Raw genomic sequence first — 111,427 nt, 5'->3', positions numbered from 1 at the left:
GGCAGTACTGCTGCTGGAAAGTCGACTTGACGATGTTCCCGGCGACGACGCCGGCGGACACCGCGAACCCGCCGACCAGGTACAGCGCGAGCCCGGCGCCCGGACGGGTGAGCGGGATCAGCAGGGTGAGCAGCGGGACCCCGAGCTCGAACAGGAGCATGGCCCGGGCCGTGCCCGTCCGGGCCGCGATCCGCCGGGCGACCGCCGCACCGGCCACGCCGCCGGTGGAGGCGACGGCGACCAGCAGCCCGACCGCGCCGGGTGCCAGGTGGACCTCGCGGACGAGGAAGACCACCAGGATCGACTGGAAGCCGGTCAGGGCGAGGTTGGACGCCGCCCCCAGAGCGCGAACGTCCGGAACCACACGTCGCCCAGGACGAGCCGCAGCCCGTCGGCGATCTCCCGGGTGAGCGCCCGCCGCTCGGCGGCCGGCCGTGGGGCGGGTTCGCGGTGCCGGATCCGGGCCGTGCAGCAGACCGACAGCAGGAAGGTCGCGGCGTCGACCGCCAGACCGCCGACCGGGCCGGCGATCGAGGCGATCAGACCCGCCGAACCGAGGCCGGCGATCCCGGCCGCCGACGCGCTGCCGTGCAGCTTGGCATTGCCCTCCGCGCGGTCGGCGGGGGCCAGCAGTCGCGGCAGGTACGCGGTGTACGCGGTCTGGAAGAAGACCCCGGCCGCGCCGACGGCCGTTGCCACCGCCAGCAGTTGCGTCATGGTGAGCAGCCCGGCCCGGGCGGCCACCGGCACGGTGAGGACGAGCAGTAACGAGGCTGCGGCGGCCACCAGCATGATCGGCCGGCTGCGCAGCCGGTCGACCCAGACGCCGGCCGGCAGGCCGATCAGCAGCCAGGGCAGCCATCCGGCGGCTCCGAGCAGTGCGACCTGGAAGGTCGTGGCGTGCAGGGTGGTGACGGCGATCAGCGGCATGGCGAGACCGGTGACGGCGGAGCCGAAGCGGTTGGCGGTCTCCCCGCTCCACAGCAGCCGGAAGTCGCGGTGCCGCCGGAGCAGCCCGGGGCCGCGGGCCGGGACGGGTACGGGTGCGGGTGCGGTGGGTGCGGTGGCCGTGACGGGTGCGGCGGGTGCGGTGCGGCCGAGGCGGCCGGTGCGGGCGCTCATTCGCCACGCTCCGCGCGCGGCAGGGCGTGGATCTGCAGGACGACGGGGCGGGCCTCGGGGTCGGGCACGGCGTCCGGGTCGGGTGTGTGGCGGGCCACCACCTCGGCCAGTTCCTCGTGCAGGGCTCGGAGTTGGTCGGCGGTCAGCCGCAGGTTGTTCCAGTCGGTGATGGCGCCGGCGCCCCGCCACGGGCCCGTCCACTCGGCGGCCAGCGAGTCGGCGACCCGCTGGAACTGGCCGCGCAGCATCTCGCCCAGGTAGGCCGCGGCGGCGTCCTGCGCCTCGGGGTCGTCGGTGAAGTCCGTGGTGCTGAGCACGTTCCGGCTGCGGGCACGGCGCCACCAGCGCTCGCGGCGGGTGCCGCGTTCGGCGTCCTCCTCGATGAAGCCGTGCTCGGCGAGGAGCCGCAGGTGCCAGCTGATGGTGCCGGTGCTCTCACCGAGGCGGTCGGAGAGCCGGGCGGAGGTGGCGGGGCCGTCCGCGGCGAGGGTGTCGAGGATCCGTACCCGCAGCGGGTGGGCGAGGGCGCGCAGGCTGCGGGCGTCGATCCGACGGGAGTTCTCGTGTCCGGTCATGGTGTCACCGTACAGTGCAGAGAGTTCTCTGCAAAGAGTTCTCTGCATTATTCGACGGTGCGTCACCCGCCCTCCCCGTGGCAGAGTCGGCGCCATGGCCGACCCCGACGCGGCAGCCGCCGGCGCCCGACTCCCCGACGTGCTGCGGTTCCTGACCGAGCTGATCGCCTGGATCGCCGCGCCCTGGGCCCTCGCCCGCCACTCCCTGCTGCTCTCCGCGGCCGCGCTCCTGCTGCTGATCGGCCTGCCCACCGTCCTCGCCACCCCGGGCGACAAGAAGCAGGTGATCGTCGCCGTCCCCGGGCAGGTCACGATCGCCCTCGTGCTCCTGCAGGCCGTGGCCGCGGTGGCGGCCTCCTGGGCGCTGTGGCCCGCCTGGGCGGCCACCGCCGTCACCCTCCTCGCCGCCGCCTGCCTGGTCGCCGAACAGCCCCGGTGGCGACGCCTCACGTCCACCCGCCGGTAGCGCGGCGCATCCCGCGATGTCCGCCACCGGGCGTACCGTGGCGGGTATATGAACAACACGACGCCGTACGACGCACCCCACCCGTACGACCCGACGGCCGAGGCCCGCTGGGTGCCGGAGCCCGACAAGCGGCCCGGCCGCACCGCCTTCCAGCGCGACCGCGCCCGGGTCCTGCACTCCGCCGCGCTGCGCCGCCTCGCCGGCACCACCCAGGTCGTGGCCCCGCTGCTCAGGGACTTCCCGCGGACGAGGCTGACCCACTCGCTGGAGTGCGCCCAGGTCGGCCGGGAGCTCGGCGCCGCCCTCGGCTGCGACCCCGACCTCGTCGAGACCGCCTGCCTGGCCCACGACATCGGACACCCGCCGTTCGGCCACACCGGCGAGGAGGCGCTCGACACCGCCGCCGCCACCTGCGGCGGGTTCGAGGGCAACGCCCAGTCGCTGCGCATCCTGACCCGGCTGGAGCCCAAGCGGTTCGCCCCGCAGGACGGGGCGGCGGTCCGGCTCGCCCCCTGGCCCGGCCGCAGCGTCGGGCTGAACCTCACCCGCGCCGCCCTCGACGCCGCCACCAAGTACCCGTGGGCCCGCGGCGAGCACCCCACCGACCCGGCGTCCACCAAGTACGGTGTCTACGGCGACGACCTGCCGGTCTTCCGCTGGCTGCGAACGGGCGCCCCGGCCGGCCGCAAGTGCTTCGAGGCCACCGTCATGGACTGGTCCGACGACGTCGCCTACTCCACCCACGACGTCGAGGACGGCCTGCAGGCCGGCCACATCGACCCGGCCGTGCTCCGCTCCGCCGACGAGCGCTCCGAACTCTTCAAGATCGCCGAACGGTACGCCCCCGACGCCGCCCCCGCCGAGCTCGACGAGGCCCTCGACCGGCTGCTCGCCCAGGACTGGTGGCCGCGCTCCTACGACGGCACCGCCCGCGCCCGCGCCGGGCTCAAGGACCTCACCTCCCAGCTGATCGGCCGGTTCTGCCTGGCGGCCGAGCAGGCCACCCGGGCCCGATACGGGCCGGGCCGGCTCACCCGGCACGCCGCCGAACTGGTCGTGCCCCGCGGCGTCCGGCTGGAGTGCGCGGTGCTCAAGGCCGTCGCCGTCCGCTACGTCATGCAGCGCGACGAGCAGGCCCAGCTCCGCTCCCGCCAGCGGATCGTCATCGCCGAGCTGGCCGACGTGCTCGCCCGCAGCGCCCCGCACGGCCTCGACGAGGTGTTCGCCGCACTCCACCAGGAGGCCGAGGACGACCGGGCCGCGCTCCGCGTGGTGATCGACCAGATCGCCACCCTCACCGACGCCTCCGCGCTCGCCCTGCACGCCCGCCTCGTCGAGCACCGCACCCCGTAGCGGGGCCGCGGGCCGGGCCGGCGGCCCCACCCGTCGCGTCGGCCGCCACGGCCCCGCCCGCCCCGCCCGGTCGCCTACACTTCACAGGTGGCCGGGCGGATCAGGGACGAAGACGTGCAGGCGGTGCGCAACGCACTGCCGATCGATGCCGTGGTCGGCGACTACGTCCAGCTCGCGAGCGGTGGCGGCGCGCAGCTGAAGGGCATCTGCCCCTTCCACGACGAGAAGTCCGCCTCCTTCTACGTCCACCCCGGCAAGGGCGTCTTCAACTGCTTCGGCTGCGGCGAGGCCGGCGACACCATCTCCTTCCTGATGAAGATCGAGCACTGCTCGTTCGCCGAGGCCGTCGAGCGGATGGCCGCCCAGGCGGGCATCACGCTCCGCTACGAGGAGGGCGGCTACTCGCCGCGCCACCAGCAGGGCGAGCGGACGCGCCTGGTCGAGGCGCACAAGGCCGCCGCCGCCTGGTACGAGGAGCAGCTCGGCTCGCCCGAGGCGGAGATCGGCCGCCGCTTCCTCGCCGAGCGCGGATTCGACGAGGTGGCGGCCAAGCGCTTCGGCGTCGGCTACGCCCCGGCCGGCTGGGAGCACCTGGTGCGCCACCTGCGCGGCAAGGGCTTCACCGACAAGGAGATCCTGCTCGGCGGGCTCGCCTCCAAGGGCCAGCGCGGCGGGCTGATCGACCGCTTCCGTGGCCGGCTGGTCTGGCCGATCCGCGACACCTCCGGCGAGGTGATCGGCTTCGGCGCCCGGCGGCTGCGCGAGGACGACAACGGCCCGAAGTACCTCAACACCCCCGAGACGCCGCTCTACAAGAAGTCCCAGGTGCTGTACGGGATCGACCTGGCCCGCAAGGAGATCGCCAAGTCCGGCCGGGCGGTGGTCGTCGAGGGCTACACCGATGTGATGGCCTGTCACCTGGCGGGCGTGGAGACCGCGGTGGCCACCTGCGGCACCTCCTTCGGCGAGGAGCACATCAAGATCATCCGTCGCTTCCTGATGGACACCTCCCAGTACCGCGGCGAGACGGTCTTCACCTTCGACGGCGACGCCGCCGGCCAGAAGGCCGCGCTGCGCGCCTTCGAGGACGACCAGAAGTTCGCCGCCCGCACCTCCATCGCCATCACCCCCGACGGCATGGACCCGTGCGAGCTGCGCCTGGCCAAGGGCGACGACGCCGTCCGCGCGCTGGTCGAGAACCCCACCCCGCTCTTCGAGTTCGCGCTGCACTCCGCCGTCGCCCGGCACCGGGTGGACACCGCGGAGGGCCGCGCCGCCGCGCTGGAGGAGGCCTCCCGGATCATCGTCCGGATCAAGGACCGCTCCATCCAGCACGAGTACGCCGTCCAGCTGGCCGGCATGCTCGGCATCCTCGACGAGCAGTTCGTCGTCCGCCGGATCGGCCAGCTCGCCCGCTGGCAGCGGGAGAACCAGCAGCAGGACGCCCGGCGCCCGGCGCTGCGCCGGACGGCACAGGCCGAGGCGCCGCAGCCCGTCCGGACGGCCGCCCCCGGGTACCGGCTGAACCCGCGCGACCCGGCCCAGTTCGTCGAGCGCGAGCTGCTGAAGCTCGCCCTCCAGCACCCCGACCTGGTGAGCCCGGCCTTCGACCACTACGGCGAGGACGAGTTCCCCACCCCGCCGTACCGCTCCGTCCGCCTCGCGATCGGTGCGGCCGGCGGCGCGGCCCACGGCGCCGGGCTGCCGGACTTCACCGGCACCGTCCGCGAGGTCTGCCCCGACGACGAAGTGCGCCGCCTGGTCACCGAGCTGACGGTGGAGCCGATCCGCTCGCGCCGCAAGGCGGACGAGATCTACGCCGGGGAGTTCCTGGTGAAGCTGCGGCTCCAGGCGGTGGACCGCCGGGTGGCCGAGGTGCGGGCGCACCTCCAGCGGCTCGGCAACCGGGCCGCCGCCGAGGAGATGAACGCCGTCCAGAGCGAGCTCTACGCCCTCCAGCAGTACGGCCACCAGCTCCGTTCCCGGGGCGCCGCCGCGCTCTGACCTGCCGGGCCCGCCGGGCGGCCGCCGTGCGGCCGCAGGACGGCCGCCCCGCGGTGTGGCGAGGCCCGCCCGGATGGGTATCCCAGTCGGTGTGGCGCGGCACCCCCACCTGCCGCGCGCGGCCTCGAAGGGATGATGCCCGTGGAGCTCGCCGCAGTACGCCAGCCGCAGGCCGTCGCGGACGACGACGGCACCGTGCACGACCGCGCCGCCGGGCCGCCGGGCGAGGGCGGCGCCCGCGTCCCGGCCCAGGCCGGCCCGCCGGAGGACGAGACGCCCGCCGCACGGCCCGCCGGGGCCGGCGCCGGGGCCGACGACCAGGCCGATGCCCGGGACGGGGGGACCGGGGAGGGCGATCCCGGGGAGGCCGAGGAGGCCGAGGAGAGCGGCGGGACGCGGGAGGCGGAGGACGACGGCCCCCGGCCCCTCCTGGACGGCGGGACGGGGCCCTCCGCCGACCTGCTCCGCCAGTACCTGCGCGAGATCGGCCGGGTCAGGCTGCTGACCGCCGAGGAGGAGGTCGAGCTGGCCCGCCGGATCGAGGCCGGCCTGTTCGCCGAGGAGGCACTGGACCGGGCCGCCGCGGGGAGGGCGGGCCGGGCGCCGACGCCGACGACCTCGACCGGCTGGTGGTGCTCGGCCGGATCGCCAAACGCCGCCTGATCGAGGCCAACCTGCGCCTGGTGGTGTCGGTCGCCAAGCGGTACGTCGGCCGCGGGCTCACCCTGCTCGACCTCGTCCAGGAGGGCAATCTCGGCCTGATCCGGGCGGTCGAGAAGTTCGACTACGCGCGCGGGTACAAGTTCTCCACCTACGCGACCTGGTGGATCCGGCAGGCGATGAGCCGGGCCCTCGCCGACCAGGCCCGCACCATCCGCGTCCCGGTGCACGTGGTGGAGCAGATCAACCGGGTGCTCCGGGTGCAGCGCGCGCTGGCCCAGGAGCGCGGTCAGGAGCCGACCGCGGCCGAGGTCGGCGAGGTCCTCCAGCTCTCCGAGGAACGGGTGCGCGAGGTGCTGCGGCTCGCCCAGGAACCGGTCTCGCTGCACACCCCGGTCGGCGCGGAGGACGACGTCGCCCTCGGTGACCTGATCGAGGACGCCGACGCCGCGTCACCGGCGGAGAGCGCGGCCCTGCTGCTCCTTCGCGAGCACCTGGACGCCGTGCTGGCCACCCTCGGCGAGCGGGAGCGGCAGGTCGCCCGGCTCCGCTACGGGCTGGACGACGGACGGCCGCGCACCCTGGAGGAGATCGGGCTGCTGTTCGGGGTCACCCGGGAGCGGATCCGCCAGATCGAGGCCAAGGCGCTCGGCAAGCTCCGTGCCCACGCCTACGCCGACCAGCTCCGGGCCTACCTGGACTGATCGCGGGACGTGCCCGGGGCGGCGCCGGTTCAGTCCCGGGCGGCCGTCTCGGGGTGGATCTGCTCCCGCACGGCGGCGAACTGCTGGCGGACGGCACTGCCGATCGCGAGGTCGTGCTCGCCGTCCGGGGCGAGTTCGACCGCCTCCGGCAGCTCCCAGACCGGCGGCTCGGGCGTGCGGGCGAGTGCCCAGGCGGCCTGCCGGGCGGCGCCGCGGGCCGCGTGGGCGCCGGAGGGGGCGATCACCACGGGCACCCCGAACAGCTGCGGCGCGCTCTGCCGGACGGCCGGCAGTCGGCCGGCCGCCCCGAGCAGGAACACCCGGCGGATGGCGACGCCGTGCGCCCGCAGCACGTCCAGCGCCTCGGCGACGTTGCAGAGCATGCCCTCGACGGCGGCCCTGGCCAGGTGCTGAGGGGCCATCGACTCCGCCCGCAGGCCCGTCAGGGTCCCGGCGGCGTGCGGCAGTTTGGGCGTCCGCTCGCCGTCCAGGTAGGGCAGCAGCACCAGCCCGTACGAGCCGGGGGACGACTGCAGGGCGAGCCGGCTGAGACCCTCCAGGTCGGTGCCGAGCATGGCGGCGGTCGAGCGCAGGACCTGGGCGGCGTTCAGCGTGCCCGCCATCGGCAGGTGGCGGCCGGTGGCGTCGGCGAACGAGGAGATCATGCCCGTGCCGTCGACGACGGCCCGGTCGTGGACGGCGAAGATGGTGCCGTTGCCGCCGAGCGAGACCAGGGCGTCGCCGGGGCCGAGCCCGAGCCCGAGGGCGGCGGCCATGTTGTCGCCGGTGCCGGCCGAGATCAGCAGGCCCTCCGGGGTGTGCCCGGCGGGCTCGGCGGGGCCGATGACGTCCGGGACGCGCAGCTCGTGGCCGAGCGCCAGCTTGATCAGGTCCTGCCGGTACTCGCCGGTGACCGGCGACCAGTACCCGGTGCCGGAGGCGTCGCCCCGGTCGGTGGTGCGGCGCCGGGGGTGCCCGAGCAGCTGCCAGACCAGCCAGTCGTGCGGCAGCAGCACCTCGGCGATCCGGGCGGCGGAGACCGGCTCGAACTCGGCCAGCCAGCGCAGTTTGGCGATGGTGTAGGCGGGCGAGGGCACCGAGCCGATCGCCTCGGCCCAGGGCGCCGGCCCGCCGAGCGCGTCGATGAGCGCCGCGGTGGCGCCGGCCGAACGGGGGTCGTTCCACAGCAGGGCGGGCCGGACGAGCACGCCGCCCGCGTCCAGGCCGATCAGCCCGTGCTGCTGGGCCGAGACGCCGATCGCGGTGACGCCCTCCAGCAGGCCGCCGGTGGCCGCCTCGCCGAGCGAGTGCAGCCAGGTCTGCGGGTCCACCTCGGTGGAGCGGGCGTCGGCGTCGTCCCGGAGCGGGTGGGGTGCCCTGCCGTCGCGCAGGACGGCGCCCGTCTCGGCGTCGCACGCGACGATCCGGGTGCGAGAGGTGGAACTGTCGATGCCCGCGACGATGGCCATGGCGAGATCATGCCTCAGCCGGTGGGCCCGCAGGGCCCTGCCGCGTCAAGTGTTGCCCAGTCGGTACGGGAACCGTGACGGTTCCGGGGAGCCGTCACGGACGGACGGTGCCCCAGCTGTCGTCGTCGGCCCCGTTGCGCTGGAAGTAGGAGACCCGGTCGGTGACGGCGTTCGGGAGCTTGTCGCCGACCTTGTCCGCAACCGCGCCCGCCGCGCGTCCGGCCACGGCGCCGGCCTGCTGCTTCGCCTTGCCCGCCGCGTCCTGGACGCGCGGGTTCTGGGAGACCTTCTGCGCGGCCCGGGCGATCTGCTCGTAGCGCTGTCGGCCGGCCCGGGTCCCCAGGACGTACCCGAGGCCGAACCCGATGACGAACGTGAGTTTCCACATGCTCTGCTCTCCGCCCTTCCGTGCGGTCGCCGCTGCGGCCACCGCCGCGTTGCGCCTACCCGTCGTGCCCGGCGGCGAACCGCCCAGGGGCGGCCCCGCCCGTGGCCCGGGTCGCCGTGCCACCAGCATCCCCGCCCGTCCCGAAGGTCGCGCGCGGGGCGCGCCGTGCGGGGTGTCCGGCCGGAGACCGGGGCGGGCTGGCCGGCCGTCCGGCCGGGGCCGCCGGGGAAAGCGATTGGCGGACCACCCCCTGAGTGCGCTAATGTATGTCCCGCAGCGAGCGCCGAGGGCCGGGAGACCGGGAGCCGAGGCGGAAGCTCGATCCCCCATAGCTCAATTGGCAGAGCAGCCGACTGTTAATCGGCAGGTTATTGGTTCGAGTCCAATTGGGGGAGCTTCGGGAAGGCCCTTCGGGTCCGCCCGTTCGTGTGCAGGTGCAGTGCAGTCCCCCATAGCTCAATTGGCAGAGCAGCCGACTGTTAATCGGCAGGTTATTGGTTCGAGTCCAATTGGGGGAGCTTCACCCGCTGTCGTGGGTGATCAGCGCAGAGCGAAGGCCCTCCGGTCCGACGGGGGCCTTCGTGTTTTCCGCCCGCGCCCCGAGGCCCCCGGTGGCCGGCAGGTCCCCGGTGTCGGCTCAGCCGGCCTCGCTCGCCCGGCGGTAGAGGGCCAGCACCCGGTCGTCGAAGGTCACGCTGTAGGAGACCGCCTCCTCGTACCCGCCCTGCTGGTAGCCGCCGATCACCCCGACCACCGCGCCGTCCGCGGTCAGCCACGGGCTGCCGCTGGTGCCGATGCTGTAGCCGGTGCAGCGGAACCGCTCCTGGGTGCGGCTCTGCGAGCTCGTCCGGGTGGCGCAGGTGATCGGCTCCTCGCTGCCGTTCGGATAGCCGGTGACGGAGACGGGCAGGTTGAAGCCGCGGCCGGTGCCGAGCCGGTTGCCGCCGAGCACGTCCTCGATCTCCTCGTCGTCCACCGGGGCGACGGTGAGGAAGGCCACGTCGTACTCCGGATCCTCGGAGGCCGTCCAGCGCGGGTCCACCGTGATCGCGGTGAGCGGCCAACTGCCGTACGGGGTACGGCCGTCGCGGAAGCCGGGGGCGAAGACCAGGCCCGTCTCGGTGCCGTGGTCCAGGGTCTGCACGCAGTGCGCGGCGGTGACCAGCAGGTTGTGGTGCGGGCTGTCGACCACGCTGGCGGTGCACATCCGCGGCCCGTCCACGCTGCCGAGGAAGAGCGCGCCGACCCGGTCGTTCGCGGGTCCGGCGGGCGCCGGACGGGACGACGGGGTGGCCTCCTCGTCGCCGGACCAGAGGCAGCCGGTGGCGCTCAGCTGGACGGCTAGCAGCAGCACCGCGAGGGCGCCGGTGCGCCGGGTGCGTGCCATCCGCCTGTTCTCGCTTCCGTCGGGGGCGCGTCCGCGGGGTGGGCGGGCGGCCCTGGAACCACCGTCCAAGATCTATCAGCAGTCGCCCGGTCCGCGCCAGGCGCGGGGGCGACCCGGGGGACTCGCCGCGACGCGGGCGGCCCGTGGGGCTCCGTGACGGGCGGCGGCGCGAGGGGCGGGCGGTGGCGCGGACGGTGTGCGCGGGCGTACCCGGATGCGCACCCGGCGCGCATTCCGGCTGATCGACCGGCTATGCTGCCGGGGACGGCCCTGAGGGGCCGTCTGCTGCTGCGAGGGCCTCGGGCCGACGCGGCAGGCCGGATCGGGGGCGGTAGCTCAGCCGGTTAGAGCAGGGGACTCATAATCCCTTGGTCGTGGGTTCGAGTCCCACCCGCCCTACCTCCGAAGCCGACGGGGCATCAGCCCCCGAGGGGCAGCTGAGCAGCCAGAGCGCCCCGGTCGCGCTTGGAACTCTAGCCCAGGACCCCGCTTCGGAGCCGCGCGCCACGCCCGGATTCACCCGCCGGACGGGCCGCGCTCGGGAGGGCCGCGCTCATGCCGGGGAGCAGCCGGGTCCCCGACGAACCCCGGCTGTCCTCCCGTCGGCCTGCGGACGCGTCGGCGTCGGCTGCCGGAGCGAAGGCTCCCGGCGGCCGGCCGGTGGCCGTCCTACTGCGGCGCGGTGAAGCGGTAGCCCTCGTCGATGAGCACCGGCAGGTAGCTGCGGAGTGCGGCGATCGTCTGCGAGCGGTCCCCGCCCCCGTCGTGGTTGAGCACGATGGAGCCCGGCCCGATGGCCTGGAGCACCCGCGTGGTGATCTTGGACGTGCCGGGGCGGGCCCAGTCCTGCGGGTCCACGGACCAGCCCATCGGCCGCATCCCGAGCGCGGCGGAGACCTGCAGCGACACGTCGGACCAGTCCCCGCCGGGGGCCCGGAACCAGGTCGGGGTGCGGCCGGTGGTGTCGTGCAGCAGGTCGCTGGTGCGCTGCAGCTCGTCGCGGACCTTGCTCTCGGCCAGACCCCGCAGGTCGGGGTGGGACCAGGTGTGGTTGGCGATGTGGTGGCCGTGGGCGGCGATCTCCTTGACCAGACCGGCCTGCCGGGCGGCGTTCTCGCCGATCAGGAAGAACGTGGCCCGGATGCCGTAGTTCTGCAGGATCGACAGCACCTCGGGGGTGTTGGCCGGATCGGGGCCGTCGTCGATGGTCAGTGCCACCAGCTTGTCGTCGGCGGCGAGCGAGAACAGCGGGTTGGTCACCCGGCGGGGCTGCGGCGGGCCGGGGCTCAGCAGGGGGCTCGGCGCGTTCACGGCGGGGGTCGAGGCCGGTGCGGCCCCCGGGGTGGCCCCCGCACTCCCGCCCTTGGCGGCCCCGGCCCCGGCGCCGTCGCCCGGGCTCGGGACGGAGCTCTGGCAGGCGGTGGCCGACAGGAGGCCGAGGCCGGCCACCGAGAGGAGCAGCCGACGGCTGATGATCTGATGATGTGACAGCATGATCAATGGATCCCCGAGGCCGTCCGGAGGACGCGGGTCCACCCACCAGCTACACCCCATCGGCCCAGCCGCCCCACCCCGCCTCCCCGCCGGCCCCGCAGCCGCGGTACGCCCGCCCGGAGCAGGCCCGCGCGGCGCTGACGGCCCGTTGAGGCCGTGTACGGACCGCCCCCGCCGGCCGGGCGGCCACCTGCTGCGGTGGCGGCCTGACGGGCCGTGAACCACGGTGGTGACCGGCGCACCCGCGAACCCTCGCGCCGGCACCGGCCGGCGCTCGCCACGGAGTGCCGGAAGGACCGACCCCATGCTTCCCAAGCTCACCCTCCTCGCCGGAGGGGCCGCCGTCGCCGCGGCGCTGGCCTTCGCCATCCCCGCCGCACACGCCGATCCGCCGGCCGCGCCCAAGGCCGACGACCAGAAGGTGTGGCAGGAGCAGTCCACTGCGGACGGTGCCACCGGCGAGAAGGCGGCTGAGAAGCCCGCCGACCAGCCCGGTGCCGCCAAGCCCGCGGACAAGCCTGCCGACAAGCCCGCGGACAAGTCCGCCGACAAGCCTGCCGACAAGTCCGCGGAGGAGTACGGCTCCGGCAAGGACGCGAAGGGCGGCGGCAAGGAGGAGGGTTCCTCGTCGGGCGAGGAGGCCTGGGCGGAGGGCAAGCCGCACGGCGGCGTCCACACCGGTGGCGGCGGCATCGCCGTCTCCGGCGGCGGGCTCGCCACCGGCGCGGCCCTGCTGGCGGGCGGAGTCGGCGTCGGCGCGCTCACCCTGCGCCGCCGCCGCTCCGACGGCGCCGCGATCTGACCTGCGGCGCCGCCGCAGTCGGATCCACGCGACGCCACTCGCGACGCCCCTCCGGCGTCCGGCCGGGCCCGGTTCCCTCCGGGCCCGGCCGGACGCCGCAGCGGCCCGCGACCCGTGCGCCGCAGCCGCCCCGCCCGGCGGGGCCGCTCCGGCCCGTGCGCACCACCCCCGGACGAGAGGCAGGACCCGATGGGACAGAACCAGGCCGGCGGCGGACCGGCCGACCGGCCCGGCGGCGCGGACGGCGGCCGCGGGGCCCTGCGCTGGGCCATGGGACTGGCCGCGGTCGGCCTGCTGGTGATGTACCAGTCCGTCGAGACCACCCCGGCGGCCCCGCGGTCCTCCGACGCCAACCCGGCCGCGGTCGGGACCGCCTCCGCACCGCCGGTGGTGCTGCCGTCCAGGACGGCCAAGGCTGCCCCCGCACTGCCCCGCTCCAAGCCGGTGAAGATCCACATCCCGTCGCTCTTCGTCGAGGCGCCCTTCACCGAGCTCGGGCTGACCCCTGCCGGGCAGCTGGCCGCGCCGCCGGCCGGCGACCGGAACCTGGTGGGCTGGTACAAGGACGGGCCGACCCCGGGGAGCGCGGCAGCGCCGTGGTGGCCGGGCACGTCGACACCACCACCGGGCCGGCCGTCTTCCTGATGCTGCACGTGATGCTGCCCGGCAGCACCGTGGAGATCACCCGTGCGGACGGCACGGTCGCGGTCTTCTCCGTCGACTCGGTGCAGACCTTCCCCAAGAACGCCTTCCCCGACCGGGAGGTGTACGCCGACACCCCGGACGCCGAGCTGCGCCTGATCACCTGCGCCGGGGAGTACGACCGCAAGACCCACGACTACGCGGACAACGTCGTCGTCTTCGCCCACCTGCAGTCCTCGTCCCGGGCCTGAGCCCGCACCCGGCGGTGCCCCGGCCGTGCACCCGCCCGCGGCCCCGGGCACCGGTCGCCCGGCGCGCCTCCTATCCTGGGCCGATGCCCCTGCCCGCCGACCTGCCGACGCCGCTGACCGCGGTGGCCGACCCGGTGCTGGCCCGGGCCGGCGTCGAGCTCCGCCTGAAGCGCGACGACCTGCTGCACCCCACCGTGCCGGGAAACAAGTGGCGCAAGCTCACGCCCAACCTGGACCGGGCGCTGGCCGAGGGCCGGACGAGGCTGGTCACGTTCGGCGGCGCCTACTCCACCCACCTGCGCGCCACCGCCGCCGCGGCGCGTGCCCTCGGGCTCGCCTCCGTCGGTGTCGTCCGCGGCGAGGAACTGGCCGCCGCGCCGCGCAACTGGTCGCTGGCGGCCGCCGAGGCGGACGGCATGGAGCTGGAGTTCGTCAGCCGGGCCGCCTACCGCGCGCTGGCGACGGGCGGCGGGGCCGCGTCCGGGCGGTGGGCCGACGCCCTGGTGCTGCCGGAGGGCGGCTCCAACGCGCTCGCGGTGCACGGCACCGCCGCACTGCCCGCCGAGCTGGGCGACCTCGGCCCGCGCGACCTGGTGTGCTGCCCGGTCGGCACCGGCGGCACCCTCGCGGGCATCGCCGCCGGTCTGCCGTCCGGGGCGCGCGCACTCGGGGTGGCGGTGCTGCGCGGCGAGGGCTACCTGGAGGCCGCGGTGGAGGAGCTGCACCGCGCCGCCCACGGCCGCGCGTTCGACGGCTGGCGGATCCACCACGGGCACCACGGCGGCGGCTACGGCCGGGTGCCGGCCGCCCTGGAGGCGTTCGCGGCCGACTTCGAGCAGCGGCACGGGATCGGCGTGGAGCGCCGGTACGTCGCCAAGGCGCTGCAGGCGGTGTACGACCTGGCGGCCGCGGGCGCGCTGGTGTCCGGCACCCGGGTGACGCTGGTGGTCACCGGGGTGCCGGACGAGGCAGCCGCGGCGGCGGTCAGCCGAAGCTGAGGTCCGAGCAGAGGTCGCTGTCGGCCGGCCGGGTGTTGCCGGAGATGCCGGACGGGACGGTGGTCGGGAGCACGGCCGCGCCCGTCGGGTCGCCGGCGGCGTGGTCGCTGCCGAGGGTGAGGATCAGGCCGTCGGCGGCCGGGTCCTGCTGGATCTCCGCCCCGGGGTACCGGGCGGCGAGGTGCTCGGCCTCGGCCCGGTGCCCGGCCGGGTAGCCGACCACCGTGCCGGTCCTCGTCCGGGTGTTGGCCCCGACGGTCACGTCCCCGTAGCCGAGCGTCCGCAGCGCGGCGGCCGCCCGGCCGGCGGTGCCGGCGCCGCCGGAGGCGTTGTGCACCAGGACCGGCACACCCGTGTCGTCCGCACCGGCCGAGGCGGAGGACACGGCGGACGGCGTACCGGAGGAGGACGGGTCGCCGGTCGGGGTCGGCGCTGCGGCGGAGGTCAGCCCGGCGGTCGGCGTCGGCGAGGCGCCGGGGGCGGTGGACCGGCCGTCCAGGGTGACGTCCTGGCGGAGCATCTGCCAGAGGGTGTCGACGTCCGGGTGGACGAGGGTGACCCGGGCACCGGCGAACTGCCAGGGGACGGTCACGAAGGTGATGCCGTCGACCTTGATGCCCTGGAGCGACTGGGCGAAGGCGGCGAGCTTCGCCGCGCTGCCGAGGTCCTGGTCGACGGTGAGGGACTTGGTGGCGGCATCGGCGAGCGGCAGCAGGGTGGTGAGGTCCATGCCCTGGGCCTCGACCTTCTTGATGAAGGAGGAGACGAAGGCCTGCTGGCGCTTCATCCGGCCGATGTCCGACCCGTCCCCGAGGCCGTGCCGGGCCCGCACGTAGTCCAGGGCGGTCTGGCCGCTGACGGTCTGCCGGCCCTTGGACAGGCGGATGCCGTAGGAGTCGACGTCGTTCGGGACGCACACGTCGACGCCGTGCACCGCCTCGGTCATCGCGGCGAAGCCCTTGAAGTCGACCACGATGGTGTGGTCGACCCGCAGCCCGGTGAGCGCCTCGACGGTGTTCTGGGTGCAGGCCGGGTTGCCCTGCGGGTACTCGCCCACCGTGAAGGCGGAGTTGAACATCTGGTTGGTGCGGGCCTTCGTCCACGAGCCGCTGGGCAGCTTGCAGGCGGGGACGGTGACGAGGGTGTCGCGGGGTATGGAGACGCCGACCGCGTGCTTCCCGTCGGCGTAGACGTGCAGCAGGATCGCGGTGTCGGAGTGCCCGACGCCCTCCTCGCCGCCGCCCAGCGCGTCGTTGCCGTCCGTCCTGGTGTCGGAGCCCAGGAGCAGGACGTTGACGGGGCGTCCGCCGCCGGAGACGGTGGGGGCGGCCGGGGGCGGCTGGTGGCGACGCCGTCGGCGGAGAACGTCGTGATGTTGTGGTCGATGCGGTGGTAGAACCAGGCGCCGGCGCCGGCGGTGGCGAGCACCAGGACGGCGGCGGTCGCACCGGCGGTCCTGGCGAGGCGGCCCGCGCGGCGGGAGGTACCCGGGGCAGGCCGGCTCTTCTCGGTCATGTCGGAGTGTGCTCTCTGTTCGGCCGCTGACGGCCCGGCAGGCGGAAGGGCGGGCACGCCTGTGTGCCGCCACTACTGAGACGGCCTGTCCGGCCGTTCGGTTACATGCCGACGCGATCCGGCAGAGGGTGATGCACCGTTCTCACGGGGGAGCGTACGCACGGCGGCCCGGCCCCGGAGCACGGGGGCGGGCCGTTCGGGGGCCGACGGCCGGTCAGGGCGCCGGGGTGGCGCCTTCGAGCATCCGGCGCAGCAGGTCGCGCAGTTGGGTCCGCTCCTCGGGGGCGAGGGCGGCCAGCGGCTCGCGGGCGAAGTTGAGCGACTCGCGCAGCTCGGCGGAGGCGACGGCGCCGGGCACGGTGGCGGCGACCAGCTTGACCCGGCGGTCCTGCGGGTCGGCCTCGCGGGTGACGAACCCGCGGGACTCCAGCCGGTCGACGATGCCGGTGATGTTGGAGGGTTCGCAGCTGAGGGTCTGCGCGATGTGCCGCATCGGCATCGGGCCGCGCCTGAGCAGCGCGAGCACCTTGGCCTGGGCCCCGGTGAGCGAGCGGGCGGCAGCGGCCTCCTCGTACTCGCGGTGGAAGATCCCGACCAGGCTCGCCATCAGGTCGGTGACCTCCAGCGTGATCGGATCGGTGGGCGGCTGCGTCTCCATGGCCTCCATGGTACCTGAACATTTGACATCCTGAACTAATCGTGTCCACGATTGCTTCAGTCGTTCAACCTTTCATGTAGCGAACACCACGAGGGAGCAGAGTCATGGCAGCGCAGGAGACCCCCACCACCGGCCGCGAGTGGCACCTGGCGGCCCGGCCCCACGGCCGACCCGTGCCGAGCGACTTCGCCCTGGTCGAGGCGCCCGTCCGGCGGCCCGGCCCCGGCGAGATCCTGGTCCGCAACGCCTACCTCTCGGTCGACCCGTACATGCGCGGCCGGATGAACGACGTGAAGTCGTACGTCCCGCCGTTCGCGATCGGCGCGGCCATGGACGGCGGCGCCGTCGGCCGTGTCGTCGCCTCCGGCGCCGAGGGCTTCGCGGTCGGTGACGCCGTGCTGCACGGCCTCGGCTGGCGCGAGTACGCCACCCTGGACGCGGCCCACGCCGTCAAGGTCGACCCGGAGCTCGCCCCGCTCCCGTACTACCTCGGCGTCCTCGGCATGCCGGGTCTGACCGCGTACGCGGGCCTGCTGGAGGTCGGCTCGTTCAAGGAGGGCGACACGGTCTTCGTCTCCGGCGCCGCCGGCGCCGTCGGCTCGCTGGTCGGCCAGATCGCCCGCCTCAAGGGGGCCGCCCGGGTCATCGGCTCGGCGGGCTCCGCCGAGAAGGTCGCCAAGCTCGTCGACGACTACGGCTTCGACGCCGCCTTCAACTACAAGGACGCCCCGGTCGCCGAGCAGCTCGCCGAGGCCGCTCCCGACGGCATCGACGTCTACTTCGACAACGTCGGCGGCGACCACCTGGAGGCCGCGATCGCCTCGCTCAACCCGCACGGCCGGGTCGTCCTCTGCGGCGCCATCGCCCAGTACAACGACACCACCCCGCCCGCCGCCCCGCGCAACCTGGCCGCCGCGATCGGCAAGCGGCTGCGCCTGCAGGGCCTGCTGGTGCGCGACCACGCGGCGCTCCAGCCGCAGTTCGTCGCCGAGACGGCCGGCTGGCTGAAGGACGGCAGCCTGCGCTACGACGAGACCGTCGTCGAGGGCGTGGAGAACGCCGCCGAGGCCTTCATCGGCCTGCTGCGCGGCGACAACACCGGGAAGATGGTCGTCAAGCTCTGACACTCCGTCACGGATGACACGGAGGAGGCCGCCCGCCGGGGCAGCCTCCTCCGTGTGCGTGCGGCCGACGGGCCGTCAGTCGCCGTGCGGGGCGCGCCCGCAGGGCGGCCGCGCCGGCCATAGGTCCGTTCGGGGGAGAGTGACCGGGGAGGGGTGGACCCCGTTGAGGATTCGACTAGCATGGAGGGAAAGCTTGTCCGTTTTGCTCAATTTGATTACCTAATGTCGAGTAGGTTGAGCATCACGGGGAGGCGGAAGCCACCGACGGAACCCCTTCCGGGGCGCGGCACGAGGCAGCTGGGGAAGGCGACCCTCGTCCACAGCCTGGAGGTCCCGGTGACGACACGTGGTGTGCTGTACGTCCACTCCGCTCCCCGCGCCCTGTGCCCGCACGTCGAGTGGGCGGTCGCGGGTGTGCTCGGCGTGCGGGTCGGCCTCGACTGGATCCGCCAGCCCGCCGCGCCCGGCGACTGGCGTGCCGAGCTCTCCTGGCAGGGTGAGCCCGGCACCGCCTCACGGCTGGCCTCCGCCCTGCGCGGCTGGCAGCTGCTGCGCTACGAGGTCACCGGCGAGCCCAGCGCCACCGCCGAGGGCGAGCGCTACAGCTCGACCCCCGCGCTCGGCATCTTCCACGCCGTCACCGGCCTCCACGGCGACATCCTGATCCCCGAGGACCGCCTGCGGGCCGTCCTGCTGCGGGTCAAGACCGAGGGCGGCGACCTGGAGGCCGAACTCGCCCGGTTGCTCGGCAAGCCCTGGGACGACGAGCTGGAGCCCTTCCGCTACGCCGGCGAGGGCGCGCCCGTCCGCTGGCTCCACCAGGTGGTCTGACCCCGCACACGCCGGAGGGGCGCGGTCCACGCCGACCGGCGTGGACCGCGCCCTCCGTGCGGGTCAGACGGTGCGGAACGCCAGCACCACGTTGTGGCCGCCGAAGCCGAACGAGTTGTTCAGCGCGGCGATCCGGCCCTCGGCGGGCAGCTTGCGCGGCTCGCCCCGGACGATGTCGGCGGTGATGTCGTCGTCCAGGTCGTCCACGTTGACGGTCGGCGGGGCCAGGCGGTTGTACAGCGCCAGGACGGTGGCCACCGTCTCGATGCCGCCGGCGCCGCCCAGCAGGTGACCGGTCATCGACTTGGTGGCGGAGATGGCGACGTGGTCCAGGTGCTCGCCGAGCTCCTTGGACAGCGCCTTCACCTCGGCGGTGTCACCCTGCGGGGTCGAGGTGGCGTGTGCGTTGACGTGCACGACCTCGGCCTTGTCCAGCTCGTTGTGCTCGAACAGGTCGGCGATCGCGCGGGCGACACCGGCACCGGTCGGCTCGGGCTGGGCGATGTGGTGGGCGTCCGAGGACAGGCCCTGGCCGACGGCCTCGCAGTAGACGCGGGCACCGCGGGCGGCGGCGTGCTCGGCCGACTCCAGCACCACGACACCCGCGCCCTCGCCCAGCACGAAGCCGTCCCGGGCCTTGTCGTACGGGCGCGACGCGCGCTGCGGGTCGTCGTTGTTCTTGGACATCGCCATCATGTTGGCGAACGCCACGATCGGCAGCGGGTGGATCGCGGCCTCGGTACCGCCGGCGATCACCACGTCCGCGCGACCGTTGCGGATCATCTCGATCGCGTACCCGATCGCCTCGGCGCCGGAGGCGCAGGCGGAGACGGGGGTGTGCACACCGGCGCGCGCGCCGACCTCCAGGCCCACGTTGGCGGCGGGGAGTTCGGCATCAGCATCGGCACGGTGTGCGGGGAGACCTTGCGGACGCCCTTGTCCTTCAGCACGTCGTACTGGTCGAGCAGGGTGGTCACGCCGCCGATGCCGGAGGCGATGACCGCGCCCAGCCGCTCGGGGGCGAGCTTGGACGACTCGTCGGTGGCGGGGGTCTCGTAGCCGGCGTCCGCCCAGGCCTCACGGGCGGCGATCAGCGCGAACTGCGCCGAGCGGTCCAGCTTGCGGGCCAGCGGACGGGGCAGGATCTCACCCGGGTCCACCGCGGTGCGCGCGGCGATCCGGACGGGCAGCTCGGCGGCCCACTCCTCGGTCAGCGCGGCCACGCCGGAACGGCCCTCCAGCAGGCCCTCCCAGAACGAGGCGGCGTCGCCGCCCAGCGGCGTGAAGGCGCCGATACCCGTGACGACCACGGTGCGGTTTTCAGCGGTCACTGGTTCTTCTTCTCTCACATGTGCATGGGGTGGCGGAGGGGCCGGGGGAGGGGAGCCGGACCTCCCCGCGGAAGGCGGGGAGGACCGGCCGACCGCTGCGGCCGGGGTGAACCGGCCGCAACGGGTACGGCGGGCGGTGCTCAGGCGTTCGCGAGGATGTAGTCCACGGCGTCGCCGACGGTCTTGAGGTTCTTGACCTCGTCGTCCGGGATCTTCACGTCGAAGCGCTCCTCGGCGGCCACGACGACCTCGACCATGGAGAGCGAGTCGACGTCCAGGTCGTCGGTGAAGGACTTGTCGAGCTCGACGTCCTCGGCCGGGATGCCGGCGATCTCGTTGACGATCTCGGCGAGACCTTCCAGAACCTCGTCCTTGGTAGCCATAGCGGCTGCTCCTCTTCGGTGTTGTCTGCGAGCGGTCCGGCGGACCGCCGCACGGGTGTGGTGGGGTCGGGGGTGCCGACGCCTAGGGGAGAGTAACGACTGCGGCCGCGTACACGAGACCCGCCCCGAAGCCGATGATCAGCGCCAGGTCTCCGCTCTTGGCCTCGCCGGTCTCCAGCATGCGCTCCATGGCGAGCGGGATGGAGGCGGCGGAGGTGTTGCCGGTCTCCGCGATGTCGCGGGCCACCGGCACGGACTCCGGGAGCTTCAGCGTCTTGATCATCGCATCGGTGATCCGCATGTTGGCCTGGTGCGGGATGAACGCGCCGAGCTGGTCGGCGGTGATCCCGGCGGCGTCCAGCGCCTGCTGGGCCACCTTCGCCATCTCGTAGACCGCCCAGCGGAAGACCGGCTGGCCGTCCATCCGCAGCGCGGGCCAGCGGGTCTCGTCGCCCGCACCGTTGACCGCGTCCTCCTTGGCGAACGCGGTGTCCCACGCCTGGGTCTGCGTGATGACGTCGCGCTGCGAGCCGTCCGAGCCCCAGATCAGCTTGCCGATGCCGGGCGTGTCGGACGGGCCGACGATCGCGGCGCCCGCGCCGTCGCCGAAGATGAACGCCGTCGAGCGGTCCGAGGTGTCGGTGAGGTCGCTCAGCCGCTCCACGCCGATCACCAGCACGTACTCGGCGCTGCCGCCGCGGATCATGCCGTCCGCCAGGCCCAGGCCGTAGCCGAAGCCGGCGCACGCCGCGGAGATGTCGAACGCGGGCGCGGTGCCGCAGCCCAGCCGGTCGGCGATCTCGGTCGCGATCGCCGGGGTCTGCTTCAGGTGCGAGACGGTGGCCACGATCACGCCGCCGATCTGCTCCGGCGCGATCCCGGCCTGCGCGATCGCCTTGCCGGCGGCCTGCACCGACATCTCGGCGACGGTCTCCTCCGCGCCGGCCCAGCGGCGCTCGGTGATGCCGCTGCGGCTGCGGATCCACTCGTCCGAGGAGTCGATCCAGTTCAGCACCTCGGAGTTCGGGATGACCCGGACGGGGCGGTAGCCGCCGACACCGTGGATGCGGGTGTACGCGGCACCGGTCGCGGGCTTGATCTGAGGCGCGGTCATGCGTTGTTCTCCTGAGCGCCGTGCTCGGCCAGCAGCGCACGCGCCTTGTCCAGCTCGGCAGGGGTCTTGAGGGCCAGCGTCGCCACGCCCTTGAGGTTGCGCTTGACCAGATTGGTGAGGGTTCCTGCAGGCGACAGCTCGATCACCGCGGTCGCGCCGAGCTGCTGCAGCGTCTCCATGCACAGGTCCCAGCGGACCGGATTGGAGACCTGCGAGACCAGCCGGGCGAGCACCTCGGCACCCGAACCGACCACCTCGCCGTCCTTGTTGGAGACGTAGGCCATCGCCGGGTCGGCCACCGACAGGGTCGGTGCCAGCTTCTCCAGGCGGGTCACGCCGGGCGCCATGTGCTCCGTGTGGAACGCGCCGGCGACCTTCAGCGGGATCAGCCGGGCGCCCGCGGGGGCGTCGTCCTTGAGCGCCGCCAGCTGCTCCAGGGTGCCGGCGGCCACGATCTGCCCGCCGCCGTTGTTGTTGGCGGCGGTCACCCCGTGCTCGGCCAGCTTCGCGGCCACCTCCTCCGGGTCGCCGCCGAGCACGGCGGTCATCCCGGTCGCGGTGACGGCGGCGGCCTCGGCCATGCCGAGGCTGCGCTCGCGGACGAAGGCCAGCGCGTCGTCGGCGCTCAGCACACCGGCCAGCGCGGCGGCGGTGATCTCACCGACGCTGTGGCCGGCGACCGCGCCGACCAGCGCGGTGAAGGAGGCGTCGGCGAACAGGGCGCCGGAGGTCACCAGACCGGCGGCGACCAGCAGCGGCTGTGCCACCGCGGTGTCCTTGATCTCCTCCTCGGACGCCTCGGTGCCGTAGCGGACCAGGTCGAGACCGGCCACCTCGGACCACTGCCGGAGCCGGTCGGCGGCGCCGTCCAGTTCGAGCCAGGGGCTGAGGAATCCGGGGGTCTGAGCACCCTGTCCAGGGGCGACGATTACGAGCACGGTTCAACCCTCTCTCGCCAGGCACCCGTGGGCGGGTAGGCGACGACAACGAAGAAAAGCACGCCGGGTTGTGCAGTCCCTACAGCACGGTCATCCCTGTTCCGCGACCGTTCCCAGACGGCCCAGCGCCAGGGCGATGCGCAGGGTGAACGCCGAACGTACGTCGGATGGAGCATAGCCCGTGACGTCAGTCACACGACGAAGCCGGTAGCGAACGGTATTCGGGTGGACGAAGAGCATCCGCGCGGCTCCCTCCAGGGAGGACGCCTGCTCCAGATAGACACTCAGCGTCTCCAGCAGTGCCGAGCCGGCCTCGTCCAGCGGTGTGTAGATCTCCTCCACCAGCTGGCGCCGGGCGGCCCGGTCACCGGCCAGCGCCCGCTCGGGCAGCAGGTCGTCCGCGAGGACCGGGCGCGGGGCGTCCGGCCAGGCCGCGCAGGCCTTGAGCCCGGCCGCCGCGGCCTGCGCGGAGCGGGTCGCCGAGAGCAGGTCCGGCACGGTCGGGCCGACCACCACCGGGCCGGGGGCGAACTGGCCGATCAGTGCCTTCGCGGTGTTCAGCGGCTCCTTGTCGCCACCCACCACCACGACCAGCCGGCGGCCCAGCACACCCGTCAGGACGTGCAGCTTGGCGTACCGGGCGGCCCGGCGGATCGCCTCCACCACGGCCTCGCTGTCGCCGTCCGGGGCGCTGCCCATCACCACCCGCACCTGGCTGGGCTGTCCCCAGCCGAGCGCCGCGGCCCGCGACAGCACGCCCTCGTCGGCGTCGCCGGACAGCAGCGAGTTGACCACCAGCGCCTCCAGCCGGGCGTCCCACGCGCCGCGTGCCTCGGCGGCCTGCGCGTACACCTGCGCCGTGGCGAACGCGATCTCCCGGGCGTACACCAGCACCGACTCGCGCATCCCGGCCTCGTCGCCGGGGGCGGCCACCTCCTCGATGGCCTCCTCCATCACCTCGATGGTGGTGCGGATCAGCTCCACGGTCTGGCGCAGCGTGATCGCGCGGGTCAGCTCGCGCGGCGCCGTCCCGAACACGTCGGTGGAGATCGCCTGCGGCGCGGCGGGATGCCGGTACCACTCGGTGAAGGCCGCGATGCCGGCCTGCGCGACCAGGCCGATCCACGACCGGTGCTCCGGCGGCATCCGCCGGTACCAGGCCAGCTGGTCGTCCATCCGCGCGATCGCCGCGGTGGCCAGCTTGCCGGAGGACTTCTCCAGCCGTTTCAGCGTCGCCGCCCTCAGCTCGGCCCGCTCCTCGGCCAGCCGGCGCTCCTGCGCGGTGAGGCGGCCGCCTCGGGTCGCACGCGGCGACTTGTCGTCCGGCGCCGCCTTGCGGGCGGCGGCCTTCGGCTCGGTGTTGGCACTGTCGGGTTTCGCTGAAGCGGCTGGCACAGGAACAAGACTGCCTCACCGCACGCCGTGCTCGTGCACACCCCGCCCGTCGTGCCCGGCCGCGCGCCGCCGACCGGCTACCGTAGCGCCGTGACCGAGACACGCGAACGCGGCCGCGCCGACCTGCGGCGGGCCCCGGAGCGGTACCGCTCCACCCCCGCCGACGGCATCGAGACCCGGCACGCCTTCTCCTTCTCCGGGCACTACGACCCGAAGAACACCCACTTCGGGGCGCTGCTCGCCTGCAACGAGGAGCTGCTCGCACCCGGCGCCGGCTTCGACGAGCACCGGCACCGGGACACCGAGATCGTCACCTGGGTGCTGGAGGGCGCGCTCGCCCACCGTGACGCCGACGGCCACGCGGGCGTGGTCCGCCCCGGCATGGTGCAGCACCTGAGCGCCGGATCCGGCACCGCCCACACCGAGCGCAACCTCGGCGGCGCCGACACCCCCGTGCGTTTCGTGCAGATGTGGCTCCAGCCGGACGTCCTCGGCACGCCGCCCGCGTACGGGCTGCGCCGGGTCGAGCCCGACCCGGACGGGCCGACCCTGCTGGCCTCCGGGATGGAACGCGACGCCGGTACGCCCGCGCTGCGGCTGCGGCGCTCGGACGCCGCGCTCTGGCTGTTCACCGCGGACCCCTGGCAGCCGCTCCCCGCACTGCCCGCGGCGCCGTACCGCTACGCGCACCTCACCGCCGGGTCGCTGGGCTACCGCACGGTGCCCGGCCCGCAGGGCGCCGGCCGTTCGCTGGAGCCGGGCGACAGCGTCCGGATCACCGGCGAGGCCTTCGCCGACCCGACGGCCGGGCCGGACGGCGCCGAGCTGCTGCTGTGGGAGATGCACAGCCCGGTCGCCTACGGCTGAGCGGCCGCCGTCCGGCGGGGTGTCAGCCGCGCAGCTCCGCGACGACCGCGTCGGTGAACTGCGGCCACACCTCGGCGGCCCACGGACCGAAGTCACGGTCCGTCAGGGCGACGACGGCCGCTCCGAGCACCGGGTCGACCCAGAGGAAGGTGCCGGACTGGCCGAAGTGGCCGAAGGTCTCCGGCGAGCTGGTGGCGCCCGTCCAGTGCGGCGTCTTGTCGCCGCGGATCTCGAAGCCCAGCCCCCAGTCGTTCGGCCGGCGGTGGCCGAAGCCGGGGAGTACGCCGCCGAGGCCGGGGAAGGCGACCTCCCGGGTGGCCCGGTGCACGGTGGAGGCGTCCAGCAGGGTCGGCGCCTGGAGTTCGGCGGCGAACCGGGCCAGGTCGGCGACGGTGGACAGGCCGCCGGCCCCGGCCGGTGCCCGGTGCGCGGTGTTGATCAGTGTGGCGAGCATGCCCAGCGGCTCGAACACGGCCTCCGCCGCGTACTGCGCGAAGGGGATCCCGGAGGCCTTGGCGAGGGTGTCGGCGAGCACGTCGAAACCGGCGTTCGAGTACAGCCGCCGGGTGCCCGGCGCAGCCATCACCCGGTGCTCGTCGAAGGCCAGGCCCGAGGTGTGGGCCAGCAGGTGACGGACGGTCGAGCCCTCCGGGCCCGCCGGGTCGTCCAGCTCGAAGACGCCCTCCTCCACCGCGACCAGCACGGCGTACGCGGTGAGCAGCTTGGTCACCGACGCCAGGGGGAAGAGGTGCTCCTGCACCCCGTGGGTGCCCACGACCGCGCCGTCCGCACCCCGCACCATAGCGGCCGCCGCGTTGGGCACCGGCCAGTCCTCGATCATCCGCAAGCTCTGCATGCGCCCGACGATAGCCGCCCGGGGCGCCCGCGGGAGTGGCAGGCTTGCTTGGAGTGCACTCCAAGTCAGTAGCGTCGTACTCGTCGCCGACGGAAGGGGCCGCGATGGCACCGCTCGTACCGCTCACCGCAGAGCCGCTCAGCTGCACGCAGGCGTACGCCGTGGCCGGACCGGGAGCCGACCGCACCGCGCGGCACTCCATCAGCGAGGTCGCGGCCGCCAGCGGCCTGACCGCCCACACGCTGCGCTGGTACGAGCGGATCGGCCTGCTCGACCCGATCGACCGCTCGCACTCCGGGCAGCGCCGCTACAGCGACGCCGATCTGGCCCGGCTGTCCTTCCTCGGCAAGCTCCGGCTGACCGGCATGCCGGTCGCCGACATGCTCCGCTACGTGGAGCTCGTCCGCGAGGGCGACCACACGATGCCCGAGCGCTGCGACATCCTCGTCGCCCAGCGCGAGGAGGTCCGGCAGCGGATCGCCGATCTGCACGCCACCCTCGCCGTGCTCGACTTCAAGATCGACCACTACTCGGCGCGGGCCGCGGCCGCCGAACCGGCGCCCGCCGCGCCCGCCCGCCACCCCGACAGGAAGCAGAAGAGCGCATGACTCTCCCCACCGCCCCGCTCGGCACCAACGGCCCCGTCGTCGGCATCCAGGGCCTGGGCTGCATGGGCATGAGCGAGTTCTACGGCCCGACCGACACCGCCGAGGCGCTGGCCACCCTGGACGCCGCCCTCGACCTGGGCGTCACCCTGTTCGACACCGCCGACGTCTACGGCTCGGGCCACAACGAGGAGCTGATCGGCCCGTTCGTCCGGGCCCACCGCGACCGGGTGGTGCTGGCCACCAAGTTCGCCATCGAGCGCAAGGCGGACGACCCGCACTACCGCGGCGTCCGCAACGACCCGGCGTACATCCGCTCGGCCGTCGACGCCTCGCTGCGCCGGCTCGGCGTCGACGTGATCGACCTCTACTACATGCACCGCCGCGACCCGCAGGTCCCGCTCGCGGAGTCGGTCGGTGCGATGGCCGAGCTGGTGCAGGCCGGCAAGGTCCGCCACCTCGGGCTGTCGGAGGTGACCGGCGCCGAGCTGCGCGAGGCGCACGCCGTGCACCCGATCGCCGCCCTGCAGTCCGAGTGGTCGCTGTTCTCGCGGGACGTCGAGCGCACCGCGGTGCCGGCCGCCGCCGAGCTCGGTGTGGCGTTCGTGCCCTACTCGCCGCTCGGCCGCGGCTTCCTGACCGGCGCCCTCCCCGCCGCCGACCAGCTCCCCGCGGACGACTACCGCCGCTACCTGCCGCGCTTCAGCGGCGACAACGCGGCCGACAACGCCGCCCTGATCGCGCCGATCCAGAAGGTCGCCGCCGAGCGCGGGGTCTCCGCCGCCCAGGTCGCGCTGGCCTGGGTGCACCAGCAGGCCGAGGTGCACGGGCTGACCGTGGTGCCGATCCCCGGCACCCGCAAGCGGAGCCGGCTGGCCGAGAACACCGCGGCCGCCACGCTCACCCTCACCCCGGCCGAGCTCGCCGAGCTGGAGCCGATCGCCGGCCGGGTGGCCGGTGACCGCTACGCCGACATGACGTTCACCTCGGCCGGCCGGGAGTAGCCGGTGCCGGTGGGGGCGGCCGGGCGGCCGCCCCCACCGGCGGTGCGTCAGAGCGTGCGGCCGAGCCAGGCCGCCAGCCGGTCGTTGGCCCCGGCGCCCTCGGGCGCCGGCCGCACGGGGCCGAACGGCATGTCCGGGCCGCGGTCGTCGGCGGGCAGCACCTGGTGGGCGATGCCGAGCACGATCGTGGCCAGCTCCTCGTCCAGTTCGGTGCCGGGGGCGATCACCCGGGCGATGTCCCAGGTGTGGGTGACGGCCTCCATCACGTAGCCGCCGATCGCGGCCGGGGCGGGCACCCGTCCCCACGGCACCTCGACCGCGAGGTCGAGCTTCGCGTCGTCCTGCCAGGCCGCCGTCCACCGGGCCCGGGCCCGGCCGAAGGCGCCCGCCCAGTCGCCGTCCTCGATCTCGCCGCCGGCGGCCGGCACGTCCAGCCACAGCCCGCCCTCGCCGACGTAGGCGATGCGGTGGATCCCGCCGGCGGTGTGGCCGAGCAGCGTCCGCAGGTCGTACGCGGTGCACGGGGTCGGGCGGTCCAGCAGGTCGGGGGTGACACCGGCCGCGACCTTCTCCAGCTGGGTGACGGCGCGCAGGTACAGCGGGCGGGGGTCGGTGGCACTCATGATGCAGCTCCTCGATGAGGGTGTTCCGGTCTGACGAGGAGGACTCTCCCGGAGATACCTGACAGGTGCCGTCAGGTTTTATTCTGGGCTCCGTGAAGGCCGACCGACTGCTCTCGATCCTGCTCCTGCTGCAGACCCGCGGGCAGGTGTCCGCGCCCGAGCTCGCCGAGCGGCTGGAGGTCTCGGTGCGCACCGTCTACCGGGACATCGAGGCGCTCTCCGCCGCCGGGGTGCCGGTCTGGGCGGAGCGCGGCCGGCACGGCGGCATCAACCTGCTGCCCGGCTACCGTACCGATGTCACCGGGCTGACCGGCGACGAGGCCCGCGCCCTGTTCGTGCTGTCGGCGCAGGGCGCGCACGAGGCGCTCGGGCTCGGCGACGCGATCGGCTCGGCGCTGCGCAAGGTGATGGCCGCGCTGCCCGCCCCGCACCGTCCGGCCGCCGAGCGGACGAGCGAGCGGATCCTGGTCGACCCGGCCCGCTGGATGCGCGCCGAGGCGTCCGCCGGCGTCGACCTCGGCACCCTGCAGAGTGCGGTCTTCGCCGACCGGCGCCTGGAGCTGACCTACCGTCACGGCGGGGACGAGCGGCCCAGCCGGTACACCGTCGACCCGTACGGCCTGGTCAACAAGGCCGGCGTCTGGTACCTGGTGGCGGATCTCGACGGTGCGCCGCGGCTGTTCCGCGCCGACCGGATGCTCCTCGCCGCGGTCGCCGAGGACCCCGTCCGGCGGCGCCCGGGCCGACAGCTGTCCGAGGTCTGGGCGGGTCTGCGCGACCGGGTCGAGCGGATCCCGGACGAGGTCGCGGTGCGGGTGCGGGTGCACCGCCGCAGACTCGGTCTGCTGCTGCGGATCCACGGGAACAGCGTGCTCGGCCCCGTCCGCCCGGTGGACGAGGGCGAGTGGACGGAGCTGGACCTCGGGTTCCGGGCGCTGCCGGCGGCCCGCGCGCTGCTCGCCTTCGGCGGCGACGTCGAGGTGCTCGCCCCGCCCGAGGCCCGCGCGCTGCTGGCCGGGGCCGCCGCCGAGGTGGTCGGGCTGTACGCGCCGGACGCCGCCGCTACTGCGGCTGGTCGCGCAGGGTGACGTCCTGGTAGTCGCCGAGCGCGATGGCACCGAAGTTGCGCAGGCTGGCGGTGGAGTCCGCGAAGTAGCCGGTGTGCCCGTTGGCGCCCTGGGAGGAGACCTCGACGGCGCCGAACTCGGCGGTGGTCGGGTCCGCGCCGTGGCCGAGACCGCCGACCTCCAGGTAGGGGACGTTGCCGATCCAGTCGGTCGGGTTGCGGGTCGCCCAGACCCGGACGCCGGAGCCCAGGGCGCCGGCCGTCTCCACCCCCATGCCGGGGCTGCCGAACACCACGACGTCGGCGGCCTGCCCGCCGTGGATGCCGCTCGCCGCGGTGCCGCAGACCACCGATCCGTACGAGTGGCAGAAGAGCGTGGGCGGCGTTTCGGTGGAGCCGGTCGCCTTCAGCCCGGCGAGCAGCCGCAGCAGCCGCGGGGCGCCGGCCTCGGCGAGCCGTGAGGTGACGGCGTCGGGGCCGAGGCCCGACGGGGTGACGTAGCCCGTCCAGGCGATCACGGCCGTCCGGGCGCCGGGGGACTGCCTGTGCTCCTCGGCGAGCAGCGCCTTGGCCATCCCGGAGACGCCGCGCAGCGGGTCGGCGGACTGCTCGAAGTGGCCGAGGTCGGCGTCGGAGCCGGGGACGAGCACGGAGATCCGGTCGGCGGTGGCGAGGTCCCCGTACACCTCGCTGACCAGGCCGCGGCCGCGCGGGTCGAAGGCGAGGATCTGCCGGCCCTTCTGGAGCAGCCGGGCGGTGTCGTCGGCCCGGGCGTCGGCGGCGGCGCGGGCGGCGGGGTCGAGCGAGGTGTCCTCGGCGCGGGCCCTGGCCCGGTCGCGCTCCGCGGCCACGGCGTACCGGTTGGCGCGGTAGCGCAGCGCGGGCGGGGCTCCGTCGAGGTTGCCGACGACCAGGGGGTAGGTCTGGGCGAGCCGGTCCTGCTCGGCGTCGGTGAGGCCGGAGAAGAACGCCGCCACGGTGGGGGCGTCGGCGGTGGCCGGGTCGGGCAGGGCCCGGCCGAGGGACTGGTCCTCGACCCAGGCGGCGCTGCCGGCCGGCGGGCTGGTGATCGCCACCTGCTCGTTGGAGGCGGCGGCCTGGGCGGCCGCGGCGCCGGCGTCCACCAGGACGGCGGAGGCGGCGAACGCGCCTATCAGCATGCGCTTGACCCGCCGCCTGCGCTGCATGGGCGTACTCTCCTCGGGCCGGTGACCGTCACAGCGGGCGGGGCCCGATGGGTGGTACGGAGTGCCAACTACGTGCCAGCCAGGGTAAGCGTCCCGGGCCGGGGGTGAGCAGAGTCTAAACCGTGCAGTGGGTCACACGCAGGGGGACCTGGCGTGGCGTCAGGTTGATGCCGGTTCCCCCGGACGGCGGCGTGCGCGGGCTACCGCCAGGATCCGGCGAGGGCCGGGCCGAGCTGGTCGAAGTGCCGCTCGATCAGCGCGATCATGCCGTCCGGGCCGGCCGCGTGCGCCGCGGTGTCGGACGTCCAGGAGAGGTGCGAGAGCCGCACGACCGCGCCGAAGACGGCGGCGAGCAGCCGCGGCCGCAGGTCCACCGCGGCGTCCAGGCCCTCGCGCTCGGCGAGGACACCGGCCACCACGCCCTCCTGCTCGGTGGTGCGCCGCAGGTGGGCGGCGAGCAAGGTCGGCGTGGTCTCCAGCAGTTCGAACAGCTCCAGTGCCGCGGTGACTCCGGCGGGGCCGCTCTGGTCGTCCTGGCCGAGTTCCAGCCACGCCTCGGTGATCGCGGCCCGCATCGCCTGGAGCGGGTTCTCGTCGGCCGGGCGCCGGCGCAGGCAGTCGATGAAGTAGTCCTCGGCATCGCTCATCACCGCCAGCGCGACCTCCTCCTTGTTGGCGAAGTACCGGAAGAAGGTGCGCTGGGAGACGTCGACGCTGGCGGCGATCTCGTCGACGGTGGTGCGGCCGTAGCCCTGGGTCAGGAAGAGCCGGTGGGCGGCGTCGACCAGGGCGTCCCTGGTGCGCTGCTTCTTGCGCTCGCGCAGCCCGAGGACGCGACAGCCGGGATCGGTGGTGGGTGCGGTGAGCGGCGTTGCCATGGGCTCCACGATAGCGGTCTGACATATGTCATCGACCGTCATGAGTCACTGTTTGCCGAATGGCAGGGACTGACATAATGTTCCCGACGTGGCGCCCGCCGGGCCGACAGCTCGTGGGGACGGGTGGGCCGGGGCGCCACACCCATGTCCGGTGCCGCCCTCCGCGGGCGGCACCCAGGTCTCCCAGGGGAAGGCACGCACGATGAGTCAGTCCGTTCTCGACAGCCAGCAGGCGGCCACGCCGCCGGCCGGGGGCGGGGCCTCAAGGGCCACCCCTGGCTGACCCTCCTGACGGTCGCCGTCGGCGTGATGATGGTGGCCCTCGACGGCACCGTCGTCGCGATCGCCAACCCGGCCATCCAGGCCGACCTCGGCGCCTCGCCCGCCGACATCCAGTGGGTGACCAGCGGCTACCTGCTCGCCCTCGCCGTCTTCCTGGTCACCGCCGGCAAGATCGGCGACCGCTTCGGCCACAAGGCGACCTTCCTGGTCGGCGCGGCCGGCTTCGCCGCGACCTCGGCGGCGATCGGCTTCGCCACCTCGATCCAGACCGTGATCGCCTTCCGCGTCCTGCAGGGCCTGTTCGGCGCGCTGCTCCAGCCCGCCGCGCTCGGCCTGCTGCGCGGCGCCTTCCCCGCCGACCGGCTCAACATGGCCATCGGCATCTGGGGCGGCGTGATCGGCGCCTCCACCGCGGCCGGCCCGATCGTCGGCGGCCTGCTGGTCGAGCACGTCAACTGGCAGTCGGTGTTCTGGATCAACATCCCGGTCGGCCTGCTCGCCCTGGCGCTCGGCCTGTGGATCCTGCGCGACGCGCGCAGCGAGAACGCCGCCAAGTCCTTCGACATCCCGGGCATCGTGCTGCTCTCCGGGGCGATGTTCATGCTGGTCTGGGGCATCATCAAGGCCCCGGTCTGGGGCTGGGGCGACCCGGCGACGCTGCTGTTCATCGGCGGCGCCGTGCTGGCGATGGTGCTGTTCGCGTTCTGGCAGACCCGGGCCGAGGAGCCGCTGATCCCGCTCGGCCTGTTCCGCTCGGTGCCGCTGTCGGCGGGCACCCTGCTGATGGTGCTGATGGCCTTCGCGTTCTTCGGCGGGGTCTTCTTCGTGACCTTCTACCTGCAGAACGTGCACGGCATGTCGCCCGTCCAGGCCGGTGTCCACCTGCTGCCGATGACCGGCATGATGATCGTCGGCGCGCCGGTGGCGGGCGCCGCGATCGGCAAGGTCGGCCCGCGGATCCCGATCGTCGTCGGCATGCTCTTCACCACCGCCGCCATGGCCGGCATGTCGACCCTGACGGTCGACTCCGGCAACGGCGTGATGGCGCTCTGGTTCGTGCTGATGGGCCTGGGCCTCAGCCCGGTCATGGTCGGTGCCACCGAGGTCATCGTCGGCAACGCCCCGCTGGAGCTCTCCGGTGTGGCCGGCGGCCTCCAGCAGGCCGCCATGCAGGTCGGCGGCAGCCTGGGGACGGCCGTGCTCGGCGCGGTGATGGCCTCCAAGGTCACCGATGTGCTGCCCGGCAAGTGGGCCGCCGCCGGTCTGCCGCCCGTCCAGGGCGCCCAGGCCGAGGGCCTGCGCCAGGCCGCCCAGCTCGGCATCGCGCCGCCCGCCCCGGCGGGCACCCCGCAGAAGGTGGTCGACGCGATGGCCGGCGCCGTCCACACCTCCTTCGTGAGCGGCATGTCGGTGGCGTTCCTGGTGGCCGGCGTGGTGGCCCTGGTCGCCGCCGGGCTCGGCCTGCTGACCAAGCGCGGCAGCACCGAGGCCGGCCCCGCCGTCCACATCTGACCCCCGGCGGCCCCGGTCGCCCCGCCCGCACCCGGCCCGGACGTGTCCCGGCCGGGTGCGGCGCGTCCGGCCCGCCGCGGCCCCGGTCGCCGGGCCCCGGACCGGGCCGCAGACTGGGAGCCGGGCGGGGCCGCCGCCCGTGGCGGCCGCGACGGACGGCGGACGGGGCACAGGGACGGCCATGAGCGCAGCGGACGAGGGCGACCCGTCGGCGGGCCCGGGATCCGGGCCGCCGGACGGTCGGCTGCTCGCCGGGCGGTACCGGCTCGGGCGGCGTCTCGGCCGCGGCGGGATGGGCACGGTCTGGGTGGCCCGGGACGCCAAACTCGCCCGCGATGTGGCGGTCAAGGAGCTCGGGGTCGCCGGGATCCCGGACGAGGACCTGCCGGCGCTCCAGGCCCGGATGGAGCGCGAGGCCCGGGCGGCGGCGATCCTCAACCACCCGAGCGCGATCACCGTGTACGACGTGCTGGAGCAGGACGGCCGGCCGTGGATCGTGATGGAGCTGATCGACGGCCCGTCGCTGGCCGAGGTCCTCGGCGACGAGGGCACCCTGCTGCCGCGGGACGCGGCCCGGGTCGGCGAGCAGGTGCTCGGGGCGCTCTCCGAGGCCCACCGGCACGGTGTGCTGCACCGCGACGTGAAGCCGGCCAACGTGCTGCTGGAACGCGGTGGCCGGGCCGTCCTCACCGACTTCGGCATCGCCCTGCTGGCGGACTCGCCCGTGCTGACCCGGACGGGCGACATGGTCGGCTCCCCGGACTACGTCGCGCCGGAGCGGGTCACCGGCCACCGGCCGGGCCCCGAGTCGGACCTCTGGTCGCTCGGCGCCACCCTGTACGCGGCGGTGGAGGGGCACTCGCCGTTCCACCGGACGAGCACGATGAGCACCCTGCAGGCGGTGGTCTCCGACCCGCTGCCCGAGGCCCGCAACGCGGGGGCGCTGGCCCCCGTCCTGGCGGCGCTGCTCCGCAAGGACCCGGCCGAGCGGCCCCCCGCGGCGGAGGTGCTCGCGATGCTGCGGGAGGCGGGCGGCGGGACCGCGCGATCCGTCCGCCCGCCGCCGGACGCGTCCACGGCGCAGCTGCCCGGGCGCGGGGCGACGCCGGTCCGGCCGCTGCCCGTGCCCCCGCCCGTTCCCGCCCCTGCGCCCGTGCCCGCGTCCGTGCTCCCGCCGGTGTCCGGACCGCCGCCGGCCCGGCCGCCGGCGCCGGACGCGTCCGGCGCCGGCGGCGGGCGGCGGCGGACGGCGCTGGTCGTGGCGGCCGCCGCGCTGGTGGCCGCGCTGGCCGGCGGCCTGGCGTTCGCGCTGACCCGCGGCGGCCCGGACACCCCCGCCCCGGCGGCCGCGGCCGGGGGCTCGTCGCCGTCGGCGTCACGGACACCCACCCCCACGCCGAGCCCGACGCCGAGCCCGACCGCCACACCGAGCCCGACCCCGACACCCACACCGAGCCCCACCCCGACGCCCAGTCCCACCCCCACGCCGACCCCGACACCGACTCCGACGCCGACCCCCACGCCCACGCCGACCCCGGCGCCCGCGGGCTTCACGTGGGCCGACGACCCTGCCGGGTTCCGGGCGCCCGTGCCGCAGGGCTGGGTCCGCAGCGAGTCCGCGGGCGGGATCGACTACTCGCCGGACGGCGGGGTGCACCTGCTGCGGTTCGGCGTCGACCCGGGCTCCACCGAATCCGCCCGCTCGCACCTGCTGGACCTGGAGCGGAGCGCGAGCACCCGGCCGGGTTACGTCCGCGTCGCCCTGGTGAGCGACGTCTACCAGGGGCAGCCGGGGGCGCTGTGGGAGTACACCTACAGCGACGACCAGGGCACCCCGCAGCACGCGATCGACCAGGCGTTCGTGGCACCGGACGGCACCGCGTACGCCGTGGCGATGTCCTCGCCCGAGGACGACTGGCCGACCACCCGCGGGCAGTTCTCCACCGTGCTGGCCGGCTTCACCGTGCCGTGAGCGGCGCCGGGCGCGCGGACGCACAACGGCCGAGGGCCGGACCCATGGCGGGTCCGGCCCTCGGCCGTGCTCACGGCAGCGGTCAGGCGTCGCCGCCCGCGGCGCCCGGGTCGGCCGCCGTCACGTCGAGCAGCTGGTAGCGGTCGATCGCGGCCTTCAGCAGGCTGCGCTCGATCTTGCCCTGCTTGGCGAGCTCGGTGAGCACGCCGAGGACGACCGACTGCGCGTCGATGTGGAAGAACCGACGGGCCGCACCACGGGTGTCGGCGAAGCCGAACCCGTCGGCGCCCAGCGACTGCCACTGGCCCGGCACCCAGCGCGAGATCTGGTCCGGCACCGCGCGCATCCAGTCGGACACGGCGACGAACGGACCTTCGGCGCCCTGGAGCTTGGCCGTCACGTACGGGACGCGCTGCGGCTCCTCCGGGTGGAGGAGGTTGAACTCCTCCACCTCGATGGCGTCGCGGCGCAGCTCGTTCCACGAGGTCGCGGACCAGACGTCGGCCTTGACGTTCCACTCCTCGGCAAGGATGCGCTGGGCCTCCAGGGCCCACGGCACCGCCACGCCGGAGGCGAGGATCTGCGCGGGGATCGTGCCGGCCTCGCCGTCCTTGAGCCGGTAGAGGCCCTTGAGGATGCCCTCGGTGTCCACGCCCTCCGGCTCGGCGGGCATCCGGATCGGCTCGTTGTAGACGGTGAGGTAGTAGAAGACGTCCTCGCCCGTCGGGTGCTCGGCCGTACTGCCGTACATCCGGCGCAGACCGTCCTGCATGATGTGCGCGATCTCGTAGCCGTACGCGGGGTCGTACGCGACGACGCCCGGGTTGGTCGAGGCGAGCAGGTGCGAGTGGCCGTCGGCGTGCTGCAGGCCCTCGCCGGTCAGCGTGGTGCGGCCGGCGGTGGCACCGATCACGAAGCCGCGGGCCAGCTGGTCGGCCATCTGCCAGAACTGGTCACCGGTGCGCTGGAACCCGAACATCGAGTAGAAGACGTACACCGGGATCAGCGGCTCGCCGTGCGTCGCGTACGACGAACCGGCGGCGATCAGCGAGGCGGTACAGCCCGCCTCGGAGATGCCGTCGTGCAGCATCTGGCCGGTCGGGGACTCCTTGTACGCCAGCAGCAGCTCGCGGTCGACCGACTCGTAGGTCTGGCCGAGCGGGTTGTAGATCTTGGCGGACGGGAACAGCGAGTCCATGCCGAAGGTGCGGTACTCGTCGGGCGCGATCGGCACGAACCGGTTGCCGATGCCCTTGTCCCGCATCAGGTCCTTGAGCACCCGGACGAACGCCATCGTGGTGGCGATGGTCTGGTTGCCCGAACCCTTCTTGACCGCCTTGTACGCGTCGTCGCCCGGCAGCTCCAGCTTGCGCGGACGCACCTTGCGGGTCGGCATGTAGCCGCCGAGCTCCTGCCGGCGGTCGTGCATGTACTGGATCTCCTCCGAGTCGCGACCCGGGTGGTAGTAGGGCGGGTAGCCCTCGTCCAGCTGCTTGTCGGTGATCGGCAGGTGCAGCCGGTCGCGGAAGCGCTTCAGGTCCTCGACCGTCAGCTTCTTCATCTGGTGGGTGGCGTTGCGGCCCTCGAAGTTCGGGCCCAGCGTCCAGCCCTTGACCGTCTGCGCCAGGATGACCGTCGGCTGGCCCTGGTGCTCGCGGGCCGCCTTGAACGCCGCGTAGACCTTGCGGTGGTCGTGACCGCCGCGGCCCAGGTGCTGGATCTGGTGGTCGGTCATGTTCTCGACCATCGCCCGCAGCCGCAGGTCACCGCCGAAGAAGTGCTCGCGGATGTACGCGCCGGTCTCCGTCGCGTACGTCTGGAACTGGCCGTCCACCGTGGTGTTCAGCTTGTTCACCAGGACGCCGTCGCGGTCCTGCGCGAGCAGCGGGTCCCAGCTGCGGTCCCACACCAGCTTGATCACGTTCCAGCCGGCGCCGCGGAACTGCGACTCCAGCTCCTGGATGATCTTGCCGTTGCCGCGGACCGGGCCGTCGAGGCGCTGCAGGTTGCAGTTGACGACGAAGGTCAGGTTGTCCAGACCCTCGCGCGCCGCCAGGGACAGCTGGCCGAGCGACTCGGGCTCGTCCATCTCGCCGTCGCCCAGGAAGGCGTACACCTGGCTGTCGGAGGTGTCCTTGATGCCCCGGTGCTCCAGGTACCGGTTCATCCGGGCCTGGTAGATCGCGCCGAGCGGGCCGAGGCCCATCGACACGGTCGGGAACTCCCAGAAGTCGGGCATCAGCCGCGGGTGCGGGTAGCTGGAGAGGCCGTAGGGGCCTTCGACTTCTCCTGGCGGAACGCGTCGAGCTGCTGCTCGGAGAGCCTGTCCAGCAGGAAGGCACGGGCGTAGATGCCGGGCGACGCGTGACCCTGGAAGAAGATCTGGTCGCCGGAGGCGCCCTCGGCGTCCTTGCCGCGGAAGAAGTAGTTGAAGCCCACGTCGTACAGCGACGCGGAGGAGGCGAAGGTGGCGATGTGGCCGCCGACGCCGATGCCCGGGCGCTGCGCCCGGGAGACCATCACGGCCGCGTTCCAGCGGGTCGCGTTGAGGATCTTGCGCTCGATCTCCTCGTTGCCGGGGAAGAACGGCTCGTCCTTGGTCGCGATGGTGTTGACGTAGTCCGTGCTGCGCATCTCGGGCACGGCGACACGCTTCTCACGGGCGCGCTCGATCAGGCGGAGCATCAGGTAGCGGGCGCGCTCACGCCCCCGCTCGTCGATGGCCGCGTCGAGCGACTCCAGCCATTCCGCGGTCTCCTCGGGATCGAAGTCCGGGACCTGACTCGGAAGGCCGCCAATGATGATCGGGTTGCGATCGGATCCGGAAGCCACGCTGTTCCTTCACTGTCGGTCGAAACTGAGGTGTGTCGCGCCGCCTCCATCGTGTACCGCGACTCGGAGATCCGTCATCTCTACCGATCGGTAACCGTTCCGCCTGGTGGGCGGGCCGGTCGGGGATGTGCGGGGGCGTCGTCGCCCGTTCTGCGCATCCCCGGTGGTGGTGTTACGAAGAGGTGGTCCGACCTGGTTTCCCGGCCGCTCCGGCAGAGCGGTCGGGGTGAGGGCCAACAGGAGACTCTACGCCCGGTCGGGGTGACCCCGAACGCCGTTCGCATCTCGGGCACGCGTACGGCCCCCGGTCCGACACGCGGGCGCGCGAAGCACCACGGGTTCGGGCAGAAAAGGGCAAACGGGTGTGATTCCCGACACATCACCCGGCGTGTCCCCCTCTGGGACGTCAACCTTTGGGTGGGATCGGGTGTCGGGTACTTGCGCGAACCGCCGCGCACGTGTGGACTACGCCCACAGCCCCGGCACGGACGCCGGGCCGAATACTGGAGGTTATTCCCGTGAGCGCGACCGCGGACCCCGCGGACAAGTCCAACCCTGCAGCTCGTCTGGGCTTCGAAGAAGGCCAGATCATCCAGGAGCTCGGGTACGACGATGACTGTGACCAGGAGCTCCGCGAGGGGATCGAGGACGTCACTGGCTCGGAGCTCGTCGACGAGGACTACGACGACGTCGCCGACGGCGTCCTGCTGTGGCATCGCGAGGAGGACGGGGATCTCACCGACGCCCTCGTCGACGCGCTGGAGTACCTCGCCGAAGGCGGCCTCATCTGGCTGCTGACGCCCAAGACGGGCCGCGAGGGCCACGTGGAGGCGCACGAGATCGCCGACGCCGCGAAGACGGCCGGTCTGTCCCAGACCAGCTCCGTCGCGATCGCCAAGGACTGGGCCGGCACCCGGCTCGCCTCGCCCAAGGCGGCGCGCTCCGGCAAGCGCTGAGCGGCCCCACGACTCTTCGGGCGGGCCCCGCTGGAGCTTCCTCCAGCGGGGCCCGCCCGTTGCCGTCCACGGCTTGTGGGTGCGGCCGGTGCGATTGTTCACCGAGGGCGGAACCATGGGGCCGGGGCGCCGTCCGGCTCACCCGGACGGCCCAACCCACCCGATGAGGTGGAAGGATGCCCCTGTCCCGCGCGGCGCCCGGCGACCGCGGCACCCGCCCTCCCGCCCCTCCCCGGGGCCGGAGCGGCCCAGAGGAAGGTCTCACCCCATGGCCATCGAGGTCGGCACCCAGGCTCCGGACTTCGAGCTCAAGAACCAGCACGGCGAGCTGGTCAAGCTCTCCGACTTCCGCGGCGAGAAGAACGTCGTCCTGGTCTTCTACCCGTTCGCCTTCACCGGGGTGTGCACCGGCGAGGTGTGCGCGATCCAGAAGGAGCTGCCGCGCCTGCAGAACGACGACGTCCAGGTGCTGGCGGTCTCCAACGACTCGCCGTTCACCCTGCGCGTCTTCGCCGATCAGGAGGGACTCGACTACCCGCTGCTCTCCGACTTCTGGCCGCACGGCGAGGTCTCCCGCGCCTACGGCGTCTTCCAGGAGGACAAGGGCTGCGCCGTGCGCGGCACCTTCGTCATCGACAAGGAGGGCGTCGTCCGCTGGACGGTCGTCAACGGCCTGCCGGACGCCCGTGACGAGCAGGAGTACCTGAAGGCGCTCGGCGCGCTGTAGGGCGTGCCCGCTCCCGTCGCCGCAGGCGCGCCCGGACATCCGTCCGGGCGCGCCTGCGGTGTTCCGGGACAGCCCGGGAACCCGGCACTACGATCGGGCCGTTGGCAGGAGGCGGGCACCCCGGACGGGGCCGGCCCGTACCACCGGGGGCACCCGCCGTGCCTCCCGCACATTTGGAGGACATGTGGGTGTCAGCCTGAGCAAGGGCGGCAACGTCTCCCTGACCAAGGAGGCCCCCGGCCTCACCGCCGTCATCGTCGGCCTCGGCTGGGACGTCCGCACCACCACCGGTACCGACTTCGACCTCGACGCCAGTGCGCTGCTCTGCACCGAGTCCGGCCGGGTCCGCTCGGACGCGGACTTCGTCTTCTTCAACAACCTGACCAGCCAGGACGGCTCGGTGGAGCACACCGGCGACAACCTGACCGGTGAGGGCGAGGGCGACGACGAGCAGATCAAGGTCAACCTGGCCGGCGTACCGGCCGAGATCGCCAAGATCGTCTTCCCGGTCTCCATCTACGACGCCGAGAACCGCCAGCAGAACTTCGGCCAGGTCCGCAACGCCTTCATCCGCGTGATCAACCAGGCCGGCGGTGCGGAGATCGCCCGCTACGACCTCTCCGAGGACGCCTCCACCGAGACCGCGATGGTCTTCGGCGAGCTCTACCGCAACGGCGCGGAGTGGAAGTTCCGCGCCATCGGCCAGGGCTACGCCTCCGGCCTGCGCGGCATCGCCCAGGACTTCGGCGTCAACGTCTGAGCCCTGCGGAACGGGCCCGGCCGCACACGCGGCCGGGCCCGTCCGCGTTTCCGGCGGCACCACCCACCCCCGGCCGCCCCGGTCGGGGGCCGCTCGGCTGCCCGGACGACGCGGACGGAGGGCGTGGGGCGCCCTGGTAGATTCGTCCGGCTCCGAGCCGGTGGAGCGCCCCGCCCGGGGCCTCGCCGGCGGGCCGGCGGCCGTCGCAGCCGGAGGGCGGAGTTCAGGAAGTTCAGGCGGGTGAGCACCGCCGCACGGGGGCCGGGGGCATACACCTCATGGGGTGTGTCCGGCGGCCGGGCGGGCGGGCCGCCGATCGGGAGCCCCGGGGACGGGAGCTGGGAGGAAACGTATGAGTGTCACGCTGGCCAAGGGCGGCAACGTCTCGCTGACCAAGGCGGCGCCGAACCTGACGCAGGTGCAGATCGGGCTGGGCTGGGACGCCCGCTCGACCACCGGCGCGCCCTTCGACCTGGACGCCAGCGCCCTGCTGTGCGCGGGCGGGCGGGTGCTCGGCGACGAGTACTTCGTGTTCTACAACAACCTGCGCAGCCCGGAGGGCTCGGTCGAGCACCAGGGCGACAACCTGACCGGCGACGGCGACGGTGACGACGAGGTCGTGCAGGTCAACCTCGACCTGGTGCCCGTCCAGGTCGACAAGGTGGTCTTCGCGGTGTCGATCTACGACGCGGAGGCCCGGATCCAGAACTTCGGCCAGGTCTCGAACGCCTACATCCGGGTGGTCAACCTGACGGACGGCCAGGAGATCGCCCGGTACGACCTCACCGAGGACGCCTCCACCGAGACGGCGATGATCTTCGGCGAGCTCTACCGCTACCAGGGCGAGTGGAAGTTCCGCGCGGTCGGCCAGGGCTACGCCTCCGGCCTGCGGGGCATCGCCCTGGATTTCGGGGTAAACGTCCAGTAAAGTCCGCCGCCGAAAACCAGCTCTGCAGCCATGAATCCGAAAGGTAACTGACTCCGTGTTCCTCCGCACATTCGGATGGTCCTTCGCCATCACGATCGCCGGCCTGATCGCAGCCGGCCTGATCTGGGGGCCGAGGGCTTCGGCGTCGTCCTGATCCTCTCGATCCTCGAGATCTCCCTGTCGTTCGACAACGCGGTCGTCAACGCCACCGTCCTGAAGCGGATGAACCCGTTCTGGCAGAAGATCTTCCTCACGGTCGGCGTGCTGATCGCGGTCTTCGGCATGCGGCTGATCTTCCCGCTGCTGGTCGTCGGCCTGACCGCCCACCTCAGCCCGAGCACGGTGATCGACCTCGCGCTCGACTCCTCCAAGACGTTCGAGGGCCAGACGTACGCCGACTACCTGGCGGCTGCCAACCCGGCGATCGCGGCCTTCGGCGGCATCTTCCTGCTGATGATCTTCCTCGACTTCATCTTCGAGGAGAAGGACTTCAACTGGCTGCGCTGGCTGGAGAAGCCGCTGGAGAAGATCGGCAAGCTGGACGCGCTCTCCTCGGTCATCGCCCTGATCGCGCTCGCCCTCGCCTCCCGGTTCTTCGCCGCCGAGCACGCCGAGACGGTGCTGCTGGCCGGCCTGATGGGCCTCGCCACCTACCTCGCCGTCAACGGCCTCTCGGGCGTCTTCGAGTCCGGCCTGGAGGAGCAGGAGGAGGCCGAGGAGGCCGCCGAGAAGAGCGGCAGGTCGCTCGTCCAGGTCGGCGGCAAGGCCGCGTTCTTCCTGTTCCTCTACCTGGAGGTCCTGGACGCGTCGTTCTCCTTCGACGGCGTGGTCGGCGCGTTCGCCATCTCGCAGGACATTTTCATGATCACCCTGGGTCTGGGCATCGGCGCGATGTACATCCGCTCGCTGACCGTCTACCTCGTCCGCAAGGGCACCCTGGACGACTACGTCTACCTGGAGCACGGCGCGCACTACGCGATCGGCGCCCTGGCCTGCATCCTGCTGGTCTCCATCGAGTACCACATCCCGGAGATCGTCACCGGCCTGATCGGCGTCGGCTTCATCGGTGCGGCGCTGGCCTCCTCGGTCGTCCGCAACAAGCGGGAACAGGCACTGGACACCGCCTCCCGGACGGAGCCGTCCTCCGTCTGACCGGCACACCCGCACGCGCAAGGGCCCCGCACACCGAGTGTGCGGGGCCCTTGCGCGTACCGGCGGGAATCAGCCGAGCTGCTGCTCGATCGCCCGGAGCTTGCGCTCCAGCGAGTCCAGCTTGGGCATCGACAGGGTGTCGTCGTCCACCGTCAGGTCGATGCTGGACGACAGCGAGGAGGACGAGGAGCCGCCGCCGACCGCGGCGCGGGGGCGCCGGCCGGCGGTGAGGGCGGCGGGCTCCAGCGCCGAGGGGCCGACTTTGGCCATCGGGTCCTCATCGGATAGCGCAGGCTCCGAAGCGGAGTCGCCCGAGGAGGACGCGGTCAGCGCGGGCACCTGGCGGCCGCCGCGGCCGCGGCTCAGCACACCGCCGCCGGAGCGGGCGATCGCCTTCAGCTCGGCCCGCTCGCGGCGGTCCGCCGTGCGGGCGCGCTGCTTCGCGTCGATCTTCGACTGGCGCTCCTCGCGCACCTCGTCGACCGCCTCGTCCAGGCTGCGCACGTTCTCCAGCAGCATCAGCGACCACGCCGCGTAGGTCTCGCGGGGGCGCGCAGCCAGCGGACGATCCGGATCTGCGGCAGCGGACGGGGGATCAGGCCCTGCTCGCGCAGCGCGGCGCGACGGGTCTGCTTCAGCGCGCGGTCGAACAGCACCGCGGCCGAGATGGACATGCCGGCGAAGAACTGCGGAGCACCGTCGTGCGCACCGCCGCGCGGCGCGTGCACCCAGTTGAACCAGGCCGAGGCGACCGCGAACAGCCAGACCAGCAGACGCGAGCCGAGCGCGGCGTCACCGTGGCTGGCCTCACGCACGGCGAGCACCGAGCAGAACATCGCCGCGCCGTCGAGGCCGAACGGGACGAGGTACTCCCAGCCGCCGGACAGGTTGAGGTTCTCCTGGCCGAAGCCCACCAGGCCGTGGAAGGAGAGCGCGGCGGCGACACCCGCGCAGCAGAACAGCAGCACGTAGGAGGCGCCGCCGTAGACGGCCTCCTTGCGGCGCCGACGCTCCTCGCCGCGCTCCCAGGAGTCGGCGTTGTCGTCCGGCTTGTTGTTCTTCACGCGCAGTACGGCCACCAGGACGGCGGTGAACAGCAGGGCCACGCCGCCGATCACGGCCCAGACCAGCTGTATGGAGGAGAGGTTCATCGTGGGTTGGGCCTCGAATTCCGCAGGGCAGGGGGATGGATCGCAGCTGCACAGGCGGCGGGTCGGGCGGGGCGGATCCTGACGTCGTGTCCTGGACGCCGCCGCACACGGGCCGCCGGGGACGCCTGTGCGGGCATGACGATATCGCGTCCGGGGGAGCGGCATCGTACGGGAGTGGCGGATCCGTCGCCAACGGAGGGACTGACGGTGACTCATCGTCGACGGTGGGGTATGGCTCTGATGCGACGATACGGGCACGATGAACGCCGACGGCGGTGCGCCGGCCGACCACCGGCCGGTCGCAGGGGAGGACACACACGCGATGGTCTCGGTCTGGGAGTTCCTGAAGGGCGACCGGAACAACGTCGACTCGGGCGGACAGTTCAAGGTCACACTGACCAAGTCCCAACCGCAGCACGCCCTGGTCGGCGCCGCCGCGACCACCGGCAACCTGTACGTCAACCTGCACTGGACGACCCGGACGGCCGAGCGGCCGGGCGCCGGCGGAGCGCTGCGCAAGCTGTTCGACCTGCGGAACCTTCGGCCGATGGCGCCGGAATCCTACGAGCGGGCGCCGGTCAGCGTCGACCTCGACCTGGCCTGCATGTACGAGTTGACCGACGGCAGCCGCGGCGTCGTCCAGCCGCTCGGGGGTTCTTCGGCGACCTCAACCGGCCGCCGTACATCAAGCTCAGCGGTGACGACGTGTACGGGGCGCCGTCCGGCGAGACGATGTACGTCAACCTGGAGAAGAAGGACCAGTTCCGGCGGCTGCTCATCTTCGTCTACATCTACGACGACACCCCGGCGTTCGACCGGACGCACGCCACGCTGACCATCGTGCCGCCGACCGGCCCGCGGATCGAGATCAGACTCGACCAGCGGGCGGCGGCGGCCCGCTCCTGCGCGGTGGTGCTGATCGAGAACTCCGGCGACAACCAGCTCACCGTGCGCCGCGAGGTGCGGTACGTGCACGGCTTCCAGTCCGATCTGGACCGGCTCTACGGCTTCGGCATGCAGTGGCAGCGCGGCTACAAGAAGCCCTCCGGCCCGGCCGCCTGAACGGCCGGGCGGGCCGGGCCGGAGCCCGGACCGGCTAGCGGGGCTGGAACTGCGGCCCCTGCGGCGGCAGGGCGAACCCCGGCTGCGGCGCCACGGGCTGCGGCTGCGGGACGGGGGCCTGCTGCTGGGGGTAGCCGTACCCGGTGTTCGGCTGCGGCTGCGGGGCGGGCTGCTGCTGGGGGTAGCCGTAGCCCGTGTTCGGCTGCTGCGGCGGCGGATAGCCGTACCCCGGCTGGGGCTGCGGCGGGTACGGCGTCTGCGGGTAGCCGTACCCCCGGCCTGGGCCGCGGCCGGCTGCGGGTGGCCGTACCCGGAGGGCGCCGCGTGCTGCGGGGCGGGCGCGGCCGGTGCGGCGGCCGGCATCCCCGCGGTCGGCGGCGCGGCCGGCGGCGGCGGGAGCGGGGCGGCCGGCGTGGCCGGGGCCAGCGAGTAGATGTCCGGCTCCTCGTCCACCGGGGCCGGTGCCGGTGCCGGGGCGGCGTCGGCCGCGGGCTCGTCGCCGTCCTCGATCGCGATGCCGTAGTCGGTGGCGAGGCCGCTCAGGCCGGTGGCGTAGCCCTGGCCGACCGCGCGGAACTTCCACCCGCCGTCGCGCCGGTAGAACTCGCCGGCGACCAGGGCGCTCACCTCGTCGCCGTCGGTGACGGGGAACTCCGCGAGCGCAGCCGACCCCGCGACCGCCGCGTCGAACACCAGCAGCCGCAGCCCCGGTACCGCGCGGAACGATCCGCCCTCGGCGGAACCCGCCAGCACCACCCGGTCCACGTCCCCGGGGAGCCGGGCGAGGTCGACCTCGACCTCGTCGGAGACCTCCTCGCCGCCCCCGCGGGCCGGCCCGGCCGGTGGCGCACGGCGCCGCTGGGGTGCTCGGGCTGGTTGTAGAAGACGAAGTCGGCATCCGAACGGACCTTGCCGCCGGCCGCGACCAGCAGGGCCGAGACGTCCACCTCCGGGGCACCGGGGGCCGCCGTCCAGCGCAGCACGGCACGCACGGCGGCGGCCGTCAGGGGGATGTTGGCGCCCTTCGCCATCACGTGCGTCATGCCCTACATCCTGCCCGCCACCGGCCCCTGCGGACAACGCGGACCCGGTGCCGGCGAGCGGCTTGTGTGTCGTCGCAGGTAACCTTCCGAGAATTCGATGTTTCAGGGCTCCGCGCGGCCGAAACGGACCGTACGATTAGCCGCCAACGGACCAGGCACACCACCCCTCGGCGAACCGCCCACACGCGGGCGAGGACTGCCGGACCGTCCCCCACCCGCGAAACCATCGGGCCCCGCCGTACGTCCCTGCTGTCGGGGCGTCAGCCGCCCACCCGGCCCCGGCCGCCACCGAGTCTCCAGGGAGAGCGATTTGCGCCACTTCGGCCACCTTGCCGACGACGTCCGCGGTCGGCTCTTCCTGAGCGAGCCCGTCGCCTTCGACCTGCACAGCGAGGCGGCCGTGCTCTCCACCGCGCTGGGCGCCACGCTGTACAGCCCGGCGACCCGCAGCACCCTGGCGACGGACATCCGCAAGCAGGCCGCCCGCGGCGTGGTCTCCATGGTGCTCTGCCTTGAGGACGCGATCGCCGACCACGAGGTGCCGGACGCCGAGCACAACCTCGTCGCCCAGCTCGGCGCGCTCGCCGCCGACGGCGCCGAGGGCTCCCGCTGCTGTTCGTACGGGTCCGCACCGCCGGGCAGATCACCGACCTCACCCGCCGGCTCGGCCCGGCCGTCCGGGTGCTCGCCGGCTTCGTGGTGCCCAAGTTCACCGAGGAGAGCGGCGGCGCCTTCCTGGAGGCGCTCACCTCGGCCGAGGAGGAGTCCGGGCAGCGGCTGTTCGCCATGCCGGTGCTCGAGTCGCCCGAACTCGCCCACCTGGAGACCCGCCGCGACCAGCTGTTCGGCATCGCCCGGCTGCTGGAGAAGTACCGCGAGCGCATCCTCGCCGTCCGGCTCGGCGTCACCGACCTCTGCTCCGCGTACGGGCTGCGCCGCTCGCCCGATCTGACCGCCTACGACGTGGCGCTGGTCGCCGGCGTCATCGGCGACGTGGTCAACGTGCTCGGCCGGGCCGACGGCACCGGGTACACCGTCACCGGCCCGGTCTGGGAGTACTTCCCCGTCCAGGAGCGGATGTTCAAGCCGCAGCTGCGCCGCACCCCGTTCGCCGAGGCGCAGCCGCCCGCGGACGGCGTCCGGCAGCGGATCATCGAGCACGACCTCGACGGCCTGATCCGCGAGATCGAGCTGGACCGCGCCAACGGCCTGCTCGGCAAGACCTGCATCCACCCCAGCCACGTGCCCGCGGTGCACGCGCTCTCCGTGGTCACCCACGAGGAGTTCTCCGACGCGCAGGACATCCTCAGCCGGCACCGCGACGGCGGCGGCGTGCTGCGCTCCGCGTACACCAACAAGATGAACGAGGCCAAGCCGCACCGCGCCTGGGCGGAGCGTGTGATGCTGCGCGCCGAGGTGTTCGGCGTCGCCCGCGAGGACGTCAGCTTCGCCGAGCTGCTCGGCGCCTGCCTCTGCGGCTGACCCGCACCCCGGCCGACCGGCACCGCGGCCGACCAGCACCGCGGCCGAGCTGGGTACCCTCGACCGCAATGCCCTCCGCGGGCGCGCCCCGCGGATCCCGCGCCACCGAATGTCTGCACCACCGAAAGCAGGAGTTGTGACCGCACCGCACGCCGAGCAGGCGCCCTGGTCCGGCCAGTGGGTCACCGACCGCCTCGACATCGCCCTCACCGGGTCCCCCGAGCTGCCGGGGCTGATCGGGCTCGCGCTGCGCCGCAACCCCCGCCGCGCCCACCTGCTGGTCTCCCAGGTCCTCGGCAAGCACGTGCCGCAGCACCCCGAGGTGGTGCACGGCGCCGGGCTGGAGCTCGGCGGCCGCGTCCGCGCACTGCTCGGCGACGAGGCCGCCGCCCGCGCCGTGGTGCTCGGCTACGCGGAGACCGCCACCGCGCTCGGCCACAGCGTCGCCGACGCCCTGGACGCCCCGTACCTGCACTCCACCCGGCGGCCGGTCGACGGGCTCGCGCCGGTCGGCGGGTTCGAGGAGGAGCACTCGCACGCCACCTCGCACCTGCTGCTGCCCGAGGACGCCGGGATGCTGGCCGGCGACGGCCCGCTGGTGCTGGTCGACGACGAGTTCTCCACCGGCAACACCGTGCTGAACACCGTCCGCGCCCTGCACGCCGAGCACCCCCGCGGGCACTACGTGGTCGTCGCCCTGGTCGACCTGCGCACCGCCGCCGACCGCGAACGGCTCGCCGCGGCCGCCGCCGAGCTCGGCGCCCGGGTCGACCTGGTCGCCACCGCCGTCGGCGGCGTCGACCTGCCCGCCGACGTGCTGCCGCGCGCCCAGCGGCTGATCGACGCCCAGCCCGTCCAGGACGGCCCCGGCGGCCCGGCGGCGCCCGTCCACCGGGTCGCGCTGGACTGGCCCGCCGACCTGCCCGACGGCGGCCGGCACGGCTTCACCCCCGACCACCGGGCCCGGCTGGAGAAGGAGCTGCCCGGGATCGCGGCGCCCGTCGCCGACCTGGTCGCCGACCGCGACCGGGTGCTCGTGCTCGGGTTCGAGGAGCTGATGTACGCGCCGCTGCGCCTCGCCGGGGCGCTCGCGGACCGGCTCGGCCCGGGCCGCGTGCGGTTCTCCACCACAACCCGCTCCCCGGTGCTGGCCGTCGACGACCCCGGCTACGCGATCCGCACCGCGCTGGCCTTCCCCGCCCACGACGACCCGGCCGACGGCCCCGGTGAGCGGTACGCCTACAACGTGGCGCCCGGCACCGACCCGGCCCGCCGGTTCGACGCGATCGTGCTCGTCGTCGACACCCCCGCCGACACCGCGGCGCTGCACGAGGGCCCCCGGGCGCTCCTCGGGCAGCTGCGGGCCGTCACCGACCAGGTGGTGCTCGCCGTTCTCCCGGCGTACCGCCCGCGGCCACCGCGCTGACGCCTCCGCCCCCCACCATCGACCGTGCACCCCAGGTAAGGCGACCCATGACCACCACCACGCTGCCCACCCCGCTGTACGGCCCGGCGTTCTCCTCGTACGCCGCCGAGGACGTCGTCTGGCTGCTCAAGGACCTGTCCGGGGTGACGCTGGAGGCGCCGACCGAGGAGCGCGAGGAGGCCGTGCAGTCCGGCGGCGCGCACTACGCCGAGTCGCTGCCGGTGGAGTACCAGCCGAGCGCCGAGTACCAGGAACTGTTCCGGCAGGCCCTGGCCGAGTCCGCCGAGCGGGTCGCGCTCGGCGTCGGCACCGTCGCCGAGACGCTGCTGCGCGAGCGAGGCCGCGGCCTGGTGCTGGCCTCGCTGGCCCGCGCCGGCACGCCGGTCGGCGTCCTGATCCGCCGCTGGCTGGCCTTCGCGCACGGCATCGACACCCCGCACTACGCCGTCTCGATCGTGCGCGGCCGCGGTATCGACACCGTGGCGCTGCGGCACCTCGCCGCCCACCACGCCGCCGCCGACGTGGTCTTCGTCGACGGCTGGACGGGCAAGGGCGCGATCACCCGCGAGCTCGCCGAGGCGCTGGAGGGCACCGGCTTCGACCCCGACCTCGCGGTGCTCGCCGACCCGGGCCGCTGCGTGCGCACCTACGGCACCCGGGACGACTTCCTCATCCCGTCGGCCTGCCTCAACTCCACGGTGTCCGGCCTGATCTCGCGCACCGTGCTGCGCTCCGACCTGATCGGCCCGGCGGACTTCCACGGCGCCAAGTTCTACCGCGACCTGGCGGGGGCGGACGTCTCCGGCGACTTCCTGGCCGCCGTCGTCGCGCACTTCCCCGCCGTCCGCGCCGCCGCGGTGGCCGCCGCCGACGCCCTGGAGGGCGCGGACCGCACCCCGACCTGGGAGGGCTGGGCCGCCGTCGAGCGGATCAGCACCGAGTACGGGATCGACAACGTCAACCTGGTCAAGCCCGGCGTGGGGGAGACCACCCGGGTGATGCTGCGCCGGGTGCCGTGGCGGGTGCTCGCCCGCCGGGGCGCCGGGGCCGACCTGGACCACGTCCGCCTGCTCGCCGAGCAGCGCGGAGTACCGGTGGAGGAGGTGGACGACCTGCCGTACTCCTGCGTGGGTCTGATCCACCCGCGCTTCACCCGCGGCGCGACCGGCGCCGACGGTACGGCGGTGGCTTCCGCCGACGGTACGGACCTTGCAACGAAGGACAGTTGATGCCGAGTCAGTTCCTGGTCGCGAGCGACCTCGACCGCACCCTGATCTACTCCAACCGGGCGCTGGCCCTGGACGTGCCGGACCGGCTCGCGCCACGGCTGCTCTCGGTGGAGGTCAACGACGGCCGGGCGCTCTCGTTCATGACCGAGCAGGCCGCCGAGCTGCTCGTCGAACTGACCCGGCTGGCCGTCTTCGTCCCCGCCACCACCCGCACCCGCGCCCAGTACGAGCGGGTCAACCTGCCCGGCCCGACGCCGGGCTGGATCCCGCGCTACGCGATCTGCGCCAACGGCGGCCACCTGCTGGTGGACGGCGTCGTCGACCGCGACTGGCACGCCGAGGTGCGCGGCCGGCTCGACGCGGCCAGCGCCCCGCTCGCCGAGGTGGTCGAGCACCTGGCCATCGCGGCGGACCCGGAGTGGACCCACAAGCGGCGCGTCGCCGAGGACCTCTTCGCGTACCTGGTGGTCGAGCGGGCGGACCTGCCGGCTGGCTGGCTGGACGAGCTGACCGCCTGGTGCGCCGAGCGCGGCTGGACGATCTCGCTGCAGGGCCGCAAGGTGTACGCCGTGCCCGCGCCGCTCACCAAGAGCGCCGCGCTCGCCGAGGTGGAGCGGCGCACCGGCGCGGCGACCGTGCTCACCGCCGGTGACTCGCTGCTGGACGCCGAGCTGCTGCTCGCCGCCGAGCACGGCTGGCGTCCCGGGCACGGTGAGCTCGCCGACTCCGGCTGGACGGCGCCCGGGGTCACCGCCCTGTCCGAGATCGGTGTCGCGGCGGGCGAGGAGATCGTCCGCCGGATGCTGGAGCGCGTCCGCGCCGGGGCGTCCGTCCGGGCCTAGGTCCGGCCCGATCCGGCCCGATCCGGTGCGTCCCGGGCCCGCCCCGGGACGCACCCCGCGTCGGTCAGCCGCAGCAGCCGCCGCCGCAGCACCCACCGCCACCGCCACCGGACGCGGGCGCGGGGGCGGCCGCGGCGGCCGAGCCGCCGGTGACGGCGACGGTGGAGAGCAGCTTCACGGTGTCCGGGTGCCCCTCGGGGCAGACCGCGGGGTCGTTGGCCTGCGCCATGGTGCGGCGGAGTTCGAAGGTGGCGCCGCAGGAGCGGCAGCGGAAGTCGTAGCGTGGCATACCGGCAGGGTACCGACCGGCCGGGTCAGGCGGCAGTAGCCACCGACGCACGCTGCGGCTCGTGCTGCGGCTTCGGCCGCACGTAGACCTGCTTGCGGACGGTCGCGACCAGCGTGCCGTCGGCGGCGAGGACGTCGGTGTCGAACCAGACCAGCGCCTTGTCGCCGTCGGCGGTCAGCGCCCGGATCTCGGTCAGCCGGTCGTCGGTGAGCTCGAAGTCGGCGAACACGTCGCCGCGCCCGGGGAGACGAACCGGATCTCCGCCGCGCTGTCCCAGACGTAGTAGTCCGGGCCCAGGTTCTGCATCACCAGCAGCATCCAGAACGGGTCGGTCATCGCGAAGAGCGAACCGCCGAAGTGGGTGCCGACCCAGTTGCGGTTGGACCGCCGGAGCCGCAGCCGGACGCGGGCGCTGCGGTAGTCCGCGCCGACCGACATGACGCGGATGCCGGCGAACAGGAACGGCGGCCAGAGGTTGATGCCGCGCCGGAAGGTGGCGGCGGAGAGTGCGCGCTTGCGTGCCATGGCGCGAGCCTAGCAAGCATGTTACCCGTGGGTAATGTGGGGGTGGGCGACCGCGCGGGACGAGCCCCGGCGGCCGCTCAGTGCGTCCCCCGGATCATCGCGACCACGCCCGCGGCGCTCTCCCGCACAGCCGCCAACTCGGTGAGGAAGTGCCAGTAGTCGGGATGCCGTCCGGCCTCCTCCAACTGCGCCACCGCACGGTCCAGTCGCGCCACCGCCGCGTCCAGCGGCGCCGCGTGCCGCGGGTCCGGCGTCTGCCGGCCGGCCATCGCCAGCCGCTGGGCGTCCCGCAGCGCGAACCGGGCCCGCTCGATCTCCTTGTGCGGGTCGTGCGAGACCTCGTTCAACTGCCGCAGCCGGTCGTTGACCGCCGCCACCGCGCCCTCGGCCGTCTCCAGCACGGCGCGCACGGTGCCGATCGCGCCGGTGGCGTCCGCCCAGCGCTGTCCGTCGCGCGCCCGCGCCGCCTCGGCCAGCTTCGCCCCGGCCGTCGCGACCGCCTCCGCGGTCTGGGCCGGCACCCGCTGCAGGTCCTGCCAGCACGACACCGAGAACCGCCGCCGCAGCTCGCTCAGCGCGGGCTCGACCGTCCCCGCCCGGGTCTCCAGCGCCTGGATGCGCGTGCGCAGGCTCCCCACCCGGCGGTCGATCTCACGGGCCCGCTCCGGCAACTGCTCCGCCTGGCCGCGGAGCGCCTCCGCCCGCTGCTGCACGTCCTCGGCCCGCCGCAGGGTGGCCGCGACCCCGTGCCGGGCCACCCCCTCGTTCAGCCGGGACAGCTCCGGCGCCAGCTCGGCCAGCCGCGCGGCCAGATCGTCCGCCTTCAGGCCGGCCGCCCGGACCCCTTCCAGCGCCGTGGTCGCCCCCAGCAGCGCCTGCTTCGCCTTCTCCACCGCGGGCACCACCCGGACGAGCTGCGCCTCGGCGCGCTCCACCATCGGCTGCACGCGCCGGACGAAGGCGTCCAGCTCGGTGCGCTTGGCCTCCAGCTCGTTCCGCGACTGCTCCAGCTGCCGCTTCGCCCGGGAGGCCGCGCCCGGCTCCAGCTCCGGGGCCTCCAGGTCCTCCGCGTCCAGGGCGGACAGGTAGGCCACGGTCACCTGGTCGATCCGCGCCGACAGCTCCCGGAAGTCGGCCTCCGCCCGCGCGGAGGCCGCCGCGTCCTCCGCGGACCGGATCGTCTCCAGGGCCAGCCGGGCATCCCGCTGTGCCGAATCCAGTTCGTAGAACGCCTGCTGGGCGGCGTCCCGGGCCGCCGAGGCCTCCGCCCGCGCCCCTTCGCCCCGACGCCACCAGCCGCCCCGCCCGCCGCCACCGCCGGCCACCCTCACCACGCGCTCCCTGCTCAGCTCGTACGCCCGATCCAGGCCCATTGTTCCCGATCACCCCACCCGCCCGGCACCCCTCTCCCGACCCCGGGCCTTCGGTGGCGGCGGCCCGCCGCCCGGACCGGGTACGCTAGGCCTTCGTCGCACACCCGGGACTCCCGCACGCGACGGTCCGGGCGCATAGCTCAGCGGTAGAGCGCCGCCCTTACAAGGCGGATGTCGGCGGTTCGAAACCGTCTGCGCCCACAGCATCGACCGGCACAGAAGCCCCGGGCGGGGAGCGCGAAGCTCCCCGCCCGGGGCTTCTGACATCCCCATCCGACATCAACGGCGCCGACGCGGCAGCCGATCCGTGTTCGCCAGGGCATCCTGCGGGGAGTCCTGGGTGACGTGGGCGCAGACGTTCATCGTCAGCCCGATCCGGATGTGGCCCAGGATCTCCGCCCGGGGAGATGATCCCGGTGGGAGGGAAAATCTCGCGCCTGTGTCGATTTGGCCGTCGGGCGTTCGTACAGGGGGTGAAACGGGCCGCAGGAGAGCGGTCCACCGGAGCAAGGGAACGTGTGATGCGCAAGGTCAACGTCACTCTGTCCATCACCCTCGACGGCGTCGTGCAGGGCCTGGGCCGTCCGGACGAGGACACCCGCGGCGGATTCACCCACGGCGGCTGGGGCGGTCCCTACAACGACGCGGTCATGGGCCAGGAGATGGGCAAGAGCATGAGCAAGCCCACCGACATGCTGTTCGGCCACCGGACCTGGAACGACTTCATCACCGCCTGGAGCACCCGCACCGACGGGAACCCGTTCACCACGCACATGAACGCGGCCACCAAGTACGTCGCCTCCCGGACGCTGGAGAACGCCGACGCCTGGCAGAACTCGATCCTGCTGTCCGGCGACGCCACGGAGACGGTGGCCGAGCTCAAGGCCGAGGGCGGCAAGGACCTCACGATCATCGGCAGCACCTCGCTGGTCCGCGACCTGCACGCGGCCGGCCTGGTCGACAACTACCGGCTGCTGATCCACCCGCTCACCCTCGGCACCGGCACCCGGCTGTTCGAGGGCTCCGCCCCGCTGACCGAGTTCGAACTCACCGGCAGCGTCCCCACCACCAGGGGCGTGATCATCGCCGACTACACCCGCAGGTAGGAACCCATGCCGAAGTACCTCCTGTCGATCTACCAGCCCGAAGGCAAGGCGGACCCCGAAGCCATGGCCCGGATCGAGGCCGACCTGCACCGGTTCAACGAGGAACTGCGCGACAGCGGCTCCTGGGTGTTCACCGGCGGCCTGCACGCCCCGAGCACGGCCACCGTCGTCCACGCCGACGGCCTGCTCACCGACGGCCCCTACGTCGAGGAAAGGAGCACGTCGGCGGGGTCTGGGTGATCACCGCACCGGACCTGGACGCGGCGCTGGCGTGGGGCCGCAAGGCCGCCGCCGCGACGACGCTCCCGATCGAAGTCCGCCCGTTCCAGGACGTCGAACCGTATTGAATCCGACCCCGGACCAGATCGCGGCCGTGTTCCGCGCCGAGTACGGCAGAGCCGTCGCCGTACTCGTGCGCGGACTCGGCGACATCGGCACGGCCGAGGATGCCGTCGCCGACGCCTTCACCACGGCCCTGGAACGCTGGCCGGCCGACGGCATGCCACCCAGTCCGGCCGGCTGGATCATCACCACCGCCCGCCACCGGGCCATCGACCACCTGCGACGCGAAGCGCTCCGCGCACACAAGCACGCCCAGGCACGGCTCCTGCACGCCCCCGACGAACCCGAGGAGGAAGGCCCCGTGCGCGACGACCGCCTGCGGCTGGTGTTCACCTGCTGTCACCCGGCCCTGGCGATGCCCGCCCAGGTCGCGCTGACCCTGCGGCTGCTGGGCGGACTCACCACCACCGAGATCGCCCACGCCTTCCTCGTGTCCGAGCCCACGATGGCCCAGCGCCTGGTGCGCGCGAAGGCGAAGATCCGCGACGCCGGGATCCCCTACCGGGTGCCCCGCGACGCCGACCTGCCCGACCGCCTCCGCGCGGTCCTCGCCGTCCTCTACCTGATCTTCAACGAGGGTTACGTCGCCTCGTCCGGCCCCGGCCTCGTCCGCGAGGACCTGTGCGCCGAGGCGATCCGCCTCGCCCGCCTCCTGGTCGAGCTCATGCCCGACGAGTCCGAGGCCGCCGGACTCCTTGCCCTGATGCTGCTGATCGACGCCCGCCGCGACGCCCGTACCGACCCGACCGGAGCCTTCGTCCGCCTCGCCGACCAGGACCGCACCCGGTGGAACACCGACCTGGTCGTCGAGGGCCGCGCGATCGTCCGCGCCTGCCTGCGCCGCAACCGGCCCGGCCGCTACCAGATCCTTGCCGCGATCAACGCGGTGCACACCGACCCCGTCACCGATTGGACCCAGATCCTCGCGCTGTACGACCGGCTCCTGCACTTCGACGCCGGCCCGGTCGCCGCACTCAACCGCGCGGTCGCCCTCGCCGAGGTGCACGGCCCGCAGGCGGCCCTCGATCTGGTGGACGACCTCGACCTCGGTCACTACTACCTGTTCCACGCCGTCCGCGGTGACCTCCTCGCCCGCCTCGGACGCACCACAGAAGCCGCACGGGCGCTGGACACCGCCGCCCGGCTCACCGGCAACCAGTCGGAACGCACCTACCTTGCCACCCGACGCAACGGACTCGGCTGAGCCGTCCATGCCGGCCAGGGCCTCGTGCCGAGGTCCCCGGTGATCGCGGAGCCCACGCCGTGGTCGGCATCGTGCCCCGGTGGGGGATCTCTCCCGGTACGTCTGATGAACTTCTGCCGAGCGACGGTCGGCCCGGGCCCGGCCGGGGAGACGAGGGTGTGCGGATGCGGGTGTGGAGAACCGTCCTGGTGAAGTGCGCGGTCGGCGGTGCGGTGTTCGCGGGGCTGGCCTGGGTCGGGCAGGGCGACGTCATGCGCGGGATCGTCGGGCCGGCGCTGGTCGGGACGTGCTGCGGGCTGGCGGCCGGGGGCGTGTGCGCGGCTGAGCCGCTTCGACCGGGCCGTGTCGGCGTGATCCGGGCCGGAGCGGCGGGCTCCGAGGGCCATCGACAGGCGAATCTGTACAGCTGAAACTGGACAGTTCTTCCTGATGGTTTTACCGTGGAGGCGCCCGCCCGTGCTCCGTCGCAGCGCGCCGGAGGCCGGCGGGCACCCCGATCCGTCCTCCGCACCACCGGAAGGGGCGCCCCATGGCACTCACGACGCTCGACCGGCACACCGCGCTCGTCCTCATCGACCTCCAGAACGGCCTCCTCGCTGTCCCCACCGTCCCGCACACCGTCCCCGAGGTGGTGGCCCGCGGCGTCGAACTCGCCGACGCCTTCCGGGCCCAGGGTGCACCGGTCGTGCTGGTGCGGGCCACCCGCGCCGCCGACGGAGCCGATGCCGTCCCCGGGCGCTCCGAGGTGCCGAGCAGCGGCGGTCCCGCCACCGACGGCTGGGACCGCATCGTCGACGACCTGGCCGGCCATCCCGGCGACATCGCCGTCACCAAGCGCACCTGGGGCGCCTTCCACGGCACCGACCTCGACCTGCAGCTGCGTCGCCGGGGCGTCACCCAGATCGTGCTGGCGGGCGTCGCCACCACCGCCGGTGTCGAGTCCACCGCCCGCGCGGCCCACGAACACGGCTACCACCTGACCCTGGCCGTCGACGCCATGGCCGACCGCGACATCGGGGCCCACCGGCACACCGTCGAGCGGATCTTCCCCCGCCTCGGCGAGCGCGGCAGCACCGCCGAGATCATCGCCCTGCTGAAGGAGACCCGGTGACGCTGCTCGGCACGCTGCTGCGCAACCGCCGCGCGGGCGACGCCCGCCTCGCGTGGAACCTGCCGAACCTGGCCGGCCCCGAACAACTGACCGTCACCGGGCAGGACTTCACCGAGGGCGGCCCGATCCCGCTGCCGTACGCGAGCCGGCGGGTGGGCGGCCGGGACGTGTCGCCCCCGCTGGCCTGGAGCCCGCTGCCGGCGGACACCGTCGAACTCCTGCTGGTGGTCGAGGACCCGGACGTCCCGCTCGCCAGGCCCGTCGTCCACGCCCTGGCACTGATCGACCCCGCCCGCCTGGACACCGCGGACCGACTGCCGGCCGACGCCCTGTCGGCGGCCCGGCCGGCCGCCGGGGTGCGGGTGCTGCGCTCCACCGTAGGACGCGGGTACCGGGGCCCCGCCCCGATCAAGGGCCACGGGCCGCACCGGTACACCTTCCAACTGTTCGCGCTCCCGGCCGCCGTGCCCGGCACCGCGGAGAGCCTGCGACGGGCCGCGCCCAGAAGGCTCCTGGCGGCCCTGCCGGGGCCGGTCCTCGCCCGGGGGCGGATCACCGGCAGCTACGAACGGTGATCCGCCGGCGGCCCGCAGCCTGCGGCCCGCACTGTGCGTCGGTCAGGCGGCGACCGTCGCCGGTTCCCCGGTGCGCTTGCGGTCGAGGACGTGGGCCGACCAGTCGGCGGTGCGCCCGCAGATCGCCATGGCCGTGAACAACTGCGGAGGCACACCGGCCGAGTCCAGCAGCACGGCCGCCCAGAACTCCCCGCCGCCGGTGCGCCCCGCGGTGTCCGGGCGCTGCTCGCGGAGCGCCTCGCAGGCCGCCTCCTCCAGGGCGACGGCCGCCTCGAACCGTGCGGCGCCGATCCGGGCGGTGGCCTCGCGCAGCGCGCGGCCGCGGGCGCTGCCGCCGGGCGGTGAGGCGGCGAACAGCGGCAGGCCGTCGCCGCCGTCCAGCGCGGCCCGTACGGTGGCCCGCGCGTCCGCGCCGTGCTCGATCGTCCCGATCATGCGCAGGACGGTGGCCGGGGCGGCGCCGAAGCGGGGCCCGGCCATGGCGGCGACCGCGCCGGACAGGCAGGTGGCGACGTCCGCGCCGGTGGACGCGATCACCCGGGCCGTGGTGGTGGCCGCGTCGACGGGGTGGACGGCGGCCGAGCACCAGTAGGCGTCGACGGCGCGGACGTGGCGGGGGTCGGCCTGGCCGCGCCAGCGCAGCAGGAAGCGCTCCGCGGCGCTCTGCCCGGCGTCGGTCACCCAGTACGGCACCGCCGGGACGTGCAGTCCGCGGGCCGACTGGGCGACGAAGGTGTGGGTGGCGATGGTGGTCCGCTCCAGGTCCTCCCGGGCCTGTTCGTCACCGATGTCGTGCAGCGAGCCGAGACCCCAGGCCGGGCCGAGCGTGGCGAGGGCGCTCTGGACGTCCACCCGGACGTCGCCGTGGCGCATCGGCAGGGTGAGCGGCTCTCCCGGGCCGAGGCCGGGCCACGGTCTGCCGTCGACGAGGATCCCCCACGCCTCGTCGAAGGTGTGGTGTCCGACCAGCATGCCGAGGTCCGCCGCCGCCGCGTACGGCCCGGTGCCGTCGGCGGTGCTGCTGGTGTCGGCGGTGCGCCGGGCCGGGGCGGGGTCCGGGCCCCGGGCGGTGTCGGACCGCGGCTCGGCGGTGCGGAGGACGGCTGGCTCGGGCATGGGGCAACTCCTCGGTGCGGCCCGGCTGCTGTCGTCCGGGACGGCGGATGGGCACCGCCCGCCACCGCGTCCGAGGACGGGTGGGGACGGTGCCCGGGTGTGCTCCGGTACGCGGTGGCGGTGTCAGCGGCCGACGGTCGCCGACCGTTCCGCCGGACGCTGCCCGGCGGCCGGGACCGCCACGGGCGCGGCCGGTGCCGCCGCAGCGGCCCGGCGCCGCAGGTACAGGTTGTTCAGGACGAGGGCGGAGGCGGTGAACGCCGCGCCGACGATCTGCATGCCGGCCGGGATGACCCCGGTCAGCGCGGAGATGGTGAACGCGGTGATCGGCACGACGTCCATGAACAGAACGCCGTTGAGCGGGCCGAGGTTGCGGTTGCCGATGTTCCAGGCGAGCACGCCGCCGAAGCCGGCGATCAGGCTCATGTACGCGAGCTCGGGCAGGATGGTGACGACCGCCCCGCCGGTGGGCACCGCGACGGCGCCACTGGCGAGCAGCACCGCCGTGATCACCACGGCGCTGCCGAGGCCCAGGATCGTGGTCACCGTCGTGTACTTGATCGGCGACCAGGCCGGGAAGTACGTCGCCCCGGAGGTGTAGATCACCCAGCAGAGGGCGGCGAACAGCAGCAGCGCGTCCGCGCCGAAGTTCTGCGGCGTGTTGACCAGCGACGCGAGGTCGCCCTTGGTGACCACCAGGATCACGCCGACGAACGACAGGCCGATGAAGGCGAAGGACCAGCGCGGCGGGACGACCTTGCGCAGCACCCAGTTCACCAGGAAGCCCATCATCGGCATGGTGGCCATCATGATGGAGGCGATCAGGGCACCCTGCTCGCCGATCAGGTCCTGCCCGTAGAACACCAGGAACTGGAAGCCGGCGAAGCCCGCGGTGCCGAACAGCCAGGCGAGGCCGACCCGTTCGCCCTTCAGGCGCAGACCCGCGGCACCCTCGCGGCTGCGCAGGACGATCAGGAAGATCAGGCCGGCGATCCCGTACCGCAGGCAGGTGAAGGTGAAGGGGTCGATGTGCCGCAGCGTCACGTCCATGAGGGGGAACATGCCGCCCCACGAGAGCGTGGCCGCGAGGCACAGCAGCACCCCTCGGGCGTACTTCTTCTGGTCGTTCACAGCTCTCCTGTCGGGGAGTTCGGGTGTGGTGCGAGGACGAGGAGGGGCGGGTCATGCCGCGGCCACCTCCAGGCGGTCCGCCGCCGAGCCCTCGGCGGCCCGGGCGATCAGGCCGAGGACGGTCTCCAGCAGCTGCGCGGTGCGCACCTTGCCGGTCGGGCTGTACGGGATGGCGGGGACGGTCACGACGTGCGCGGGCAGCTGCGGTGCGCGGCGCTCGCAGGCGGCGAGGACGGCGCGCGATCCGCTGGCCTCGCGCTCGGGCGAGATCGGGGTGAACGCGGCGACCAGTACCGGTCCGGCGTCCGGCAGTTCGACCTTCAGCACGGCCGTCTCGCGGACGCACGGGAGGCTGGTGAGCTCGTCCTCCAGCGCGAAGATGTTGACGTCCAGCGGGTGTCCGCCCTCGGCCTTGGTGACACCGTCGTTGCGGGCGCTGAGCTCCAGCCGGCCGCCCTCATCCATGACGCCGCTGTCACCCGTGAGCAGGTACCGCTGGGTGCGGCCGGCGTGCTCCAGGACCAGGAAGTCGGGCTCGGCGGCCGCGTAGCTGTCCATCAACTGGTAGCTCGCGATGGCGATCCGGCCGAGCCTGCCCTTGGGGAGCGGGCGGTTCTCCGGGTCCAGGACGAGGATCGTGCTGCCGGGCATCGGACGGCCGGAGCGGGCCGGTGCGACGTGCAGCTCCTCCGGGCCGATCATCGTGTTGAGGCCGGTCTCGGTGGTGCCGTAGTACAGGTGCAGCACGGGCCCGAGGCGGTCCCAGGTCTCGTTGATGACATAGCGGTTGAGGTGGCGGCCACCGGAGAGCAGGAAGCGCAGCCGGGAGGTCTTGTGCAGGTGCTCGGAGGCGGGGTGCGAGACCAGCCGGTTGAGCACCGGGGGCACCATCAGGGTGGTGGAGACACCCTCGGCGACGATCAGGTCGGCCATCGCCTGGGCGTCCTCGTACGGGCTGAGCACCACGGTGCCGCCGAGGGTGAGGAAGATCCGGGCCCAGCCGGGGCCGGAGGAGTGGTACAGCGGGACGGTGACCATGTGGACGTCGTCCTCGTCGAAGGAGAACTGGTCCACCAGGTCGGAGAGCCGGCGCGCCTCGAAGGAGCTGTTGCGGATCACCAGCTTCGGGATGCCGCTGGTGCCGGAGGTGAACGAGAAGGCGGTGAAGGGCTGTTCGACCGGCGTGGTGGCGACCGGCTCGAACGAGGACAGCGCGGCGTAGCAGAGCGCCCCGGGGGAGGTCGGGCCGGTGTCGCGGTCGCCGTCCTGCGGTCCGGCCAGGTGGATGCTCAGCACGTCGCGCTCGCCGGGCCAGCCGGCCTGCTCCAGCAGCGGGCGGCGCAGCGGCGTGCTGATGAGCACGGTCGGCTGCAGCTGCTCCAGCGCCCCGGCGGTGGCCTCGGGGCTGGTGGTGTAGTCGAGTCCTATGCAGGGCACGCCCAGCGTCGCGCAGGCGGCCATCACGACCACCAGCTCCCAGCTGTTGCAGGACATGAAGGCGGCGCGGGCCGGCCGCTCCGCGGGCAGGTGGTGGGCCAGGCCGGTGGCCACCCGGGCGACCTGTTCGGCGAGTTCCGTCCAGGTGAGGCGGAAGTCCCGGTCCACCACGGCCACGTGGTCCGGGCGGCGGGCGGCGTGCCGGCGGATGTCGTCGAGCTTGATCATGCGTTCAACTCCGTTGCTGCGGTGGTGGCGGGGACTGCCGCCGCGGGGCGGGGGCGGCGGCCTGGGGGTGGTAGAGCGTGTAGATCTCGCTGCCGCTGGCGCGCAGGGCCTGGATCTCGTCGCGGGTGGCGTCGCAGAGCTTCTCGCCGGGGACGGTGATCGGGATGCCGGGCGGGTAGGCGATGATGAAGTGGTCGGCGCTGTCCTCGGCGAGCGCGGCCGAGGTCGTCCGGTAGGTGCGTTGGATGATCCGCAGCGCCTCCAGCAGGCGCAGCAGGGTGCCCTCGTCGACGCCGATGTGGATGTGGAAGAGCACCGCGCCGGCGCTCTCCCGGGCCACGTAGAGGGCGTACTCGTCGAAGAGGATCCGGCGGAAGTCGGCGGCGGTGATGCCGAGGGCGCGGATGTCCACCAGGACGCGCGTGGGGTCGTCGTGGACCAGCATGGCGGGGTCGGTCAGGTGGCCCTCGGGGCCGAGGGTGCAGTAGGCGGACAGCCGCGGGTCGGTGGCGATCTCGCTCCGGAGGGTGCGGGCGAGCAGCAGCGAGCGGTCCAGCAGTGCCTCGCCCTCGTACTCCGCCTGCAGGCGGGCGAGGTCGAGGCTGGCCAGCACGGGGAAGCTGGGCGAGGTGGTGTGGTGCTGGAACAGCGCCTGCGCGGTGCGCTCCTGGGCCTCCCGGTCGCCCGAGAGGTGCAGGTAGGAGCCCTGACGCAGGGCGGACATCGACTTGTGGGCGGAGTGGGTGACGGCCACCGTCATCGGCAGCCCCGGGTCATCGGCGCGCAGTTGTTCGACCGCGTGGAGTGCGGTGAGCGGCCGGAGTTGGGGGTGGAAGCGGTGCACGGCGCCCCAGGCCTCGTCCACCAGGACGTTCACCGTCGGGTGGATCCGGGACATCGAGGCGAGCAGCGTCGGCAGGTCGTACCGTACGCCGTCGTAGGAGACCGCGGAGAGCACGACGGCGTCGTAGGGCCGGCCCTCCTCGGCGGCGGCGGCGAAGCTCTCCAGCAGGTGCGGGAGGTCGGCGAAGGTGCGCGGGCAGGAGTCGCAGCAGCGTCGCATCGGGGCGTAGTCGACGTCGACGCCGAGCGACCCGAGGGCGAAGTGCACGGACTGGTGGCAGCTGCGGTCGGCGAGCACCCGGCTGCCGGGGCGGGTCAGGGCGGCCAGCGCGACCCGGTTGGCGGTCGAGGTGCCAGCGGAGAGGAAGAGGGTGGTGTCGGCGCCGAAGCTCAGGGCGGCGAGCCGCTGGGCATCGCGCAGGGGCCCGTGGGGGCGGAAGAAGGAGTCGAGCATGGTGCCGCTGTAGGACACGTCGGCGGCGAGCTGAGCCTGTCCGAACAGGGCCTCATAGGTGGCGCGGGTACGGGAGTTGCGGATCGACCGGCCGTGCGAGAGCGGCAGGGCGTGGAACGAGGCGATGTCCCGTCGGGCGACTCTCAGCACGGCGTCGGCGAGCGGGGTGGCGCTGCGGTCCGGAGCTGCGAACTCCGACGTCGCCGACGGGGCGGGTGCCGTCCCGGTGGCGGTGCTGCTGGGTGGGGTCATGGGTGTGCACTCCAGAGGGGTTATCGGAGCACCCGGGAGAGGGCGTGGGCTGAGTGCCTACCCCATTGGAATAAAACATTCGCGAAGGTATCAAATGGCATCGGGAATTGTGATGACAGCGCGGACCGACGGCGCGCCGCCGCGGGCCGCCGACGCGCTGTCGCAAGTGGCGCGAGGGGCCGATGGGAGGATCCCGCCCCCGGGCGTGCAGACCCGTGCCCGAACGGTTCGAGCCACGGATTGACGCGATCTCAGCCGTTCGCGTACCAAGCCGGAGGGTACGTTGGGGACATGGGACCTCTGACGCCGAATCCCGCCGAGCTGGTCCTCGGCCTGATCTGTTTCTTCGTCATATTCGGCCTCCTCGGCCGGCTCGTGCTGCCGAGGATCGAACGGACGCTCGCCGAGCGCGCGGACGCCACCGAGGGTCGGCTGGAGCGGGCGGAGGCGGCGCGCTCCGAGGCGCTGGCGGTCTACCGCGAGTACCGGGCGGAGCTGGACGGGGCCCGCCACGAGGCGGCCCGAATCCGGCAGCGGGCCGCCGAGGAGGGCCGCCCTGGTGGCCGCCGTCCGGGCGGAGGGGCAGCGGCAGCGCGACGAGCTGGTGGCCGCCGCGAGGGTGCAGCTGGCCGCGGACCGGGTGATCGCCGAGGCGGTCCTGCGCGAGGACGTGGTGGCACTGGCGACCGAACTGGCCGGCCGGGTGGTCGGCGAGGAGCTGGCGGGGCGGCCGCGGACCCGGGCCTCCGTCGATGCGTTCTTCGCTGAGCTCGCGGCCCGCGAGCCGGGTACGGCCCGGCCCTGACGGCTGGGCCCTGACAGCCCGCCCCGGGCAGCCCGGCCCGGGTGCAGGCCTGGGCTCAGGGCCAGGCGGCGACTACCTCCCCGCCGGTGGCGGTCGGCGAGCAGGTCCCCGAGGCGGTCCAGCATCGGCAGCAGCACGGCCCGCTCGGTCGGGGTGAGATCGCCGAGGGCCCCGTGGACGCTGTGCATCTCGGCGCGGATCCGACGGGCGAGGTCGCGTCCGTCCGGCGTCGGTGTGACCACCTTGCTGCGGCGGTCGTCGGGCGCCGGGTCGCGCCGGACCAGGCCGCGGCTCTCCATCCGGGCGACCAGGCCGGTGGCGTTGGACGCGTCGCAGACCAGGTGCTCGGCGAGGGCGCTCATCGACAGCGGCCGGTCCAGGGCGACCAGGGCCCGTGCCTGCGTGGTGCTCAGGCCGTGCCGGCCGGCCACCGTGGCAAGGTCGTCGTAGTAGCCGCGCACCACCCGGGCCAGGGGCTCCAGCAGGTCGGATGCCTCGGGAATCATTTGACATCCTCAACTTTCGGCGGTTTCCTGAAGGTCAGGGTAGTTGAGATTACCAACCTTTTCGGAGGTCCGCATGAACGACCGCGCCCAGGACGGCACCCCGCACGGCGAGCCGGCCGCCGACCTCGTCGCCCGGCTCCGCGGCACCTTCCGCACCGGCCGCACCAAGCCCCTCGCCTGGCGGGTGGACCAGCTCCAGCGGCTGCGCGCACTGCTCACCGAGAACCAGGCCGACCTCGCCGCCGCGCTCCGTGCGGACCTCGGCAAGAGCGAGGCCGAGGCCCGGCGCACCGACGTCGACTTCGTCGTCCGGGAGATCGACCACACCCTGGCGCACCTGGCCGACTGGCTGCGCCCCGAGCCCGCGCCGGTGCCCGACGCCCTCGGCGGCGCCACGGCCCGTACCCAGTACGACCCGCTCGGCGTCGTCCTGGTGATCGCGCCGTGGAACTACCCGGTGCAGCTCCTGCTCACGCCGCTGGCCGGGGCGCTCGCCGCCGGCAACGCCGTGGTCGCCAAGCCGAGCGAGCTGGCGCCGCACACCTCCGCGGTGCTGGCCCGGCTGCTGCCGGCGTACCTCGATCCCGCCGCGGTCGCGGTGGTGGAGGGCGGCGTCCCGGAGACGACCGCGCTGCTGGCCCAGCGTTTCGACCACGTCTTCTACACCGGCAACGCCGCGGTCGGCCGGGTGGTGATGCGGGCGGCGGCCGAGCACCTCACCCCGGTCACGCTCGAACTCGGCGGCAAGTCACCGGTGTTCGTCGACGGTGACGTGGACCTTGCGACCGTCGCCGAGCGCTTGGTGGCGGGCAAGTTCCTGAACGCCGGGCAGACCTGCGTCGCCCCGGACTACGTGCTGGCCGAGCCCGCGGCCGCGGCCGCGCTGGCCGACGCGCTCGCGGCCGCCGTCGAGGCCCGCTACGGCGCCGACCCGGCGGCGTCCCCGCACTACGGCCGGATCGTCAACGAGCGCCACTTCGACCGGCTCACCGGCCTGCTCGGCTCCGGGCGCACCGCGGTCGGCGGCCGGCACGACCGGGCGACGCGCTACCTGGCGCCCACCGTGCTGGCCGGGGTGGCCCCGGACTCTCCGGTGATGCAGGAGGAGATCTTCGGCCCGATCCTGCCGATCGTCGAGGTGGCGGACGTCGACGCGGCGATCGCGTTCGTCAACGACCGGGAGAAGCCGCTCGCGCTCTACGTGTTCTCCGGGTCGGCCGACGTCCGGCGCCGGTTCGCCGACGAGACCTCCTCGGGGGCGATCGGCTACGGCCTGCCACTGGCCCATCTGACCGTCCCGGACCTGCCGTTCGGCGGGGTGGGGGAGAGCGGCATGGGCAGCTACCACGGCCGGTACTCGATCGAGGCGTTCAGCCACCGCAAGGCTGTACTGGAGGAGCCGGCGGCCTGACCGATACTTGAGCATCTCCAGAGTCCCCGCCCCGCATCCCGGTCCGCCCGGGGCGTCGGGCGGGGGCTCTGTCGTCGCTTCTCCCGGGGCGCCGAGCGGGGACTCCGCCGTCACTCCTCGACGCTGACCAGGGCGAGGGTGATGTTGTCCGGGCCGCCCGCGTCGATGGCCGCCCGCCACAGCTCGTAGGCGGCCCGCCCGTCCCGGTGCTCGGCGAGGATGGCAGCCAACTGCTCCGGGGGGACGGGGTCGGTGAGCCCGTCGCTGCACACCAGCAGCCGGGTGCCGACGGTCAGCGGGACGCGGCTGAGGTGCGGTTCCACGTCCCGCGCGGTGGCGCTGCCGCCGAGCGTGCTGGTGACCACGTTGGTGGTGCGCCGGCCCGGGGGAGCGGCGGGCTGTCGTCCACGCTGAGCCGGCGCAGCCCGCCGTCGCTCGCGTCGAGCACCTGGCTGTCCCCGATGTTGAAGACCATCGCCTCCTCGGCGGCCAGCACCAGGCCGGCGACCGTGGTGCCCATGGTGGTGAGCGCGGGCTCGGCCGCGGCCGCGTCGTAGAGCGCCCGGTTGCAGGCACGCAGTTCCTCGCGGAGCGCCTCCTCGTCGTCGAGTCCCGGTCCGGCTTCGGCCAGCCGGCGGACGGTGAGCGAGGAGGCGACCTCGCCGCCCGGGTGTCCGCCGAGCCCGTCGGCTACCGCGATGACGCAGGGCGTGCCGAGCGGGAAGAGCAGCGTCTGCGGACTGTCGGTCACGGTCGCGCAGAGCGTCCACGGACCGGCCACCAGGCTGTCCTCGTTGCGCTCCCGGACCAACCCCTGGTGGCTGAGCACACTGACCGCGATGTGCGGCATCGTCCTGTCCCCGTTCGTGTCGTCCCGTCGTGCTGTGGTCGCCCCATCGTGCCGGACCGACCGGTGCGCCGGGCCGCTTCCCATTGTCGGTTCCTCGTACGGGGAGCCGCGCGTCGTCTCAACGTTCTGTTGAAACCCCCTTGACTCCCCCGTCGGGCCCGGCTTACTTTGATTTCACATTCCAGAACTTATATTCCGTATGGCGGAAAAGCCGCTCGGGCAGGAGAAGCAGATGCCTCGTATGACAGCCGCCCGCGCGGCCGTGGAGATCCTCAAGCGCGAAGGCGTGAGCAACGCGTTCGGTGTCCCCGGCGCGGCCATCAACCCGTTCTACGCCGCCCTCAAGGCGTCCGGCGGGATCCATCACACGCTGGCCCGCCACGTCGAGGGCGCCTCCCACATGGCGGAGGGCTACACCCGCGCCAACCCGGGCAACATCGGGGTCTGCATCGGGACGTCCGGCCCGGCCGGCACCGACATGATCACCGGCCTGTACTCCGCGACCGGCGACTCCATCCCGATCCTCTGCATCACCGGCCAGGCGCCGGTCGCCCGGATCCACAAGGAGGACTTCCAGGCGGTCGACATCGCGTCCATCGCCAAGCCGGTCACCAAGGCGGCCACCACCGTCCTGGAGGCGGCCCAGGTCCCCGGCGTCTTCCAGCAGGCCTTCCACCTGATGCGCTCCGGCCGGCCCGGCCCGGTCCTGATCGACCTGCCGATCGACGTCCAGCTGACCGAGATCGAGTTCGACCCGGAGACCTACCAGCCGCTCCCGGTCTACCGGCCGATCGCCAGCCGGGCCCAGATCGAGAAGGCGATCGGCCTCCTCAACGAGTCCGAGCGCCCGCTGATCGTCGCCGGCGGCGGTGTCATCAACGCGGACGCCGCCGACCTGCTGGTCGAGTTCGCGGAGCTGACCGGGATCCCGGTCGTCCCCACCCTGATGGGCTGGGGCATCATCGCCGACGACCACGAGCTGAACGCCGGCATGGTCGGTCTGCAGACCTCGCACCGCTACGGCAACGCGAACTTCCTGGAGTCCGACTTCGTCCTCGGCATCGGCAACCGCTGGGCCAACCGCCACACCGGCAGCCTGGACGTCTACACCAAGGGCCGGAAGTTCGTCCACGTCGACGTGGAGCCGACCCAGATCGGCAAGATCTTCGCCCCGGACTACGGCATCGCCTCGGACGCCAAGGCGGCCCTGGAGCTCTTCGTCCAGGTCGCCGGGGAGCTCAAGGCCGAGGGCCGGCTGCCCGACCGCAGCGCCTGGGCCGCCTCCACCCAGGAGCGCCGGGGCACCCTCCAGCGCCGCACGCACTTCGACAACGTGCCGATGAAGCCGCAGCGCGTCTACGAGGAGATGAACAAGGCGTTCGGCCCGGAGACCCGGTACGTCACCACCATCGGCCTGTCCCAGATCGCCGGCGCGCAGATGCTGCACGTCTACAAGCCGCGCCACTGGATCAACTGCGGCCAGGCCGGCCCGCTCGGCTGGACGATCCCGGCGGCCCTCGGTGTCGCCACCGCCGACCCGGAGACCCCCGTGGTCGCCCTCTCCGGCGACTACGACTTCCAGTTCATGATCGAGGAGCTGGCGGTCGGTGCCCAGCACCGGATCCCCTACGTCCACGTCCTGGTGAACAACGCCTACCTCGGCCTGATCCGCCAGGCGCAGCGCAACTTCGACATCGACTTCCAGGTCAAGCTGGAGTTCGAGAACATCAACTCGCCGGAGCTGGGCGTCTACGGCGTGGACCATGTCAAGGTCGCCGAGGGGCTGGGCTGCAAGGCGATCCGGGTCACCGAGCCGGACCAGCTGCTGCCGGCCTTCGAGGAGGCCAAGAAGCTGGCCGCCGAGTTCCGCGTCCCGGTCGTCGTCGAGGCGATCCTGGAGCGGGTCACCAACATCGCGATGGCCGCGGCCGACATCGACAAGGTGAACGAGTTCGAGGAGCTCGCCACCGAGCCGGGCCACGCCCCGACCGCGATCCGGCCGCTGACGGTCTGATCCGCCGGCGCCGCAGCGCCACCCGCCGGGGCCGCCCGGGCGATCGACTCGCCCGGGCGGCCCCGGCGTTGCTCAGTTCGGGTTGTCGGCGTGGGTGAGGGTCTCCCAGGCGGTGAAGAGGTTGTCGGTGCCGGCCGGGCGGCGCTGTTCGGTGAGCTTCTGGGTGTTGGTCATGGCGTGGCCGAGGCGGTTGTGCAGGGCGTTGAAGCCGACCTCGGTGACCGGGCCGAGGTGCTGCTTGAGGGTGCCGCCGCAGAGCCAGGACGGGACGGCGGTGCCGAGTTCGTACGTGGCCTGGAAGCCGAGGGCGTTCCGCAGCCGGTCGGCGATCTCGGGGTAGAGGTCCTGGCCCTGGATGCGGCTGGTCTCGGCGACGTGGGCGATGGCGGAGATGGCGTAGCCGGTGTGGGTGAGGTCGCGGCAGGTCTCCTGGGTGAGGCCGTTGACGAAGGTGCTCTGGCCCTGCCAGTAGTTGATGATCTTGTCGCGGGTGTCGAGGCCGCTGCCGGGCGCGGTCTTCGGCAGGGCGCCGTCGGTGGTGAGGTAGATGTAGGCGGGCACCCGGCCGCGGAAGGTGGTGACCGCCTTGTCGTAGACCGTCCGGTCGTTGAGGAAGACGGCGATGCCGATCGTGGCCTCGGTCATGGAGAGTTCCCAGTTGCCGTTGGACCGGGAGCCGTTGACGACCTTCGGGAGGTAGACGTTGCGCAGCATGGTGCCGAAGCGGTCGATCTTGTCGGCGGGCCATCCGCTGTAGGTGTAGCGGATGATCTCGGCGGCGCGCGGCCAGGTGGAGGCGGACCAGGCGCTCTGCAGGGGCGCGTTGCTGTTGGTGTGGTCCTTGAGGGTGCCGGACCAGGCGTCCATGAGCTGGATCGCCTTCTGCGCGTAACGGCTGTCCCGGGTGATGTACCAGTCCAGGGCGAGGGTGTACGCCGCTATGGCGTCCTCCCGCTCGTCCGTGCAGCCGTAATCGGGGTTGGAGTACGAGCCGCACTCGACCACTGCCCGCGGTTTCGGGGTGCGGTTCAGCGAGTCGTACCCACTGGCGTGCATCTGGTCGTAGGCGGCCTTCCACGGCTGCGCGCCGGCCTGCACTCTGCCGCGGACGAAGTCGAGTTGGGAGCGGCTGACCAGCACGCCCGGGTGGGCGAACGCGGCGGGTGCGGCGGCCGTGGCGGGCTTGGCCGGCGCGGCGGCGTTCGTGGGTGCGGCGGGTGCCTGGAGTGCGGCCTGGGCCGGGGAGCCGAGGAGTCCGGCGGCGAGGCCCGCGGGCAGTGCCACGGCGGCCAGCAGGGTGGCGACGAGGGGGAGTCGGCGGCGGCGTCGACGGGACACGGAAGGAACCTCCGGTCGGGAGAGGCGGGGTGACCGGGAGTCAACTACCCGGTGGTGTCCGCGTCAATGAGACCGACTGGAAACCTTCCTAATGGAAACCTTAAATGAATCTGCCGTCACCTAGTGAACGCGCAGTGCCGAGCAAACGCTCTCTCGTCTTCATGATTGGTCTGGTCCAGCGCCTTGACGCCTTGTCGTGTGCAGGAGTTGAATCGCACCGCGCCACCGGCCGGCCGTCGCACCTCCCCGACTCCCCACTCCCGAAGGCGGATCCGATCATGGCCTGGGCCCCACCCGTCCCTTCCGGCCGCGCCCGTCGCGCAGCCGTCCTGCTGCTCTCCGGAGCACTGGCCGCCACCGGCCTGCTGAGCGCGGCTCCCACCGCCGGCGCAGCCGGCGAGACCGTGAACGTCTGGCTCACCACCACCGACGACGCGGGCGGCCGGCACGTCACCCGCGGCCTCGCCCCGCAGGCGCCGGTCGCCTTCACCGCCGGCACGGGCAGCGGCGGGCAGCTGATCTCGGTGGACGAGTCCACCCGGTACCAGCAGTTCACCGGTGGCGGCGCCTCGTTCACCGACACCGCGGCCTACCTGCTGAACAGCAGCGGCGCACTGAGCGCGGCCACCCGCGACGACACCATGCGCAAGCTCTTCTCGCCCAGTGACGGCATCGGGCTCTCGTTCCTGCGCAACCCGATGGGCTCCTCGGACCTCGCACGCTACGGCTATACCTTCGACGACCAGCCCGCCGGCGCGAGCGACCCGGCGCTGAACGGGTTCTCCGTCGCCCACGACCTGGTGGACGTGCTGCCGCTCACCAAGCAGGCCCGCCAGCTCGACCCGGCCCTCACCGTGATGGCCTCGCCCTGGACGGCGCCCGCCTGGATGAAGGACAGCGGCAACCTCAACGGCGGCTGGCTGAAGGCCGAGGACTACGGCCCGTACGCCCAGTACTTCGTCAAGTACCTTCAGGCGTACCAGGCGCAGGGCGTGCCGGTGAACTACGTGACCGTGCAGAACGAGCCGACCTGCTGCGCCGGCTATCCCTCGATGAGCTGGAACGGCTCGGGGCTGGCCTACTTCACCAAGAACAACCTGCTGCCCGCGCTGGCCGGGGCCGGCCTGTCCACCAAGGTCCTCGCGCTGGACTGGAACTGGGACCAGTACGGCAGCTACGCGGCCCCGTCGCTGGACGACGCGGCCATCCGCACGCACCCGAACTTCGGCGGCATGGCCTGGCACGGCTACGGCGGCGACGTCTCCACGCAGACCACCGTGCACAACCAGTACCCGACGGTGGACGCCTTCGACACCGAGCACTCGGGCGGCACCTGGATCGCCGACCAGCAGCGCGAGGACATGCGCAACATCATCGACTACAGCCGCAACTGGGGTAAGTCGGTGACCAAGTGGAGCCTGGCCGTGGACCAGAACATGGGCCCGCACTACGGCGGTTGCGGCACCTGCACCGGCCTGGTCACGGTGCACAACGGGGACTCCCGCAGCGGCCAGGTCGACTACACGGTCGAGTACTACACCATGGGCCACCTGACCAAGTTCGTCCGGCCCGGCGCGTACCGGATCGCCTCCAGCGACAACTCGGCGGTGCCGAACGTGGCCTGGCAGAACCCGGACGGCTCCAAGGCGCTGGTCGCCTACAACGACAGCGGTTCGGCGCAGACCGTGCGGATCGTCTGGGGCGGCCGGAACGTCGCCTACAGCCTGCCCGCGCACACCTCGGCCACCTTCACCTGGAGCGGGGCGCAGGGCGGTGGCGGCGGGGCGAGCGGCCGGATCACCGGCCTCGCCGGCAAGTGCCTGGACGTCGCGGCGGCAGGCACCGCGAACGGCACCGCCGTCCAGCTCTACGACTGCAACGGCACGGCCGCGCAGACCTGGACGGTCGGCACCGACGGCACCGTCCGCGCGCTCGGCAAGTGCCTGGACGTGGCGTCCGGCGCGACCTCGGACGGGGCCAGGACGCAGCTGTACGACTGCAACGGCACCGCCGCCCAGCAGTGGACGTACGACCCGAACACGCACGACATCGTCAACCCGCAGGCGAACAAGTGCCTGGACGTGACGGACAACAGCTCGGCCAACGGCGCGCGGATCCAGATCTGGACCTGCACCGGGGCGGCCAACCAGAAGTGGACGGCGCCCACGGCCTGACCCGCGGTACGGGGCTCGGCACCCGGCCCGCGCGACGGCGGGTCAGGTGCCGAGCTGCCAGATGGTGCCGTGGCTGCCGGCAGTGACGACGGCGAGGACGACGAGGTCGGCGACGCCGAGGGCGATGCCCAGCAGGGCCCGGCCGCGCCGGCCGGTGCGGCGCAGGAGCGCGGCCGCGCCGAGCAGGATCGCCCCCGGGCCGAGCACCAGGTTGAAGATCAGCAGGCCGAGCAGGCCGAGGACGAACGAGGCGACGGCCATCTGGTCGCCGTCGGCGGTGCGGGAGCGGGTGTCGGGCCGGGTGAGCTGTGCCATGGCAGGACTCCGGTGGGAGGTCGTGGTGCCGGAAGGGGAGGCGGCGGCCGGTGCCGTCAGTGCCGTCGGGCGCGGGCGAGGCGCTCGCGGGCGCCGAAGGCGGCGAGCCAGAGCGCGATCCCGGCGGCCGCGGCGAGGAAGACCGGCAGCGAGGTGTGGATGGCGGCTCCGGCGAGGAGGCCCATCGCGACGACGATGATCAGGAGGCTCACGGTGACGTCCTTTCCTGGTCGGCAGCTGGTGCGGCGGCCAGTTCGGTGTACGACTGTTCGCTGACTTGCTCATCCTACGCTTCCCAAAGTCGGCAAACAGTTGTTTACTGAATGATGTGAGTCACACCCCCGGGGTCCGCCAGGTCCAGAAGCAGCAGAGCCGCCGTGCCCTCCTCGACGCCGCTCTCGGCCTGCTGGAGCACCAGAACCTCAGCGGCCTGGGTGTGCGCGAGGTGACCCGGGCGGCCGGGCTCTCGCCGGCGGGCTTCTACCGGCACTTCCCCGACCTCTCCGAACTCGCCGTCGTCCTGGTCGAGGAGTCCCTCGCCAGCGTCCACGCGATGATCAGGTCCGTCCTGGCCGAGCAGGGCGACGACTCGGACCGGCTGATCGACCGGACGGTCGAGCTGATCGCCGACCACGTCCGGGAGAATCCGGCGCACATGCGCTTCCTGGTCCGGGAGCGGCACGGCGGTGTCCGCGCGGTGCGCGAGGCGATCGCCGGGGAACTGCGCGGCTTCACCGACGAGGTGGCCGCCGGCCTCGGCGCGCAGTCGGTCTCGGCCGGCTGGTCCGCCGGGGACCTGAGGATGCTGGCCCGGCTCTACGTCGAGCACATGGTGGCCACCGCGGCCGAGTTCCTGGAAGCAGGCCCCGGCGGAGAGCGGCGGATCGCCGAGACCGCCCGCACCCAGTTGCGCCTGATCGGCGTCGGTCGGCGGCACTGGCCGGAGGGCTGAGCCCGGCGTGCCGGCCGGCGGCCGGCGGAGGTTGCGGCAACCGGCAATTCACGCAGGTGTATTGACACTGCGTCATGGACACGCCAATTTTAGGGGACCCCCACACACCGAGAGGCCCTCTCATGAAGAAGCCGCTCATCGGCGCGTCCGCTGCCCTGCTGCTCGCCGGGGCCACCGCCCTGACCGGAGCCGCACCCGCCGCCGCCGCGACCCGGGCGCCGGCCGCCGTCACCGTCAGCTATGCCGGCACGGTGGCGCTCAGCAACTGCTCCGGATCGGTCGTCCGGATGCCCGGATCGGCGACCACCGACCCGGCGCTGGTGCTCACCAACGGCCACTGCCTGGAGACCGGCATGCCCGACCCCGGCCGGGTGATCGTCAACCAGTCCTCCAGCCGGAGCTTCACCCTGCTGAGCTCGACCGGCTCCGGCCTCGGCACGCTGCGCGCCACGAAGGTGGTGTACAGCACGATGACCGACACCGATGTGACGCTCTACCAGTTGAACACCACCTATGCCTCGATCAAGTCCCGTTACGGCATAAGCCCGTTGACGATATCCGCGAGTCACCCGACGGCCGGCGCATCGATCAAGGTGGTCTCCGGGTACTGGAAGCGGACGTACTCCTGCAGCGTCGACGGCTTCGTCTACCGGCTCAAGGAGGGCGGCTGGACGTGGAAGGACTCCGTCCGCTACACCTCCGCCTGCAACACCATCGGCGGCACCTCCGGCTCCCCGGTGATCGACACCGCCACCGGTCTGGTCGCCGCCGTGAACAACACCGGCAACGAGGACGGCGAGACCTGCACGGAGAACAACCCCTGCGAGGTCGACGCGAACGGCGCCGTGACCGTCCGCAAGGGCATCAACTACGCCGAGGAGACCTACGGGATCCCGGCCTGCTTCGCCGCCGGCAACAGGCTGGACCTGACCCTGGCCGGCTGCACCCTGCCGAAGCCGTAGGCCTCCGGCCGCTGCCCGCCCCCTCGCGAGGGCCACCCGCCGCCGGCGGGTGGCCCTCGGCCGTTCCCGGGTTCCCTCGGCCGTTCCCGGATGCCCTCGGCAGTCCTTCCCCAAGAAGTGAATCGGTGCTTCAATGCTTGGTATGGCCTACCGACGCACCCCCGCCGTCCAGGCGCGGCTGGACGCCCAGCGTGCCGCCGTGCTCCAGGCGGCCGTCGCGCTGCTCGCCGAACGCGGCTACGCGGGCTGCTCGATGGCCGCCGTTGCCGAGCGGGCCGGGATCGCCACCGGCTCGATGTACCGGCACTTCTCCGGCAAGTCCGAACTCGCCGTCGAACTGTTCCGCACCGTGGTCTCCCGCGAGGTCGCCGCCGTCACCGAGGCGGTCGCCCGCGAGTCCACCCCGCAGCGCCGGGTCGCCGCGGTGGTGGAGACCTTCGCCGCCCGCGCCCTCAAGGCCCCCGGCTCGCCTACGCGTTGCTCGCCGAGCCCGCCGACCCCGTGGTCGACGCCGAGCGGCTGGTGTTCCGGCAGGCCTTCCGCGACCTGATCGCGGCCCAGATCGCCGACGCGATCGCCGACGGCCGCCTCCCCGACCAGCCCGCCCTGCTCACCGCCGCCGCCCTCGTCGGCGCCGTCGGCGAGGCCCTGGTCGGCCCGCTCGCCGCCGGCGAGCCCGCCGACGACCTGATCCCCGCCCTCACCGCCTTCGCCCTGCGCGCGCTCGGCGGCCCCGCCGAGGACGACACCGACCAGGACGACGCCGACCTGCACGACACCGGCGAGGACGACACCGACGCCCGCCCCGCAGACCCCGCCCGAGGAGCACGGCATGCCGCCCACGCATGAGGTCACCAACCAGGTCCCCGACCCGTACGGCCACGACGTCGCCGCGGACCCGGCCCTGCTGGAGGCCCTGCACCGGGCCGGCGCCGGCTGGGCCGAGGACGAACTGCACACGCTCGGCCGCCTCGCCGGCTCCGAGCAGGCCGACACCTGGGGCCGGCTCGCCAACGAGAACCCGCCGGTCCTGCGCACCCACGACCGCTACGGCCACCGCATCGACGAGGTCGAGTTCCACCCGCACTGGCACGACCTGATGCGCACCGCCGTCGGCCACGGCCTGCACGCCGCACCGTGGCAGGACGAGCGGCCCGGCGCGCACACCGCCCGCGCCGCCAAGTTCTACGTCTGGGGCCAGGTCGAGGCCGGCCACACCTGCCCGATCTCGATGACCTACGCCGCCGTCCCCGCCCTGCGCGCCACCCCCGCCCTCGCCGAGGTCTACGAACCCCTGCTCGCCGCACGGGAGTACGACTTCGGGCTGCGCGAGCCGCAGGCCAAGCGCGGGCTGATCGCCGGCATGTCGATGACCGAGAAGCAGGGCGGCTCCGACGTCCGCGCCAACACCACCGCGGCCGTGCCGCAGGCCGACGGCACCTACCGGCTCACCGGTCACAAGTGGTTCACCTCCGCGCCCATGTCGGACCTCTTCCTCACCCTCGCCCAGGCACCCGGCGGCCTCAGCTGCTTCGTGCTGCCCCGGGTGCTGCCGGACGGCAGCCGCAACCGGCTGCTCCTCCAGCGGCTCAAGGACAAGCTCGGCAACAAGTCCAACGCCTCCGCCGAGATCGAGTACGACGGCGCCACCGGCTGGCTGGTCGGCGAGGAGGGCCGCGGCGTCCCGACCATCATCGAGATGGTCAACATGACCCGCCTGGACTGCACGATCGGAGCCGCCTCCGGCATGCGGTACGGCACCGTCCGCGCCCTCCACCACGCCACCCACCGGCGGGCGTTCGGCGCGGCCCTGGTCGACCGGCCGCTGATGCGCAACGTCCTCGCCGACCTCGTCGTCGAGTCCGAGGCCGCCACCACCGTGGCGATGCGGCTCGCCGCCGCCACCGACGCCGCCCTCGCCGGTGACGAGCAGGAGGCCATGCTCCGCCGCCTCGGCCTCGCCGTCTCCAAGTACTGGGTGTGCAAGCGCGGTCCGGCGCACGCCGCGGAGGCCATGGAGTGCCTGGGCGGCAACGGCTACGTCGAGGAGTCCGGCATGCCCCGGCTCTACCGGGAGGCCCCGCTGGTCTCGATCTGGGAGGGCTCCGGCAACGTCGCCGCCCTGGACGCGCTGCGCGCCATGGCCCGGCACCCCGCCACCGTCGAGGCGCTGCTCGCCGAACTCGACGCCGCGGCCGGCGCCGACCGTCGCCTCGACGCCGCAACAGCGGCGCTGCGCAAGCAACTCGGCGACCTCACCGAGCTGGAGTACCGCACCCGGCGGCTGGTCGAGCAGATGGCCCTGGCCTTCCAGGGCGCCCTGCTCGTCCGGCACGGCGACCCGGCGGTGGCCGACGCCTTCTGCGCATCCCGGCTCGGCGGTGACCACGGCGCCGCGTTCGGCACCCTGCCGCCCGGCGTGGACACCGCGGCCGTCCTCGACCGGGCCGTCCGCCGATGACCGAGACCGCGGAAGTCCGCGAGTTCTGGCAGGGGTTGGGGCTGCCCGGACTGATCGACGTGCACACGCACTTCATGCCGGAGCGGGTCCTGGCGAAGGTCTGGGCGTATTTCGACGCCGTCGGGCCGCTCACCGGGCGGCCCTGGCCGATCGCCTATCGGCACGCGGAGCAGCAACGCGTCGACACCCTGCGAGAGTTCGGCGTGCGGGCGTTCACCGCGATGCTCTACCCGCACAAGCCGGCGATGGCCGCCTGGCTGAACTCGTGGGCCGCGGACTTCGCCGTGCGCACCCCGGACTGCCTGCACACCGCGACCTTCTTCCCCGAACCGGGCGCCCGGCAGTACGTGGCGGACGCCCTCGACCGGGGCGCCCGGGTCTTCAAGGCCCACGTGCAGGTGGGCGGTTACGACCCGGCCGACCCGCTGCTGGACGGCGTGTGGGGGCTGCTCGCGGAGCGCGGCACCCCGGTGGTGGTGCACTGCGGGTCGGGGCCGGCACCCGGCAAGCACACCGGCCCCGGCCCGATCGGTGGCGTCCTCGCCCGGCACCCCGGGCTGCGGCTGGTCGTCGCCCACATGGGCCTGCCCGAGTACACCGACTTCCTCGACCTCGCCGAGCGGTACCCCCGGGTCCTCCTGGACACCACCATGGTGTTCACCGACTTCACCGAGCGCCTGGCACCCTTCCCGGCCGCCGAGCTGCCGCGGCTGCGCGACCTCGGGGACCGCGTCCTGCTCGGCACCGACTTCCCGAACATCCCGTACCCGTACGCCACCGCCCTGCACGCGCTGGCCGGCCTCGGCCTCGGCGACGACTGGCTGCGGGCGGTCTGCTGGGGCAACGCGGCGCGCCTGTTCGGGGCTCCGGCAGCGGCCGGGTGACACTGGCGCCGGGGTTCGTCCCCGGTGCGCGCCGGGCCCCGACCGGCGAAGGGATCCCCGTACCGTGCTCCCCGTCCTGCTGGCGCTGTGCGCCGCGTTCAGCAACGCGGTCGCCACCGTGCTGCAGCGCCGTGCCGCGCTGACCGTGCCCGCCTCCACCGGCCTGCGCCCGGGGCTGCTGGTGGACCTGCTGCGGCGCCGGATCTGGCTGGCCGGCATCCTGGCGGTGATCGCCGCCGCGGTGTTCCAGGCCGCGGCGCTCGCCGGCGGCAAGCTGTCCGTCGTGCAGCCGCTGTTCGTGCTGGAGCTGCCGTTCGCCCTGCTGGTCGGCTCGCTCGTGCTGCGGCGCGGGCTGCCCTCGCGCGGCTGGGCCGCGATCGGCTGCGTGGTGCTCGGCCTCGGCCTCGCCCTGGGGGCCGCCGCGCCCTCGGCCGGCGAGCCGCACGTGGCGATCGGCCGCTGGATCCCGGCGCTCGCCGGCTGCGGCGCCGTGATCGTGCTGCTCTGCGCGGTGGCGGTGCGCCGCCCGATCGGCCGGGTCCGGGCCTGGTGCCTGGGTGCCGCGGCGGCGGTCGGCTACGCGCTGACCGCCGCCCTGATGAAGACCGCCACCCGCACCCTCGCCGACCACGGCCTCGGTGCGTTCCTCACCACCTGGCAGACCTACGCCTTCGCCGCGGTCGGGGTGGCCTCCCTGTTCCTGCTGGAGAACGCCCTGCAGGGCGGCCCCCTGGTGGCCTCGCAGCCGGCGCTCACCCTCGGCGACGCGGCGGTCAGCCTCACCCTGGGCGTGGCGCTGTACCGGGAGGAGCTGCGCACCGGCTGGTGGCTCGTCCCCGAGCTGCTCGGGATCGGCCTGGTCGCGGCCGGCGCCGTCACCCTGGCCCGCACACCCCTCACCCGCACCCTGGTCGGCCCCGTCCCGGAGCCGCCCGAGGACCCTGCGGAGCCCGAAGGGGCCGCGGAGCCCGAGGAGGCGGCGGACGCCGAGGACACCGCGGAGTCCGAGGACGCTGCCGCCCCGCCCGGCCCGGAGGCGTAGTCCGTCGGCCGCGGCCCGCCCCGCGGCGGGCGCGGGTGTCAGTCGACGACGGCCAGCGCGGCGACCGCCTCCGCGTGCGGGCCCGGGGCCGCGGCCAGGAAGCTGTCGGCGGCGGGAGACCACGGCCGGCCCGCCGCGTCGGTGACCACGGCACCGGCCTCGGCGGCGATCAGCGCGCCGGGCAGCAGGTTGCCGGCGTCACTGCCGTACTCCCAGAACAGGCCCAGGTGCCCGGAGCCGACCCGGGCCACCTGGAGGGCGGTCGGCCCCAGGTTGCGCACCGCGAGCACCCGCCCGAGCAGGGCGGTCATCGATGCGCCCGCGCGGCGCCGGGCGATGTCGTTCCCGCCGACCAGCGGCGGATGCGCGGTGGCGGCCAGCGCGACCTCCAGGCCGCGTGGCACGGGCGCGATCGGCCGTCCGTCCAGTCGCGCACCGCCGCCGCGCGCCGCGGTGTACGTCGCGCCGGACCGCGGCGCGTGCACCACCGCGGCCCGGGCCTCGCCGTCCCGTACCAGGGTCGCGGTGACCGCCCAGTGCGGCAGCCCGTGGAGGTACTGCACGGCGCCGTCGGTGGCGTCGCAGACCCACCACTCGCCGTCGGCGGGCACCTCGCCGGTCAGCTCGTCCTCCCACCAGCCGGCCGACGGCCGCAGGGCGCCCAGCCGTTCGCGCAGCATGGCCGCGGCCGGCCCGTCCACCGCGCGGAAGGCGGCGAGCGCCTGCGCAGCGGTCGTCGCCGGTACCGGCTCCGGGCGCTGCACCGCGGCCAGGTGCGCGCCGACGGCGCGGACCGCCGCGGCCATGCCGTCCACCGTCGTCCCCAAGTCCTGCATCGGATGGCTCCTCTCGTCGATGGACAACAGGTACCGTGACGGCGGCGGGCCGGGTCGTGTCCGACGGCAGAACTGCGGGAATCGGACATCCATGGACACCAGTACGGCGGATCCCGCCACCCTGCTCGACACCCTGGACCGCCGGCTGGTCTGCGCCCTCCAGGTCGACGGCCGCGCCGGGACCGGCCGGATCGCGGAGGTGCTCGGCGTCTCCGCCCGGACGGTGACCCGGCGGCTGGGGCGGCTGCTGGGCAGCGGCACCGTGCAGGTCGTGCTCATGCCAGACGTCCGGGACCGTGCGGTCGGCGCCCTGCTGCTGCGCGTCCGGGTGCTGCGCGGCAGGACGGACGCCGTCGCGCACGCGCTGGCCGCCCGCCCCGACGTGCCGTTCGTCGACGTGATGCTCGGCGGGCAGGAGGTCGGTGCGGTGGTGCTGACCGACGCCGAGGCCCGCGACCACCTGCTGTACGGCCTGCTGCCGGCCACCGGCGCCGTCCTGGAGACCGACGTGCACGCCGCGCTGCACCTGTTCGCGGACGCCGGGCGGTGGCGCTCCGGGCACCTCACGGACGAGGAGGCCGCCGCCCTGGCCCCGGCGCCGCCGACCACCGCACCGCCCGGACGGGACGACCTCGACCGGCGGCTGCTCGACCTGCTCGGCCGGGACGCCCGCCGCCCGCACGCCGCGCTGGCCGCCGCCACCGGCATCCCCGAGTCGACCGTCCGCCGCCGCCTCGACCGGCTCGCGGCCGGCGGCCTGCTGCGCACCCACGCCACGATCGACCCGCGGCTGCTCGGCATGGCGGTCGACGCCAACCTGTGGCTGGACGTGCCGCCGGGCCGGCTCGCCGAGGTCGGCGATGCGCTGGCCGGCCACCCGCAGGTGCACGGCGTCCTCGCGACGAGCGGCCGGTCCAACCTGATGGCCGCCGTCTTCTGCCCGGACCACGCCGGCCTCTACCGGTTCGTGACGGAGACCCTCGGGCCGCTGGGGGTGGACCGCGCCGAGACCGCGATCGTGGCCCGTGCGGTCAAGCGGGCCGGCGTGCTGCCGGGCGGGCCGCACCGCCGCTGAACGCCCTGCCGCGGGGCGCACGGCCGTCGAACGCCCCGGCGGTCGGCCCGCCTGTCGTACCGGCGCGGCAGACTGGGGGCATGTGCCGATCCATCAAGACGCTCAGGCCTCCGGAGATGCCGGAGGTCACCACGGACGACGTCCATGCCGCGGCCCTGCAGTACGTCCGCAAGGTGTCCGGCTTCCGTGCGCCCGCGGCCCACAACCGGGAGGCCTTCGAGCAGGCGGTCGCCGCGGTGGCCGAGGCGACCAGACAACTGCTCGAAAGCCTGGAGATCCGGGGGTCGGCCGGGTCGAGGTCACGCCCCCGTCGTCGAGCCCGGCCGGATGACCATCATCACCACGACGACCGCCCACAGCAGGTTGAAGACGCCCGCCGTCATCGGCAGCAGCTTCAGGCCGCGGACGGCCCGCTCCCGCTCGTCGCCGCGCACCACACCGGCGATCTCCCGGCCGTCCTCCAGGTCGAGGGTGTCGACCACGGCCTGCTGCGCGGGCACCACCAGGACGAGCAGGGTGCCCGCGGCGAGCGCGGTCAGCACCAGCGAGACGATCAGCCAGGTCTGGCCCATGATGCCCATCACCTGAGCGGTGCCGATGCCCAGCACCGGGACGGCGATGCCGAGCACCGCGTAGAGCCGGGTGATCCGGTTCAGCAGCCGGACGGACGCCGCCGCCGTGACCTGCTCGGGGCCCGCGGCCAGCGCCGCCGCCGCCCGGCGCGGGTACATGCTGACCGCCACCGCCACCGGGCCGATGAACAGCACCGAGACCAGCACGTGCAGGCTCAGCAGGAACTTGGCCATGGGGGAGTCGTCCTTCGCGGCGGGGAGTGCGGGGTGGGGCCGGCGCAGGGTGCCCGCGCGGCTCGCAGCACGCTAACACCCCCTTACGGGGCCCCCGGAGGCCCGGTGCCCGGTGCTACCCGAGGTCCGCGAACGGGACGTCCGCGGTGCCGATCCGGACGTCCGCGGTGGAGACCACGGCGGCCAGGACGCCGCGGCGCCGGTCGGCGAGGTCGACCAGGTGCAGGTCGCCGTGGCGGTGCCGGGCGGGCTCCGGGCCCGGTTCGTCCAGCGGGAGCGCGGAGAGGTCCACCTCGCGCAGGGTGTCCAGGGTGGCCCGGCCGATCTTGATGATGGCCTCCTTGCGGACCCACTGCCGCAGGAAGGCACCGGCCGGATCGGTGTGTGCGGCCACTGCCGCGGACTCGGCGTCGGTCAGTACCCGCTGGTGCATGTCGCCGAGCGAGCCGCGGGTCTGCAGCAGCTCGACGTCCACGCCGACCGGCACCGGCCCGGCCGCGGCGGCGACCACGCCCTCGGTGTGGGACATGCTCAGCCGCACCTCGGGCCGGCCGGCCAGCGCGGGCACGCCGTGGCCGTCGAGGTCGCAGTCCGGGCAGTGCTGCACCAGGGTCGCCGCCGCGGCCGGGATGCCCAGCAGCCGGGCCGCGCACAGCCGGACGAGCAGGTGCGCGGCCACGAAGTCCAGCCGGTTGCGCTCCCGGCGGAAGCGGGCGGCCCGTTCGCGTTCGACCGCGGTGAGCAGTTCCTCGCCGAGTCCGGGCAGGGCCAGCACCGCCGCGCTGTCCGCGACCACCGCCAGTGGCTCCGCCGTCCGCGCCGTCCCGCTCCCCATCCCGCCCGCCCCGTCCGCCCGTTCCGCCACGGCCGTCGCGGCCGTGATCACCGGGGTCCACCCTACGGTGCGCACCGGCCGCCCCCGGGCCCGCCGGGTCGGCTTCCGGCCGCGGGGGAGCGGCGGGGGGCTGACCTGATGCGTTGTCATGTTCCTTGTAGATTGGTGCGGTGAACCCGGCCGGAACCGCTGCGCCGACGCCCGCGCTGTGCGACCATCGCCGTGGGAATTCGGCTGACAGTACGGCTTGACACGGTGGGGAGTGCCCATGTCGGAGTACGTGGAGTTCCTGACGGCCGACGGCGCGGTGGTGCGCGTCGAGGGGGCCGCGACCGGCTCGGCTGCCGCACCGTACGGCATGCAGCCGGTCGGTCGGGGCGGCGACGCCGTCGTCCGCGCCGCCGAGACGTTCGAGCAGGCGCTCGACGGGGTCCGCGCGGCCGCCGAGTCGGCGCTCACCGCCCTGCGCGGCGGCAGCCTGCAACCAGACGAGGTGGAGATCGAGTTCGGCGTCAAACTCTCCGCCGAGGCCGGCGCCCTCATCGCCAGGACGGCCGCCGACGCCCACCTCACCGTCAAACTCACCTGGTCGCCCGGCACCTCCGGCGGCCCGGCGGGCCACTGACCGGCGTGCCGATGCCCGACGTCCGCTGGCTGGTACGGATCGCCGCCGCCGGCCCGGCCGGTCCGCTGACCGGCGCCGGCGTGCTCGTCTCCGACCGCGAGGTGCTCACCTGCGCCCACGTCGTGCACGGCGCCGACACCGCCCGGGTGCAGCTGGTCTCCCACCCCGGCCTCGACCCGCTCGCCGCGCGGGTGGTGCTGCGCGGCCCCTGGCCCCGGCTGCCCGGCGGCGCCGGGGACGTCGCCCTGCTCGAACTGGAGCGGCCGCTCCCCGACCGGACGGCCGCCCCCGCGCCCTTCGCCGCCCTGCACCAGTGGGCCCGGCCGCCCGCGCCCGCCCTCGTCGCGTACGGCTTCCCGGCCGGCCACGACGCCGGGCTGGGCAGCGAGATCCGGCTCACCCGGGGTGGCTTCCGGATCGCCGGCGAACTGATGCAACTGGAGCACGAGGGCACCGGCATGCCGCTCTCCCCGGGGTTCAGCGGCGGCCCGGTGGTGATCGCGGGCACCGGCGAGGTGGTCGGCCTGGTCACCGCCGCGCTCGACACCCTCGGCGTGCCGCGCGGCCCCGAGGAGCGGGGCAGGCCCGCCGTCCGGCTCGGGCAGATGCTGCCGCTCGCCGAGGCCGCGCGCTACGTCCCGCAGCTCGCCGACCGGCTGCCCGGCGCCGCGCTGGGCGCCGACGCCGTCCGGGAGCTGCGGCTGCTGCTCGACGCCGACCCGCCGCCCGCGGACCCGCTCGGGCTCTACCGGGCCGCCGTCGGACCGCTCGGCGCCCCCGATCCGCCGATCCGCCCCGCCACCCTCTGGGACGCCGCCTGGTACCTGCTCTGCGAGGTGCCCCGGCCGCCGCGCGGTCCGCACCCCGTGCTGGCATTCGCCCGGCAGGTCGCCGAGGCCGCTCCGGACGGCGAGTGCCGCCGCGGCCTGCTGGCGTGGCTGGAGCGGCACGGCGATCGCCCGCCCGGCGGGGTGCGGCGCCGCGAGCGCTGGCGCCCGATCCTGGTGGAGATCACCCCGAGCGGGGCCGGACCGGCGATGTTCCACGTCGCTGTCTCCGCCGTCCGGGACGGCCGGATCGGCGCGGCCGAGACCCGCACCGTCCCCCGGCCGCGGCTCGCCACCGCCGTCCGCGACCGGATCGACCACGAGCTCGGCCGGCTGGAGCCGGACGGTGCGGAACTCGTCATCTTCTCGCTGCCGCGGCGCTGGCTCACCCAGCCCGTGCACACCTGGACCCGCAGGCGCACCGACTACGGCCCGCTCGGCGCCGACCACGCGGTCGTCGTCGTCGACGCCCACCGCCGCGCCGACCCCGCGGCCCGCCGCCACCTCGAACTGAAGTGGGAGCAGCTGCGCAGCCGGCCCGGCACCCGGCTGTACCTGCTGGGCTGCACCGAACTCCCCGACGACAAGCGGCTCTACCACCGGCTGCGGCCGCCCGAGCGGACGGAGCTGCCGGCCCTGCCCGGCCCGCCCCGGGGCGCCCCGTACGAGCCGTTGCTCGCCGCGGCGCTGCGCGCCGGCGCACCCGCCGTGCTCTGGGCGCAGCACCCGTGCGGCAGCGACCACGGGCGTGATCCCATCTGCCGCAGCGACCGATTCCTTGCCAGACTGGCCGAGGAGCTCGCCGATGTCGCGGCCGCCGATCTGCCGCGTCGGGTGAGGGAGTTGCGGCACGAGGCGGAGGAGGCGCCGGATCCGGCCGGGCACTGGGCGGCGGGCCTGGTGCTGCTCTGGGAGGACCCGTCGGTGCTGCCCGGACCGTACCGCCCCTACCGCGTCGTACCGACCAGTCCACCGCCGTACCCGGCGGCCCCCGACGAGTGAGCAGCCGACGAGTGAGCAGGAGCACGAGAGCATGCCGCTGAAGCGCATCTACCGGGGCGTCACCGAGCCGCACGACGGCATCGCCGCACTGCCCGTCCCGCCGCCCTGGCGCGACTTCGACGGCGGCCCGCCGCTGGCCCGTCCGGACGGCCCCGCCGACCCGCTGCCCGATCCGGCCCGGCACCGCGCCGCCACCTTCCGGCCGACCCCCGAAACCGTCGAACTGGTCAACGCGGCCCTCTACCTGAGGCGGCCGCTGCTGGTCACCGGCCCACCCGGCGGCGGCAAGTCCAGCCTGCCGTACGCGGTCGCCCACGAGCTCGGCCTGGGGCCGGTGCTGCGCTGGAACATCACCAGCCGCACCACCCTGCGCGACGGCCTCTACCAGTACGACCCGCTGTCCCGGCTGTACGCCGCCAACCGCTCCGGCCCCGAGACCCCGGACGCCTCCCTCGACGAGCACCTGCGGCTCGGCCCGCTGGGCACCGCGCTGCTGCCGTACGAACGCCCCCGGGCGCTGCTCATCGACGAGATCGACAAGGGCGACCTGGACCTGCCCAACGACCTCCTGCACATCCTGGAGGAGGGCCAGTACGAGATCGACGAACTCGTCCGGGCCACCCCCAGCAGCGCGAGGCGCACGTGCTCACCGCCGACGGCGCCACCCGCGCCCCGGTGCACGGCGGCCGGGTGCGCTGCCGTGCCTTCCCGTTCACCGTGCTCACCTCCAACGCCGAACGGGAGTTCCCGGCCGCGTTCCTGCGCCGCTGCGTGGTGCTGGAGCTGCGCCGCCCCGAGGGCGCCGAGCTGGAGTCCATCGTCCACTCCCACCTGCCCGAGTCCGACCGCCGGCTGGTCAGCGAGATCCTGGAGGTCTTCCTCGCCCGCCGGGAGGAGGGCGAACTCGCCACCGACCAGCTGCTCAACGCCGTCTACCTCACCTCCCGCCCCGAGCTCGGCGACGCCGCCGACCGCGCCCAGCTCGCCGCCCAGGTCATGCCCTACCTCAGCCGGGGCCAGGACGACGATGTCTTCTGAGCCCGCCGCCCTCGACCGGCTCACCGCCCTGCTGGCCGACCTCGGCCTCGCCGAGCGGACCCCGGTCGAACTCGCGGAGCTGCTCTGGCTGGCCGCCCGCTCCACCGAGGGCGGCGCCGGCCCGGACACCGCCGGCCCGCCCGAGTCCCGGCCGCTGCGCCCGCCGCCCGGGCCGCCCGGGCCCGCCCGGCACCACCACCGGGCGGAGCCGGACGGTGGGCTCGACGGTGTCCGGCCCCGGACTGCCCTGCACCTGTCCGCCGCCGGTCCGGCCGGCCGGCTGGCCCCGGCGGCGCCCGCCGCCACCCCCGACGCGCCGATGCTGGCCCGCCCGCTGCCGCTGCAGCGCGCCCTGCGCCCGCTCAAACGCCTCGTCCCGGACACCCGCCACCGGCTGCTGGACGAGCAGGCCACCGCGGACCGGCTGGCCGAGGCGCTGCGCGGGCCGGGCCCGGTGCACTGGCTCCCGGTGCTGCGGCCCAGCAGCGAACGCTGGCTCGACCTGCACCTGGTGTTCGACTGCGGTCCGACGATGGCGCTGTGGCGTCCGCTCGCCCGCGAACTGCGGACGCTGTTCCAGCAGACCGGCGCCTTCCGCCAGGTGACGGCGGGCCGGCTGTGGGCGGACGGCCGCCTCGCGCACCGCGGGATCCCCGACTCCCGGGCCGCCGTCCTGGTGCTCAGCGACTGCATGGGCCCGCAGTGGCGGGCCGGGCGGGCGGGGGACCGCTGGCACCGCACACTGGCCGCGCTGGCCCGCCGGCTGCCGGTGGCGGTCGTCCACCCGCTGCCGGAGCGGCTCTGGCCGCTGACCCCGGTCGCGGCGGTGCCCGGCGTGTTCACCAGCACCGAGGCCGGCGCGCCGGACGCCGCGTACGGGTTCACCCCGTTCGTGGACCTGCCGCCGGGGCGGACGGGGCCGGTCGTCCCGGTGCTGGAGCCGGGCGCCGAGTGGCTGGCCAACTGGGCGCGGCTGGTGGGCAGTCCGACCGGTGGCCAGGTGGTCGGTTCGGCGCTGCTGCTGGGCACGGCCGCGGGCGGCCCGCCGCGGTACGCGGAGGCCGGGCCCGACCCGGAGGAGCTGTCCGCGGAGGAGCTGGTGGTGCGGTTCCGCTCGACGGCCTCGCGGGAGGCGTTCACGCTGGCCGGGATGACCGCGCTGACCACGCCCGCACTGCCGGTGATGCGGCTGCTCCAGCAGGCCGGGCTGGCCCGGCCGCAGCCGCAGCACCTCGCGGAGATCGTGGTCAGCGGCCTGCTGCGGGAACGGCCGGGCCGCCCCGGCTACTTCGCGTTCCGCCCCGGGGTGCGGGAGCTGCTGCTGCACACCCTGCCGCGGTCGACCGCGCACCACGCGCTGGACCTGCTGATCCGGGTGGGCGGCCGGATCGGCGACCCGGGCCGGGCCGGCGCGGGCACCTTCCCGGCGTGGGTGGAGACCACCCGCGGCGGCGCCGTGACGCTGCTGGAGCCCCGGCCGTTCGCGCTGGTGAGCCCGGAGGCGGCCCGGCTGCTCGGGGTGGCCGGAGCGCCGGTGTTCACGGTGGCGGTCCCCGAGCACGGCCTGGACGACGGGGTGGAGGACGGCGCCGGCGAGCCGCTCGCGGATCCGGCCGCGGACGCCGTCGAGGCGCCCCCCGGGCCGCCGGAGGCCACCGCGCTGCCAGACCCGGACCGCTCCCGGGCGGTGCTGCTGCTGACCACCTCCCGCGGTGCCCCGGGCGAGGTGCTGGAGGAGCAGGAGTACACCGCGCTGCGCGATCTCGCCGCGCTCGCGGAGGCCCTGGTGGATCCGGCCCTGGTGGGGCTGGACCGGCGGCACATCTGGCTCGGCGAGGACGACCCGGACGGTTTCCGGCGGGCGCTGCAGCGGGCCGTGCAGGAGGCGGAGGACACCCTGGTGGTGCACGTCGGCGGTCCGCTGGGGGCGGGCGAGGAGCTCGGGGTGGCGGTCGGCGCGGGCCGCTGGGGCCAGGTGCACCGCCCCGGTCTGGACTGGCAGGGCGTGGTGGAGACGGTCGCGGGCGGGCGGGCCGCGCGGCGGCTGCTGATCCTGGACGGCGCGCGCACCGGGGTGCCGCCCGAGCCGGGCGGGCCGGTGGCGGTCGATCCCGGCAGCTACCAGGTGGTCAATCTCCGCCACCCGGTGGACCGTTCGGTGGCGGGCCGGCTGGCCACCGCGATCCGCACCGGCGACCCGGAGGGCACCGAGCGGCTGACCGTCCACCAACTCCTGGAGCTGGCGATGCAGAACACCCCGCCCGCGCCGCCGGTCACCCGGATCTGGCCGCCCAGCGACGGCCGCCCGATGGTCCTCGCACGGAACGCCCAACTGCACCACGGCACGGTCGAATCGAGGCCCGCGACGCATTCGGGGGCGGCCCGCCGCGAGCCGTCCGGCCCGGAGGCCCCCAGACCCTACTTCTTCCTCAGCCACCCGGACGGGCCCGGCGACCGGGCGGTGGACCGGCTCTACCAGGACCTCTGCGAGGAGGTGCTGCAGCTCACCGACCTGCCCTCGGCCGTCCCGCCCGGATTCCTGGACCGCAGCCCCGAGTTGGACAGCTGGTCCCGCTGGCAGATCACCGAGGCACTGGCCACCTGCCGGGTCTTCGTCCCGCTGTACTCGCCGCGCTACTTCGGCTCCGAGCGCTGCGGCAAGGAGTGGTACGGCTTCGCCCGGCGGGCGCCGCGCGCCGGTGACGGCTCCGAGCAGCGGGCCAGCGGCATCGTGCCGGTGGTCTGGCTGCCGGTGCCGGTGGCCGAGCTGCCTCCCGCGGCGGGCCGGCTGCGCTTCAACCACCGCAGCTTCGGCCCGGACTACCAGCGCGAGGGGCTGCTGTCGCTGGCCCGGACGGCCCGGCACCGCTCCCAGTACGAGCTGGTGGTGCACCGGCTCGCGGTGCGGATCGTGCAGGTCGCCCACGAGACCCGGATCCCGCCGGGCCGGCCGCTCTCCTGGGACGTGCTGGCGAACGCCTTCCTCACCCCGGCCGACCCGCGCTGACCGGCGCGCCGTCAGAGCTCGTCGCGCACCGCCCACAGCTCGGGGAAGACGTCCTGCTCGGCGGAGCGCCGCAGCCAGTCGAGCCCGCTTGAGCCGCCGGTGCCGGGCCGCCGGCCCATCGCCCGCTTGACCGCCGAGTAGTGCCGCTGCCGCCACCGGGTGACCCGCTCCGCGGTGTCCAGCAGCGCCTCGCCCAGCCGGGCGAGGTCGTGGTGCGCGGGCTCGGTGTAGACCTGCCGCCAGGCGGCCACCACGGCCGGGTCCGCACGGTGCCGCCCGGTGGACGCCGCGTGCGGCACCGGCACCCCGCGCCGGTCGAGCAGCGCCAGCGCGTCGTCGTACAGGCTCGGGGCGTGCAGCGCCGCGGTCAGCTCGGCGTGTCCGGCGGGCTCGTCCCGGTACATCCGCAGCAGCGCGCCGTTCTTGTTGCCGAGCAGGAACTCCAGCCGCAGGAAGGCCGCCGACTGGAAGCCGGACGCCTCGCCCAGGGCGGGCCGGAAGGCACCGAACTCGGCCGGGGTCAGGGTCGCCAGCAGATCCCAGGAACCGGTCAGCACGTCCTGCACGTGCGCGCCGCGGCCGAGCGCGGCCAGCGCCGCCGTCAGGTCGTCCGCGCGCAGCGCCCGCTGGGCGAGCCGCCATTCGTGGTGGAGCAGGTCGAACAGCAGCTCCATCACCTGGGTGGTCACCAGGAACGCGTACTCCGCCTCGACGGTGCTCCGCGGCTGCTGCAGGCGGTGCAGCTCGGCCAGCCGGGCGTAGCGCGCGTACGGGGTGCCCCGGTCGGCCGTCCCGAAGTCCAGGCGCGGCACGCCGGCCGCCTCCCCGCCGCCCGCCCCGTCCTCGCCGGTGTCGCTCAGCTCGCCCATCGCCCGTCCTCCGACCTGCCGCCCGCTGGATGCCAGGCTCTCCCAGCCGGGCCGGGTCCGCAGGCCGAGCGCACCCGCCACCGGGCGTAGGGTGCTGCCGTACGAGCGACAGCGGCCCCCGTGGCGGGCCGGACGGGAAGGGCGGGCTGAGGCGATGCCGGACATCGACCGGGCCAAGGTGGCGGAACTCGCGGACGAGCGGCTGGACTTCCGGTTCAAGGCCGTCCCGGCCGAGGCCTGGGGGAGCACCGTCGCCGAGTACCTGGCCGGCGGGCCGGTGCTGGACGGCCTCGGCACCCCGCTGCTGACCCTGGACGCCGGGGCGCTGGAGCACAACCTGCGCACGATGGCGGCCTGGTGCGCGCAGGCCGGGGTGGACCTCGCCCCGCACGGCAAGACCTCCATGGCGCCGGCGCTCTGGCAGCGCCATCTGGACGCCGGGGCCGTCGCGATCACCCTGGCCAACCTGCCGCAGGTCCGGGTCGGCCGGGCCTTCGGGCTGGGCCGGATCCACCTCGCCAACACGCTGCTGGACCCGGCCGGGCTGCGCTGGCTGGCCGCCGAGCTGGCCGCCGACCCGGCCTTCCGCTTCGCCTGCTGGGCCGACTCGGTGCGCACGGTGGAGCTCATGTCGCAGGCGCTGCGCGGCGCGCCCGCCCCCGTCGACGTGTGCGTGGAGCTCGGCGCGGCGGGGGGCCGGACGGGCTGCCGCACCCTGCCCGAGGCCGTCGAGGTGGCCCGTGCGGTGCACGCGGCCCCCGGCCTGCGGCTGTCCGGGGTGAGCGGCTACGAGGGGCCGGTCGGCCCCGACTCCTCGCCGGGCTCGGTGGCCGCCGTGGCCGGCTACCTGCGCGGTCTGGCCGAGCTGTACCGGCAGCTCGACGGCGAGGGCCTGCTGGACGGGGCCGACGAGGTGTGGGTGACGGCGGGCGGCAGCGCGTTCTTCGACACCGTCGCGGAGGAGCTGGCGCCGCTGGCCGGCGGGCGCACCCGGGTGGTCGTCCGGGCTGGCGCCTACCTGGCCCACGACGACGGGTTCTACCGGGGCATCTCGCCGTTCGGCCGGCGGGGCGCCGGCGAGCCGCTGCGGGCGGCCCTGCACGGCTGGTCACGGGTGCTGTCGGTGCCCGAGCCGGGCCTGGCGCTGCTGGACGCCGGCAAGCGTGACCTGCCCTTCGACCTGGGCCTGCCGACCCCGCAGCTCGTCCGCGGCGGGAAGTCGCTCGCCGGCGCGGAGCTCGGCGCGATGAACGACCAGCACGGCTACCTGCGCGGCGCCGAGGTCGAGGTCGGCGACGTCGTCCGACTGGGCGTCTCGCACCCCTGCACGGCCTTCGACCGGTGGAACCTGATCCCGGTGCTGGACGACGCCGACGCCGCGGCGCCGCGCGTGGTCGACCTGGTGAGGACGTTCTTCTGACCCTCCCGGCCGGCCCTGCGCGGCGCCGCCGCGGGCTCAGCCCAGCACGACGCCCTGCGAGGAGGGCTGGAGCGTGCCCACGGTGAGGCCGGCCTTGGCGACCGGCAGCTGCAGCACGGTCTTGGCGTCCGTGCCGTAGACCGTGGCGGTGACCTGGGTGGTCTCGTCCGGCGGGGTCACCACGATGCCTGCCAGCACCTGGCAGGTGGCGTCGGCCTTGTCGCAGAGCGTCCACTTCAGCCCGGAGAAGGCCGTGGTGCCCGGCTTGAGGGTGACGGTGACCGGGGCGCCGGGCCTGGGCACCCGGGCGGTGGCGACATCCACCCGGCTGTTGTCGGCCAGCAACCCGCCGTACCCGAGGTAGCCCTTGACCGTGCAGGTGCGGTCGCCCTTGTTGGTGAGCATCACCATGGCCGAGCCGGGCGTGCCCTGGAGCTGGACGTCGGCCTTCAGCTCCGAGGCGTGGCAGCGGTCGGGGCCGGTCGCCGTGGCGGACGCCCCGGCCGTCGCGGCGGAGTCCGAGCGACCGGCGGCGGAGGCCGACGCGGTGCCCGCGCCCGGGGCCGCGGCCCCGGCCACCGTGGGCGAGGCGGCCGGGGCGCCCGCGGCCGCCGTGCCGCTGCTGCTGCAGCCGACGGCCCCGAGGGTGAGCGTCAGGGCGGCCGTGACGGCCGCCGCCGCTCGGACCGCGGTGGCCGGGCGCTGCTTCATGGGTACTCCTGCGGTTCGCGTCGTGAAGAGGGGTCGCACGTGATCACGCAGGCAGTCGGCGGGCCGGTTCTGGCCGGCCCGTATCGGGTGCGTAACGGTGCGTCAGGCACGTTACCGGGCCCGATCAGCGCAGCCGCACGGCCACCCCGCCCCGGTGGAGCACCTCCAGCACCGCCTCGAAGTAGCTGCCCTCGCGGCCGTCGATCAGGATCCGGCGGTCCAGTCGCTCGGCGGCGAGCGCCGAGGCGTGCCAGACCAGGGTGAACGGGGGTTCGGGCCCGAACCCGCCGCGCAGACAGTCGGCGAGCGCGTCCAGGTTGCTGCCGTAGTAGCCGTCGGGTGCGCGGACGGCGCTGCCCAGCTCGGCCCAGAACGACGGCTCGTCGGTGACGGCGGATCCGTCGAGGTCGTACCGCGGTCGCTCGCTCGTCGGCATGGCCCTCCTTCGCGTTCGCCCGGATGGCGGTCCCGGGTCGATGGGCCGCGGCGGGTGGGCTGGGATGGAGGGGACGTGCCGCCACCGACCCAGGGGATCGTCATGACCAGTCTGCACCGCAAGGACCTCGGCCTGTTCGTCCTGCGCGCCGCCGTCGGCGGTGTGCTCTTCGCGCACGGGGCGCAGAAGCTGTTCGGGTGGTTCGGCGGTGGCGGCCTGGAGGGCACCGCGCAGGCCATGGAACACATGGGCTTCGAGCCCGGTCGGCCCAGTGCGATCGCCTCGGGGCTGGGCGAGGCGGGGGCGGCGCGATGCTGGTCCTGGGCCTGGCCACCCCGGCGGCGGGCTCGATCGTGGCCGGCACGATGGCGGGTGCGATCGCCGTGCACTCCCCGGCCGGGTTCTTCGCGGTGGGCGGCGGCTTCGAGTACCCGGCGCTGCTCGGCACCTGCGGGCTGGCGCTCGGCATCTCGGGCGCCGGCCGGTACTCGCTCGACGCCGCCCTGGGCCATGTGCTGGAGCGGCCGTGGCTGGACCTGCTGGTCTTCGGGGCCGGCGCCGTCGCCGCGGCGGCCGTGGTGACCCGTCGGCAGGACACCGTCCACCGCCGGGAGATCCGGGAGATCGAGCAGGCGGCGATGCAGGAGGGCGCCGGGCTGTCCTGACCGCCCGCCGCGTGCCCGCCCGGCCCGGCCGGCCGGCGGTCAGGCCAGGTGCGGGAGGCAGGCGAGCAGGAACGGCAGGGCGGTGAGCGCGGCCGCGGCGCCGCCGCCGAGCAGCCGGGCCGTCCGCGGCGGCCGGGGGCCGGCCGCGGCCAGGCGCCGGATCCGGGCCGTCGCGTGGTGGCCCGCGGCGAGGGCGGAGTCCGGGGCCGGGCCCGCGGCGACCACGGCCATCGCGCCGGCCAGGGCGGTCACGGGGTGGCTGCGCAGGGCCCGGTCGTCGGCCGCCATCTCCAGCAGGGCGCGCACCTCGGGGCCGGCGAGCCGGCCGAGCGGCAGCGGGGCGAAGCAGCGGCGCAAGGTGTCGGCGGCGCAGGCCGCCAAGTGGTGCCGGCCGCGCAGATGACCGTCCTCGTGGGCGAGGGCGGCGGCGAGCTGCCCGGGCGAGAGCGCGTCCAGGGCGCCGCGGCTGACCACCACCCGGCGGCGCAGCCCGGGCAGGCAGTACACGGTCGGGACGGCGTGGTCGAGGACGACGGCTCCGGGCAGCACGCCGTGGTGCCCGGCGAGGTCGAGCACCTCCCGGTGGCGCCGGCGGGCCAGGGCGGCCCGCCGTACGGCCGCGCCGAACAGGGCCGCCGGGACGGCGGCGACGGCGGTGGCCAGGCCCGCCGCGGCCCGGGCGGCGGACTCGGCCGGTACGGCGAGCCCGCACAGGTGCAGCAGCCCGGCGTGGTGGTGCGGCGAGGGGTCGGCCAGCTGCCGGACGGCCAGGGCGAGCGCGAGGGTGGCCGAGACGCCGAGCGCGTGCCAGGCGGCCACCGCGAGCACGGGTGTGCGGTGCGTCCAGCGGGCGCCCGCGAGCAGCCGCGGCAGGGCGGTGGTGACCAGTGCCGCCCACAGGAGCAGCAGCAGGGCGGCACTCACCGGCCGTCCCCGCCGTCCCCGTCGTCCCGGCCCTCCAGGGCGGCCAGCGCGTGGCGCAGCGCGGCCAGTTCGTCCGGGGCCATGGTGCCGACGAAGTGCGCGAGTGCGGCCGGTGCGTCGCCGCCGGTGCCGAGCGCCTCGGCCATCAGCGCGGCGGTGTGGGCGGCGCGGTCGGCGGTGGCCTCGTACACCCAGGCGCGGCCCTCCTTGCGGCGGCTCAGCAGGCCCTTGGTGTGCAGGATGTCGGCGACGGTCATCACGGTGGTGTACGCCACCGGGCGGTGGCGGTTCAGGTCGTCGACCACCTCGCGGACGGTGGCCGGGCGGCCCCAGGACCACATCCGGTCCATGATCTCCGCCTCCAGCCCGCCGAGTCTGCGTGCCACCGTGCTGCCTTCCCTGCGTCCCTGCCGTCCGCGACCGGCCGCGGCGTGCGGCCGTCCGGCGGCCATGCTACGGGCCCGGGCGACGGCGGCGGGGATCACCCGTTCGCGCGGCTCTGCTCGCCGGGCGGCGGTGCGGCGGCCAAGGGTGGGACGAGTGCCGTCGTCCTCCGGGAGCAGCCATGAAGCACAGGATTCGTTCCACCGCCGGGCCGGCCGTCGCGGCCCTGGTCGCGGGGGTGGCGCTGGCGGGGTGTTCCTCCGGGTCCACCCCCTCGTCGGCGGTGTCGTCCGCCGCCGCGGCGGTCCAGTCGAAGGCGTCCGAGCTCGCCTCGGCGGCCTCCTCGGCGGTCGGCGGGCTGGCCTCGTCGGCGCAGTCCGCGCTGGCCTCGGCCGAGTCGGCCGCCTCGTCGGCGGTGGCCGGGGTCCAGGGCGGTCTGGACGCCAAGGCGGACGTCACGCTGGGCACCGCGGTGACCGACGCGGACGGGAAGCTGGACGTCCCGGTGACGGTCGTCAACCACGATTCCCAGCCGCGCAAGTACACGATCCAGGTCGATTTCAAGGACGCGAACGGCAATCGCCTCGACGTCTCGGTGCTGACCGTGCCGGAGGTCGCCGCGGGGGCGACGATGCAGGCCACGGCCACGAGCAACCGCAAGCTGACCGGTGACGTGAAGGTGTCGGTGGCGGCGGCGCTGCGCTACTGACGGGTACGCCGCGGCTGCGGCCCAACCTTAAGACCGCCTCAAGCGGGGCGGACGACTCTTGACGGGGCGTTTGGTCTAGTCCATTTTTGTGGCCAGGTGCAGGGAGCCCCTGGGCCGGCGCCGGTGGTTCGGGCCACCGGTGCCGGTTCGGCGCCCCCGGGCATCCGTTTGCGCAGGCCAACGCTCGATTCCCCTGTCATGCCCCTGCCGTGCGGTCCCACCCGCGACGGAACCTCCACGGGCGCGGCGGGGTCCCCCACGACCAGGAGTCCGCAGCCATGCTTCGTTCCGTCCCGAAAGAGCCCCGGCACAGCCGGCGCCGCGCCCGGGGCCTCGGTGCCCTCGCGGCCGGCACCGCCGCCTCCCTGCTGCTCGGCGGCGCCCTCGCCCTGACCTCCGGCGGCGCGGCCCAGGCCGCCGCCACCAACTCCACCGGCGCGCCCGCCACCTCCGGCGGCATCAAGGTCGCCTACTTCGACCAGTGGTCGATCTACAGCAACGCCTACTACCTGAAGACCGTTCAGGACACCGGCGTGGCCTCCAAGCTGGACTACCTGATCTACGACTTCGCCAACATCGACCCGACCAACCTCAACTGTTTCGAGGCCACCAAGGCCTCCTCGCAGGACGAGAGCAACGGCAGCGCGGGTGACGGTGCGGGCGACGCGTTCGCCGACTACCAGAAGACCTTCGACGCCGGCACCAGCGTGGACGGCGTCGCCGACACCTGGAACCAGCCCCTGGTCGGCAACTTCAACCAGATCAAGAAGCTGAAGGCGAAGAACCCGAACCTCAAGGTGCTGCTGTCGATCGGCGGCTGGACCTACTCGAAGTACTTCTCCGATGTGTCGGCCACCGACGCCGCGCGCAAGAAGTTCGTCTCCTCCTGCGTCGACATGTTCATCAAGGGCAACCTGCCCGTGCAGGGCGGCTTCGGCGGCACCGGCAGCGCGGCGGGCGTCTTCGACGGCTTCGACATCGACTGGGAGTACCCGGGCGGCGGCGGCCACACCGGCAACCACTCCGCGGCGGCGGACAAGCAGAACTACACCGCCCTGCTGGGCGAGCTGCGCTCCCAGCTGAACGCCCAGGGCGCGGCCGACGGCAAGACCTACGCGCTCTCCGCGGCGGTCGGCGCCGGCCAGGACAAGATCAAGAACATCGAGACCGACAAGATCGGCCAGTACCTGACGTTCCTGGACGTCATGACGTACGACATGCACGGTGCGTGGGACGCGACCGGTCCGACCAACCACCAGGCGCCGATCTACAACAACCCGAACGACCCGATGACGCCCATCCCGGGCGGCAACGGCAAGTACTCGATCGACAACGCCATCAAGGCGTGGACGGTCGGCGACCCGCAGTACGGGATCCCGGGCGGCTTCCCCGCCAACAAGATCAACATGGGTGTCCCGTTCTACTACCGCGGCTGGACGGGCGTGCCCGCCGGTGCCAACCACGGCCTGTTCCAGAGCGCGACGGGCCCGGCCACGGGCGCGGCGATGTCCGGCAACGTCAACGGTATCCGGATGTACAAGGAGCTGAACGGCTTCGTCGACAACGCGGCCGACACCTACTGGGACGACTCCGCGAAGGCCGCCTACTTCTACGACGGCACCACCTTCTGGTCGGGTGAGAACGCCCAGTCGATCCAGGCCAAGCTGGACTACGCGCACTGCAACGGCCTCGGCGGCTCGTTCGCCTTCTCGCTGTACGACCTCGGCACGCAGACCACGCTGTTCGACAAGATGGTGAGCGCCACCAACGGCTCCGCGGCGTCCTGCCCGGCCCCGACGAGCACCGCGTCGGCCACCCCGAGCAGCTCCCCGAGCACCTCGGCCTCGCCGTCGTCCTCGCCGAGCAGCTCGCCGTCCTCCTCGCCGAGCAGCTCCCCGAGCAGCTCGCCGACCGGCGGCACCTGCACCGCCCCGAGCTGGGACGCCGCCGCGGTCTACGCGACCGCCGGCACCAAGGTCTCCTGGAAGGGCCACTACTGGACCAACAAGTGGTGGACCACCAACGAGGACCCGACCCTCAGCGGCCAGTGGGGCGTCTGGGCCGACAACGGCGCCTGCTGACGCACCGACCGATCACCGCGACCGCCCCGGACGGGTCTCCCGTCCGGGGCGGTCGCGCGTGCGCGGGGCCGGGCGCGCGAAAGGTGCTGCGACGGGCGTCAGGCCAGGTCCTCGGTGCGGCCGAGGGCGTCCGGCTGGCTCTGCTCGATCCGCCGCAGCATCCGGCCGAGGGTCGCCGAGAGCGCGCTGCGCTCCTCACCGACGATGTCCTGGAGCAGGTCGGCCTCGAAGACGGCGGCCATCCGCATCAGCTCCAGCCACTTGTCCCGGCCGGTCTCGGTCAGCTCGATGATCACCCGGACCCGGTTGGACTCGTCGCGGTCCCGGGTGACCAGCCCGTCGCCGACCATCCGGTCAATCCGGTGGGTCATCGCCGCCGGGGTCAGCCCGAGCCGCTTGGCGAGCTCGCCGGGGCCGAGCCGGTACGGGCTGCCCGCGAAGACCAGGGCCTTGAGCACCTCCCACTCGGCGGAGGTGATTCCGAGCACAGCCAGCTGGCGGCCGTAGGCCACGTTCATCCGCCGGGCGAGCCGGGAGAGGGTGGAGACGATGGTCTCCACCTGCGGGTCAACGGTGGGGAACTCCCGCTGATAGAGGGCGACTTGCTCGGCGATGCCGAGTTCGGCCGCGGCCGGTGACTCGGGCTTGCGTGCGGTCATGGCGCCCATTCTCCCACGGCTTCCTGTAGGCGTTAAGCCTTTGACACCTGAGTCTTTGGATCCGTAGAGTTTAGCTCTGAAATCTTGCGGAGTTAAAAGCGGAAGGGTCAACCTTCCTTCATGGCAAAGGGGTGTGCACGGTGGCCGGCACGGTGAAGCAGCGGGTGCGGCGGACGGACAGGGCGGGCGGTCCGCTGCGCCGCGTCCAGATCGGCAACGCGCTCAGCGCGTTCGGCAGCGGTTTCACGATGCCGTACATGTTCGTCTATGTGGACCAGGTGCGCGGGCTCGGCTCGTTCGCGGCCGGGATGGTGTTCACCGTCTTCGCGCTCGCGGCCCTCGCCGTGCTGCCGTTCACCGGCCGCGGCATCGACCGCCACGGCCCCCGGCCGGTGCTGCTGGTCGGTGCCGCGCTGGCCGCCGCCGGCGCGTACGCCTTCGGGCAGGCGCAGACCGCGCCGACCCTGCTGGCGGCGTCCTTCCTGTTCGGCGCGGGGTTCACCGCCTGCGCGCCGGCGCTCTCCACGATGATCGTCCGCAGCTCGGCCAAGGCCGAGCGCTCGCGGGCCTTCGCGCTCCAGTTCACCCTGGTCAACCTGGGCATGGGCATCGGCGCCCTGGTCGGCGGCCAGATCGTGGACGTCGCCGACCCGGCCAGCCTCACCCGGCTGTTCACCATCGAGGCGGTCACCCTGATCGGCCTCGGGCTGGTGGCCGGCACCGCCCGGATCCCGGCGGCCGCCCCCGTGGCGGTGGCGGAGCGCGGCGGCCCGACCGGCCTGCGCGCGCTGGCCGCCGACAAGGCCATGCTCCGGCTCTGCCTGCTCGTCGCCCTGATCTTCTTCACCTGCTACGGCCAGTTCGAGTCCGGGGTGGCCGCCTTCGCCACCGACACCGTCGGCACCGCGCCGTCCACCCTGGGCATCGCGATCGGCGCGAACGCGCTGACCATCGTGCTGCTCCAGATGTTCGTCGTGCGGATCACCGAGCGCCGCCGCCGCACCGCCGCGATGGCCGCGGCCGGTGTGGTCTGGCTCGGCGCCTGGGCGGCCGCGCTGGTGGCCGGCCTCGTCCGCTCCGAGGCGCTCGCCGCCACGGTCGCCGTGGTCGCCGTGTACGCGCTGTTCGGCGTGGGTGAGTCGCTGCTCGCCCCGACCCTCGGCCCGATCGTGGCCGACCTCGCCCCGGCCCGGCTGCTCGGCACCTACAACGCCGCGCACGCCCTGGTGAAGCAGGTCGCCATCGCGGTCGGCCCGGCCGTCGGCGTCCTGCTGGTCGGCTCCGGCACCTGGCCGCTCTACCTGCTGGCGATGGCGGGCTGCACCCTGCTGATCATCACCCTGGCGCTGCGGCTGCGCGGCCACCTCACGCCCGCGCAGGACAACGCCGCCCCGGTGACGGTCGCGCTGACCCGCCCGGTGGGGGAGCTCAGCACGGCGGCCTGACCGCCACCGTCACCGCCGGCCGGGCGCCGGGTCCACGGACCCGGCGCCCGGCCGCCGTCACGGCTCAGGGAGCAACGGGCATCAGCAGCGAGAAGGTGCCGGCCCGCTCCGGGAAGCGGATCGCGAGCGGGGCCACCGGGCCGCCGAGCTCCAGCACCAGCTGGCCGCCGGCCCCCGCCGCGACGGCCTCCAGCAGGAAGTCCCGGTTCACCTGGACCCGCAGCGCGCCCTCGGCCGAACCGTCTGCCGCCAGCGTGCCGTCCGCGGTCACCGCCAGCTCCGCGACGTCGAAGTCCGCGCCGTCCTGGTCGCGCCGCGCCGTCCGGACGGGAGCCGCCCCGATCCCCGCGCGCAGCGCCCCGGCGGACAGCTCGACCCGGTGGGTCGGGGACGTGCGCAGCATGGGGCGGTAGTCCGGGTAGTCCAGGTCGACGCGCTCGCCGCGGACCGTCCGCCCGTCGAGAACCGCGGTGAGGGCCGTGCCCTCCACCGTCAGCTCGACCGCGCCGTCCGCCGCGGCCAGCAGCGCGCGCAGCCCGTCCACGAAGGCGGTCGGCGCGATCACGTCGGCGGCGGGCCCTTCCGTCGCCGCCGGTCGCACCTCCGAGACGGCCAGTCGGTAGCGGTCGGTGGCGACCAGCCGCAGCACGCCGCCGTCCGTCCCGTCGAAGAGCACGCCGGCGACGGCCGGCAGCGCCCCGGCGTCCGGATGCACCGCGAATCGGACGGCCTCCAGGGCGGCGGCCAGGCCCGCCGCGGGCAGCGTCAGTCGGGTCGGTCGGGTCTCGGTCATCGGGTGCTCCCTCGTCTCCAGCAGCGATCGGACAGTGGAGAGCTCGCGTCGCGCGTCCGCCAGGCCGTCCTCCAGCCTGCGCAGATGGGCGTCCAGGACGGCCCGGGCCTCCCCGGGGCCGCCGCCGAGCACCTGCGCGATGCCGGCCAGCGGCATCCCGACCCGGCGCAGCCGGGCGATCAGCCGCGCGTCGGCCAGCTGCTCCGGCGCGTACCAGCGGTACCCCGTCCGCGGATCCACCCGGGCCGGGCCGAACACGCCCGCGCCGTCGTAGAACCGCAGCGTGCTCACGCCGAGCCCGCTGGCCCGGGCCATCTCACCGATGCTCCGCATCCCGCTCTCCACACCGAGGACTCTGGGGCCTCGACCTGGTCGAGGGTCAACGGCCGCCACGCTACTGCGGCCCGCCGACAGGGGAGCGGGCTAGGATTCGCGACAAAGGCGACATAGTGTCACCCGGGTGGTCGGCGCCGCGCCGGCCCCGGTGCGGCCCGTGGCGGCCGGGCGGACAGGGGAGGAACAGCGAGTCCATGGCGTACACCGCAGTCACCGACACCCCGGCCACCGGTGGCGCCACCGCCGCGCAGCACGCCGCCCCCGCCCGCGGCCTGCTCGCCTGGGCCGTGCGGCACTCCGGCTGGCTCGGCCCGATCGCCGTCGCGCTCTTCGCCGGCCTGCTGAGGTTCTGGGACCTCGGCACGCCGAACGCCTTCGTCTTCGACGAGACGTACTACCCCAAGGACGCCTGGTCGCTGCTCCACCTCGGCTACGAGGGCGTCTGGCCGGACGACGCCAACCAGCAGATCCTCGCGCCGTCCCAGAAGATCCCGCTCACCCCGGCGCCCGAGTTCGTGGCGCACCCGCCGCTCGGCAAGTGGGTGATCTCCCTCGGCGAGTGGGTCTTCGGACTGCACCCCTTCGGCTGGCGGGTGATGGTCGCCCTGCTCGGCACGCTCTCCGTGCTGATGCTCGCCCGGATCGGCCGCCGGCTGCTCTCCTCCACCCTGCTCGGCTGCACCGCCGCGCTGCTGATGGCCGTCGACGGCCTGCACTTCGTGATGAGCCGGGTCGGCCTGCTGGACGGCGTGTCGATGGTCTTCGTGCTCGGCGCCTTCGGCAGCCTGCTGATCGACCGCGACCACACCCGGGCCGTGCTGGAAGCCGCCCGCGCCGAGGGCGGCCGAGCCGGGGACGAAGTCCGGCTCGGGCTGCGCCCGTGGCGGATCGCGGCCGGCGTGCTGCTCGGCTGCGCCTGTGCGGTGAAGTGGAACGGCCTGCAGATCCTGCTGGTGTTCACCGTGCTGACGCTGCTCTGGGACCGGGCCGGCCGCCGCCGGGCCGGCGCCCACCGGCCGACCCGCGCCCTGCTGCGCCGGGACGCGCTGCCCGGCCTGCTGTCCACCGTCGGCGCCGCCGCCCTGGTCTACCTGGCGGCCTGGACGGGCTGGTTCGCCACCGACGGCGGGTACGGCCGGCACTGGGCCGACCACCGGGCCGGCCTGTCCATGGCCCGCACCCCGCTGGTCGACATCCCGCTGCCGCAGGTGCCGATGACCTGGGTCCCGGCCGCCCTGCGCAGCTGGTGGCACTACCACGCGCAGATGTACGACTTCAACACCGGCCTGTCCTCACCGCACACCTACCAGTCCAACCCGTGGAGCTGGCTCGTCCAGGGCCGCCCGGTGTCGATGTACTGGCAGCAGGTGCCGCAGGGCCAGCAGGGCTGCACCTCCTCGGGCGGCTGCGCCAGCCAGATCCTCGCCCTCGGCACACCGCTGCTGTGGTGGACGGCCTGCTTCGCGCTGGCCTACGCGCTGTGGCGGTGGTTCTTCCGGCGGGACTGGCGGGCCGGCGCGGTGCTGGCCGGCGTCGCCGGGATCTACCTGCCGTGGTTCCAGTACCAGCACCGGACGATCTTCTCCTTCTACATGGTGCTGCTGGTGCCCTTCCTCTGCCTCGCCGTCGCCATGATGCTGGGCGCGCTGCTCGGACCGGCCCGGTCCACCGTCCGCCGGCGGCGCTGGGGCGCGGCCGGCGCCGGGCTGATCGTGTTCGCGATCGTCGGCTGCTTCGCCTACTTCCACCCGCTCTACACGGCGGAGGTGATCCCGATGTCGGACTGGCAGGACCGGATGTGGTTCACCAGCTGGATCTGACCGGATGGCCGCCGCCTCGACCGGTCAGCTGCTGCCGGTCACCTGGGGCCTCGGGGTCCTCATCGCGGTGCTGCTGGCCGCCGCCGCCGCGGTGGCCGGCCGCGGCGGGCTCGGGCACGGCAAGGCCGTGGTGCGGGCCGGGCTCCGGGCGGTCGTGCAGCTGGCCGCGGTCGCCCTGGTCATCACCTGGGTGGTGGGCTCGCTGTGGACGTCCACGCTGTTCGTGCTGGTGATGTTCACGGTGGCGGTGCGCACCGCGGGCCGACGGATGACCGCCGGCCCGGGCTGGGTCTGGGCGGCGGTGCCGATCGGCGCCGGGGTGCTGCCCGTCCTGGCACTGCTGCTGGTCACCGGGCTGCTCCCGTACCAGGGGCTGTCGCTGATCCCGGTCGCCGGAATCCTGATCGGCGGCGGACTGACCGCCACCTCGCTGGCCGGCCGGCGGGCGCTGGACGAGCTGCGGCAGCGGCGCGGCGAGGTGGAGGCGGCGCTGGCGCTCGGCTTCGAGGACCGCGACGCCCGCCTGGAGATCTGCCGGACGGCCGCCGCGACCTCGCTCGTCCCGGCGCTCGACCAGACCAGGACAGTGGGCCTGGTCACGCTGCCCGGCGCGTTCGTCGGCATGCTGCTCGGCGGCGCCACCCCGGTGCAGGCCGGTGCGGTGCAGCTGTTCGTGCTGGTCGCGCTGCTGGCCGTGGAGGCGGTCGCGGTGGTGGCGGTGCTGGAGGTCGTCGGCCGGGGGAAGGTGCCCGCCTGAGCCCGCCGGCCCGTCCGGTAGGGTGGGAGGCGTTGAAGGGGAGTAGCCCTCCACCGGACCGTCGACATACTGGCCCCTCGTGGGCCCGGCGCCCGGGGCACCGCGTCCGCGGGGTGTCGGCGAGACCTTCGGCCGCAGTGCTGTGATCATGACCAGTGCTGTCGGGCCGAAGCGTCCCCGCACGGAGCCTCGGCCGGCAGCCCGACCGAGGGACCGAAACCCTGATGAGCCTGACCGTTGCCGCGTTGACCTTCGGCATCATCTTCCTCGCGGAACTCCCCGACAAGACGGCGCTGGCCAGCCTCGTGCTCGGCACCAAGTACCGGGCCTCCTACGTCTTCGCCGGTATCGCCGCCGCCTTCGCCCTCCAGGTCGGGCTGGCCCTGGTGGCGGGCAGCCTGCTGTCGCTGCTGCCGCAGCGCTGGGTGGAGGGCGTCTCCGGTGCGCTGTTCCTGCTCGGCGCCGTCATGCTGCTCTGGCACCACGACGACGAGGACGACGGCCACGCCGCCAAGGAGCCCTCCTCCAGCAGCTTCTGGAAGGTCGCCGGGGCGAGCTTCGTGGTCGTCGCCGTCGCCGAGTTCGGCGATCTCACCCAGATCATGACGGCCAACCTGGCGGCCAAGTACGCCGACCCGCTGGCCGTCGGCATCGGCTCGTGGCTGGCACTGTGCGCCGTCGGCGGGATCGCCATCGTGGGCGGGCAGAAGCTGCTGCGGCACGTCCCGATGAAGGTCATCGTGCGGATCGCCGCGACCCTGATGCTGCTCCTCGCGGTCTTCAGCCTGGTCAAGGCCTTCACCGGCTGACGTCCTGTCGGACGGACGCCCCGGCCCGGGTCAGCAGCCCGGGTCGGCGGCCGTCGCCTGCAGCGCGGCCTGGGTCTGCGGACCGTAGAGGGTGCTGTTGCGCTCGTCGCCCTTGATGCGGTGCTGGCGCTGGAAGTCGGCCAGCACCCACTGCGTCCAGGAGTCGAAGGTGCCGCTGACGAACCACGTGTTGAGGTGGTGGTCGCCGCAGTCGGCGGTGAGCAGCAGCTGCTGCATCGTCCTGACGTCCGCTCCGCTGTCACCGGCCTTCAGCACCCGGACGGTCGCCGGGGCGGACGGCGTGGGGCTGGCCGCCGCCGGGGAACTCGCCGACGGCGCCGCCGGACCGGTCGCACTGACCACCCCCACCGGTGCCTTCCCGGTCGGCGCCTTGCTGCGGCCGGCCGTGGCGGAGGCCTTCGGCCGGCCGGAGGACGAGGCCTCGCCGGTCGGCGCCGCCACGTCGACGCTCGGCGGCGCCTCGATGCTGCCGGTCGGGGCGGGCAGCGCCTGGTCCGGCCCGCCGCTGTCGGAGGAGGGCGCCAGCACGAAGGCCAGCCCCGCGCCGACCGCCGCGATGCCGAGGCCCGCGACGACGACCGCCGTCCGGCGCCGTCCGGCCGCCAGCTGCTGGTGCTCGCGCCGCTCGGCGCGGCCGCCGGGCCGCTGCTGCACCGTCCCCTGGAACGAGAAGACCCCCAGGTCGCCGCCGGCCGCCGGATGCCCCGGAACGGCCGCGGCCGGGTGGCCCGGCGGGCGCGGCGGTATCGGCGGGGCCGCCGGCGCCTGCGGCATCAGCGCGGTCGCGAACGGGTCCTGGTAGGGCGCGGCCGGGCCGGACCGGTGGTCGGTCGCGGCCGCGGGCACGTACGGGCGCACCAGGGGCGGGCCCTCGGTGTGCGGCAGGATCGCCGTCTCCGTCACGTCGGGGTGCGAGGAGCCGCAGCCGCAGCCGCCAGCGGCCCGGACCGCGCCGCACAGCGGGCAGTGCTCTCCCGGCATGGGCCGGTCCTCCTCGATCGGTGTGACGAACGCGCCCGATTATGCAGGAGGTTGTGCGGAGACGACAGGGACGCCCGGTGTCGTTCGGGCAGCTTGTCCGGGTTGGTGGTGAAACGAGTGTCGTGAACGGTCCGTGACGGACCGGCGTATCCCCGAAGACGCCGGGCTGCGGGGTCCCCACCGCGTAGCCTCGCCGCTGACGACGCCTTCGACGGGAGCGATGCGGTGGACATGGCGGCACGGCGGTACCGGTTCGTCCTCGTCCTGTTCGGCGGCCTGCTCGTGCTCTCCCTGCCGCTCTACCTCCGGCCCGGCTCCGGCTGCACCGGAGGGTTGCCCTGCGTGACGCCGCTCCGGTCGCCCGGCGGCATCCTCGGCCGGTACGAACTCGCCCACCCCGGATGGCTCGCCCTCTACTGGACGGCCGCCCTGGCGGTCGGCGCCGCGGCGATCCTCCGGCGCTACCGGCGCGACGGCCGGGTGCCGCGCGCCGTTCCGGTGCTCGCCGCCGCCGTCCTGACGGCCGCACTGACCGCGGCGCTCACCGCGGCCGACTGGCCGGGCCTGCGCATCCCGTCGGCCTGGGCCGAGGCCGCCCACCTCCTGGTCTTCAACGGCGCCACCCCGCTCGTCGTCATCGCCGTGGCGCTGCTCGTCCTCGCCGCCGCGGAACGCAGCGCCGCCCTGGCGCTGTTCGCGCTCCTCTGGGCCGTCCTCGGCTACCTCGCCGCGACCTGGGACGGTCTCACCGAGCTCGCCGTCCTCGGCCTGCCGGTGGACGCGGCGGCGGACCCGGCAGGGCTGCGGCAGCTCCCGAACATCGCCGTCCCCGCCGCCGCCCTGCTGGCCGCCGCCCTCGTCGTCAGCCTCCGGTCGGCGCGGCGGCGCTGAGCGCGGCCGCGGCGGCCTCCGTCCCCGGGTGCCCGGCGCCGAAGGCGGCCAGCCAGGCCTCGTGATTGGCCGCCAGCAGCCCGGCGGCCTCCGTGTCACGGCCCTGCGCGGCGACCGCGAGGGCGTGGAGGTGCCCGGCCTCCAGCCGCCGGTGGTGCGCGGGCCCGAACACCGCCCGGCAGATGTCCAGGGCCTCGACGGCCGCCGCCTCCGCCTCCGCAGGGCGTCCGAGGCCGAGCAGGGCCGCGGCGGCGCCGGTGGCGGCGGCGGAGTCATCGCCCGGCTCCGCGTCCCGCTCGCGGGCGAAATCGGCCCGGGCGGCGGCCACCTGGGCCAGCGCCTCCTCGAACCGGCGCTGCCCGCGCAGGCTGCGAGCCAGGTTCAGCCGGACGGTGCCGCGGAACCGGTCCAAGCCGAGCCTGGTGAGGTCCGCCACCGCATCCCGTGCGACCTGCTCGGCCTCCTCGTGCCGGCCCTGGCCGTGCAGGGCGAACGCCAGACTGTTCGACGCCGAAGCGCGCACCTTGGTGGTGACCGCAGTGCGAGGGTCCCGATGCTTGCGATCATGCCCCGGGAGACGGCTTCCACCTGCTCGAACCGTCCGAGGTAGAGCGCTGTGGTCGCGTGGTTGGCACGGAGCTGCTGCGCGGCCAGCCGCAGGGAACCGGTCAGGCCGTCGAACACCGAAGCCTGGGAGGCGAACGCCTCGGAGGCCTCCTCGTGCCGGCCCAGATCGTTCAGGATCCCTCCGAGCAGACCGCTGGCCTGGAAGTTCAGCTCGTCGGGCCGACTGTCCAGCGCCTGCGTCACGAACCGTGCGTCCGGCATCGCCGCGGCGCCCCGGTCGGCCTTGCGGAGCACCTGGCAGCGGAGCACCCGCATCTCCAGCGTCGGCCGGGCGGACTCGCCCAGCGTCCGCCCGAGCGCTTCGACGCAGGTGTTCAACTCCGCGACGGCCTCGTCCGTGCGGTCGAGCCGGCGCAGCACCGCGGCGCGCTGGCCCCGGCTGCGCAGGGTGTCCTGGTGGTCGGGCCCCAGTGCGGCGGTGCGGGTCTCCGTCACCGAGCGCAGGGCGGCCTCGGACTCGGCCCACTTCTGCTCCTTGGCGAGCTGCATGCCCCGCTCGTACCGGCGCTGCGCGCGCCCCAGCTGCCACTGTCTGCCCGGGCCCATGCCGCACCTCTTCTTCTGACGGTGCCGCGCACCCTATCGGGGCAGGTCAGCCGGTCAGTTCGCGGGAGCGGTGCTCCTCCAGGACGCGGTAGCCGGTGCTGGTGTAGAGGTTCATGGCGACCTCGTTGCCGCCGAAGACGTTGAGCATCAGCGCCTGGTCGCCGGCGGCGGCGGTGGCGAGTTCGCCGACGGTCATCGCGCCGCGGCCGTGGCCGTTGCCGCGGTGCTCGGGGTGGACCTCCAGCGAGTAGCCGAAGGTGACGCCCGGCAGGAAGCCGTGCAGGAGCCAGCCGGTGCCGACCGTCCGGCCGCCGTTCTCCAGGACGAGGATCGCGTGCCCGGTGCTGGCCAGCCCGTCGGGGAGCAGCCGGGCGAAGTCCTGCGCGGACTTGGCGCGGGCCTGATCGGGGTCGAGCGCACCGGCGCGGATGATGTCGGCGGTGTACTCGGCCTCCTGGGCGGCCCGCCAGACCGGGTACTCGGCCGCGGTCATCGGACGGCCGGTCAGCCCCTCCGCCGGGGTCGGTGCGATGCCGACCGGCTTGACCCGGTTCTGTCCGCGGACGCCGTAGTCGTCGAACAGCGTGTCCGGCTCGGTGAGGGCGACGAACACCTGCCGGGCGCCCCGCTCGGCGCACCACCCCTCCGCCCAGTCCCGGGCGGCCAGCCTGTCCCGGTCGGTGCCGCCCGCGGCCGGGTCCAGCCGCAGGATGCCGATCCGCCCGGTCGTGGTGCCGTTCTCGGTCACGACCCCGGCGGCCACCAGGCCCACCCGCCGCCCGTCCGCGACGATCTCGGCGGCCTGCCAGTCCTCGGCGCGCTCGCGGCCCCGCTCGACCATGGCCGTCGCGGCGGCCTCGGTGAGGCCGTTCGCCCGGTACGCCGCGGTCAGCCGCCGCAGGTGGTCGGGCAGCCAGGAGGAGCGGTCGGAGAGCGGCATGATGTCGGTCATCCGGGCACCATAGACGGACCGTCCGGCGGCTGCGCGCCTTTTTACCGACGGATGGTCAGCGCACGGTCCGTCCGCCGGACCGGTCGGGCGGACCGGTCGGCCGGGCCGGTCCGCCCGCGGGCCGCGGGGACGATGCGGGGACGGCCCTGCCGACGGCTGTGGGCGCTGCTCCGTGCGCACCGTCCGGGTCGCCCGGTCCCCGGGCGCGGGGCAGGATGCAGGAGGACCGTGCCCGCGGCCCGCCGATCCGGCCGGGCGGGACGGCCCGTCCGGGCGGAAGGAGAACCGCGCATGACCGTGTACAAGGTCGGATACTTCGTCGGCAGCCTGTCCTCGAAGTCGATCAACCGGGTGCTCTCCAGGGCACTGATCCGGGTGGCCCCGCCGGGCCTGGAGTTCCAGGAGATCCCGATCCGCGACCTGCCGCTGTACAACCACGACTTCGACGCGGACTACCCGCCGGAGGGGCGGGCCCTCAAGGAGGCGATCGCCGGGGTGGACGCGGTGCTCTTCGTCACCCCCGAGTACAACCGGGACATCCCCGGCAGCCTGAAGAACGCCATCGACTGGGCGAGCCGCCCGTGGGGCACCAACTCGTTCACCCACAAGCCGTCCGCGGTGATCGGCGCCTCGCCCGGCAAGATCGGGACGGCCGTCGCCCAGCAGAACCTCCGCTCCATCCTGAGCTTCTGCAACTCGCCGCAGATGAACGCGCCGGAGGCCTACATCCAGTTCACCCCGGGGCTGTTCGGTGACGACGGCGAGGTGACCGAACCGACCGTCCAGCAGTTCCTGGCCGACTTCATGGCGGACTTCCACACCTTTGTCGAGCGGGTGCTCACCGTGCTGCCGCAGGGACGGTGACGGGGCTGGCAGGATGGGTGACATGTCTGTCGTGAAGATCAATGTGCTGAGTGTGCCCGCTGAGATGCGCGAGACCCTGGAGAAGCGGTTCGCCGCCCGGGCCGGCGCCGTGGAGAACTCGGACGGCTTCGAGTGGTTCGAGCTGCTCCGCCCGGTCGAGGGCACCGAGCAGTACCTGGTGTACACCCGGTGGGCCTCCGAGGAGGCCTTCCAGGCGTGGATGGCCGGCCCGATGCAGCAGGCGCACCGCCAGGGTCCGCCGGCGGCCGAGGGCGAGGCGCCCAAGCGGCCGGCCGCGAGCGACTCGACGCTCTGGTCCTTCGAGGTCGTGCAGTCCGCGGGGCCGAAGGCCTGACCGCCGCTCCCGTCCGCCCGCCCGCCGACCGGGTCAGTCCCGGCCGGCGGGCGGCTCGAACGCCACCGGCGCGTCGAACGCCGCCCGGCGGGTCGTCCGGCGCAGTGCCCGCAGCAGCGGCCCGCCGACGCTCAGGCAGAGCGCGGCGGTGAGCGCGGCCCGCGGCAGGTCCCAGCCGAGCGAGGTGGTCAGGCAGTACAGGGCGAACCGCGGCAGATTCGCGGAGAGCGGGTCGCCGGGCACGAAGGCGATCGAGCTCGCCTCCCCGGCGATGTACGGCCAGCCCTGGAGGTTCATCACCGTGCCGTACCCGACGGCGGCGACGGCGCCGTAGGCCGCCAGCAGCAGGTGCTCGCCGCGGCCGCGCAGCGCGCCGGCGCCCGGGAGCAGCCCGGCGCCGAGGCAGACCCAGCCCATCGCGAGCATCTGGAACGGCAGCCAGGGGCCGACCCCGCCGGTCAGCAGCGCCGAGGCGAACATCGAGACCGCGCCCAGCACGAAGCCGAAGCCCGGTCCGAGGGCCCGCCCGGCCAGCACCATCAGGAAGAACATCGGCTCCAGCCCGGCGGTGCCCGCTCCGAGCGGCCGCAGCGCGGCCCCGGCCGCGGCGAGCACGCCGAGCAGCGCGACCGCCTTGGCGTCCAGCCCGGGTGCGCCGCCGCCCGCCGACCGGCCCTCGGAGATCTGGGCGACCACCACGGCCAGCAGCAGCGGCAGCAGCAGTGCGAACAGCCATGGCGCGTCGGCGGAGTGACCGACCAGGTCGGAGCCGGGGAGGCGAGCAGCGGCCAGCCGAAGGCGGCCACGCCCACCGCGGAGAGCAGCATCAGCGCCGCGCCGGAGCGGCGGCCCAGCGGCGCGGGCCGGGCGGCGCTCACGCCGGTCCGTCCAGCTCGGCGCGGACCTGGCCGACGGTCAGCCAGGGTCCCGGGGCCAGCACCTTCGCGACCTGCGGAGCGAAGACCGGGGAGGCCGTCACCACCTCGGCGGTCGGGCCCTCGGCGACCACCTCGCCCTCGGCCAGCACCACGGTGCGGTGGGCGAGTTCGGCGGCGAGCTCGACGTCGTGGGTGGCGAGCAGGACGGCGTGCCCGGCCGCCGCCAGCTCCCGCAGCACCGTCACCAGGCGGGCCTTGGCGGCGTAGTCGAGGCCCCGGGTCGGCTCGTCGAGCAGGATGACCGGCGGCTTCGCGGTGAGCACCACGGCGAGGGCCAGGATGAGGCGCTGGCCCTCGGAGAGGTCCCGCGGGTGGCGGTCGTCGTCGAGGCTGGGCAGCAGGCCGGTGACCAGGGCGCGGCAGGTGCCGGCCGGCGCGCCGGCGTCGCGGTCCGCGGACGCGCACTCGGCGCCGACGCTCTCGGTGCAGAGCAGGTCGCGCGGGTCCTGCGGGACGAGTCCGATCCGCCGGATCAGCTCCTGCGGGCGGGCCTTGTGCGGGACGAGCCCGCCGACCCGGACGGTGCCGCCGGCCGGCGCGTGCAGCCCGACCAGGCTGCCCATCAGCGTCGACTTGCCGGCGCCGTTGCGGCCCATCAGCGCCGTGATCCGGCCGGCCCGCAGGTCCAGGTCGGCGCCGCGCAGCGCGGCCGTCGGACCGCGCCGGACGACCAGCCGGGCGGCCTCGGCGAGCACCTCGCCGGGTGCGGCGGCGGGGGAGGGCGGGGTGCGGCCGGCCAGCCGTTCGCGCAGTGGGGCGGCCCGGCGGCGGGCGTCCCGGACGGAGAGCGGCAGCGGCGACCAGCCGGCCGCCCGCCCGAGCGCCACCACCGGCGGGTGGACGGGGGAGTGCGCCATGACCTCGGCCGGGTCGCCGAGCACCGGGGGCCCGCCCGCGCCGGGCAGCAGCAGCACCCGGTCGGCGTACTGGACGACGCGTTCCAGCCGGTGCTCGGCGAGCAGCACGGTGGTGCCGAGGTCGTGGACGAGGCGCTGCAGCACGGCGAGGACCTCCTCGGCCGCGCCGGGGTCGAGCGCGGAGGTCGGCTCGTCCAGCACCAGCACCCGCGGGTGGACGGTGAGCACCGAGCCGATCGCGACGCGCTGCTGCTGGCCGCCGGAGAGCGAGGTGAGGGCGCGGTCGCGCAGGTCGGCGAGGCCCAGCAGGTCGAGGGTCTCCTCGACCCGGCGGCGCATCACGTCCGGTGCCAGGCCGAGCGACTCCATGCCGTAGGCGAGTTCGTCCTCGACGGTGTCGGTGACGAAGTGGGCGAGCGGGTCCTGCCCGACCGTGCCGACCAGGTCGGCGAGGTCGCGCGGCCGGTGGGTGCGGGTGTCCCGGCCGTCGACGGTGACCCGCCCGTGCAGGGTGCCGCCGGTGAAGTGCGGGACCAGCCCGTTGACGGTGCCCAGCAGGGTCGACTTGCCGGAGCCGGACGGGCCGACCAGCAGGCAGAGTTCGCCCTCGGGCACGGTCAGGTCGAGGCCGGCGATCGCGGGGGAGGCGGTGTCGGCGTACTGGACGGACACCTGCTCGAAGGTGATCACGGGCTCCTCCTCGGCAGGGCGGGGGCGGCGACGGCGGGCAGCAGGCCGAGCAGCACGGCGGCGACCGCGGGCAGCGGCAGCTCCGGTACGGTCGGCGGCACCACGGACGGTGCGAAGGCGGCCGGGTACCGCCCGGCGCACCAGACGGTGAGCACGGCGACCGCGACGCCGGAGCCGGCCACCAGCCACTCGCGCAGCGCCCACGGATCGGGCCGGTAGCGGCTGCGGACCGTCCGCCGTCCGCCGGCCAGCAGCCCGCCGGCGGCCGAGGCCAGGCCGAGCAGCAGCACCGGCAGCGCCCAGCCGGCTCCTCGGCGCCGAGCAGCCCGTACAGGGCCGCGCAGACGCCGACCAGGCCCAGCAGGGTGAGCGCGGCGGTGGCCCGGGCGATCCGCGGCGGCACGGCGGCCGTCCGCCCGAAGCCCCGGCTGTCCATGGCCGCGGCGAGCGCGACCGAGCGCTCCAGCGCGCCCTCCAGCACCGGCAGCCCGACGCTCAGCAGCGCCGCGACACCGCGGTCGGTGCGGCCGCGCAGCCGGCGGGCGGCCCGCAGCCGGCGGACGTCGGCGACCAGGTTCGGCGCGAAGGTCATCGCCACCACGGCGGCCAGCCCGGCCTCGTACAGGGCGCCGGGCAGGGCGCGCAGCAGCCGGCTGGGGGAGGCCAGGGCGTTGGCCGCGCCGAGGCAGACCAGCAGCACCGCGAGCCGCAGCCCCTCGTACAGCGTGAACAGCAGGGACTCGAGGCTGATCGGGCCGCCGATCCGGACGCCCTGCGCCCAGTCGGGCAGCGGCAGCCGGGGCAGGGTGAGCAGCACGTGGGTGCCGGGGACGGGCGAGCCGAGCAGCACCGTGAAGCCCATCCGGATCGCCAGCACCACCAGGCCGAGCCGCAGGAAGGCCCCGTACGAGCGGGACCACGGCTCGTCGCCGCGCCGGGCGGCCACCACGTAGCCCGCGACGGCGGCGATCAGCAGGAGCAGCAGCGGGTTGGTGGTGCGGGTGGCGGCGGCGGCCAGGCCCAGGGACCACAGCCACCAGGCGCCGGGATGCAGCCGCCGGGGGCCCAGGGCGGAGCGGGGCGCGGCGGA

The 111,427-nt window shown here is 74.3% G+C and carries 93 protein-coding genes, 4 tRNA genes and 17 pseudogenes (2 of these 114 running past the window's edge); 63 read left to right on the top strand and 51 right to left on the bottom strand.

Annotated elements, in window-relative coordinates:
• A pseudogene (locus tag ABEB13_RS14425) lies at positions 1–1,122 on the bottom strand (MFS transporter); it reaches 263 nt to the left of the window's first position.
• Positions 1,119–1,697: a winged helix-turn-helix domain-containing protein gene (locus ABEB13_RS14420; RefSeq protein WP_345705845.1), complete on the bottom strand. Its 579-nt coding sequence runs from the start codon at positions 1,695–1,697 to the stop codon at positions 1,119–1,121. The pseudogene ABEB13_RS14425 and the gene ABEB13_RS14420 overlap by 4 nt, the downstream one beginning before the upstream one ends.
• A gap of 94 nt (positions 1,698–1,791) precedes the next feature.
• Between ABEB13_RS14420 and ABEB13_RS14415 the strand changes: the two genes are divergently transcribed.
• The 4 genes and pseudogenes from ABEB13_RS14415 (at position 1,792) to ABEB13_RS14400 (ending at position 6,884) form a co-directional block, all read left to right on the top strand.
• Positions 1,792–2,163 (top strand): hypothetical protein, encoded by a 372-nt coding sequence (locus tag ABEB13_RS14415; protein ID WP_345705844.1) that lies wholly within the window; start codon positions 1,792–1,794, stop codon positions 2,161–2,163.
• Positions 2,164–2,211: 48 nt separating this feature from the next.
• Positions 2,212–3,516, top strand: coding sequence for a deoxyguanosinetriphosphate triphosphohydrolase (locus tag ABEB13_RS14410; protein ID WP_345705843.1), 1,305 nt, complete (start codon positions 2,212–2,214; stop codon positions 3,514–3,516).
• Between the two features lie 87 nt (positions 3,517–3,603).
• Positions 3,604–5,520, top strand: a complete 1,917-nt coding sequence (gene dnaG / locus ABEB13_RS14405) for a DNA primase (protein WP_345705842.1) — start codon at positions 3,604–3,606, stop codon at positions 5,518–5,520.
• Positions 5,521–5,652: 132 nt separating this feature from the next.
• Positions 5,653–6,884, top strand: a pseudogene (locus ABEB13_RS14400) (RNA polymerase sigma factor).
• A 29-nt stretch (positions 6,885–6,913) separates the two neighbouring features.
• Here the strand turns inward: ABEB13_RS14400 and ABEB13_RS14395 are convergent.
• On the bottom strand, positions 6,914–8,353 hold the full coding sequence (locus ABEB13_RS14395; protein ID WP_345705841.1) for an FGGY family carbohydrate kinase: 1,440 nt from the start codon (positions 8,351–8,353) through the stop codon (positions 6,914–6,916).
• Positions 8,354–8,447: 94 nt separating this feature from the next.
• The gene (locus ABEB13_RS14390; protein ID WP_345705840.1) at positions 8,448–8,741 is read right to left on the bottom strand and encodes a hypothetical protein; all 294 of its coding nucleotides are present in this window, start codon (positions 8,739–8,741) and stop codon (positions 8,448–8,450) included.
• Positions 8,742–9,063: 322 nt separating this feature from the next.
• Here ABEB13_RS14390 and ABEB13_RS14385 point away from each other — a divergent pair.
• A tRNA-Asn gene (locus ABEB13_RS14385) sits at positions 9,064–9,136 on the top strand.
• Between the two features lie 50 nt (positions 9,137–9,186).
• Positions 9,187–9,259, top strand: a tRNA-Asn gene (locus ABEB13_RS14380).
• Positions 9,260–9,378: 119 nt separating this feature from the next.
• On the opposite strand, the gene ABEB13_RS14375 is transcribed toward ABEB13_RS14380, so the two are convergent.
• The gene (locus tag ABEB13_RS14375) at positions 9,379–10,128 is read right to left on the bottom strand and encodes a trypsin-like serine peptidase (RefSeq protein ID WP_345705839.1); all 750 of its coding nucleotides are present in this window, start codon (positions 10,126–10,128) and stop codon (positions 9,379–9,381) included.
• A 325-nt stretch (positions 10,129–10,453) separates the two neighbouring features.
• On the opposite strand from ABEB13_RS14375, the gene ABEB13_RS14370 reads away from it, so the two are divergent.
• Positions 10,454–10,527: transfer RNA gene (locus ABEB13_RS14370), tRNA-Ile, on the top strand.
• A 270-nt stretch (positions 10,528–10,797) separates the two neighbouring features.
• On the opposite strand, the gene ABEB13_RS14365 is transcribed toward ABEB13_RS14370, so the two are convergent.
• The gene (locus ABEB13_RS14365; RefSeq protein ID WP_345705838.1) at positions 10,798–11,622 is read right to left on the bottom strand and encodes a polysaccharide deacetylase family protein; all 825 of its coding nucleotides are present in this window, start codon (positions 11,620–11,622) and stop codon (positions 10,798–10,800) included.
• Positions 11,623–11,926: 304 nt separating this feature from the next.
• Here ABEB13_RS14365 and ABEB13_RS14360 point away from each other — a divergent pair, with 304 nt between their 5' ends.
• The 4 genes from ABEB13_RS14360 to ABEB13_RS14345 all read left to right on the top strand — a co-directional run bounded on the left by ABEB13_RS14360 (position 11,927) and on the right by ABEB13_RS14345 (position 14,315).
• Positions 11,927–12,424 (top strand): hypothetical protein, encoded by a 498-nt coding sequence (locus ABEB13_RS14360; RefSeq protein WP_345705837.1) that lies wholly within the window; start codon positions 11,927–11,929, stop codon positions 12,422–12,424.
• A gap of 189 nt (positions 12,425–12,613) precedes the next feature.
• Positions 12,614–13,069, top strand: coding sequence for a class F sortase (locus ABEB13_RS14355; RefSeq protein WP_345705836.1), 456 nt, complete (start codon positions 12,614–12,616; stop codon positions 13,067–13,069).
• The gene (locus tag ABEB13_RS14350) at positions 13,021–13,317 is read left to right on the top strand and encodes a sortase domain-containing protein (protein WP_345705835.1); all 297 of its coding nucleotides are present in this window, start codon (positions 13,021–13,023) and stop codon (positions 13,315–13,317) included. Before ABEB13_RS14355 ends, ABEB13_RS14350 begins: the two co-directional genes overlap by 49 nt.
• A gap of 83 nt (positions 13,318–13,400) precedes the next feature.
• Positions 13,401–14,315, top strand: a complete 915-nt coding sequence (locus ABEB13_RS14345; RefSeq protein ID WP_345705834.1) for a 1-aminocyclopropane-1-carboxylate deaminase/D-cysteine desulfhydrase — start codon at positions 13,401–13,403, stop codon at positions 14,313–14,315.
• Here ABEB13_RS14345 and ABEB13_RS14340 read toward each other — a convergent pair.
• Both ABEB13_RS14340 and ABEB13_RS14335 read right to left on the bottom strand, forming a co-directional pair.
• The gene (locus ABEB13_RS14340) at positions 14,302–15,903 is read right to left on the bottom strand and encodes an LCP family protein (protein ID WP_345705833.1); all 1,602 of its coding nucleotides are present in this window, start codon (positions 15,901–15,903) and stop codon (positions 14,302–14,304) included. The two genes, ABEB13_RS14345 and ABEB13_RS14340, sit on opposite strands and share 14 nt — an antisense overlap.
• A 141-nt stretch (positions 15,904–16,044) precedes the next feature.
• On the bottom strand, positions 16,045–16,497 hold the full coding sequence (locus ABEB13_RS14335; protein WP_345705832.1) for a MarR family winged helix-turn-helix transcriptional regulator: 453 nt from the start codon (positions 16,495–16,497) through the stop codon (positions 16,045–16,047).
• Positions 16,498–16,592: 95 nt separating this feature from the next.
• Here ABEB13_RS14335 and ABEB13_RS14330 point away from each other — a divergent pair, with 95 nt between their 5' ends.
• Positions 16,593–17,612: an NADP-dependent oxidoreductase gene (locus ABEB13_RS14330; RefSeq protein WP_345705831.1), complete on the top strand. Its 1,020-nt coding sequence runs from the start codon at positions 16,593–16,595 to the stop codon at positions 17,610–17,612.
• A 336-nt stretch (positions 17,613–17,948) separates the two neighbouring features.
• On the top strand, positions 17,949–18,443 hold the full coding sequence (locus ABEB13_RS14325) for a DUF3145 domain-containing protein (RefSeq protein WP_100890364.1): 495 nt from the start codon (positions 17,949–17,951) through the stop codon (positions 18,441–18,443).
• 63 nt (positions 18,444–18,506) lie between these two features.
• Here ABEB13_RS14325 and fabF read toward each other — a convergent pair.
• The 5 genes and pseudogenes from fabF to ABEB13_RS14300 all read right to left on the bottom strand — a co-directional run bounded on the left by fabF (position 18,507) and on the right by ABEB13_RS14300 (position 23,475).
• Positions 18,507–19,774 (bottom strand): annotated as a pseudogene (gene fabF / locus ABEB13_RS14320) (beta-ketoacyl-ACP synthase II).
• Between the two features lie 140 nt (positions 19,775–19,914).
• The gene (locus tag ABEB13_RS14315; RefSeq protein WP_100890366.1) at positions 19,915–20,157 is read right to left on the bottom strand and encodes an acyl carrier protein; all 243 of its coding nucleotides are present in this window, start codon (positions 20,155–20,157) and stop codon (positions 19,915–19,917) included.
• Between the two features lie 82 nt (positions 20,158–20,239).
• Positions 20,240–21,271 carry a beta-ketoacyl-ACP synthase III gene (locus tag ABEB13_RS14310; RefSeq protein WP_345705830.1) on the bottom strand — a complete coding sequence of 344 codons (1,032 nt, stop codon included), beginning with the start codon at positions 21,269–21,271 and terminating at the stop codon, positions 20,240–20,242.
• Positions 21,268–22,209: an ACP S-malonyltransferase gene (locus ABEB13_RS14305; protein ID WP_345705829.1), complete on the bottom strand. Its 942-nt coding sequence runs from the start codon at positions 22,207–22,209 to the stop codon at positions 21,268–21,270. Before ABEB13_RS14305 ends, ABEB13_RS14310 begins: the two co-directional genes overlap by 4 nt.
• A 90-nt stretch (positions 22,210–22,299) precedes the next feature.
• Entirely contained in the window at positions 22,300–23,475 is a 1,176-nt protein-coding gene (locus ABEB13_RS14300) for a PucR family transcriptional regulator (protein ID WP_100892876.1), read from the bottom strand.
• A gap of 219 nt (positions 23,476–23,694) precedes the next feature.
• Between ABEB13_RS14300 and ABEB13_RS14295 the strand changes: the two genes are divergently transcribed.
• Positions 23,695–24,471 (top strand): pirin family protein, encoded by a 777-nt coding sequence (locus ABEB13_RS14295; protein WP_345705828.1) that lies wholly within the window; start codon positions 23,695–23,697, stop codon positions 24,469–24,471.
• 22 nt (positions 24,472–24,493) lie between these two features.
• On the opposite strand, the gene ABEB13_RS14290 is transcribed toward ABEB13_RS14295, so the two are convergent.
• On the bottom strand, positions 24,494–25,327 hold the full coding sequence (locus ABEB13_RS14290) for a serine hydrolase domain-containing protein (protein WP_345705827.1): 834 nt from the start codon (positions 25,325–25,327) through the stop codon (positions 24,494–24,496).
• A 104-nt stretch (positions 25,328–25,431) separates the two neighbouring features.
• Between ABEB13_RS14290 and ABEB13_RS14285 the strand changes: the two genes are divergently transcribed.
• Positions 25,432–25,935: a MerR family transcriptional regulator gene (locus ABEB13_RS14285; RefSeq protein WP_345705826.1), complete on the top strand. Its 504-nt coding sequence runs from the start codon at positions 25,432–25,434 to the stop codon at positions 25,933–25,935.
• On the top strand, positions 25,932–26,936 hold the full coding sequence (locus ABEB13_RS14280; protein ID WP_345705825.1) for an aldo/keto reductase: 1,005 nt from the start codon (positions 25,932–25,934) through the stop codon (positions 26,934–26,936). Before ABEB13_RS14285 ends, ABEB13_RS14280 begins: the two co-directional genes overlap by 4 nt.
• A 47-nt stretch (positions 26,937–26,983) precedes the next feature.
• Here ABEB13_RS14280 and ABEB13_RS14275 read toward each other — a convergent pair whose 3' ends face one another.
• The gene (locus tag ABEB13_RS14275; protein ID WP_345705824.1) at positions 26,984–27,559 is read right to left on the bottom strand and encodes a TIGR03086 family metal-binding protein; all 576 of its coding nucleotides are present in this window, start codon (positions 27,557–27,559) and stop codon (positions 26,984–26,986) included.
• Positions 27,560–27,651: 92 nt separating this feature from the next.
• On the opposite strand from ABEB13_RS14275, the gene ABEB13_RS14270 reads away from it, so the two are divergent.
• Positions 27,652–28,647 (top strand): helix-turn-helix transcriptional regulator, encoded by a 996-nt coding sequence (locus tag ABEB13_RS14270; RefSeq protein ID WP_345705823.1) that lies wholly within the window; start codon positions 27,652–27,654, stop codon positions 28,645–28,647.
• Here ABEB13_RS14270 and ABEB13_RS14265 read toward each other — a convergent pair.
• Both ABEB13_RS14265 and ABEB13_RS14260 read right to left on the bottom strand, forming a co-directional pair.
• Positions 28,622–29,812, bottom strand: coding sequence for an alpha/beta hydrolase (locus ABEB13_RS14265; RefSeq protein ID WP_345705822.1), 1,191 nt, complete (start codon positions 29,810–29,812; stop codon positions 28,622–28,624). The two genes, ABEB13_RS14270 and ABEB13_RS14265, sit on opposite strands and share 26 nt — an antisense overlap.
• A gap of 200 nt (positions 29,813–30,012) precedes the next feature.
• A complete protein-coding gene (locus ABEB13_RS14260) occupies positions 30,013–30,690 on the bottom strand; it encodes a TetR/AcrR family transcriptional regulator (RefSeq protein WP_100890375.1) in 678 nt (225 codons plus the stop codon).
• 144 nt (positions 30,691–30,834) lie between these two features.
• Between ABEB13_RS14260 and ABEB13_RS14255 the strand changes: the two genes are divergently transcribed.
• Entirely contained in the window at positions 30,835–32,484 is a 1,650-nt protein-coding gene (locus ABEB13_RS14255; RefSeq protein ID WP_425559880.1) for an MFS transporter, read from the top strand.
• A 181-nt stretch (positions 32,485–32,665) separates the two neighbouring features.
• On the top strand, positions 32,666–34,456 hold the full coding sequence (locus ABEB13_RS14250; RefSeq protein ID WP_345705820.1) for a serine/threonine-protein kinase: 1,791 nt from the start codon (positions 32,666–32,668) through the stop codon (positions 34,454–34,456).
• Between the two features lie 82 nt (positions 34,457–34,538).
• On the opposite strand, the pseudogene aceE reads toward ABEB13_RS14250, so the two are convergent.
• Positions 34,539–37,288: pseudogene (aceE, locus tag ABEB13_RS14245) on the bottom strand (pyruvate dehydrogenase (acetyl-transferring), homodimeric type).
• 518 nt (positions 37,289–37,806) lie between these two features.
• On the opposite strand from aceE, the gene ABEB13_RS14240 reads away from it, so the two are divergent.
• The 5 genes and pseudogenes from ABEB13_RS14240 to ABEB13_RS14220 all read left to right on the top strand — a co-directional run bounded on the left by ABEB13_RS14240 (position 37,807) and on the right by ABEB13_RS14220 (position 41,811).
• A complete protein-coding gene (locus ABEB13_RS14240; RefSeq protein ID WP_100890377.1) occupies positions 37,807–38,244 on the top strand; it encodes a DUF3052 domain-containing protein in 438 nt (145 codons plus the stop codon).
• 268 nt (positions 38,245–38,512) lie between these two features.
• Complete coding sequence (locus tag ABEB13_RS14235) at positions 38,513–38,971, top strand: peroxiredoxin (RefSeq protein ID WP_100890378.1); 459 nt, start codon at positions 38,513–38,515, stop codon at positions 38,969–38,971.
• Between the two features lie 184 nt (positions 38,972–39,155).
• Positions 39,156–39,731: a TerD family protein gene (locus ABEB13_RS14230; protein ID WP_100890379.1), complete on the top strand. Its 576-nt coding sequence runs from the start codon at positions 39,156–39,158 to the stop codon at positions 39,729–39,731.
• Positions 39,732–40,083: 352 nt separating this feature from the next.
• The gene (locus ABEB13_RS14225) at positions 40,084–40,659 is read left to right on the top strand and encodes a TerD family protein (RefSeq protein WP_100890380.1); all 576 of its coding nucleotides are present in this window, start codon (positions 40,084–40,086) and stop codon (positions 40,657–40,659) included.
• A 55-nt stretch (positions 40,660–40,714) separates the two neighbouring features.
• Positions 40,715–41,811, top strand: a pseudogene (locus ABEB13_RS14220) (DUF475 domain-containing protein).
• Between the two features lie 69 nt (positions 41,812–41,880).
• On the opposite strand, the pseudogene ABEB13_RS14215 reads toward ABEB13_RS14220, so the two are convergent.
• Positions 41,881–42,962: pseudogene (locus ABEB13_RS14215) on the bottom strand (DUF2637 domain-containing protein).
• 322 nt (positions 42,963–43,284) lie between these two features.
• Here ABEB13_RS14215 and ABEB13_RS14210 point away from each other — a divergent pair.
• A pseudogene (locus ABEB13_RS14210) lies at positions 43,285–44,024 on the top strand (TerD family protein).
• Between the two features lie 579 nt (positions 44,025–44,603).
• Here the strand turns inward: ABEB13_RS14210 and ABEB13_RS14205 are convergent.
• Positions 44,604–45,055 (bottom strand): annotated as a pseudogene (locus ABEB13_RS14205) (TerD family protein); the annotation flags it as partial.
• 322 nt (positions 45,056–45,377) lie between these two features.
• Between ABEB13_RS14205 and ABEB13_RS14200 the strand changes: the two are divergent.
• The 3 genes and pseudogenes from ABEB13_RS14200 to ABEB13_RS14190 all read left to right on the top strand — a co-directional run bounded on the left by ABEB13_RS14200 (position 45,378) and on the right by ABEB13_RS14190 (position 50,046).
• A pseudogene (locus ABEB13_RS14200) lies at positions 45,378–46,549 on the top strand (HpcH/HpaI aldolase/citrate lyase family protein).
• A 109-nt stretch (positions 46,550–46,658) separates the two neighbouring features.
• A pseudogene (locus ABEB13_RS14195) lies at positions 46,659–49,204 on the top strand (phosphoribosyltransferase).
• Positions 49,204–50,046 (top strand): HAD family hydrolase, encoded by an 843-nt coding sequence (locus tag ABEB13_RS14190; protein ID WP_100890386.1) that lies wholly within the window; start codon positions 49,204–49,206, stop codon positions 50,044–50,046. Before ABEB13_RS14195 ends, ABEB13_RS14190 begins: the two are co-directional and overlap by 1 nt.
• A gap of 64 nt (positions 50,047–50,110) precedes the next feature.
• Here the strand turns inward: ABEB13_RS14190 and ABEB13_RS14185 are convergent, their stop codons facing one another.
• The 4 genes from ABEB13_RS14185 to ABEB13_RS14170 all read right to left on the bottom strand — a co-directional run bounded on the left by ABEB13_RS14185 (position 50,111) and on the right by ABEB13_RS14170 (position 52,233).
• Entirely contained in the window at positions 50,111–50,335 is a 225-nt protein-coding gene (locus ABEB13_RS14185; RefSeq protein ID WP_100890387.1) for an FmdB family zinc ribbon protein, read from the bottom strand.
• Positions 50,336–50,360: 25 nt separating this feature from the next.
• A complete protein-coding gene (locus ABEB13_RS14180; RefSeq protein WP_345705819.1) occupies positions 50,361–50,564 on the bottom strand; it encodes a hypothetical protein in 204 nt (67 codons plus the stop codon).
• On the bottom strand, positions 50,528–50,860 hold the full coding sequence (locus ABEB13_RS14175; RefSeq protein WP_345705818.1) for a DUF4442 domain-containing protein: 333 nt from the start codon (positions 50,858–50,860) through the stop codon (positions 50,528–50,530). Before ABEB13_RS14175 ends, ABEB13_RS14180 begins: the two co-directional genes overlap by 37 nt.
• 77 nt (positions 50,861–50,937) lie before the next feature.
• The gene (locus ABEB13_RS14170; RefSeq protein ID WP_380232038.1) at positions 50,938–52,233 is read right to left on the bottom strand and encodes a coiled-coil domain-containing protein; all 1,296 of its coding nucleotides are present in this window, start codon (positions 52,231–52,233) and stop codon (positions 50,938–50,940) included.
• A 129-nt stretch (positions 52,234–52,362) separates the two neighbouring features.
• On the opposite strand from ABEB13_RS14170, the gene ABEB13_RS14165 reads away from it, so the two are divergent.
• The 7 genes from ABEB13_RS14165 (at position 52,363) to ABEB13_RS14135 (ending at position 56,571) form a co-directional block, all read left to right on the top strand.
• Positions 52,363–52,434: transfer RNA gene (locus ABEB13_RS14165), tRNA-Val, on the top strand.
• 320 nt (positions 52,435–52,754) lie between these two features.
• Entirely contained in the window at positions 52,755–53,339 is a 585-nt protein-coding gene (locus ABEB13_RS14160) for a dihydrofolate reductase family protein (RefSeq protein ID WP_345705816.1), read from the top strand.
• A 6-nt stretch (positions 53,340–53,345) separates the two neighbouring features.
• Positions 53,346–53,579 carry a YciI family protein gene (locus tag ABEB13_RS14155; RefSeq protein ID WP_345705815.1) on the top strand — a complete coding sequence of 78 codons (234 nt, stop codon included), beginning with the start codon at positions 53,346–53,348 and terminating at the stop codon, positions 53,577–53,579.
• A 103-nt stretch (positions 53,580–53,682) separates the two neighbouring features.
• Complete coding sequence (locus ABEB13_RS14150) at positions 53,683–54,885, top strand: RNA polymerase sigma factor (protein WP_345705814.1); 1,203 nt, start codon at positions 53,683–53,685, stop codon at positions 54,883–54,885.
• A gap of 164 nt (positions 54,886–55,049) precedes the next feature.
• On the top strand, positions 55,050–55,295 hold the full coding sequence (locus ABEB13_RS14145; RefSeq protein WP_345705813.1) for a hypothetical protein: 246 nt from the start codon (positions 55,050–55,052) through the stop codon (positions 55,293–55,295).
• Positions 55,296–55,414: 119 nt separating this feature from the next.
• Positions 55,415–55,996, top strand: coding sequence for an isochorismatase family protein (locus tag ABEB13_RS14140; protein ID WP_345705812.1), 582 nt, complete (start codon positions 55,415–55,417; stop codon positions 55,994–55,996).
• Positions 55,993–56,571 (top strand): YbhB/YbcL family Raf kinase inhibitor-like protein, encoded by a 579-nt coding sequence (locus tag ABEB13_RS14135; RefSeq protein ID WP_345705811.1) that lies wholly within the window; start codon positions 55,993–55,995, stop codon positions 56,569–56,571. The genes ABEB13_RS14140 and ABEB13_RS14135 overlap by 4 nt, the downstream gene beginning before the upstream one ends.
• 42 nt (positions 56,572–56,613) lie before the next feature.
• Here the strand turns inward: ABEB13_RS14135 and ABEB13_RS14130 are convergent, their stop codons facing one another.
• The 4 genes from ABEB13_RS14130 to ABEB13_RS14115 form a co-directional block, all read right to left on the bottom strand.
• Positions 56,614–57,687 carry a citrate/2-methylcitrate synthase gene (locus ABEB13_RS14130; RefSeq protein WP_345705810.1) on the bottom strand — a complete coding sequence of 358 codons (1,074 nt, stop codon included), beginning with the start codon at positions 57,685–57,687 and terminating at the stop codon, positions 56,614–56,616.
• 123 nt (positions 57,688–57,810) lie between these two features.
• Complete coding sequence (locus ABEB13_RS14125; RefSeq protein WP_345705809.1) at positions 57,811–58,818, bottom strand: DMT family transporter; 1,008 nt, start codon at positions 58,816–58,818, stop codon at positions 57,811–57,813.
• 51 nt (positions 58,819–58,869) lie between these two features.
• Complete coding sequence (locus ABEB13_RS14120; RefSeq protein ID WP_345705808.1) at positions 58,870–60,483, bottom strand: class I adenylate-forming enzyme family protein; 1,614 nt, start codon at positions 60,481–60,483, stop codon at positions 58,870–58,872.
• A gap of 4 nt (positions 60,484–60,487) precedes the next feature.
• The gene (locus ABEB13_RS14115; RefSeq protein ID WP_345705807.1) at positions 60,488–62,032 is read right to left on the bottom strand and encodes an aminotransferase class I/II-fold pyridoxal phosphate-dependent enzyme; all 1,545 of its coding nucleotides are present in this window, start codon (positions 62,030–62,032) and stop codon (positions 60,488–60,490) included.
• Between the two features lie 291 nt (positions 62,033–62,323).
• Between ABEB13_RS14115 and ABEB13_RS14110 the strand changes: the two are divergent.
• Positions 62,324–62,837, top strand: a pseudogene (locus tag ABEB13_RS14110) (F0F1 ATP synthase subunit B family protein).
• 257 nt (positions 62,838–63,094) lie between these two features.
• Here the strand turns inward: ABEB13_RS14110 and ABEB13_RS14105 are convergent.
• A pseudogene (locus ABEB13_RS14105) lies at positions 63,095–63,343 on the bottom strand (MarR family winged helix-turn-helix transcriptional regulator); the annotation flags it as partial.
• 73 nt (positions 63,344–63,416) lie between these two features.
• Here ABEB13_RS14105 and ABEB13_RS14100 point away from each other — a divergent pair.
• Positions 63,417–64,754, top strand: a complete 1,338-nt coding sequence (locus ABEB13_RS14100; RefSeq protein ID WP_345705806.1) for an aldehyde dehydrogenase family protein — start codon at positions 63,417–63,419, stop codon at positions 64,752–64,754.
• Positions 64,755–64,864: 110 nt separating this feature from the next.
• On the opposite strand, the gene ABEB13_RS14095 is transcribed toward ABEB13_RS14100, so the two are convergent.
• Both ABEB13_RS14095 and ABEB13_RS14090 read right to left on the bottom strand, forming a co-directional pair.
• On the bottom strand, positions 64,865–65,077 hold the full coding sequence (locus ABEB13_RS14095; protein ID WP_345705805.1) for a PP2C family protein-serine/threonine phosphatase: 213 nt from the start codon (positions 65,075–65,077) through the stop codon (positions 64,865–64,867).
• Positions 65,047–65,604, bottom strand: coding sequence for a PP2C family protein-serine/threonine phosphatase (locus tag ABEB13_RS14090; protein WP_345705804.1), 558 nt, complete (start codon positions 65,602–65,604; stop codon positions 65,047–65,049). Before ABEB13_RS14090 ends, ABEB13_RS14095 begins: the two co-directional genes overlap by 31 nt.
• Positions 65,605–65,836: 232 nt before the next feature.
• Here ABEB13_RS14090 and gcl point away from each other — a divergent pair, with 232 nt between their 5' ends.
• On the top strand, positions 65,837–67,618 hold the full coding sequence (gene gcl, locus ABEB13_RS14085; protein ID WP_345705803.1) for a glyoxylate carboligase: 1,782 nt from the start codon (positions 65,837–65,839) through the stop codon (positions 67,616–67,618).
• 72 nt (positions 67,619–67,690) lie between these two features.
• On the opposite strand, the gene ABEB13_RS14080 is transcribed toward gcl, so the two are convergent.
• A complete protein-coding gene (locus ABEB13_RS14080) occupies positions 67,691–68,902 on the bottom strand; it encodes an alginate lyase family protein (protein ID WP_345709666.1) in 1,212 nt (403 codons plus the stop codon).
• 332 nt (positions 68,903–69,234) lie between these two features.
• On the opposite strand from ABEB13_RS14080, the gene ABEB13_RS14075 reads away from it, so the two are divergent.
• The gene (locus tag ABEB13_RS14075) at positions 69,235–71,130 is read left to right on the top strand and encodes a lectin (protein ID WP_345705802.1); all 1,896 of its coding nucleotides are present in this window, start codon (positions 69,235–69,237) and stop codon (positions 71,128–71,130) included.
• 42 nt (positions 71,131–71,172) lie between these two features.
• Here the strand turns inward: ABEB13_RS14075 and ABEB13_RS14070 are convergent, their stop codons facing one another.
• Both ABEB13_RS14070 and ABEB13_RS14065 read right to left on the bottom strand, forming a co-directional pair.
• Positions 71,173–71,445, bottom strand: a complete 273-nt coding sequence (locus ABEB13_RS14070; RefSeq protein ID WP_345705801.1) for a DUF4190 domain-containing protein — start codon at positions 71,443–71,445, stop codon at positions 71,173–71,175.
• A 56-nt stretch (positions 71,446–71,501) separates the two neighbouring features.
• On the bottom strand, positions 71,502–71,657 hold the full coding sequence (locus tag ABEB13_RS14065; protein ID WP_345705800.1) for a hypothetical protein: 156 nt from the start codon (positions 71,655–71,657) through the stop codon (positions 71,502–71,504).
• A 116-nt stretch (positions 71,658–71,773) separates the two neighbouring features.
• Here ABEB13_RS14065 and ABEB13_RS14060 point away from each other — a divergent pair, with 116 nt between their 5' ends.
• The 7 genes from ABEB13_RS14060 to ABEB13_RS14035 all read left to right on the top strand — a co-directional run bounded on the left by ABEB13_RS14060 (position 71,774) and on the right by ABEB13_RS14035 (position 77,746).
• A complete protein-coding gene (locus ABEB13_RS14060) occupies positions 71,774–72,397 on the top strand; it encodes a TetR family transcriptional regulator (protein WP_345705799.1) in 624 nt (207 codons plus the stop codon).
• A 122-nt stretch (positions 72,398–72,519) separates the two neighbouring features.
• Complete coding sequence (locus ABEB13_RS14055) at positions 72,520–73,359, top strand: S1 family peptidase (RefSeq protein ID WP_345705798.1); 840 nt, start codon at positions 72,520–72,522, stop codon at positions 73,357–73,359.
• Between the two features lie 142 nt (positions 73,360–73,501).
• The gene (locus ABEB13_RS14050; RefSeq protein ID WP_425559879.1) at positions 73,502–73,909 is read left to right on the top strand and encodes a TetR/AcrR family transcriptional regulator; all 408 of its coding nucleotides are present in this window, start codon (positions 73,502–73,504) and stop codon (positions 73,907–73,909) included.
• A complete protein-coding gene (locus tag ABEB13_RS40545) occupies positions 73,861–74,208 on the top strand; it encodes a hypothetical protein (RefSeq protein WP_425559878.1) in 348 nt (115 codons plus the stop codon). Before ABEB13_RS14050 ends, ABEB13_RS40545 begins: the two co-directional genes overlap by 49 nt.
• The gene (locus ABEB13_RS14045; protein WP_345705797.1) at positions 74,192–75,820 is read left to right on the top strand and encodes an acyl-CoA dehydrogenase family protein; all 1,629 of its coding nucleotides are present in this window, start codon (positions 74,192–74,194) and stop codon (positions 75,818–75,820) included. Before ABEB13_RS40545 ends, ABEB13_RS14045 begins: the two co-directional genes overlap by 17 nt.
• Positions 75,817–76,704: an amidohydrolase family protein gene (locus ABEB13_RS14040; protein ID WP_345705796.1), complete on the top strand. Its 888-nt coding sequence runs from the start codon at positions 75,817–75,819 to the stop codon at positions 76,702–76,704. Before ABEB13_RS14045 ends, ABEB13_RS14040 begins: the two co-directional genes overlap by 4 nt.
• Before the next feature lie 64 nt (positions 76,705–76,768).
• A complete protein-coding gene (locus ABEB13_RS14035) occupies positions 76,769–77,746 on the top strand; it encodes a DMT family transporter (protein WP_345705795.1) in 978 nt (325 codons plus the stop codon).
• 38 nt (positions 77,747–77,784) lie between these two features.
• Here ABEB13_RS14035 and ABEB13_RS14030 read toward each other — a convergent pair whose 3' ends face one another.
• Positions 77,785–78,582 (bottom strand): inositol monophosphatase family protein, encoded by a 798-nt coding sequence (locus tag ABEB13_RS14030; protein ID WP_345705794.1) that lies wholly within the window; start codon positions 78,580–78,582, stop codon positions 77,785–77,787.
• A 91-nt stretch (positions 78,583–78,673) separates the two neighbouring features.
• Here ABEB13_RS14030 and ABEB13_RS14025 point away from each other — a divergent pair, with 91 nt between their 5' ends.
• Both ABEB13_RS14025 and ABEB13_RS14020 read left to right on the top strand, forming a co-directional pair.
• Positions 78,674–79,657, top strand: coding sequence for an Lrp/AsnC family transcriptional regulator (locus ABEB13_RS14025; RefSeq protein WP_345705793.1), 984 nt, complete (start codon positions 78,674–78,676; stop codon positions 79,655–79,657).
• Positions 79,658–79,737: 80 nt separating this feature from the next.
• Positions 79,738–79,956: pseudogene (locus ABEB13_RS14020) on the top strand (DUF2277 domain-containing protein); the annotation flags it as partial.
• On the opposite strand, the gene ABEB13_RS14015 reads toward ABEB13_RS14020, so the two are convergent.
• Both ABEB13_RS14015 and ABEB13_RS14010 read right to left on the bottom strand, forming a co-directional pair.
• The gene (locus tag ABEB13_RS14015; RefSeq protein ID WP_345705792.1) at positions 79,957–80,463 is read right to left on the bottom strand and encodes a hypothetical protein; all 507 of its coding nucleotides are present in this window, start codon (positions 80,461–80,463) and stop codon (positions 79,957–79,959) included.
• A gap of 115 nt (positions 80,464–80,578) precedes the next feature.
• Positions 80,579–81,349, bottom strand: coding sequence for a 4'-phosphopantetheinyl transferase family protein (locus tag ABEB13_RS14010; RefSeq protein WP_345705791.1), 771 nt, complete (start codon positions 81,347–81,349; stop codon positions 80,579–80,581).
• A 217-nt stretch (positions 81,350–81,566) separates the two neighbouring features.
• Between ABEB13_RS14010 and ABEB13_RS14005 the strand changes: the two genes are divergently transcribed.
• The 4 genes and pseudogenes from ABEB13_RS14005 (at position 81,567) to ABEB13_RS13990 (ending at position 87,797) form a co-directional block, all read left to right on the top strand.
• Positions 81,567–81,923: a CU044_2847 family protein gene (locus ABEB13_RS14005; protein ID WP_345705790.1), complete on the top strand. Its 357-nt coding sequence runs from the start codon at positions 81,567–81,569 to the stop codon at positions 81,921–81,923.
• Between the two features lie 11 nt (positions 81,924–81,934).
• Positions 81,935–83,752 (top strand): VMAP-C domain-containing protein, encoded by a 1,818-nt coding sequence (locus ABEB13_RS14000; protein ID WP_345709665.1) that lies wholly within the window; start codon positions 81,935–81,937, stop codon positions 83,750–83,752.
• 31 nt (positions 83,753–83,783) lie between these two features.
• A pseudogene (locus ABEB13_RS13995) lies at positions 83,784–84,790 on the top strand (AAA family ATPase).
• Entirely contained in the window at positions 84,780–87,797 is a 3,018-nt protein-coding gene (locus tag ABEB13_RS13990; protein ID WP_345705789.1) for a TIR-like protein FxsC, read from the top strand. The pseudogene ABEB13_RS13995 and the gene ABEB13_RS13990 overlap by 11 nt, the downstream one beginning before the upstream one ends.
• An 11-nt stretch (positions 87,798–87,808) precedes the next feature.
• On the opposite strand, the gene ABEB13_RS13985 is transcribed toward ABEB13_RS13990, so the two are convergent.
• Entirely contained in the window at positions 87,809–88,747 is a 939-nt protein-coding gene (locus ABEB13_RS13985) for a tryptophan 2,3-dioxygenase (protein WP_345705788.1), read from the bottom strand.
• A 73-nt stretch (positions 88,748–88,820) separates the two neighbouring features.
• Between ABEB13_RS13985 and ABEB13_RS13980 the strand changes: the two genes are divergently transcribed.
• Positions 88,821–90,086, top strand: coding sequence for an alanine racemase (locus tag ABEB13_RS13980; RefSeq protein WP_345705787.1), 1,266 nt, complete (start codon positions 88,821–88,823; stop codon positions 90,084–90,086).
• Positions 90,087–90,122: 36 nt separating this feature from the next.
• On the opposite strand, the gene ABEB13_RS13975 is transcribed toward ABEB13_RS13980, so the two are convergent.
• Positions 90,123–90,797, bottom strand: coding sequence for a DUF4232 domain-containing protein (locus tag ABEB13_RS13975; protein WP_345705786.1), 675 nt, complete (start codon positions 90,795–90,797; stop codon positions 90,123–90,125).
• 124 nt (positions 90,798–90,921) lie between these two features.
• The gene (locus ABEB13_RS13970; RefSeq protein ID WP_345705785.1) at positions 90,922–91,233 is read right to left on the bottom strand and encodes a barstar family protein; all 312 of its coding nucleotides are present in this window, start codon (positions 91,231–91,233) and stop codon (positions 90,922–90,924) included.
• Between the two features lie 102 nt (positions 91,234–91,335).
• Here ABEB13_RS13970 and ABEB13_RS13965 point away from each other — a divergent pair.
• Positions 91,336–91,898, top strand: a pseudogene (locus ABEB13_RS13965) (DoxX family protein).
• 39 nt (positions 91,899–91,937) lie between these two features.
• Here the strand turns inward: ABEB13_RS13965 and ABEB13_RS13960 are convergent.
• Positions 91,938–92,822 (bottom strand): M56 family metallopeptidase, encoded by an 885-nt coding sequence (locus tag ABEB13_RS13960; RefSeq protein WP_345705784.1) that lies wholly within the window; start codon positions 92,820–92,822, stop codon positions 91,938–91,940.
• Positions 92,819–93,208 (bottom strand): BlaI/MecI/CopY family transcriptional regulator, encoded by a 390-nt coding sequence (locus ABEB13_RS13955; protein WP_345705783.1) that lies wholly within the window; start codon positions 93,206–93,208, stop codon positions 92,819–92,821. The genes ABEB13_RS13960 and ABEB13_RS13955 overlap by 4 nt, the downstream gene beginning before the upstream one ends.
• 179 nt (positions 93,209–93,387) lie before the next feature.
• On the opposite strand from ABEB13_RS13955, the gene ABEB13_RS13950 reads away from it, so the two are divergent.
• Both ABEB13_RS13950 and ABEB13_RS13945 read left to right on the top strand, forming a co-directional pair.
• Positions 93,388–93,915: a hypothetical protein gene (locus tag ABEB13_RS13950; protein ID WP_100890442.1), complete on the top strand. Its 528-nt coding sequence runs from the start codon at positions 93,388–93,390 to the stop codon at positions 93,913–93,915.
• Positions 93,916–94,193: 278 nt separating this feature from the next.
• The gene (locus tag ABEB13_RS13945; RefSeq protein WP_345705782.1) at positions 94,194–95,996 is read left to right on the top strand and encodes a glycosyl hydrolase family 18 protein; all 1,803 of its coding nucleotides are present in this window, start codon (positions 94,194–94,196) and stop codon (positions 95,994–95,996) included.
• A gap of 98 nt (positions 95,997–96,094) precedes the next feature.
• On the opposite strand, the gene ABEB13_RS13940 is transcribed toward ABEB13_RS13945, so the two are convergent.
• Positions 96,095–96,655 (bottom strand): MarR family winged helix-turn-helix transcriptional regulator, encoded by a 561-nt coding sequence (locus ABEB13_RS13940; protein WP_100892885.1) that lies wholly within the window; start codon positions 96,653–96,655, stop codon positions 96,095–96,097.
• A 140-nt stretch (positions 96,656–96,795) separates the two neighbouring features.
• Between ABEB13_RS13940 and ABEB13_RS13935 the strand changes: the two genes are divergently transcribed.
• Positions 96,796–98,100, top strand: coding sequence for an MFS transporter (locus ABEB13_RS13935; RefSeq protein WP_345705781.1), 1,305 nt, complete (start codon positions 96,796–96,798; stop codon positions 98,098–98,100).
• Positions 98,101–98,164: 64 nt separating this feature from the next.
• Here the strand turns inward: ABEB13_RS13935 and ABEB13_RS13930 are convergent, their stop codons facing one another.
• Positions 98,165–99,226: a DNA polymerase III subunit beta family protein gene (locus ABEB13_RS13930; protein ID WP_345705780.1), complete on the bottom strand. Its 1,062-nt coding sequence runs from the start codon at positions 99,224–99,226 to the stop codon at positions 98,165–98,167.
• A 197-nt stretch (positions 99,227–99,423) separates the two neighbouring features.
• Between ABEB13_RS13930 and ABEB13_RS13925 the strand changes: the two genes are divergently transcribed.
• From ABEB13_RS13925 to ABEB13_RS13915, 3 genes are all read left to right on the top strand, one after another.
• Positions 99,424–101,049 carry a dolichyl-phosphate-mannose--protein mannosyltransferase gene (locus ABEB13_RS13925; protein ID WP_345705779.1) on the top strand — a complete coding sequence of 542 codons (1,626 nt, stop codon included), beginning with the start codon at positions 99,424–99,426 and terminating at the stop codon, positions 101,047–101,049.
• A gap of 4 nt (positions 101,050–101,053) precedes the next feature.
• A complete protein-coding gene (locus ABEB13_RS13920; RefSeq protein ID WP_345705778.1) occupies positions 101,054–101,806 on the top strand; it encodes an ABC transporter permease in 753 nt (250 codons plus the stop codon).
• A 221-nt stretch (positions 101,807–102,027) separates the two neighbouring features.
• Positions 102,028–102,615: a TMEM165/GDT1 family protein gene (locus ABEB13_RS13915; RefSeq protein WP_345709664.1), complete on the top strand. Its 588-nt coding sequence runs from the start codon at positions 102,028–102,030 to the stop codon at positions 102,613–102,615.
• A 30-nt stretch (positions 102,616–102,645) separates the two neighbouring features.
• On the opposite strand, the gene ABEB13_RS13910 is transcribed toward ABEB13_RS13915, so the two are convergent.
• The gene (locus ABEB13_RS13910; protein WP_345705777.1) at positions 102,646–103,617 is read right to left on the bottom strand and encodes a peptidoglycan-binding domain-containing protein; all 972 of its coding nucleotides are present in this window, start codon (positions 103,615–103,617) and stop codon (positions 102,646–102,648) included.
• Positions 103,618–103,848: 231 nt separating this feature from the next.
• Here ABEB13_RS13910 and ABEB13_RS13905 point away from each other — a divergent pair, with 231 nt between their 5' ends.
• Positions 103,849–104,508 (top strand): hypothetical protein, encoded by a 660-nt coding sequence (locus tag ABEB13_RS13905; RefSeq protein ID WP_345705776.1) that lies wholly within the window; start codon positions 103,849–103,851, stop codon positions 104,506–104,508.
• On the opposite strand, the gene ABEB13_RS13900 is transcribed toward ABEB13_RS13905, so the two are convergent.
• The 3 genes from ABEB13_RS13900 to ABEB13_RS13890 are packed head-to-tail and all read right to left on the bottom strand — an operon-like array spanning position 104,480 to position 106,633.
• Complete coding sequence (locus ABEB13_RS13900; RefSeq protein WP_425559964.1) at positions 104,480–104,995, bottom strand: tetratricopeptide repeat protein; 516 nt, start codon at positions 104,993–104,995, stop codon at positions 104,480–104,482. The genes ABEB13_RS13905 and ABEB13_RS13900 overlap by 29 nt on opposite strands.
• Positions 104,890–105,681 (bottom strand): tetratricopeptide repeat protein, encoded by a 792-nt coding sequence (locus ABEB13_RS13895; RefSeq protein WP_345705774.1) that lies wholly within the window; start codon positions 105,679–105,681, stop codon positions 104,890–104,892. Before ABEB13_RS13895 ends, ABEB13_RS13900 begins: the two co-directional genes overlap by 106 nt.
• A gap of 46 nt (positions 105,682–105,727) precedes the next feature.
• Complete coding sequence (locus ABEB13_RS13890) at positions 105,728–106,633, bottom strand: GNAT family N-acetyltransferase (protein WP_345705773.1); 906 nt, start codon at positions 106,631–106,633, stop codon at positions 105,728–105,730.
• 291 nt (positions 106,634–106,924) lie between these two features.
• Between ABEB13_RS13890 and ABEB13_RS13885 the strand changes: the two genes are divergently transcribed.
• Entirely contained in the window at positions 106,925–107,497 is a 573-nt protein-coding gene (locus tag ABEB13_RS13885) for an NADPH-dependent FMN reductase (protein WP_345705772.1), read from the top strand.
• A gap of 22 nt (positions 107,498–107,519) precedes the next feature.
• Positions 107,520–107,852 (top strand): antibiotic biosynthesis monooxygenase family protein, encoded by a 333-nt coding sequence (locus tag ABEB13_RS13880; RefSeq protein WP_100890450.1) that lies wholly within the window; start codon positions 107,520–107,522, stop codon positions 107,850–107,852.
• A 33-nt stretch (positions 107,853–107,885) separates the two neighbouring features.
• Here ABEB13_RS13880 and ABEB13_RS13875 read toward each other — a convergent pair.
• The 3 genes and pseudogenes from ABEB13_RS13875 to ABEB13_RS13865 form a co-directional block, all read right to left on the bottom strand.
• A pseudogene (locus ABEB13_RS13875) lies at positions 107,886–108,679 on the bottom strand (ECF transporter S component).
• Positions 108,680–108,726: 47 nt separating this feature from the next.
• Positions 108,727–110,337, bottom strand: coding sequence for an ABC transporter ATP-binding protein (locus tag ABEB13_RS13870; protein ID WP_345705771.1), 1,611 nt, complete (start codon positions 110,335–110,337; stop codon positions 108,727–108,729).
• Positions 110,334–111,427 (bottom strand): annotated as a pseudogene (locus tag ABEB13_RS13865) (energy-coupling factor transporter transmembrane component T family protein) (it continues 36 nt past the right edge of the window). Before ABEB13_RS13865 ends, ABEB13_RS13870 begins: the two are co-directional and overlap by 4 nt.

Origin of the sequence: Kitasatospora paranensis (assembly GCF_039544005.1) — a bacterium.
Classification (GTDB): Bacteria; Actinomycetota; Actinomycetes; order Streptomycetales; family Streptomycetaceae; genus Kitasatospora; species Kitasatospora paranensis.
This window is presented reverse-complemented; position numbering and strand designations above follow the sequence as displayed.

What these genes read in the sequence shown, in the direction of transcription:
- ABEB13_RS14420 (WP_345705845.1), bottom strand. Translation starts at nt 1,697, where the DNA reads ATGACCGGACACGAGAACTCCCGTCGGATCGACGCCCGCAGCCTGCGC.
- ABEB13_RS14415 (WP_345705844.1), top strand. Translation starts at nt 1,792, where the DNA reads ATGGCCGACCCCGACGCGGCAGCCGCCGGCGCCCGACTCCCCGACGTG.
- ABEB13_RS14410 (WP_345705843.1), top strand. Translation starts at nt 2,212, where the DNA reads ATGAACAACACGACGCCGTACGACGCACCCCACCCGTACGACCCGACG.
- ABEB13_RS14395 (WP_345705841.1), bottom strand. Translation starts at nt 8,353, where the DNA reads ATGGCCATCGTCGCGGGCATCGACAGTTCCACCTCTCGCACCCGGATC.
- ABEB13_RS14390 (WP_345705840.1), bottom strand. Translation starts at nt 8,741, where the DNA reads ATGTGGAAACTCACGTTCGTCATCGGGTTCGGCCTCGGGTACGTCCTG.
- ABEB13_RS14375 (WP_345705839.1), bottom strand. Translation starts at nt 10,128, where the DNA reads ATGGCACGCACCCGGCGCACCGGCGCCCTCGCGGTGCTGCTGCTAGCC.
- ABEB13_RS14365 (WP_345705838.1), bottom strand. Translation starts at nt 11,622, where the DNA reads ATGCTGTCACATCATCAGATCATCAGCCGTCGGCTGCTCCTCTCGGTG.
- ABEB13_RS14360 (WP_345705837.1), top strand. Translation starts at nt 11,927, where the DNA reads ATGCTTCCCAAGCTCACCCTCCTCGCCGGAGGGGCCGCCGTCGCCGCG.
- ABEB13_RS14355 (WP_345705836.1), top strand. Translation starts at nt 12,614, where the DNA reads ATGGGACAGAACCAGGCCGGCGGCGGACCGGCCGACCGGCCCGGCGGC.
- ABEB13_RS14345 (WP_345705834.1), top strand. Translation starts at nt 13,401, where the DNA reads ATGCCCCTGCCCGCCGACCTGCCGACGCCGCTGACCGCGGTGGCCGAC.
- ABEB13_RS14335 (WP_345705832.1), bottom strand. Translation starts at nt 16,497, where the DNA reads ATGGAGGCCATGGAGACGCAGCCGCCCACCGATCCGATCACGCTGGAG.
- ABEB13_RS14330 (WP_345705831.1), top strand. Translation starts at nt 16,593, where the DNA reads ATGGCAGCGCAGGAGACCCCCACCACCGGCCGCGAGTGGCACCTGGCG.
- ABEB13_RS14315 (WP_100890366.1), bottom strand. Translation starts at nt 20,157, where the DNA reads ATGGCTACCAAGGACGAGGTTCTGGAAGGTCTCGCCGAGATCGTCAAC.
- ABEB13_RS14310 (WP_345705830.1), bottom strand. Translation starts at nt 21,271, where the DNA reads ATGACCGCGCCTCAGATCAAGCCCGCGACCGGTGCCGCGTACACCCGC.
- ABEB13_RS14290 (WP_345705827.1), bottom strand. Translation starts at nt 25,327, where the DNA reads ATGCAGAGCTTGCGGATGATCGAGGACTGGCCGGTGCCCAACGCGGCG.
- ABEB13_RS14285 (WP_345705826.1), top strand. Translation starts at nt 25,432, where the DNA reads ATGGCACCGCTCGTACCGCTCACCGCAGAGCCGCTCAGCTGCACGCAG.
- ABEB13_RS14280 (WP_345705825.1), top strand. Translation starts at nt 25,932, where the DNA reads ATGACTCTCCCCACCGCCCCGCTCGGCACCAACGGCCCCGTCGTCGGC.
- ABEB13_RS14275 (WP_345705824.1), bottom strand. Translation starts at nt 27,559, where the DNA reads ATGAGTGCCACCGACCCCCGCCCGCTGTACCTGCGCGCCGTCACCCAG.
- ABEB13_RS14265 (WP_345705822.1), bottom strand. Translation starts at nt 29,812, where the DNA reads ATGCAGCGCAGGCGGCGGGTCAAGCGCATGCTGATAGGCGCGTTCGCC.
- ABEB13_RS14260 (WP_100890375.1), bottom strand. Translation starts at nt 30,690, where the DNA reads ATGGCAACGCCGCTCACCGCACCCACCACCGATCCCGGCTGTCGCGTC.
- ABEB13_RS14255 (WP_425559880.1), top strand. Translation starts at nt 30,835, where the DNA reads ATGTCCGGTGCCGCCCTCCGCGGGCGGCACCCAGGTCTCCCAGGGGAA.
- ABEB13_RS14250 (WP_345705820.1), top strand. Translation starts at nt 32,666, where the DNA reads ATGAGCGCAGCGGACGAGGGCGACCCGTCGGCGGGCCCGGGATCCGGG.
- ABEB13_RS14235 (WP_100890378.1), top strand. Translation starts at nt 38,513, where the DNA reads ATGGCCATCGAGGTCGGCACCCAGGCTCCGGACTTCGAGCTCAAGAAC.
- ABEB13_RS14225 (WP_100890380.1), top strand. Translation starts at nt 40,084, where the DNA reads ATGAGTGTCACGCTGGCCAAGGGCGGCAACGTCTCGCTGACCAAGGCG.
- ABEB13_RS14190 (WP_100890386.1), top strand. Translation starts at nt 49,204, where the DNA reads ATGCCGAGTCAGTTCCTGGTCGCGAGCGACCTCGACCGCACCCTGATC.
- ABEB13_RS14185 (WP_100890387.1), bottom strand. Translation starts at nt 50,335, where the DNA reads ATGCCACGCTACGACTTCCGCTGCCGCTCCTGCGGCGCCACCTTCGAA.
- ABEB13_RS14175 (WP_345705818.1), bottom strand. Translation starts at nt 50,860, where the DNA reads ATGGCACGCAAGCGCGCACTCTCCGCCGCCACCTTCCGGCGCGGCATC.
- ABEB13_RS14170 (WP_380232038.1), bottom strand. Translation starts at nt 52,233, where the DNA reads ATGGGCCTGGATCGGGCGTACGAGCTGAGCAGGGAGCGCGTGGTGAGG.
- ABEB13_RS14160 (WP_345705816.1), top strand. Translation starts at nt 52,755, where the DNA reads ATGCGCAAGGTCAACGTCACTCTGTCCATCACCCTCGACGGCGTCGTG.
- ABEB13_RS14155 (WP_345705815.1), top strand. Translation starts at nt 53,346, where the DNA reads ATGCCGAAGTACCTCCTGTCGATCTACCAGCCCGAAGGCAAGGCGGAC.
- ABEB13_RS14145 (WP_345705813.1), top strand. Translation starts at nt 55,050, where the DNA reads ATGCGGGTGTGGAGAACCGTCCTGGTGAAGTGCGCGGTCGGCGGTGCG.
- ABEB13_RS14140 (WP_345705812.1), top strand. Translation starts at nt 55,415, where the DNA reads ATGGCACTCACGACGCTCGACCGGCACACCGCGCTCGTCCTCATCGAC.
- ABEB13_RS14130 (WP_345705810.1), bottom strand. Translation starts at nt 57,687, where the DNA reads ATGCCCGAGCCAGCCGTCCTCCGCACCGCCGAGCCGCGGTCCGACACC.
- ABEB13_RS14120 (WP_345705808.1), bottom strand. Translation starts at nt 60,483, where the DNA reads ATGATCAAGCTCGACGACATCCGCCGGCACGCCGCCCGCCGCCCGGAC.
- ABEB13_RS14115 (WP_345705807.1), bottom strand. Translation starts at nt 62,032, where the DNA reads ATGACCCCACCCAGCAGCACCGCCACCGGGACGGCACCCGCCCCGTCG.
- ABEB13_RS14100 (WP_345705806.1), top strand. Translation starts at nt 63,417, where the DNA reads ATGAACGACCGCGCCCAGGACGGCACCCCGCACGGCGAGCCGGCCGCC.
- ABEB13_RS14090 (WP_345705804.1), bottom strand. Translation starts at nt 65,604, where the DNA reads ATGCCGCACATCGCGGTCAGTGTGCTCAGCCACCAGGGGTTGGTCCGG.
- gcl (WP_345705803.1), top strand. Translation starts at nt 65,837, where the DNA reads ATGCCTCGTATGACAGCCGCCCGCGCGGCCGTGGAGATCCTCAAGCGC.
- ABEB13_RS14075 (WP_345705802.1), top strand. Translation starts at nt 69,235, where the DNA reads ATGGCCTGGGCCCCACCCGTCCCTTCCGGCCGCGCCCGTCGCGCAGCC.
- ABEB13_RS14070 (WP_345705801.1), bottom strand. Translation starts at nt 71,445, where the DNA reads ATGGCACAGCTCACCCGGCCCGACACCCGCTCCCGCACCGCCGACGGC.
- ABEB13_RS14055 (WP_345705798.1), top strand. Translation starts at nt 72,520, where the DNA reads ATGAAGAAGCCGCTCATCGGCGCGTCCGCTGCCCTGCTGCTCGCCGGG.
- ABEB13_RS14050 (WP_425559879.1), top strand. Translation starts at nt 73,502, where the DNA reads ATGGCCTACCGACGCACCCCCGCCGTCCAGGCGCGGCTGGACGCCCAG.
- ABEB13_RS14045 (WP_345705797.1), top strand. Translation starts at nt 74,192, where the DNA reads ATGCCGCCCACGCATGAGGTCACCAACCAGGTCCCCGACCCGTACGGC.
- ABEB13_RS14040 (WP_345705796.1), top strand. Translation starts at nt 75,817, where the DNA reads ATGACCGAGACCGCGGAAGTCCGCGAGTTCTGGCAGGGGTTGGGGCTG.
- ABEB13_RS14030 (WP_345705794.1), bottom strand. Translation starts at nt 78,582, where the DNA reads ATGCAGGACTTGGGGACGACGGTGGACGGCATGGCCGCGGCGGTCCGC.
- ABEB13_RS14025 (WP_345705793.1), top strand. Translation starts at nt 78,674, where the DNA reads ATGGACACCAGTACGGCGGATCCCGCCACCCTGCTCGACACCCTGGAC.
- ABEB13_RS14015 (WP_345705792.1), bottom strand. Translation starts at nt 80,463, where the DNA reads ATGGCCAAGTTCCTGCTGAGCCTGCACGTGCTGGTCTCGGTGCTGTTC.
- ABEB13_RS14005 (WP_345705790.1), top strand. Translation starts at nt 81,567, where the DNA reads ATGTCGGAGTACGTGGAGTTCCTGACGGCCGACGGCGCGGTGGTGCGC.
- ABEB13_RS14000 (WP_345709665.1), top strand. Translation starts at nt 81,935, where the DNA reads ATGCCCGACGTCCGCTGGCTGGTACGGATCGCCGCCGCCGGCCCGGCC.
- ABEB13_RS13990 (WP_345705789.1), top strand. Translation starts at nt 84,780, where the DNA reads ATGTCTTCTGAGCCCGCCGCCCTCGACCGGCTCACCGCCCTGCTGGCC.
- ABEB13_RS13980 (WP_345705787.1), top strand. Translation starts at nt 88,821, where the DNA reads ATGCCGGACATCGACCGGGCCAAGGTGGCGGAACTCGCGGACGAGCGG.
- ABEB13_RS13975 (WP_345705786.1), bottom strand. Translation starts at nt 90,797, where the DNA reads ATGAAGCAGCGCCCGGCCACCGCGGTCCGAGCGGCGGCGGCCGTCACG.
- ABEB13_RS13970 (WP_345705785.1), bottom strand. Translation starts at nt 91,233, where the DNA reads ATGCCGACGAGCGAGCGACCGCGGTACGACCTCGACGGATCCGCCGTC.
- ABEB13_RS13950 (WP_100890442.1), top strand. Translation starts at nt 93,388, where the DNA reads ATGAAGCACAGGATTCGTTCCACCGCCGGGCCGGCCGTCGCGGCCCTG.
- ABEB13_RS13945 (WP_345705782.1), top strand. Translation starts at nt 94,194, where the DNA reads ATGCTTCGTTCCGTCCCGAAAGAGCCCCGGCACAGCCGGCGCCGCGCC.
- ABEB13_RS13940 (WP_100892885.1), bottom strand. Translation starts at nt 96,655, where the DNA reads ATGACCGCACGCAAGCCCGAGTCACCGGCCGCGGCCGAACTCGGCATC.
- ABEB13_RS13930 (WP_345705780.1), bottom strand. Translation starts at nt 99,226, where the DNA reads ATGCGGAGCATCGGTGAGATGGCCCGGGCCAGCGGGCTCGGCGTGAGC.
- ABEB13_RS13925 (WP_345705779.1), top strand. Translation starts at nt 99,424, where the DNA reads ATGGCGTACACCGCAGTCACCGACACCCCGGCCACCGGTGGCGCCACC.
- ABEB13_RS13920 (WP_345705778.1), top strand. Translation starts at nt 101,054, where the DNA reads ATGGCCGCCGCCTCGACCGGTCAGCTGCTGCCGGTCACCTGGGGCCTC.
- ABEB13_RS13910 (WP_345705777.1), bottom strand. Translation starts at nt 103,617, where the DNA reads ATGCCGGGAGAGCACTGCCCGCTGTGCGGCGCGGTCCGGGCCGCTGGC.
- ABEB13_RS13905 (WP_345705776.1), top strand. Translation starts at nt 103,849, where the DNA reads ATGGCGGCACGGCGGTACCGGTTCGTCCTCGTCCTGTTCGGCGGCCTG.
- ABEB13_RS13895 (WP_345705774.1), bottom strand. Translation starts at nt 105,681, where the DNA reads ATGGGCCCGGGCAGACAGTGGCAGCTGGGGCGCGCGCAGCGCCGGTAC.
- ABEB13_RS13890 (WP_345705773.1), bottom strand. Translation starts at nt 106,633, where the DNA reads ATGACCGACATCATGCCGCTCTCCGACCGCTCCTCCTGGCTGCCCGAC.
- ABEB13_RS13885 (WP_345705772.1), top strand. Translation starts at nt 106,925, where the DNA reads ATGACCGTGTACAAGGTCGGATACTTCGTCGGCAGCCTGTCCTCGAAG.
- ABEB13_RS13880 (WP_100890450.1), top strand. Translation starts at nt 107,520, where the DNA reads ATGTCTGTCGTGAAGATCAATGTGCTGAGTGTGCCCGCTGAGATGCGC.